The sequence below is a fragment of the Vagococcus sp. genome (assembly GCF_052102835.1).
GTDB lineage: Bacteria > Bacillota > Bacilli > Lactobacillales > Vagococcaceae > Vagococcus.
On sequence record NZ_JBQEIL010000005.1, the window covers coordinates 1 to 115,343 of the forward strand.

The window sequence follows — 115,343 nt, forward strand, 5'->3', positions numbered from 1 at the left end:
TTTATTAAGTATAGACACCTTATCTTTTTTGTTCAACTAAGTGTAACCTATTCAACAATTTATGTTTAACTTGAATGAGATTTTTACTAAAGATGTATTAAAAGGAGATTATCGTTTTGTTGATGAAGAAAGTAGTCAACAGTACGCCAAGGATTTATTCTATGTTGAAGATGAATTGTTTGAGAAATATTTAGATCAGATAATTGAAAAATTATAAAATTGAATATAAGTAAGAATCGATCTGTTGCTTGTCCCTAGGGGGATAATAGGCTCTAAACAGGTCGATCTTTTTTATTTTTAAAGATATAGTTGGTTTACTCACACCAAATTTTAAAAATTAATAACAGTAGTATTGACACCTATTTTCATATTTGATTACTCTATGAAATGTAAATATACGAAGGGGTTTCAAAAGGACAGATAAGGCGGTTTAAGTTTTTTATATATAGTATAATTGACACCTTTTATAATTTTAGCGAATTAAATTTGTTGAATATCAATCGACGATAGTATAGAATACTTGGTGTACAAAGATAACATACCTTTATGAGTATTGGTATTTTAATAAGAAAGAGTTAGGAGATGGGGATGGATAAGAATCAAGTTAAAAAAAATATTGAGATTCAAGTTGATAGTAATGTATTTGAACAAGCAGAGTACATAGCAAGTAAACTTGGATTGAACATAGAAGAGGTTATAGCATCAATGATTACCAGAGTTGTTGCACTTAAAGAGATACCGTTTGCTCTTTCTTTAACGGAAGAGGAAAAAGAAGAGATTAGAAGCAGATTTAGTTAACAACAGTAATAAAAAACATGTTATTTAAGGGGAAGAATTATGAATACAGAAAGTCTAGATAAATTTAACTATACAAATGGATTCTATGGGTTTAATAAATTTGAAAATAGACCTGAGAGAACGTCTCGTTTAAGAAGAGAATTGGTTGAGTTAACAAAAGATAGTAATAAGGCGATAGTTTTAGATAAACTTATATCTAAATCTGAAAATATAGAGAACTCAGTTGAATTTGTACAAGAAGAGATTAATAGATTTCAACAAAATGGAAATAAAAAAGCAGATTCGATTCTACATTTTAATCTTATTGGTGAAGAGAGGTACGGTTGGATGCACATATCCAGTGTAGATTTAGTTGAAGAAACACTTTTGTCAATTTCAAAATCTACGATGAATCGAATGCTAAAAGATTTGTTAGATAAGAATTGGATCGATAAGAGACTGAATCCAAGATATCCTGGTGACAATACACCTCAGTATAGAGTTAACTTATTACAGCTTCAATTTGATTTACGTTCAATGAACAATAGTTTAAGTGCATATCCATTTGTAATAGATCTTGTGAATCTAACTAAAGATTAAAACAGTCATTTTGTACATTAGATGTTAGATAGGATTAAAAATCAACCAGTTGTCATAGCAACTTAAAAACTTAATGAAGTGAGGTGTAGGGAGAAATTCTTTATACCTTCTTTTTTTGTATGTAAAAGTTGATAAGTTACTTACAGGTATGGTAAATACTCGCATATTAGTATGATTGTATATAGGTTTATATACTTATTGTTGATATAATATTGATAGATAACATTTATTTGGAGGTATTTATGGAATACGTAATTGGATTGTAGTCATAGTATTACTTATTGGTATATGGTTGTACTACATAGAGCAGCATGAGAAGAGTAATAAAAAAGAACATGTGAGTTCTTTAGTGCAACTATCGCGAATGAATCTGCTAGCTATTTGAATCAACACAAAATACCCGCAAATGGGCTGTTTGAAGTAATAATACCTAATGGAGTGGAGCTTGCTAAATCAGGTGATTTAGATGGAGCTGTGAGAGGTTTTTATAAAAATGAAAATGGAAGAATTGCAGGACAAGCTAATCTTGTACCAGTAGACTTAGGAACTAAGTTAGGTAGTGTTATGGGAACTGTATCATCTGTAATGAATGTAGCTTCTATTATGGTAGGACAGTACTATATGTCAGAAATAAATTCTAGGCTGCAAACTATTGAAAATGAAATTAAAAGCATAAGTGAGTTTCAAAAAAATGAATTTGAAAGTAATGTTATTACAAAAATTGTTGATGTTATGGAGTTGTCAAAATTTAGCGATGAGATTATGAGAAGTGAAGAAGTCAGACAACATAAACTTATACGAATTGAAAATTTAAAAGGTGAGATAGCTCAGTTGATTGAACAACTGTTACTTCAAATTGATCAAGAATTAGTTTCTTTGAATAAGAAAAAAATCATAGAGTATGAAAAAAAAGTAGAGATCTGGATAAGAAAATAAAATTCTTGATTAGTTTGATGATGTCTCTTCAAGAACTTGGAAATATTGAGTTGATCTTAGGAAAAGGTGAGAGATCAATAGCAATGGCTTTTAACGGATATAATATTGAAGAAAAAAAGTACTCTATTTATTTGAAAGTATTAAGTCATGGCACAGTGATCATGGAGTTGTTTATGAAATTGAATTAGAAAATAATCGCAGACCAAAAAAAGTGTCCGAAAAACAGTAGGGGTTGTTCAAGCTATTCGTGATGAGAGAAAAAAATATGATTACTTAGAAGCTAATTTTTCTCAAATATTAAATAGCCATATAGACTTATTATTGGAAGAGCCAGTTCAAATAACCAAGCCTGAGAAAGTTAGAATCATTTATAACAGTGAAAATGATAAGAGTTATGTATCGTTAGATTAGTACTTTATAAAATCATTATTTTATCAACAATTGATTTACTAGCCATCATGTGGAAAAATAAATATCAAATTTGTTTTTATGCTTCTAGCATAAGTTTAATGTGAAAAAAATAATTATATGATAAAGGAGGAATTACAAGTGGATGAATTAGTAAAAAAACTTGCAGGATTTGGAATGCCTGCAATCATTTTGTTAGTTGCAATGAATGCTACAGGATTAGCAGGTGCGGCTGCATTAACCTCAGCTTTAGCAGCTTTGGGCCCATTTGGAATGATTGGAGGAATGGGTTTACTGCTATTGATAGGCCTTTCAGCAGATAAGATTACAGAAGTTGGATATGAAAAAATTACAAAATTGGTTGTAGAAGAACAATTAAAAACATTTTCAAAAGAAGAAATGATTAGTAAAATAAAAAAATACCCAATCTCTAAGGGAATGAAGTTAAAAGTTATTGATTTTGTAAATCATGTATAAAGTATATTAAATAAGAGCATTTAACAACTGTGTTAAGTGCTCTTTCTTAATGTATAGAGGAAAGAATACAGAATTACAAAATAGTCTTGAGTATGTATTTTAACAATTAAGAAGGAGTTTTTTTGAATGATTTTAAAAGAAAATTATGATTGTACTAGACCTAGGCGATCAGGAATTACAGGAAGTATAGCTAATGGTGATTCAACACGATTTGAGTATGCAGTAAGTGAAAAGGATATGTTTCAAAAATTTAATGACTCCTTTGAGAGGCAGGTAGATATGCTTCTATATTTGATAGATCAAGTGAATGACTTTTTAAAACAACTTAACGTTGAAACTTATTCAATTCAAGAAATTATAAAAGTAAATGGGGTACATTTTGATTTATCTGATAAAAAAAATATGAAAAATTTCTATGATAGTTTAAAAAATAAATATGATTTGAATGATGAGAGGCACTTGGTTTGGTTAAAGTTTACTAAAAGTGGATGCTTAGGTGTTGTTGCAGCAGGAGCAGATATAAATTTTAATTCTGAAAATACTTCTGGAAAAATCATTAACTATGTTCATGAAGAATGGGATGAGGAGTTAGTGTTAGTATTTCCCTTATCAAAAATAGGTTTTGGATTTAGAAGAGATATAGAATGTGGGGTAGGAAATTATTTATTAGATTTAAAAGTTCCTATATTAGATAAGTTCTCACATATGTATTGATATTTGTTATTTAATATATTTCCTACTTAGCCGTACAACCTGTATTGCTCTTGCTAATTTCTCTCAAGTCAGTATAATGAAATTAACATATAAATAGAGAGATTAAACGTTGATATAACAGTCTTTTCAGATATCGCAGTTGCAACTAACGCTGGTCAAATCAAAACTGGTTCTGCTAGCCGTACTGACCGTATTGCTAAATACAACCAATTATTACGTATTGAAGACCAATTAGGTGAAGTAGCTGAATATAAAGGCTTAGCTTCATTCTATAACTTAGCTAACAAATAATTACAAGTTTATATAAATGCTTATTCTAAGGGAATTAAAACTACTCGGACGTAACACTCTCTAGCTTGTGCTAGGGGGTGTTTTTTTGAGGTTGTACAATCGAAAGCAGTAGCTTTTTTGCTCAAAAAAAAGAAGGTATTAATCATAAATACCTTCTCCATCAGCAGCTACGCCGTCTTCAATTTGATCCTCGTCAAGAATGTGATCCCAATCCTCTATATTTCCGTCGTTTAAAGGGATAGTTGTATCTTCTCCCTCAGTGTAAGTTTCTTTAGTCCAAGATGTTTCTTGAGGAGATTGTTGCTTAACGACATCTCCTCTACCTTTTACAGTTCCGTCGTCTTTTGGCTCTGGTCTGTTTAGATCTTTTTCAATTTTGAATAAATATATAGCATTGCCGCCTTTTCGTATACTTCCATCCCTCGTTGAAAGCATTTCAAAACCCATCCCATTCTCTGGGTATACATACGAAATGGTCTCATCAAACTTAACGGTTACGTCTACAGACACAGTGCTATTTTCTTCGTCAAACCTTATATTTCTAAAGTTATCTCCTGTCTATTGGTATTAAACTCTACAAATTCGAAATTGATTTTATCAAAATTCGCCTGCTTTATTCTTTTAAAAACCACATCTGCATAACTTTCCTCCATAACACCTTCGAGTATTAAAAATTCCAAAGTTAAATTATCTCCATTTCTCAAAGTAGTTTCTTTTAGTTCAAAGTTCTCAGCCGCGCCATACCACTCTTTTTGAGTTTCTATAGAAATTATACTTTCTCCACTTTCTGTGAAAAGGCCTGTAGGAATAGATTCGTATTTATATTTCTCTTCCTTTAGCCGTTGTTGTTCTTGTTTAACTAAAAGCTCTGCTTTCTCATTTTCTTTTGCCCTCTCTTGTTCTTCCATTGTTGGAACTCTTCCAACAGTTAACATTATTATCGCATACAAGATAGCAACCATAATTCCCACCGCTTGTACCATACCCGAACTTTCTTTCATAATATTTCCCCTCGCTATGTATTTGTTAAATAAATAATACCGTACTATGGATAAAGAACCAATCGTTATTAATAGTTTAAATCACTTTTATGTATAATCGTACATTAAAAAAATAAGCAAGCACTCAGAAACAATCTCTGAGCACGTGCTTATTTTAAATTGTTGTAATAATTCTTCGCAAATTTAGCCAGCTCTAATTTGTTGTAATTTTTAGTGTTCCTTTTTTCGAATGTCTAAATCCGAATAGAGAACTTTTTTTAGACTTGCTAATGTCAATAGCGGTAGGTTCTTGAAATCCCGCTCGCTTCCAATTCCTTATTGGATAATGAAACTCTTTAACCTCTTTTGACTTCTTGTCGTATTTTGTAGTTCCTCTAAACACTTTGTATCCATCTGATAAAGATGTTATAACGACCACGGCGTTGTCATAAGGACAACCAGGACGTGATAAAAAACGTTTAGTCTGAAATACATCTAATAATTCGTCAATACCTTAGTTGTCGAATTTTTTTCCTCTTGACGTGATAAGACATTAGCGATTTTTGGTTCATTTTTATTCGTTACTTGAGCTCTGAGTCTCAGTGTTGTATAGCACGAAATGTAATTGAACTTATTCATGATTCGTCGTATGTTTCTCCTAGAAACAATGAATCTTTAATCGTTTAAATCATCTTTAATCCGTCTTGCTCCGTAGGAGTTGCGATTATTCGTAAATGACTCAATGACTACTTTTTCTAATACAGCCTCTGATTCTTTTCTTTTGACTTCATAATAATAAGCTCCACGAGAAATTTCTAATTTTCGGCACATCACTGATACATTGTACTTTTCTTTATTTTTTCTAACAACTTCTACTTTCATCCAAGTATCGGCGCTGCTTGCTTTAAAATATCATTCTCCATCATCAACTCTTTATTTAGTTTTCGTCATTCACGCAATTCTTTTTCTTCCAGCGTCAAATCATCTTTTTCTTTGAATGAACCTGACTGATTATATTGTTTGACCGATTTATCAAAAGTTGATGGTGTTAAATCATATTCTCTTAAAATATCTTTTCTAGGTTTTATTGATTGGTAAAGATCTACCATTTGTTGTTTAAATTCTTTTGTAAAAGTTTTTCTTGGTCTACGTTCTGATATGACATTTCCTTCAGTGTATTTTCTTATTTTTATCACACCTTATTTTTTCTGTCTAGTCAAATGTAGCCTATTCATACAAAAAACTCTTACACACATCGATAATTCAATTGGAGGGCATTAGATAATTGGACGTTTTATTTCTAAAATTGGAGACGAGGATAAAATTAAAATCAAAAAAGCGAGTGACTTTGTTTTAGGGTTTTGATATAAAGGGGATTAATTGACACTTATTCAAATTGATATTGCAAACATCAATCATTGTAAAGTATAATTAAAAAAATCATAGAGGCTTGTCAGAATTAAAAAGAATTTTTAGTTACTATACAATTAATTTGGAGGAATTTAAAATGAGGTACACAAGACTTTTCTTTTCAACGATTTTCGACACATTAGCCATTATCATTAGTATGTGGCTATTCTTTGCTATTATTATGATTGGAATATTTTATTTGTACTACAAAACGGGTTTTCTGATGAACCCATGGCTTCCGATAGGTCTGTTTTTTATATACGTTCTATTCAAGGAGGATGGTGTTATAGAAACTATAAACGAGGAAAAAAGATTAGAAAAAAGAAGAAAAGAAATGAATGAATAAAGAAATAACAAACGATGCTTGATATCTTTACTAGTTTTATGCTAGATTTATTGGTTCTTCGTCAAATCGTGTAGATGAGTTCCTAAATTGAATAAAATGAAAGTTAAAGCAGAGTGTAAAAACTCTGTTTTTTGTTATTTAATGATAAAAGCTAATCCTTGCTGTAAAAATATACGGCGTTTAAAGTTTAAGAAGTTACGATAGTAATGATTTTTAAAATCAAGGGAGAGAGAATCTTTTAATAAAAGCCGCCAGTATTTTTTTGCTTCTTCAGAAACACTGTATCTAAAGGTATTCATGACAGTGACTCTGAGTTGATTTAAGTTTCGATTAATATGTTGAATGGTATGGAATCGATCAATTATAATTTGAGCATTTGGAAAAACGGTTTTTAGTAACGCACCATAGTTGGCATTCATATCCATTACAATGAACTTTACTTGTAAACGAGCTTTTCTAGAATATTTAAAAAAGTTGGGTAACGATTAAAAGAAGGAAGTTGACTATTCGTAGTATACGTTCCATTTTTATGATGGACCCATTGTTGATTACACCACATTGTGGACAGAATTTTGGTGTATCTACTAGCTTTCCTTTAATAATTTGTCGTTCTCTTCCTTTTATTTTTTTAACCAATTTTCTTCAAAAACGAAGTTTTTATCTGTTAATCCTAATAAATTTCTAGTATTATTATCCATAGGGACATCCTCCTGTAAAATGGTTTTCATCGACTTTATTTTACCAAATAGGATGTCTCTTTTGTTATCCAAATAAAAAAATCGTATGAATAGATTTTTTCTATCCACACGATTTATTGTACAAACCTAAAAATAGGACTGATAAGAATTTTTAATTCTCTTCAGTCCTATTTATCATTGAGCGATGATATCAAATAATTAACTAATTAAAGGGGTTATAAAAGCTTCAATAAAGGCTGCCATAACCAATGCTGGTAAAGCTAAACAGCAATACATGAAAAAAAGTTGTTTAAGACTTTCAATAAATGTCAAATTGCTTGAACTTTTTTTGAATAATTTACTACGGATACTTTTATTTACATAATATACGCCACATGTAACAATCAAAAAACCGAAAACTTCTATGAACATATGGGGGATGATACCTAACACTATATTTACTAAAGATAACTTCCCTTCTAATTCAGGCATAAACGGGATGTAGAAAACAATTCCAGTAACTACTGCTGTTAAAAGTACCGGTAAGAAATAGAGTAATGGAATAGGGATAAGTGAAAGCAAGAATATTTGAAAAGGGACTTTAAAACCATTGTTAACAATATATTGTATTAATTTTTCAGTCCTATTTGATACAATCCCTAATTTATTATTGCTATCTGCTAAATTTAGAAAATCATTAACATTCGGTTTTAAAAAATAAGCAAGTAAAAAACTAGTCACGCTAATCCCAATAAATAAAAGTGTAAATTTTTTAAATAATTTCCAATCGATAGTCATTATATCCCTCCAATTTATTGATATATTTTATCATAGAAAAAGTAAAATTTGTGATTTGATTGGTTAATTTCAACAATTTTCACAAATAATTTAATATTTTTGCATAGGTTATACTTAATAAAAGATATAGGAAGTATTAGTACGTAGCTGAATATTTTTTTCAATACTGACATTTTCGTTTATATCTCTAAGATATTATTTTTTAGATACTTCATCATTCGGTGTTCTGTATTCTGGTAAAAATAACTAGTTATAATTTTAAAAAAGTATTTGAAAAGGAATTGATTAAAAGAGATAGTTAAGTTTAGTAAGTTATCGTGTATAATTAAATGTAGACTAGAACAAGATATTATATGGATTATCCATGGAAAGGATATTAGAGGTTGAAGAAAACAAAAATAAAAAAATATAAAAAAATTAGAAAAAAGTCAAATAGAGGGAAAAAAATTGTTTATTCAATTTTTATATTGCTTACTTGTTTGAGTTTGTATTTTTTCTTTAGCGCGTATCAGTATATTAGTAACATACCAGAGGCGAATAATATCACTCAGGAAGAAATATACGCTTTAACTAGAATTGACGAATCCAATATTAAACTAGTGCGTGCTTTGAAGAATGAGGCGTTTGATTCGTGGCTCTATGAAGCGAATGATACGAAAGTTAAGCAGTTACAAAATGCGAAAGATAATGTGTTAGATATTACCGAAGGAAAAGTTAAAATTTCAGATATTGATCATATGATAGCAGACTTAAAAGAAAGTGTTACTATTATCAATGAGGCTGATATTGAGGAATTATATGGTTTATATTATAAGAAAATGTTAGCCAAACAGCATAAAAAAGCGGATATTGCTTTTCAGGAATTAAGACTGGAACAGCCAGAGGAACATTATAAAGAAATCTTAACACTGCTTGATTTATTGAATAAAATATATACTCAAAAAGGGATGCATTCTGTTACGAGTGAACCAATATTTAAGAAATCAGTTAACTTATTGGAAGAAATAAATAATAATTTTATGGAAGTGAATCAGATTAAATCCATGTTTGTTAATTATGATAATCTCACAGAACCCATCCCTAGACCAGAAACGCGATTAGGATTGGAACTGGATGACTATGTGTACAAAGTTAACGATTATTTACAATCAAAGATAATGGTCACAGAATTTGAAGAAAAATACGAAGAACTTAAGTTCAATCTTTCTGAGAATAAAGAACAGATTGATAAATCGGTCGATGTACCTGATTTAGTGGGGATGACTGTTGAGCAAGCGAGAAACGAATTAACGAAACTTAAACTAAATATAAGTATCCAAGGTTACACTAATAAAAGGTATAGAAATGGTGATAGCGTTCCCGAAAGTCAGAGAAAAACAGAGGAATGGGATGATGATAAAGAAGGTAAAGTGATTCGTCAAGACCCCTCTCATTTAGAATATGATTACATTATTCAAGATTCTACGATTCAGATTACGGTGGAAAATAAACCGATAGAAAAAGAAGAAGAGTCATCGGATTCGAGTAGCAGCTCAATCTCGACTTCGTCAACGGATAGTTCTGATAGTACTAAGGAAACCTCAAGTACTACTGAAAAAAGAGTGACTAATTAGAGCGGAAAAGGAGTCTCCTGATGTTAAATAAGAAAAAAATGAAGAAACGTTTGAAAACTAAGAAACGGCGTCATAGGATACTGATGATTTTGAGTCTGATGGCTTTGACGATTATTTTATTGGTATCAATTGGTATGTTTATCATTAGCAAACAATACAGTCCTTATAGCTCTCTTCTTGAAATACAAAATATTGATCAAAAAATAACACAATCCTTTATTATTTTGGATAGAAATGATGAACCTTTAGATAAAAACACAGTAGTTGTTAAATTTGATCCTATTAAATATGAAAAAAATTGGAATGTTGATTCGTTGTATTTAGAGACACTTTTAGCTGTGGAGGACAGTTCCTTTTATACGAGAAAAACAAATGGTTATTCAATTAAAGGAACGATGGGAGCGGTCATATCTCAAGTTAAAAGGAAACTAGGGAAAGATGTTGTTTCCAGAGGAGGGTCTACCATAGAACAACAGCTAGTCAAGATTATGGTATTTGGTCACAACAATAAGAACTCAGTATCTGACAAAATTGTTCAATTAATAGATGCTAGGAAGTTGGCATTGAAATATGATCGCGAAGATATTTTAAAAGCTTACTTAAATGAATTGCGTTTAACTCCAAACACGGTAGGGGTTAAAGCTGCATCTATTGAATTGTTTGGTAATGATTTATCTAAAATTGATTCAAATGACCCGATGCAAGTTGCTCAAATCGCCTTTATGGCAGGTCTTGGTCAATCACCGTCGATTTATATCCAAGATTTTGATAAAGCTGGAAAAAACCGGACACAGATTGTTCTGTCGATTATGAAAGAGAATGAACTGATTAGTGAGGAAATCTACGATCAAGCTTCTACTGTTGTAAATGATGATAAAGGCGAGTTTTCACTAAAAAGTTATAATCAAAAAGGGACACCAAAAGAATACCAAGCCTATGTTTCAAAAGTGAAAGATGAATTAAGCCAATTAAATCTACCTAAAAATGTGACGATTGAAGTCAAGACCTATGCCGACAGCCAGCAACTAAAAGAATTGCATAAAATAGCTGTCGGGACCTATCCTCAAGATAATAGACTCCCTAATGGCTATATCGAACATAAGGAGAGTTTGACGGCGATATCTGTGGTTGATACACAAACTGGACATATTATTGGCTTAGCGACTAACTCGAATAATCCTTTAATTCCCTACACATCAACTAGGTCATCAGGCTCGACCATCAAACCGTTATTGGATTATGCTCCAGCTGTTGAATATGCTGGACTTACACCAAGTTCAATACAAAATGGGACCTCTTTCTCTGTCGGAAATTGGAAGGTAAAAAATTATGGTAATCAAAACTTTGGGAATGTTAGTGCCTCATTTGCACTGGGCTTGTCTTTAAATACAGCTGCTGTAGAAGCTTTTCAAATGACGAACGATCAACAAAAAAATAGCATGATGGAGCCAATGGGATTAAATTCTTATAATCCAAATGGAGCGAGATACAATCCAGAACAGGCGATTAATTATCCGACGAATGTTTTAGCTCTATCTTCAGCATTTAGTGTCTTTGGCAATGATGGTGTCCGAGTAGAACCAACAACAATTAAAAGTGTTCAGACGGATTCGGTACAAATAAAATTATCCGACCCAGAGGCTAGACGGACGATGAGTTCATCAACGGCTCAAACGATAGTTAGTATGTTGAAAGGGGTGACAGCGAGTAATGGTTCTGAACCTTATGCAGGACCTAGGTATACAGGTTTCAATCAAAATACCTATGTCATGAAATCAGGATCAAGTAACTTTGAAAGTTCCGTTCCAAATAGTCAAACTAAATCCCCCGACTCACTTCTCGCTATGGCGTCTTCTGAGTTATCGATTGCCACATGGATAGGTAGTCCTTCTTATGTTGATGCGACGTATGCACCAACGACATTTCCTCATGAGACAGCTAATCAGGGGAGAGTTTATTTAATGAATAGTGCTTTTAAAGTTATGATGCAAGGTAGAAAAGCTAGAACGTTTAAGTTTGGCAAAGAACAATTGCTCAGTGATCAATCAAAGGACCCAATTCCTAAGATTGAGGTGATCTCAGATATCGATATGGACGATGTATCGATTGATAAAGCAGAAATCGATGAAGCAGAAGTCGAGACCTATGATTCAATGGAAAAAGAATATAATAAAACACTTGAACGACTTGAGCGAACCTATCAAGAATAAAAAAAGAAAATAAATGAATGGTTGAGTAGAAAAACAGAAGCAAGTAGGACTAGGAATAATTGAGGAAGGTATTAAATATAACGGTAGGGAACTACTTAAATTGAAATGAATTTATAAAAAGGAATGATCGTTTTGTTAAAAGATGAGTGGTTTACAGTGACACAACTGAATGAAGATACCTTTGCGATTAGTGAATACGGCCATTGGGAAGAAGTTCACTCTTTCTTATTGTTAGGCTCAAAAAAAGCTGTTTTGATAGATACTGGCTTAGGAATTAAGGACATTTCAATAGTGACAAAACAGCTGACTAATTTACCGATTTTAGTGTTAACAACGCATGTTCATACGGATCATATTGGCTCACACGGTTCGTTTTCTGAGATAGCAGTTCATCCTCAAGATGCAGACTGGCTTGAAAATGGGATTAAAGGTCCTTCTTTAGCTCAAGTTAGAAAAGATTTATGCCGTGATTTGACACAACCTTTACCTAAAGAGTTTGATGTTGAAAAATTTGTACCGTATCAAGGAAAGCCAACTCTTCTTTTAAAAGATGGGATGGTTCTTTCGTTGGGGAATAGAGAGCTGGAAATCATTCATACACCAGGACATTCTCCAGGGCATATTTCCATCTTAGATAGGAAACATCGTTTTCTATTTACGGGTGATTTGTTGTATTGTGAGGCACCAATTTACGCGTTCTATCCATCAACGTCACCTCAAGACTTGCTAAACTCAATTTTAAAATTAGCTAAGTTAGAAAATATAAATCGAGTCTTTGGCTCGCATCATTTACTTGGGATGGAACCTGAGATACTTGAAAAAGCCAAAGTAGCAGCACTGATGTTGAGGAAGAAAGAGGATGATCAATTTGGTACAGGGTTACACGAATTTGGTGACTTATCTTTTCTCTTTTAAGATTGATTTTTTATCCTTTATTTTTTAGTTAAAAGACGAGTGGTATACATCTTTTGATGACTGTCGAATTAATAAAGTTAAGCATAGAAAAGCTTTTTTTAACAATATTCATTCAATAAACTGAAATTAACGATAGAAATAAGAGCGTAAAATTACGTTGTCGTGCTTTAAGTAATTTTACCCTCCTATTTATTAAAAGAATTTACATTCTTTCTTTAATTCCTTTTTTGATTAAAAGCCAATTCATTGGATAAGCGGTACAGAAACCAACTAACATGGCAATCTGCATCATGAACCAAAAAACAGGGGTGGTTGGTTCAATTCGACCACCAAACCAATGGGGAAAGAGCCAAAGTTGGCAAAAGGCAACAGTAGCGTACATTCCAACTTGCCAAGCCGTTAGTGAAAAGGTATCGGCTTTGATAGCTGCGATGATTCCTTCTTTACGACCGAGGTGTTTCATAGGTACAATTGCAAAATATTGAAAACTAACGCCAATGATATAGGCTAAGACAAAGGCCCAAACAAACCCGGCTTTTGATAGGCAAGAACCCAAATAAACGACCCAAAAAGAGTAGTTATCGGCCAAACGTAATTCATGACTTTCATACTCTGAGGGTGTTTTTTGATGTCATTTGCGACGTAGATAAATGAAAACAGGGCAAGGATTAAGCTTAAAATTGACAATATGCTAATCCATTCTGGAATGTTTAATGAGGGGTGCATTTTATCATCTCCTTTCTTTTTAATATACTTTAAACGAAATAAACGTTACACTAAGTAAAATAGAATCTCTTTTTAGTCATGAACTTTACAGATTTTCGCACGATTCGCTTTTTTTTGCAAATAATAACCTGTATATTAATTAGAGAGGTAAAAATTCAAAAAAGTTGATATAGGTAAGAGGAAAAAGGAGTGATTAAGGTGTCTAGAAAGAAGTTTATCTTCTTTTGTTTGGTTGTGATTGGTTTAGTATGTGTGAGTTTTTTTATTGAGCAGATGACTAAACTAGGAAAAAGTGAAGTAAAACATGAAATTATTCAAAAAGAAAAAAAGAAGCCAAAAACACAAAAAGTAAATAAGAAAACAGTTTTTGAAGAACAACAAGTAGTCGTAGAATCGGTGTATCCTTATTTAAATTTGGAAGAAAAAGCAGCATCGGAAAATCTTTTATAAAAGGGAGCGGTAGTTTCAGTTCGACCCGTTGAAGGGAGCGACGAGTGGGTTGAAATCGTGAGTGACCCAGCGAAAGGTTATATTCAAAAAAATAAATTAGAGCCTCGAAAAAAATATAAAGAAGCACGTGAACGTCACCGAGTAAAAAAATTAACGAAAAAAGAGTTTAAGCAAAAATTAGATAAAGAGTTACAACAATTTGTAAAGGAAAAAGGTGGCGAAATTAATCTCTTTGTTGAAACGGTTGATGAAAAGTTCACCTATAGTTTTTACGGAGATGAAATAAAACGAACAGCCAGCAGTATCAAGTTACCATTCATTGCTTATCTGATGGAATTAGTTGACGAAGATGAAGTTCAACTAGATACAAAATTAACTTATACAAGTCAATTTAAAATTGATGGAACTGGGATTATTCAGTTTGAACCTTTTGGAAAAGAATATACGATTAAAGAGTTAGCAGAGTTAACGATTCGCTATAGTGATAATGTCGCTTATCTCATGTTGTTAAATTATCTTGGTGAACAAAATTTTATTGATTATTTAGGTAGATTGGATGAGAAATCACCAAACAATCGGGCCTTCTCAAGTGCACGGATTTTAACGCAGTCAATGAAAATGGTTAATGAACTTAAAAAAGATAATCCAAATATGAAATTATTAGATCAATGGTTACAAGAAAGTATCTTTGATGATGGAGTAGCGATTGGAATACCCAGTGTTGATGTCAATCACAAAACAGGTTGGATGCCAATGTATACTGTAAGTACGGATGTGGCTCTAGTAAAAGACAAAAAAAATCCGTACTATTTGACGATTATGACGACAGGATATGATGTTTCTTACAGTGAGCAAGTTGTTGGTGATATTGCTGAAATTATTGATCGTAATATGTTAGAATTAGCTCTATAAATGTGAAAATTAAGAGAGTAGGAAATTAGATGGCTTTGATTGTACTGATTGGGGCTCAAGCGGTTGGAAAAATGACAGTGGGGCGAGAACTTGAAAAGAGAATCGATGGCAAGTTACTTTTTAACCACCAAACGATTGATTTGTTTGCAAATTTTTTAGGCTATACGGAAGATACCTTTGCTTTATCTGATGCGACTCGGATTGCTTTGTTTCAATCCTTTGTTAAAAATAAAAAACAAAATATGACGGATTCGATTATTTTTACCTTGTTGATTGCATTTGATCTTCAAGACAATCTTGATTATTTAGCTGAAATTGCAGCAATTTTTACAGAAGTAGATGAAGCGGTTTATTTTGTTGAATTAGTAGCTGATTTAGAAGAACGCTTAAAACGAAATTGCCATGAAACTCGACTTTTAGCGAAACCATCAAAACGTAATCTCTATTTTTCTGAGAAGGAGTTAGTCACAACGCATCAGAAACATCGTTTGGTTAGTTTAGAAGATGAAATGTTGACTTTATTTCCAGAAATCCCTTACCTAAAAATTGATAATACATTGTTAGCGCCGGAAGCTGTGAGCGAACAAATTGTAAAACAATTTGGTTTAAAATAAAACATAATCAAGTGGGGAAATTTTGAATGAACCTCAAATAATAAGAAGCACTTTCTACTGAATTTGATTAAAATCAATTCAGTAGAAAGTGCTTCTTTGGTAGATGAAATTTTTCATCGATATCAAAAGTGCTCCAATTATTTTTTATTGACCAATGACTTCGTTTTTTCCGGCTTTTAATCCTGTAAAAAGGAGCGCGATCGAAATAAGAAGTAATAAAACTAATGAAAATTGCCAATTTCCTGTTTGATCGTGCATTACACCAAAAAGGAAAGGACCAACGGCTGCTAGGATGTAACCCATTGATTGAGCCATCCCTGAAAGTTCAGCTGCTTCTTGAGCATTTCGTGTTCGTAAGTTGAAAAACATCATAGCGAGGCTAAAAGCTGCACCGCCACCGATACCAATACTCATACATGCTAGGATGACAATCAGAGAAGATTGACTACTCATGAGTCCTAACATACCTAGTGCAAAGAAAAGAGCTGTTCCCGCAACGAAAAGCCGCTGATTTTTAGCTTTCTGAGCAATAATCGGGACAATAAAAGTCGTTGGTAAAATGGTGAATTGCAGCAAGGACAACATTCCACCAGCTTGAATTCGTGAAAGTCCTTGCCCAACGAGCATCTCAGGTAACCAAGCGACAATGACATAAAAGATAAAGGATTGTAAACCCATAAAAGCAGTTACGCTCCAAGCAAGCGGCGAATGCCAAAGGGAAACTTTAACAATTTGTGTTTCATTTTCAGTAGGTTTGTCGTGACGCTTAAGCTGGGGTGACCAGCTGATAAGAGCAATAATTGCTAAAATAACCCAAATTCCTAGAGCTTTATTCCATGTAAGTCCAAAGTTTTCAACCATAGGAATGCTTAAACCAGAGGAGATGGCTCCAGTTAAGTTCATGCTTACAGAAAATAAACCAGTAACTAGGCCGCTTTTTTCTGAAAATTCTTTTTTAATAAGACTCGGAATGAGTACATTACAAATCGCAATGGCACACCCGACAATAATGGTTCCTGAAAATAATCCAGGGACAGTTGGGATTGTTCTTAAAAGTAACCCAATGATCAGTACTAATAAGGCTGTAAAAATAGTCCGTTCTGTTTGAAAACGATTAGCTAACTTGGGTGCCATTGGTGAAACAATAGCGAATGAAATCAAAGGAATCGTGGTAATTAAGCCAGATTGTCCTCCAGATAAGTTGAGATTTTCACTAATGATTCCGACTAAGGGGCCCACGGAGGTAATCGGTGCTCTTAAATTCATTGAAACAAAAATAATTCCTAACAAAAGAGCGATGTTCCATTTTTTGCTCATTCTTTTCTCTCCAATCAAAACATATATTAAAATAGGTGCTTACATATTATATTATATGTTTTGGTATTTAACAACAATGCTAATCAAAATTTCTTCTGAAGTTTCGTTAATATATTCATGTGGGAGACCTGAATTAAAATTAATGCTATCGTATTCATCGAGGTCATAACTATTATCTGCTACTTTTAAAATTAACTTTCCTTTCATTACAGTGATGATTTCAGTCGAATGTTTAAATTGAGTGGTCATCAAATAACTTGACTGCGCGCACAGTCGAACGCGGAATACATCAATATTATCTTCTTGAAAAACGGGTTGTACCAACCATCCTGACTCTAACTCACTAATAAAGGGTCGATCAGTGAGTCTAGAAATCGTCGCTTTAGGGCTTGTATAACCTAATAATTTAGATAAATTAATATTAAGTGTATCTGCAAGTTTCCATAAAATACTAACGGTTGGATTGGATTTACCGTTTTCAATATTACTAATGGTAATGCTGCTTACTTCTGATTGATTAGCGAGTTGTTCGATAGTTAAATTCTTTTTTTTTCGAGCGGCTCGTAAGGATTGCCCAAGTGCCATAACGATTTGTTTGTCATTATCTAGTGTCATAGTTAAAGTCTCCTTTATAAGAATAAAAGTCTCTTTATTATAATATAGGTACAGTGTAATTAATAGTCTGAAGTCACTCAAAGAAAAAGCGTTCCAATTTAAATCAAAACTACGGTATAATGAGTGAAATTACTTTGAAAGAAAAAGGAGAGAAGACCTTGAAAAATGAATTGCGTTCCGTTGACTTTTTGACAACATTAGCTGAAAATCCTAAAAATAAACGTCGAAGTCGTAATAAAATCGTGGTTGATAACGACAGCTTTGAATTGGTTTTCGATACGGTTGAGGAAGCATTTAAGATTGCTAAAAAAGATGATTTTTATTTTTCAATCATTCCTTACGATACCTCACGAAAGTACATTCAACTAGCGGTTTTTCTTTATTTAAAAGACCCTCAACAACTCGATGACTATTTAGAACGTCACCAAGCTAATCTATTAAGTTACCTTTTGGTTAGTCTTTATCAGGTAACAGGTGAAAACTTTGATGCTGAAAGCCTTGAGGTTGAGTATGAGATGGCTAAGTTGAAAACCAACCTTTATTTTAAAATCCAAGTCGTTGGCCGCTTGATGCAACATGATGAAACAGGACCGCTATCAGCAACACTTGCATATAAATTTTTATATGATTTGAATGAGAAAACGGGAATACATGGTTATATCGATGAGTTTATCAAATTTATTCAAAACGATTTAGCAGTACTTCCTTTGCAAATTGAAAGTCATTCTATTTATTTATTGGAGGATGCTTCACAAGAGCGAGTTCAGACGAGTAATCTCTCTTTGACTTCAGGAGTTTCTTTAACCAAGTTAAGAAAATCAGACTTAACGATGGGACAACATGATGAACTAAGTCAAATACGTAAGAATTACCGCGCGCAAAGTACTCCTCCTCAACAGCTTAAAAAATATTTTGTTAAAGCGAATACGAAACAGACGAGTGCTAAAATTAATGTGGTCTCTGATTTACATGCAACACGGGGTAAAATAGAATTAAAAAGCCCTCATTTTAATATTATAGCTGGAGATTTGTCAAACTCATATGCCACAGATGAGAGCTTAAATGGCATTGCAGTGATAGGCAATCATGATATTTTGGAATGTGCTTTAGAGGTTGAAAGTTGTCTATCGCCTGATTTTATTAAAGCCCTCACAGGTGGTGATGAGATTGATTATTCCGTTCTTCGAATTGAGGATGCTACTCTATATACGAGTTGTCAGCAACGTTTGACGGAACGTTATCCATCGCTTATTTTTTTGAACAATCAGAGCTACTATAAAGATGGAATTCGTTATATCGGCCTAAGCCTTCCTGTTTCTTTTGTCAAGCAGAAAAAAAGGGTACAAGCCTACTTAACGAATATCTTAAGTCAACTTTTCGAAACAGATCAAACAACACCGACCATTATTATTTCACATGCTCCTCTTTTTAGTGAATTGAGTTTACTATCACGTCGGCATAAAAAGTATCACCGTGATTTTATTTGCGTGAATGACGGTTTGAAAAATTTATTTAGAGAGTCTCCCATTATTGGAGTGATTCATGGTCACCATCATATCCCAGCTTCTTCTGGTGTTGTGAAAAGGACCTCGTTTGCGGGGAAAGAATTATTTGTCATTTGTTCGATCTATTCGGAGTTAAATCAAGGATTTGATTTACAACGTTACCTTAAAGAAGGTCACTATTTAGAAGGAGAACGAAGCGATTGATAGTGGAAACGTATTTATATTGAAGAATTTTTTTTTTAGTGTAAACTAAGATTAATGGCATTTTTGCTAAATCTTGTATTTTTTACAAAGGATCTAAAGGAGTTATTATGGAAAATAAACAAATAAATTCAAAAGATTGGCTTTTACGCTTTATTAAGGGCATGTTTATCGGCTCTGGTTTTATTTTACCTGGTGTCAGTGGGGGAGCGTTAGCTGCTATCTTTGGTATTTATGAACGAATTATTTCGTTTTTAGCACATATCACTAAAAATTTTAAAGAGAATGTTCTTTTCTTTATTCCTGTTGGCCTAGGTGGGTTAACTGGTGTCTTCCTACTATCATTTGGTGTCAGTTTCTTGTTAGGAAATTATGAAACGATCATTCTTTGGTTCTTTATTGGTTGTATTGTAGGAACAGTCCCTTCATTATGGAAAGAAGCCGGTAAAAAAGGACGTTCAAATGCTGACATTATGATGATGGTTGTGACGTTTATCTTGGGCTTTGCTTTTCTTTTTTATGGAAGTTCAATCTTTCAAGGAAATATTACGCAAAATTTCTGGACGTGGATGATTGCAGGAGCTTTGATTGGTTTAGGAATGATTGTCCCAGGCTTGAGCCCTTCTAATTTCTTAGTTTACATGGGCATGTATAAAGCGATGTCTGATGGTATTAAAAACGTGGATTTTAGCGTCTTAATTCCTTTAGCGATTGGTGGTCTTGCTTGTGTTTTAACTTTGTCTAAAGTGATGGACTATATTTTTAGTATCGCTTATGCAAAACTCTTTCATTTTATTTTAGGAATTGTCTTTGCCTCAACGATTATGATTATTCCAACAAGTTATACCGGTTTTACACTTTTAAATTATGTTGCTTGTGCTGTAATGATTATTTTAGGAGCATTATTAGGCAAGTGGATGAGTTCTTTAGAAGAAAAGTATAAATAATAAAAAAGAGGCTAACCTTTTGGGTCAGCCTCTTTTTGTCTGTTAAGTTAAAATAGGCGATGTTTTGATTTTAAGCTCGATTGACTTAAAATTCAATTTAAAATAATTCTAATCAAAATGTACAATAGCTTGGGTTTTAGATACCTAGATGATAATTACTATTAACAAAGGTGGCGAATAGCCATTTCAATCTAAAATAAAGCTTGTTAACGCTTTAAAAAAAGAGTAGAATATACTTATAAAACAAAACAAAAAGTTTAGTTTATAATAAGTTTAATTAAAGATTTTAGAGGTTTATTTTTTTGGAGCGACATGTGAATTTAATCACAATTAAACTTATATAGTGGGAGAAACCCAAATAAAAAAAAGTGAGGAAACTTGATATGACTAATAAGTATTTAGAAGAAATGGAAGCGTCTTATTCTATGTTGACTATCATGGAAGAAGCTGAGAGATGTTTACTTTGTTTAGATGCCCCTTGTTCAAAGGCGTGTCCAGCAGAAACGGATCCAGGATCATTCATTCGAAGCGTACGTTTTAGAAACTTTAAAGGTGCAGCAGAAACTATTCGAGAAAACAATGCGTTAGGAGCAATTTGTGCGGTGGTTTGTCCCACTGAAAAATACTGTGAAATGGAGTGTGCTCGAACTCAAATTGATCGCCCGATTAATATTGGTGGTATTCAAAAATTCGTGACTGATTTTGAGAGACAGACTGAAATGGAAATCCTTAAAAAAGGTGAATCAAACGGAAAAAGTATTGCGATTGTAGGAAGTGGACCTTCAGGATTACAAGCGGCAGCTTCACTCTTACAGTTAGGGTATGAGGTCACCATTTATGAAAAAAGTCAGCAGGCAGGTGGTTATTTACGCTATGGTATCCCTGAATATCGTTTGCCAAATGCCATTGTTAATCATGAAATCATGCAAATTGTTAACCTAGGAGCTGATATTATTTATAATACAACCATCGGTCAAGATATATCGATGGCGGAATTAAAAGAAAAATATGACGCGGTGATTCTTGCAATCGGTGCGAGCCAAGGAAAAATGCTCGAAATTTTTGAAGGCAATCCTAATGTAGAAACAGCGGTTTCCTTTTTAGCTAGAGCTCGTGCCAATCAAGGTAAGATTGAATTACCAAAAGATGCTCTTATTATTGGTGGTGGAGATGTAGCGATGGACGTGGTAACGTCGCTTAAATTATTAGGTGTGAAATATGTAACGGATGTTGTTTATGAGGAGTTTTGCGAATTTAAAGCATCTAAAAAAGAATTAGCGGGTGCTCAAAAAAATGAAGTAACGATTATTGATGGTTACTATCCGATTGCAGTTGAAGGCAAGACCGTAACTTTTAAACATCGTCATTTAAATAATGAATTAAAAATTGAAGCTGAAAAAATTATTTTAGCGGTTGGACAAGAAGTAGCTGCTGAAAACTTAAACATTGAAACTAAAAATAACCAAGTGTTAACAAGTGGTTATAAAACGGCCGATGAAAAAGTTTTTGTAACAGGTGATATTGTTCATGGTGATATGACTGTGGTTTGGGCAGTTAAAAAAGGAAAAGAAGTGGCAGCTGCAATTCATGATTATTTGGGAGGTAACAACTAATGATTAAAAAAGATTTATCAATAGAATTTTTAGGTGTAAAATTTGAAAACCCATTTTTATTATCTTCTTCACCAGTAGGTAATTGTTACGAGATGTGTGCAAAAGCTTACGATGAAGGTTGGGCTGGTGTTGTTTTTAAAACAATTGGACCTGAACATTTTGTCGTGGATGAAGTGTCCCCACGTTTTGATATTTTGACTAAAGAAAATACTCCATTTGTTGGCTTTAAAAATATGGAACAAATTGCTGAACATTCATTAGAAGAAAATTTAGCAGACTTACGCCGTTTGAAAGAAAATTATCCCACTAAAATTGTGATTGCTTCGATTATGGGAACCAATGAAGAGGATTGGGAAGAACTAGCTCATTTGGTTGAAGAAGCAGGAGCTGATATGATTGAGATGAATTTATCTTGTCCGCAAATGACTTCGCATGATATGGGATCTGATGTTGGAACAAATCCAGAGCTTTGTCGCAAATATTGTGCAGCTGTAAAACGTGGTTCTCAATTACCAATGCTGGCAAAAATGACACCTAATGTGACGGATATGGTTACAGTGGCGAAAGCTTCAATGGAAGGCGGAGCAGATGGAATTGCGACCATTAATACGATTAAATCAATTGCAAATATTGATTTAGATCGTAAAGTAGGTTTGCCTGCAATTAATGGCAAATCAGCGATTTCAGGTTATTCAGGTAAGGCTGTTAAACCAATTGCTTTACGGTTCATGCAACAATTACGTTCGGCTGAAGGGTTTGAAGAATTACCTATTTCTGGTATTGGTGGAATTGAAACTTGGGAAGATGCAGTTGAATTTATCTTACTTGGGGCATCGACAATTCAAGTGACAACAGGTATCATGCAGTATGGTTACCGAATTGTTGAAGATATGAAAAATGGCTTGATGCACTACATGGAGGAGCAAGGGGTGGATCGTTTAGCAGATCTAGTCGGCCTAGCGAATCAAAACTTTCTTCCAACTGAAGATTTAGACCGTAGTTTTAAAGTCTATCCAGTGATTGATTTAGATAAATGTATTTCATGTGGCCGTTGCTATATTTCATGTTTTGATGGTGCTCACCAAGCGATTGTCTGGGATGATGAAAACCGAATTCCACATTGTAATTTAGAAAAATGTGTCGGTTGCCATCTCTGTACGTTAGTTTGTCCAGTTGGTGCAATCAGCAAAGGCATCGTTGAAATGAAACCAGGTCGTGAGGGTAATCCAGCAGATAAAGTGATTATTTAAATTTAAATTGATAATAAATGTACCACTTATCTTAAAAGATGAGGGTACATTTTTTTATGTATCTTTTCAATCCATATTGTAGAATAGAATTAAAGGTAATGAAGTAGGAAAGGAAAATATCAATGAAAACATTTGTATTAGCTCCGGATTCATTTAAAGAGAGTTTAACAGCAAAAGAAGTTTGTATTGCAATGGAAAAGGGTTTAAAAAAAAGATTTCCTCATGAAAAATACCTACATGTTCCGATGGCAGATGGCGGTGAAGGGACGATGCAGGCTTTAGTAGATGCAACAAATGGAGAAATTAAAAAGGCAATCGTACAAGATCCTTTAGGGCGTGAGATTATTTCTTATTATGGGATTCTAGGCGATGGTAAAACAGGCGTTATTGAGATGTCCTTAGCCAGTGGTTTAGAATTATTAAGGCCAAGTGAGCGTGCCCCTTTAAAAACAACAACGTATGGTACGGGACAGTTAATTACTGCTTGTTTAGATGAAGGTCTTTCTAAAATCATTATTGGAATAGGTGGGAGTGCAACAAATGATGGTGGGGCTGGAATGGCACAAGCTGTAGGTGTTAAATTTTTAGATAAAGAGGCTCAGGAAGTTCCTCGTGGTGGAGGTCATTTAAACAAAATTGAAACGATTGATTTATCAGGATTAGACTTTCGGGTAGAAACCACTCTTTTTATTGTTGCAAGCGATGTTTCAAACCCTCTATGTGGCAGTCAGGGAGCATCTGTTATTTTTGGACCACAGAAAGGAGCGACATCTGAGATGGTTAAACAATTGGATCAAAACTTGGGCTATTATGCAACCCTTATTGAAGAACAGATAGGAGTGCAAGTTAAAGATATTCCTGGGGCAGGAGCTGCAGGAGGTTTAGGTGCTGGTTTATTAGCATTTACTGAAGCCACTTTAGAATCAGGTATTGATTTAATGATCCAAGCAACTCAACTGGAAGACAAAATAAGAGAAGCCGATTATGTTTTTACAGGTGAAGGAAGGATCGATCAACAAACTAAATTTGGTAAAGCGGCTCAAGGAATCGCTCAATTAGCCAAAAAAAATGATAAAAAAGTAATCGCTTTGGCTGGAACTGTAGGAAAAGAGATTGATGAGTTATATGATCAAGGATTTACTTCTATTTTTAGTATTCTACCAGGTGTGATGACATTAGAGAATGCCTTGAATAGTACGGCAGAAAATATAGAAAATACGTGTCGTAATCTAGCTTATTTACTTTGAAAAACAATTTTTCCTAGTTTGTAGGAAGAATAAGGAAACTATATGGCGTTTTTTCTATTCCTATGTTATAGTTTAGGAAAAGATAGGAAGAAGGAAGCTGGATGAAAAATATAATAAAAAATAATCGTAAATTTATAGTTTTAGTAAGTTTGACAGCAATACTTTCAAGTATAGTCTCTTTAATAGCTCCGATACTGCTTCAAAAAATTAAAACGCAAAATGACTTAACTTTGAAAAATATTTCCTATGTTTTCCTAACTATGGTTATTGGTTTTTTTGTTCAGTTTGTTTTAGTGCGGTATAAAGAAAATTTTGCAGTTAAATTTAATACGGAACATTTATTTCGATTACTCGATAAAATGAAACGTTTAAAATACGATGACTATGTTAAACGCGAACCGACCTATTTGATTAATCGTATTTTTAGTACCGTAGATGCCTTGTATTTATTTTTTATTTCTAGTCTAAGTACTTTAATACAATCTATCGTGATGCTTGGATTTTCGTTGATTTTAATTTATCAAATTTCAGCATCAGTTGCGTTGGTGATGATACTAATGATACCAATGAATTATTTTGGTTTTCGATTGATTAATCGGATTTTGAAAATCAAAATGGAAGTAATGCAACAAGAAGCGGCAACTGTAAATAAAAATTTAGTGGCGACATTTGCGAACCCAGATTCAGTGAAAACTGAGATGGCGACAGAAATTTTAGAGGATTTACTCTATAATAAAATAGAAGCAATGTACCAGTCGATTGCTCGAACGAACCAATTTGCTCAAGGTTCAAGTTATTTTATTTCTTTCATTAATCAAAGTCTTCAGACGTTTGTTTATCTTTGGTTGAGTATTTTGATACTTAAAGGTGAGTTAGCGATGACAAGTTTGATCGTTGTAAGTTTAATTTTACCTTTGTTTTTTAAATCGCTCAGTGAGTTGACGAAAGTTAATATTGATTTTAGTACATTGACGACGGCTAAGCGATTTGTTCATGAAGAATTAGAAGAAAATAGTGAAACTTCTGATGGTGAAAAGGTAGAGGAAATTAAAACTATTTCTTTTGACCATCCAGCATTTAAATTAGGTAATAAGCATTTTAAATATTATATCAAAGAGAAGATTGAAAAAGGCGATCGTATTTATATATCAGGAAAATCAGGAAGTGGAAAATCATCTTTGTTAAAAGTCCTTTTGAAGTTTAGAGTAGCAACAGGTGTAAAGGTCAATAGTTTGCCACTTGCCAGTTTAGAAAATGAAAGTTTACGTCAACGGATCAGTTATCTTAGTCAAACGACGACCATTTTAACGACGACAATTGAAGAAAATATCGGCTTAGGTAAAAAATTAAGTGAAGCACAAAAAGAGCAATTAAATGCGAGTCACCTATTGGATTCTCTTTGGAAAGATAAAGATTGGACGACTGTTTTAACTGAAAATGGCAGTAATTTATCCGGTGGCGAACGTCAACGAATAGCTGTTGCTCGTTTATTATTAACAGAGGCTGATGTTTATATTTTAGATGAAAGTACAAGTAGTATTGATGATGAATCAGCAATGCTCATTTTCGAAACCGTTTCAAAATTAGCAGAAGATAAAATTTTGATTTATACTTCTCATGATGTGCGACAAGAAGAATATGCAACAAAAATAATAAGAATTTAAAAGGAGAAGCCAATGAAAGAAATGTTTTCTGTCGAACAAGTTGCTCAAAAGCTTGAAGTAACCACCCGAACGATACGTAACTATTTAAAAGAAGGGAAACTTGAAGGGACTAAAGTAGGGGGACAATGGCGTTTTTCGCTTGCAAACATCTATGATTTTTTAGGGAAAAGAGAAGATGTGGTGCTGGAGAGTGAAATAAGTCAGCGTTTTCTAGTAGAACCGCCGCGAGAAGATCACTCGCTAATTGTTTTAACGTTTAAAATAACGGATATCTCAAAAATTGATGAGATTAAAGAAGCGATAGTCGAGCATTATAATACGATGTATGGTGGTTCTTCTCATCAAAGGATATTCCATTATCAACTTTTGGCAGATCAACTGATTAGAATCACTTTAAGTGGACCCACTCAATATGTTTTGAATTTTTCTAGTTGGATTAATCGGTTGATTGAATGGCGTAATGCATCGAGATAAAAAACCTATCCAATCTATAAAAAGAGTGAATAGGTTTTGTTATAGGAAAAGTAGATGTTGTATCAGTAGATTCGATTTTAACTTAGGTCATCTATTAAAGTTTCAATGACGGTACGTGCTTGAAGAGGTAAGGCATTATAACCTTTATTTTTTTCATCCAATTCTTTAAGAAAATCAACTCTTGCTAGTAACCTTGTATTTAACCGGTTTAAGTAATCAGGATTAGAAAAATTAGGTTCATAACCTTTAACGTCAAGATAATCAATGCTTTTTGTTTTTCCGAATGGTTTAAAAGTCGCTTTGTTTTCAACGATTTCCGCGATGCTATCTAGAGTGACTTCAGGCCCAATATCAATGCTGCCAAAAGCATCTGTATTAATAACGAAACACTGGGTTTCTAATTCATCAAATAAATTTAAAAAATCTTGGTAATCTTCAATGAGTGGATAGACACGAAATGGGTTGGCAAAGGGTTCATAGACCAGTTGATCAAAATTGGCGCCCACGATATTTTCTGCTGAAGACCTCTTCGTTGCAAGGGTTGCTCCAAAACTCGCGGCTAAGTATGGCTCTTTTATTTTAATTACAGGAGGAAGTGTGTCGTCTTTCATAATGAAAAAAACCATATCAATCGCGCTTGTTAATTTATTCACACGATTAGGTATAAGAAGACGAGATTTAACTGTTCTCCCGTTACCATTACGAATATCTTCAGTCACGAGGACTTTCTCTTGTTTTTCATTTAAGGTAACTCCAATATTTTGGCAAGTTAAAAAGTAGTCAACATCAGGATGACTTGATGGATAATCTTGTGTTTTATCAAAATAACTCGGTTCAAGAGCATAAGAACTTCCGTTTTTTTGATTAATAATAAAGGCATCATCGTGTAAAACTTTAATCATATAGGCCCCTTGATGATCAGATAAAGTAAGGGTAGATTTTCCGGAACCTGAAAGACCGAATGTTGCGATTGTTTTTGGTGCTTGATTTTTTAGAAGATATTGTTTCATGCCACCGTGACAGGCAGTATAACCATTCCGATGGGCAGAAGCCCAAGCAAGGGTTAAGGTAGCCTTTTTAAATTCACCAAAATAAGGTAAACCAAGTATTGCAGCGACATTATGTTCAGGATCAAAAATAGCTAAGCCTTGCGGATAATCCGGATGTGTCCAGTCTGGATCTCCATAAATGTAAAGATCAGGAACGTCATAGTGTTTTGAGTTAGTATATTCTTTTTTGATCTCTTCTGTTAAATACTGGAAGTTAAGATTATAGGAGTAGAGTGTTGCTTCATAACCCTTTGGTAGTATGAGATGAGACTGAAGCATAAAGTCTTGATCTAGTCCAACGACAACCTTTGTCTTGATAAAAGAGGTTGTTCTTCGATTAAAAAGGGCTGATCTTACTATTTTTAGCAGGTCCGTTTGATTGACACCTGGTTGGCCGATCACCCTTCTAGCGGCAGCTGTTCGACCAACAACGGCACCATCGTTATGCACTAAAACTTTTGCATTATGTGGCAATCCTAATTCTTCAGGAGACTCAATTTTTAAATCAGTCACGATTGTTCCTGATGCTTGAGCAGCCAATTTATAGGAATCGGTTAAAGATTGTAGCATTTCTACATTGTTACCATAGAAAAAAGTTTCAATCGTCGTTTTAAAATCAGAAAACATAGGATTATTTTTATTAATCTCTGCTTTCTTAAAAAATTGTGTGCTTGACATTTTCATCGCTCTCCTTAATTAAATTAAAAAACAATTAACTTTATATTTGTCAGATTGACGAGGTTTGTAACACCTTTATTATAACACTTTAGTTTATTTTGTGAATGATTAGGAGAACAATATCGTTTTTTACCGTTCATTTCGGTTCTGTTGCAAAGATTTTCATATCTTGCAAAGGGCTTATCTAAATCTGCAGTAGCTATTGCGAATCCGGATTTAACTATTGCCACATTAATTGATAGAAATGATAAAGTTAGAAATAATAAAGTTAGAAATAACGGTTGGATAGATTTTTAATAATAAGGAGAATAGCTTATGGGTGTATTAGAATTAATTTTAATTTTTTTTGAAGAGATATTTCTTTTCGTTTTGAAAATAAAAAATACAGTAATAAGAAATATAGTTGTAGCATTATTGGTAATTTTAATATCAATTTTTATTATATACTTGCTTTATATAACTATAATAATAAGTTTATCTAGTGCACCTTGGTATATAAAATTATTGTTAATAGGTATATGTATTCCTTGTATTTATATCGTCTTTTTAATTCTATCTAATGGTTATAAAGAATTAAAAGATTCAAAAATTAAATAAAGTCTTTTTTTGTTTTTAATTTTGCAATAGAACTGTTCTATCTACTTTTTTAACTGGAAATCAACTATCGCAAGGGTAATATAAGATGATCCCTTTTTACACTAAGTGAAAAAGAAAAACAATATTGTTCTTTATTTATGTTTTTATAAAAATAAGAAAGCCTTAATGATAGGCTTTCTTATTTTTATGTTTTTTTAAAGGTTAGTTTTTTAGGTAGATAGCAGATTGGAATTTTGCTAAATCTGTGAAAATTAGTAAGATAGTGTGTGTACAGGGGACGCCTTGGATAAAAAACTAAGTCTTAGGATGAAGAGAATGATTGAATTTAAAAAGGTTTCGAAAGAATTTTATCAAAAAGACAATCAAATTATAGCATTAGATAATGTTTCACTAACTATTCGAAAAAACGAGTTTTTTGGGTTAGTTGGTGCGAGTGGATCGGGTAAGTCAACGTTATTACGGCTTATTAATGGCCTTGAAAATCCAACTAAAGGTCAAATTTTGATTGCTGAACAAAGTGTTGGAGGTATTTCAACCAAAGAAAAACGAAAAATAATTCAAAAAATAGGGATGGTCTTTCAACAATTTAATTTATTGCAAAACATGACGGTTCAGAAAAATATTGAACTATCTCTTAAAATTCAAGGAAAGAAAAATTTCAATATTATCAATGACATGTTAGATTTTGTGGGAATGTCAGATCACAAAGATAAATATCCTAGCCAGTTGAGTGGGGGGCAAAAACAAAGAGTTGCGATTGCAAGAGCGTTGGCTACACAACCTAAAATTCTGCTTTGTGATGAACCCACGTCTGCTTTGGATGAGCACAATGGCGAAGATGTGATGGCATTGTTGAAGCAAACTCAAAAAGAATTTGAAACGACGATTGTTTTTGTGAGTCATGAATTAGAATTAATTAAACGTTGGTGTGATTGTGCTGCGATTATGGAAAATGGTCATTTATTGTCAGTGGTTGATGTGGCTAATGAAGAAGTTGTCGTTCGTGACGAATCTTATTATGAGAAAGCGTTGAGGTACCTATCATGACAGAAATAGTAACAAAGGTAAGTGCTTATCAAACTGAAATACTCTCTGCTTTGGGTCAAACGTTGGTGATGATTATTGTGTCAATGTTAGCCGCTTTATTAATTGGTTTACCAATGGGAACCATGATGTATTTAAAAACAATTAATTATTATCAAAGTAAACGGATGCAATTTGTCAGTAGCTTGATCAATCTATACGTGGATGTGATTCGTTCTTTTCCATTTCTACTGTTTGTTGTTTCGATTATCCCGTTAACACGTATTATTTTAGGAACATCTTTTGGAACGATGGCAGCTGCCTTTCCCTTATGTTTTGTTGCGATTGCGAACTACGCTCGAATGGTGGAACAAGCATTACTGGATGTTCCTCGAGAAACAGTTGAATTAGCAAAATCATTAGGAGCTTCAACCCGTCAATTGATTTTAAATTTTTTATATGTTGAATCACGCTCGAGTTTAGTTTTAGGTTTTACAACGGTCACAATAGGAATGGTTTCTTATTCAACGATAATGGGAGTTGTTGGTGGAGGAGGAATTGGTGATTTTGCCATTCGTTATGGTTATCAATCCTATGAGTATGAACTAATGTATGTCACGATTATTGTAATGATTATTAGTGTTATTTGTATTCAAAAAGGTGGGACAGCATTAGCCAATTATTTAGACAAACGAAAAATATTTTAGGAGTGGAATGAAAGATGAAAAAAATGAGTAAATTATTATTAGGTGTGGCAAGTTTAAGTTTATTATTAGCAGGATGTTCTTCTCAAAGCGCAAGCAAAGCAGCCAATAAAGAGGAAAAAAAAGAAGATAAAGTGATTACAGTTGCTTCAGCGCTAGATTCGACTGAAAAAATATTAAAAATTGCGGAAAAAGAAGCAGAAAAAGAAGGCTATAAAATTAAAATGGTTCGTGTGAATGACAATGTCCAATATAATAAACTTTTACAAGAAAAAGAAGTCGATGCAAACTTTTCACAACATGGTCCGTTTATGGAAGCTTACAATAAAGCAAATAAAGCAAACTTAGTTGTCGTTCAAAAAGTTTACGATGCTAAAGTTGGTTTTTATTCAAAAGATTATAAAACGATTGAGGAACTTCCGGATGGCGGAAAAGTGGCGATTCCAAATGATAAATCTAACCAAGGTCGTGCACTAGCTATCTTAGACGAAAAAGGATTAATCAAGCTTAAAGATGGCGTTGGTTATAATGGTACTGTTAAAGATGTGATAGAAAATCCTAAAAACTTTGAATTTGTAGAGTTGGATTTATTAAATTTAGCTTCAGCTTATGATGAAAAAGGCATGGTTTTAGTTTACAACTATCCAACTTACCTAACTAAAATTGGCTTAACACCGGCAGATGCAATCTTTTTAGAAAAACCATCTGAACAACCTTTTGCAATTAGTGTGGTAGCACGTGAAGATAATAAAGATTCTAAAAAAATTAAAGTTTTGAAAAAAGCAGTTGCTAGTGAACCTGTTCGTGAGTATTTTGAAAAAGAAGAAAAAGTTTCATTGATACCTTCTTTCTAAAAAAATAGTTTAAAAGACCTACATGATTAAGTAGATAATTTAATCATGAGGTTTTTTTCTTGTCTAAAAGTAGAAAACATGGTAGATTATAATTACTACGACAGACGTAGTATGACAGTCGTAGTAAAGATGAGGTGATGAAATGATAAGTAGCGATGTCATCCGAGGGTATAACGATCCCATCATTCTTTCAATTCTTGCAGAAGGAGATTCATACGGTTATGAGCTTTCAAAGAAAATTAGGGAAGGTTCAGAAGAAAAATATGTAATTAAAGAAACAACTCTTTACTCTGCGTTTACTCGGTTGAAAAAAGGTGGCTTGATTACGTCATATCCTGGTAATGAAACCAATGGAAAAAAAAGAACGTATTATCGAATTACTCGAGAAGGTCTCCAATTTTTAGAGGATAAAAAAAAGGAATGGAAAATCACGCAAGAAGTTGTCACTCAATTTTTAGGAGGAAATCAAAATGAATACAATTAAAAACTATGTAGAAACCATGTTTCTTCATTTACCTAAAACGGAAGAATTAAGGCAATTAAAAATTGATATTTTGGCTAACATGGAAGATAAATATCTTGAATTAATTAAAAAGGGTTCTACCGAGAATGAAGCTGTCGATCAAGTAATCTCAGAATTTGGTTCGATTGATGAAGTTTTAGAAGAACTTAATCTTGAAAGAAAAGCTGAGAGGGTTGATGAATATTATGATGGCGAATTCGAAGAAAATCAACCGAAATTGCCAGTATTAAATGAAGAAACAGTCTTAGATATTTTAGCAGAAAAACGTTCAGTCGCTATGAAAATCGGGTTAGGTGTGATTCTTTGTGCATTAGGTGTTGCGTCATTATTAGTGTTTCACCTTTTTTGGCTGACTTTTATAGGTTTAATTATTATGTTTATGTTTCTTGTATTAGGTGTTGTTTTTTTCATTATGGGAGGTTTTCAGAATAGCAAATTTGAATATTTGACGCATCCCTTTGTGTTAACACGAGAAGCACGCGAAGAAACTGCGAAGCTACAACAAGACTTTTCGAAAACATTTGCTTTTAGTATCACAGTCGGAGTGGTCCTTTGTCTTGTTTCAGTTTTTCCTTTATTATTTACACTCTACATTAGCACTAGTGGAGATGGCGTATTACTAGCGGTTGCTTTAATGTTAGCAATTGCTTCGTTTGGTGTTTGGCTATTCATTTATGCAGGGGTACACAATGGAACGTTTACTTTATTGCTAACACAAGGTTTGTCGCAACAACCAACAGAAGAAGAAGCAAAAAAAATGAAGCTAGTGCACAAAATAGATTCAATCTTTTGGCCATTGGTAACGCTAGTATTCTTTATTTGGGGGTTCTTCTTACCAGGAGGATTTGGTGTTTCCTGGTTAATCTTTCCGGTGGGCGGTATTTTGAGCCAGTTATGGGAGTCATAATATGATTGAGATTATAGAAAATATGACAGAAAAAGAGCGAGACGAATTAATGGAAATTTGGTTATATAGTAATCAAGAAGCGCATGATTTTATTTCTCCTGATTATTGGGAAATACATTTTGAAAGTGTTAAAGCGTCTTTGCCGTTGGCTAAAATAATTGTTTATAAAAGAAAAAATAAAATTAGCGGATTTTTAGGTTTATCTGACAATTATATTGCTGGCCTATTTGTAAGTTCTTCAGAGCGAGAGAAAGGAATAGGAACTCAATTATTAAATGAAGCGAAAAAGAAATCTTCTTTAATGTTACATGTCTATCAAAAGAATAAAGGAGCAGTCGCTTTTTATAACAAGCATGGTTTTAAGAAACAAGAAGAAAGTATAGATAGTGAAACAATGGAAATTGAAGAATATCTTGTTTGGAAAAGAAAATAAAAAACAGTTATGTTTATCTTAATTAAAAGATAAGCATAACTGTTTTTTTATTGACGGATAAGGTAATCAAAAGCTCCTAAGGAAGCAGTTGCACCAGAGCCCATAGAAATAATGATTTGTTTATAAGCACTATTGGTGCAATCGCCAGCAGAGAAGATGCCAGGTATATTAGTCATCCCTTGTGCATCGACGATAACTTCACCACGATTGTTGGTTTCAATTGTTTCAGGTAACCACTCTGTATTAGGTACTAATCCAATTAGAATAAAGACCCCCTCAACGTCAAGGGTGTGTGTTGTAGTAGACGAACGATCTTGGTAGACCAAACCATTAACTTGGTCTGTCCCTGTGATTTCTTGTGTGGCTGCATTTGTAATGACTGTTACGTTTTTAAGAGTATGTAATTTCTTTTGTAACACGTCGTCGGCCTTTAATTCTGGTAAGAATTCAATAACATATACATGCTTAACAAGACCAGCTAAATCAATAGCAGCTTCAATCCCTGAGTTACCGCCCCCAATGACAGCAACTTCTTTTCCAGCAAATAATGGTCCATCACAGTGAGGACAATAAGCGACCCCTTTGTTTTTTAACTCAGTTTCCCCAGGAACATTGATATTACGCCAACGAGCCCCCGTTGACAAAATAGCACTTTTAGTTTTAAGTGTTTGACCGTTTTCTAAAGTAACTTCAATGTATTCCTTTTTTTGAATATCTTTAGCACGCTGTCCTTTCATAATATCGACATCGTATTGTTGGACATGTTCTTCAACTTGACGCATTAATTGAGGACCTTCAGTATAAGGTGTCCCTACCATATTCTCGATTCCTAAAGTATCTAGAACTTGTCCTCCAAACGTATCAACAACCATGCCAGTGGCAATTCCTTTACGAGCAGCATAAATGGCAGCGCTAGCCCCAGCAGGACCTCCACCGACAACCAGAACATCAAAAACACCTCGGTCTGATACATCGTTTAGATTTTCAGATCCCCCTAATTTTTCGACAATTTCTTCTATTGTAATTCGACCGTTTGCAAAAGGTTCTTCATTTAAGTAAACTGCTGGAACGGCCATGATTTTTTTATTCTCAACTTCCTGTTGATACATACTGCCGTCAATCATAGTGTGAGTGATCTTCGGATTTAAAACAGCCATAATATTTAAGGCTTGGACAACATCAGGACAGTTATGACACGTTAAACTGATATAAGTTTCGAAATTTAAATTTTGTTTGATTGATTTAATCGCAGCGACTAAAGGTTTTTCAATTTTAGGTGGTCGACCACTTACTTGTAATAAAGCTAATATGAATGAAGAAAATTCGTGACCCATCGGTATTCCAGCGAAGCAAACACCGCTGTCTCCTTGGGGCTGTTGAATTTCGAAACTAGGTGTTCTCACTAGCTTTGTTTCAACTAAAGTTAAACGAGGAGAAAGTGCAACTACCTCCTCCAAGAAAGTTCTCACTTTTTTTGAAGATTCACTTTCATCTAAACTCGCCTTGAAAACAATATCTGATTCAAGTAAAGCAAGGTACTGATTTAATTGTTCTATGGTCTGTTTATCAAACATATTTTATTTAGCTCCTTAAATTTTTCCTACTAGGTCGAAACTTGGTTTTAATGTTTGTCCGCTTTCTTTCCATTTAGCAGGACAAACTTCACCTGGGTTTTCACGAACGTATTGTGCTGCACGAATTTTATCGATTAAAGCACTTGCGTCACGGCCAATACCGTCTGCATTAATTTCAACCATTTGAATAATTCCATCTGGATCAATGATAAAAGTACCACGTTGTGCCAAACCAGATTCTTCATCTAAAACTTCAAAGGAACGAGAAATATGATGAGAAGGGTCTCCAACCATAGTATATTGAATTTTGTTGATGGCTTCTGAAGAATCATGCCATGCTTTATGAGTAAAGTGTGTATCTGTTGAACATGAATAAACTTCCACACCTAAATCTTTTAAGGTAGGGTATTGTTCTTGTAAATCTTCCAATTCAGTTGGACAAACAAATGTAAAGTCAGCAGGATAGAAACAAACAATGCTCCATTGACCTTTAAAATCTTCACTTGAGATAGTGATGAACTTACCTTGACGATAAGCTTCTGCTTGAAACTCTACAACTTCTTTTCCAATTAATGACATAAAAAAACGACCTCCTAATATTTTAAAGCGAAATGATTCATCCGCTCTTTGCAATAATTATAAATAAATAATTGATATAAGTCAAATCTAAAAATAAATAAATAACGAAAATAAATTTAAAAAGGTTTTAAATGGCTTGATATATCAATTTTAAAATATAGTTAAGTAACGTTGTTTTAATTAAGTGTATTTAGAGCTGTTTAGTATCTATTGAGAATCAATACGAAGAGATTGTATTTAGTTTTTCACTGATATAGTTTATACTAATAGAAGAAATAGGGTATTTTATTTTAATAAAAAGAGGTGGAAAAATGAGAGGAAAAAGAATGCGTTTGTTTTTTTTAAGTGTTGTTATATTTTGTTTTTCGCAGTTTGATATCGCCGTAAAGGCAGAAGAAAACTCTAGCGAAAATACAAGTTCGTTACTTCAGACATTAGAAAACACAACAATGGAAACATCTTTAACAGCTGAGAGTTCGACTCTGTCAAGCAGTGAAACAACGACAGAAACAGAGTCAGAAAAAAGGATTGAAGTAGAAGTAGAAAATCGATTAGAAAACTTTGAAAAAGAAACTTATGCAACTGTTTTAAAAAAAGATTTTCCAATGTGGAAAGATTTTGACAAGGAAAAAACGGGAACGACGTCTGATTGGTATCAGCAAACGCTGTATGCAAAAGAACGGTTAGTCCACCAAGAAAAAAATTATATTGGATTGTATCAAGCGAGCGCCATTTTTATTGGTTACGTTGAGGAAAGTGCCCTGGCGCTTACGAATCAGCCAGAAGGAATGGCATTAAATTTTGATCGTTATATGTCTAAATTCACATCAGAGAATAAAGTCTATCTTAATTTTGATGAGAAAGATAAAATTAGTTTAAAAGAATTAGCGAATCAAACATTACACGCTCGTCAAAAGTTCAATCATAGTAATGGTAAAAGTTATTTATCGTTATTTAATAGACAAAATGAACTAATTGGTTATGTTCATGAAGAGAAAGCAGAATTTGCTGCAGGGCCACAAGGTCATTATTTATCATTTGGTAAATATGTAACCGTTACAAATGAGAATCACCATTCTTTTAATGATTTTAAAGGAAATTTAAGAAACAATACGGGGCAATTGTTTGGTAAAACATTAAAAGCTCAAGGCAAGTACTATCATTTTGACGGCAAAGTTTATTTTTCTTTATATGACTATCAAGGAAAATGGCAAGGGTATATGACCGAAGATGATTTAAATAGCGTGACTGGTCCGCAAGGGGTCTATCAACCTTTAAATCGTTATGTTACTGTAACCAACGGTAACTACACCACATGGTCTAATTTTTCATGGAAAGCTAAAGGAAAAAGCCAAGCATTTAAAAATAAAACACTCTTGGTTAAAGGGATGTATCGCCATTTTAATGGACCACTCTACTATTCTTTATATGATGGCAAAGGAAAATGGCAAGGATATATTAATGCGCAAGCGACTCAGTTAACGACAGGAGCTCAAGGAAGTTATCAACCCTTTTGGAAAGAGGTTAAAATAACGAATAAAAATTATCAGTTTTGGCAAGGGTTTGATTGGCAAAGTAAAGGCAAAACAAGTGAGGTTTATCAGCGTGTCTTAATGGCGCGTGGTAAATATCAACATTTTAATGGTTCTATTTATTATAGTGTTTATGACAATAAAGGAAAATGGTATGGTTATTTAAATACAGGTGCAACGATGATTTATACAGGTCAAGCAGAAAAAATGAAAAAAGTTCAAACTTTGTTAAATCAACGTTATTCATCAAGTAATCTAGGTGTTTATATTGTGAGTTTAGAAGATGGTTCAAGTGCTTCGCGATACAGTACGCGCCAAATGACGGCTGCAAGTACGGGCAAGTTACCAGCGATGTATTATACACAAAAAATGATCAATGAAAAACGACTTAATCCTTATCAAAAATTTCGGTATACGAATGCGATTAATCAAATGCCACTTTCTTATCAAAGTGGTGGCGCAGGTATCATGCAAGGAAAAGCTTTTGGAGGATATTATTCAATCGATCAAGTCATGAATTGGACGGCGAAGTACTCGGACAATCAAGGAGCGAATTTTTTAGCCTATTATGGTGCTGGAAAATATAATGCAACGATGCGTCAAGAAATTTCCGGAGTTATTGGCCGACAATGGCAAAGTCCATTCTTAATTTCACCTAAAGAAAACGGACTTCTAATGCGTAAAATGTATCAACAAGGTGGTCGTGTGATGGGCTATTTACAAAACACGGTATTTGACCAGCAACGTATTCCAAAATATTTACCAGTACAAGTAGCACATAAAATTGGTGATGTTGGCCATTATCGTCATGATGTAGGTGTTGTTTATAGTAAAAGCCCTTATGTTATTTCAGTGATGACTAAAAACAACACGAGCTATGAGGTTATTTCTAATCTTTCTCGTGATGTTTATCAAATTTTAAAATAAAGAGTAAGGATAAAATCAAAGAACAATGATTTTATCCTTTTTTTAACGCATCTTTTTTAAGTGAAAATAATAACAAACAATTCGCTTGACTTTATTTATAAACCGTTTACAATTCTAACTATACCAAAGATTGTAAAAATATGAGGAGGTCTTTATTGATGGAATTTGTAGACTTAGACAAAAAGTATGGTTTGTTTATTAACGGTGAGTGGACGCCAGGAAAAGGGAACGAACTGATTACAAGTTATGCACCAAGTAATAATCAAAAATTAGCCGAATTTGTAGATGCTGTTGATGAAGATGTAGATTTAGCAGTTGAAGCTGCTCAAGCTGCTTTACCAGAGTGGAAAAAAATGGCACTTGTTGAACGAAGTAATTTATTATTAAAAATAGCGGATGCAATAGATGCTAAGTTGGATCATTTGGCAATGGTTGAAACAATGGATAATGGGAAACCAATTCGTGAAACAACAACAGTCGATGTTCCTTTGGCTGCCGATCATTTTAGATATTTTGCAGGCGTGATTCGCAGTGAAGAAGGATCGGCTCAAGTTTTTGATGAAAATACGTTAAGTATCGTGATTCAAGAACCAGTGGGAGTTGTTGGTCAAATTATCCCTTGGAACTTTCCGATTTTGATGGCAGCTTGGAAGATAGCACCTGCATTGGCAGCTGGAAATACAATTGTGATCCATCCGTCATCTTCAACATCACTTAGTTTATTAGAAATGACTAAAATTATTGGTCCAATGTTGCCAAAAGGTGTTCTAAATGTGATTACTGGTAAGGGAGCAAAATCTGGAGAGTATATGTTGCATCATGAAGGTTTTAATAAACTAGCCTTTACAGGATCAACCGAAATTGGCTATAACGTTGCTAAAGCGGCGGCTAACCGATTAATTCCTGCAACGCTTGAATTGGGTGGTAAGTCAGCTAACATCTTCTTTGATGATATGCCATTTGATAAGGCAGTTGAAGGGGCTGAGCTGGGAATTTTATTTAACCAAGGTCAAGTATGTTGTGCAGGTTCTCGAATATTTGTACAAGAAGGAATCTATGACAAATTTGTCGCGAGATTAAAAGAAAAATTTGAAGCAGTTGTTGTGGGTGAAGCATGGAAACCAGAAACGCAAATGGGAGCTCAAGTTAATCAGCGTCAAGTGGATAAAATATTAGAAGCAGTCGAAGTAGGTCGCAAAGAAGGAGCGACAATCTTAACGGGCGGACATCAATTACAAGGTGAACTAGCAAATGGGTGTTTTGTTGCGCCAACATTGTTAACGGATGTGACTAATGATATGACGGTAGCGCAAGAAGAAATCTTTGGCCCAGTTGCTGTTGTCATTAAGTTTAAAACAATGGATGAAGTGATTAAATTGGCTAATGATTCTGATTATGGTCTAGGTGGTGGTGTTTGGACGACGAATTTAAATACTGCGCTGAAAGTCAGTCGTGGGATTGAAACAGGTCGTATTTGGGTAAATACTTATAATCAAATACCAGCTGGCTCGCCATTCGGTGGTTATAAAAAATCGGGAATTGGTCGTGAAACACACAAAGAAATTTTGGGAGCGTACACACAAACGAAAAACATCTATATTGATACAAGTGAAGATGGTTTCGGACTCTATTAAACTAACGATTTAAAATTTCTGAAAAAATACATGAAAAGTGTGATTTTGCTAGCAAAGTTTTTAATAATCTGTTAAAATAATCTTGTTAGTTAATAAGCATAACAAATGGATATCCAAAATTAGGAGGAAGTTAATTATGGCATTAGTATCTGCAACAGAAATGTTAAAAAAAGCTAGAGAAGGTAAATATGCAGTTGGAGCTTTCAACACAAACAACTTGGAATGGACAAAAGCAATTTTACAAGGTGCTCAAGAAGCGAAGGCACCAGTTATGATCCAAACATCTATGGGAGCAGCTAAATACATGGGTGGCTACCAAGTATGTTACGACATCGTAAAAGATTTAATCGACTCTATGGGAATCACAGTTCCAGTTGCTTTACACTTAGACCATGGTGAATATGAAGATGCATTAAAATGTATCGAAGTTGGTTATACTTCAGTAATGTTCGATGGTTCATACTTACCATTTGATGAAAACTTAGAAAAAGCAAAAGAAGTTGTAGCTAAAGCTCATGCTAAAGGCGTTTCAGTAGAATGTGAAGTAGGTAGCATTGGTGGAGAAGAAGACGGAATTATTGGTTCTGGTGAATTAGCAGATCCTGCAGAATGTAAAGCAATGTCAGATACTGGAATTGACTTCTTAGCTGCTGGTATTGGTAATATTCATGGTTCATATCCAGAAAACTGGACTGGCTTAAGTTTTGAAACACTTCAAGCAATTGCTGATGTAACTGATGGTAAACCATTAGTGTTACATGGTGGATCAGGTATTCCTTTAGATCAAATCCAAAAAGCAATCGCTCATGGCGTATCAAAAATTAATGTAAATACAGAGTGTCAAGAAGTATTTGCTGTAGCAACTCGTAAATATATTGAAGAAGGTAAAGACTTAGAAGGAAAAGGATTTGACCCTCGTAAATTATTAGCACCTGGTACTCAAGCCGTTGTTAACTTAGTTAAAGAACGTAGTGAGTGGTTTGGTTCTACAAACAAAGCATAATTAAACTCCTTACAATTTTAAAAATGATTTGAAAATTTCAGTAAATTTTCAAATCATTTTTTTTGCTTTCCTTAAGAAAGTAGAAACAGTTGATTTCTCTTTTTTTATAGCAGATATTATGATAAACTGATTGAGGATATTAAAATAAATGTAATCTAGCTGCTTGAGTTTTTAAGCGGCTTTTTCAACTGTAAAGTGAGGAAATTAAATTAATATGAAACGTATGATAATAAATGGTGGAAAAAAGTTAAAAGGTGAAGTAACAATAAGTGGTGCGAAAAACAGTGCTGTTGCTTTGATTCCAGCAGCTATCTTGGCTGATTCGCCAGTAACTTTGGAAGGCGTTCCTGATATTCAGGATGTGCACTCTCTGATGGAAATTCTTGAAATGATGGGAGTAAAAGTTACTTTTAAGGATAATACAATGGTTATCGACCCAACAGATATGGTATCTATTCCAATGCCAAGTGGTAAGATTAATAGCTTGCGGGCTTCGTATTATTTTATGGGAGCGTTGCTATCGAAATTTGGTGAAGGTGTTGTTGGTTTACCAGGTGGTTGTTATCTAGGTCCACGTCCGATTGATTTACATATTAAAGGTTTTGAATCTTTGGGTGCAACTGTGACAACTGAGCATGGCGCAACTTACTTGAAAACAAAAGAAGAAGGACTAAAAGGAACCCGTATTTTTATGGATATGGTTTCAATCGGAGCGACAATTAATGTGATGTTAGCATCTGTTAAAGCAGAGGGACGTACCGTGATTGAAAATGCGGCTCGAGAGCCTGAGATTATTGATGTGGCGACTTTACTTAATAATATGGGAGCTCAAATTAGAGGAGCGGGAACGAACGAAATTAGAATTGACGGTGTCCAAGAATTACACGGCTGTCGTCATGCAATGATACCCGATCGTATCGAAGCAGGAACATATCTTTCGTTAGCGGCTGCTTATGGTGATGGAATTAAAGTTAACAATGTTATTTACGAACATCTTGAAAGCTTCTTATCTAAATTAGAAGAAATGGGTGTGAAAATGGTGATTGAGGAAGACAATATTACAATTTTGCCTTCTCATCCATTAAAACCAATAAAAGTAACGACAGTACCTTATCCTGGTTTTGCCACCGATCTTCAACAACCAATTACGCCTTTACTTTTGACAGCAACTGGGAAGAGTCTTGTGATGGATACTATTTATGAAAAAAGAATCAATCATATTGCTGAATTAGCGCGAATGGGTGCCGATGCGACTGTTGAAGGGAATATGATTATTTTAAATGGAACAAAAGATTTACAGTTAGAAGGAGCAGAAGTAACGGCTAGTGACTTACGTGCGGGTGCTTGCTTAGTGATTGCAGGTATTATGGCGAAAGGAACAACTAAGATTTCAAATGTTGGTAATATATTAAGAGGGTACGATCATATCATTGAAAAACTGACAGCATTAGGAGCAGATGTTTCAATGGAAGAAACCTCAAGTGAAGAGGGATAGCAATGGGCGATTACTTAACGATGGCTGAATTGGAAAGCAAAACATTAAAAGATATTTATGCATATGCTAAGTCTTTTAAAATTCCATATTATAGCCAAATGAATAAAAAAGAACTGTCATTGGCCGTTATTCGTGCGCAGGCTGAAAAACAAGGCTTTTTCATGATGGAAGGCGTTCTAGACATTGTTTCTCAAGATGGGTATGGTTTTTTAAGACCGATTAACTATATGCCAAGTAAGGAAGATATCTATATATCTTCTTCTCAAATTCGTCGTTTTGGCTTGAGAAATGGGGATAAAGTATCTGGTAAAGCGAGACCACCAAAAGAATCAGAACGTTATTATGGTTTAATGCATGTTGAATCAGTCAACGGAAAAAATCCGGAAGAAGCTAAAGAACGTCCGCATTTTCCAGCGTTAACAGCTTTATATCCTGAAAAAACAATTCTTTTAGAAACGACAAAAAATAGAATGTCCACTCGAATGATTGATCTAGTTGCGCCAGTTGGTTTTGGACAACGTGGCTTGATAGTTGCACCTCCCAAAGCGGGTAAAACGAGTGTCATTAAAGAGATTGCCAATGGAATTAGTGAGAACTATCCTGAGGTTGAGCTCATTATTTTATTGATTGATGAGCGCCCAGAGGAAGTAACGGATATTGAACGTAGTGTGAAAGGTGAGGTTGTCTCTTCTACTTTTGACCAGATGCCTGACAATCATACGCGTGTTTCTGAGCTCGTTTTAGAACGTGCGCTACGTTTGGTTGAAGATAAACGTGATGTTGTCATTTTGATGGACAGTATTACTCGTTTAGCTCGTGCTTATAACCTAGTAATCCCGCCAAGTGGTCGAACTCTAAGTGGAGGAATTGACCCTGCGGCCTTCTATAAACCGAAACGTTTCTTTGGAGCGGCTCGTAATATTGAAGAAGGTGGTAGCCTAACGATTCTTGCGACAGCTTTGATTGATACAGGGAGTCGTATGGATGACGTTATCTATGAAGAATTCAAAGGAACGGGTAACATGGAACTTCATCTATCACGTGAGCTATCAGAACGCCGTGTGTTCCCAGCAATTGATATCAAACGTTCAGGTACACGTCGTGAAGATTTGTTAATGCCACAAGAGCAATTAGAAGAAATCTGGAAAATTAGAAAAAATATGCGTGGTGATTCAATTGAAGTGACTAATCAGTTGTTAAACTTCTTAAGAAAAACGAACTCGAACAAAGATTTTTTCAAAGCATTTAAAGATGTCTCTTTTTCTAAAAAATAAATTGCTAACTTCAGTAATTCGTGCTAAAATATGAATTGGTTTAAATTAAACTCTGTTTCAGCAAATGATTCAGGGCAAAGGAGAGAAAATAATGAAACAAGGAATTCATCCAGAGTACCATCCAGTAGTGTTTATGGACTCAACAACAGGTTTTAAATTTTTATCAGGTTCAACTAAACATTCTGAAGATACAGTAGAATGGGAAGACGGAAAAACATATCCATTAATTCGTGTGGAAATCACTTCTGACTCACATCCATTTTATACTGGACGTCAAAAATTCACTCAAGCAGATGGCCGTGTCGACCGTTTCAACAAAAAATACGGTATCAAAGATACAAACGCTGCAGAATAATGACAGTTTCTGGCTTCTCTTTTTACAGAGGAGCCTTTTTTGTTTATAATTTATGTAACTAAAAAAAGTTGAGGTGACTAATCATGAATGAAAAACAGACAAAAATTATTAAAGCATTGCATGTTAAACCGCAAGTTAATCCTGAAGAGGAAGTTGTAAGACGAGTGTCCTTTTTGAAAAACTATTTAAAAAAACATCCTTTTATTAAGAGTTTAGTTTTAGGGATTAGTGGTGGGCAAGATTCGACTTTAGCTGGTAAAATAGCGCAACTTGCTATTACCGAACTTCGTGAAGAAACTGGAGATACTAGTTATCAATTTATAGCGGTACGCTTGCCTTACGGTATTCAAAACGATGAAGTGGATGCGTTAAAAGCGATTGAATTTATTCAACCAGATGTGTCGCTTGTTGTAAATATAAAAACAATGGTCGATGCCTTACAGTCAGAATTGTTAGAGCAATCTAATATTATTGTGCACGATTACAATAAGGGTAACGTTAAAGCTCGAGCGCGAATGATTGCTCAATATGCAGTGGCAGGTGAGCGATTAGGGATTGTGCTAGGAACGGACCATGCAGCAGAAAATTTAACAGGTTTTTATACCAAGTTTGGTGATGGAGCGGCTGATTTATTACCTTTATTCGGTTTAAATAAACGTCAAGGACGTCAAGTTTTGGCGTATTTAGGCGCTGATTCCTCTTTGTATTTAAAAGTACCAACCGCTGATTTAGAAGAAGATCGGCCAATGATAGCTGATGAAACAGCTTTAGGTGTAAAGTATGAAGCAATCGATGATTATTTAGAAGGTAGAGAAGTTAGTGAAGAAGACCGCCAAACAATCGAAGGTTGGTATGATATTACAGAGCACAAACGTCAGTTGCCGATTTCGATGTATACAAAATTTTGGAAACAGGGCAAAGGTAACTAATTTATTATGAGAGTCGATCGTTTTAAAAAAAATAAAAAGAATTATCATACTTTAATTTGGAGCTTGTTAACGTTAGTTACTGTGTTAGTTAGCCATCTTCATCTCCAATTGAGTCAAAATAACTATTCCTTTGAATTAGTTTTTAAATTTGCGACTAGTTGGCATACAGAAAAATTTTTACTAGGAACGTGCGTTTTACTTTTGATTGACATTATTTTTATTACTGTTTCGGGTTCTTATTTTTGGGGTAATTTATTGTATTTAATTAGTACGACTATTTTAGCGATTGTTAATTATTATAAAATGAGCTTAAGAATCGAACCTGTTTATCCAGAAGATTTTAAAATGTTAACTGAATTTAAAATGTTTAAAGATATTATGGGCTTAGCTTATATGGTTATTTTTCTCTTGGTCGTCGTATTTGTTATCTCGTTGCTGGTTTATTCAATCTATCAATCGAGAAAGTTAAGTCGGAATAAACAAATAGCGCGCATTAGCATGTTCGTTTTATCTGGCATCGCATTATTTTACATTGGACATTTTAATCAACCGGGTAATCTTTTAAAAAAAGCTTATACACGCACTGCAAAGTGGATTCCGTATAGCCAAAAAATGAATTACTATAATGTTGGTTTTGTCGGCGGTTTTCTTTATAATCTGCCGGTCGACCCGATGGATGAACCTAAAGATTACTCTAAAGAAGAAATTGAAAAAATTGTTAAAAAATACAACAAAGTAGCGAGTGAAAAAAACAAAAGTAAAAAACTGACAGAACAACCGAATGTGATTTACGTAATGTCTGAAAGCTTTTCTAATTCGAATCAATTAAAAGGAGTTGAAGTCAAGCCGGACCCATTAAAAGATTATTGGGATGTTGCGAACAAAAGTCAGATAAAAGGACAAATGCTTTCGCAAGGGTACGGTGGTGGCACAGCTAACATTGAATTCGAAGCTTTAACAGGCTTTTCGATGGAGCGTTTTAATCCACAACTTTCAACGCCTTATACAATGTTGTTGCCTAAAAAGAAAAAATTTCCTTCGCTTGTGTCACAATTAGCTGAACAAGGTTATTATTCAACCGCGATACATCCATATAACACTTCGATGTACAAACGTAATCAAGTTTATGACGTTTTAGGCTTTGATAAATTTCTATCAGAAGATACGATGAAATACCAAGATGCCCTGTCAGATGGTGGTTTTATCTCAGATGAATCGGCATTCAATGAAGTCCTTGATATTTTAGATAATCCTAAGAAGCCTCAATTTGTTCATTTGGTGACGATGCAAACGCATATGCCTTATAATCTTAAGTACGCAGAAACAGACTATGCTGTTAATTTAAATGAAAATGAAGCTAGCCTTGTTAATTATGCGCAAGATTTGGCTTACACTTCAGATGCTCTGAAACAGTTCACCAACGAGTTAGGGAAGTTGGAGCGACCTAGCATTTTAGTGTTTTGGGGCGATCATTTGCCATCAATTTATCCAGATAGTATTCTTAAACAAAATTCTCAACAGACAATGCATTTAACAGAATACTTTGTTTTAGCAACAACAGGTCTTCAAAAACAACAGGTTCCAATAGTGAGTCCAGTTTATTTTCCAGCCTTGGTTAGTGAACAAGAGGGAGTTAAAACAACAGGATTTAATGAGTTATTACAAACTTTGCGACCGATTTTACCAGCATTTGAAAAAGAAAGTTATTATATCAATAAGAATTGGTCTTCAAAAATGAAGTTATCTTCTCATGATGAAGAAATCTTTCGTGAATATGCTTTGATTCAATATGATATGGTTTCTGGTGAAAAATATAGCCAAGCTTTATTTGAGTGAGAAGAGGAAGAACAATGAGCTTTAAAAACCAAGAAAATAAAAATTATTATAACCCCGTTCGTCGTGCCATTTTAAATTATGAGATGATTTTACCTCATGATAAGGTGGCTGTTGGGATGAGTGGTGGCAAAGATAGTATTAGTTTGTTTACATTTCTCGATACTTTGTCGAAGCAAGAACGTTTAGGTTATCCATTTGAAATCGTACCGATTACTTTAGATATGGGATTTGGAATGGATTTAACGCCAATGAAAGAGTTTGTCGAGCAACGAGGTTATGAATTAGAAATTGTACCCACCAAGATAGCTAAGGTCGTTTTTGATATAAAAAAAGAAAAAAATCCTTGCTCTCTTTGTGCTAAACTACGTCGAGGAATACTATATAAACGTGGTAAAGAGTTGGGGTGTTCTAAGGTAGCGTTAGGCCATCATTTAGATGACGCTCTTGAAACCTATTTTATGAATTTTTTCTATCACGGTCTTTTAGAGAGTTTCGAACCTATCAGCTTTTTATCAGAGGCCGAGCTTCATATTATTCGTCCCATGCTTTATTTAGAGGAAAAAGAGATTATTCGTTGGGTGGATTACCACCAACTACCAGTCATTGCTAATCCGTGTCCCGTTGATAAAAAGACGAAACGCGAAGAAACCAAAAGATTTGTAGCACGTTTAACAGAGGATTATCCTTTAGTAAAAAAAAGGTTTGTTCAAGGTATGGAGCATGAGGTTGGTAATGAGTGGTCTATTCTGAGAAAGACTTAAGGTAAAGTATAATTTATTTGTAATGTGTGTTATACTACTTTTATCGAACATGTCGTAAGGGAGTAACTAGCAGTTTCAATACTGTGACAACATCAACAACTCTGATTTTTCTTATTATGGTGTTGTCTTAAATAGTGAGACTTATGCTTGCCTTGCGAAAAGGTAAGTATAAGTCTTTTTTCTTTTTGACTGGCGATAAAGAATTAAGGAGGAAGATAGATGGAACAACAGAAGAAAGAACAAGGACGTTTGTATTATCTTGATTCGGAAGATACAATTCTTGCGGAGTTAGAAACTACAGACAAAGGGTTATCTAGCGAAGAAGTCGGTCAAAGGTTAGAAAAATATGGTCACAATCAACTAGATGAGGGGCAGAAAAAAACATTACTTAGCAAATTTTTAGATCAATTTAAAGATGTCATGATTGTCATTCTGTTAATTGCTGCTATTATTTCATTTTTTATGGGTGATTCAATTGAGGCCATTATGATTGTGGTGGTTGTTTTTATTATGGCTGTTTTTGGGGTTGTGCAAGAAGCAAAAGCTGAAGAAGCCATTGAAGCATTGAAAGATATGTCAACGCCAAATGCACATGTTCGTCGTGATGGAATGACGGAGACTGTAAAAAGTACTGATTTAGTGCCAGGCGATATTGTGCTACTTGAAGCTGGAGACGTAGTACCAGCTGATTTACGTTTAATTGAGGTTGCCTCATTAAAAATCGAAGAAGCAGCATTGACAGGAGAATCTGTTCCTGTTGAGAAAGAATTAACCACTCTAACTGAAACAGATACTGGTATTGGCGATCGAATCAATATGTGTTTTATGAACAGTAATGTCACATATGGTCGTGGTGCGGGTGTTGTTGTTGGCACAGGGATGTCAACGGAAGTCGGGAAAATAGCAAATATGTTAGCTCAAGCCGATGAAACAAATACGCCGTTAAAAGAAAATTTAAATAAGTTAGGTAAAATTTTATCTTTAGCAATTATTGTAATTTGTGTCATTATGTTTGCTGTTGGTATGTTGCGTGGAGGACATACGTGGATTGAAATGTTATTAACCTCTGTTTCATTAGCAGTTGCGGCTATTCCAGAAGGGTTGCCAGCGATTGTGACGATTATTTTAGCACTTGGTACACAGAAAATGGCGAAAAGAAATGCGTTAGTTAGAAAACTACCAGCAGTTGAAACGTTGGGAAGTACTGATATTATTTGTTCTGATAAAACAGGGACATTAACATTAAATAAAATGACTGTCGAAGCGATTTATACGAAAAATGAGTTGTTTGAAGAATTTCAAAATTTACCATTGAGTGATCGTACGTTGAAAATTATGAACTACTGTAATGATAGTAAGTTTGCTAACGATGGAACATTAATTGGTGATCCGACAGAAACAGCACTGGTTAAATTTGGTTTAGATGTTGGCTTTGATTTGAAAGAAAGCCTAACTTTAGAGCCTCGTGTTGGTGAATTACCTTTTGATTCAGATCGTAAGTTAATGACGACGGTTCATGAATTAGCAGATGGACAATATCTTGTTGCTGTAAAAGGGGCACCAGATGTTTTATTGAAACGTTGTGCTCAATTTGAGATGCCCGAGGGTGTCGTAACAATGACAGATGAAGAGTTGCAATTGATTTTAGCAATGAATACACAATTAGCTAAGCAAGCGTTACGTGTTTTAGCGATGGCTTACAAGATTGTTCCTGAATTACCAAACGAATTAACGCCAGATGTTTTAGAAAATGATTTAGTTTTTGCTGGTTTAGTAGGAATGATTGATCCAGAGCGTGCGGAAGCGAAAGAGGCTGTTCGAGTAGCGAAAGAAGCTGGTATTCGCCCGGTTATGATTACTGGTGATCATCGTGATACGGCTGAAGCAATTGCCATTCGTTTAGGGATTATTACAGAGAATGAGCATGCTGCAGTAATTACTGGTAGTGAGCTGAATGAAATGTCGGATGAACAGTTATCTGCGAATATTGAAAACTATTCTGTTTATGCTCGTGTTTCACCTGAACACAAGGTAAGAATTGTCAAAGCTTGGCAAAAAGATAATAAGGTAGTCGCAATGACGGGTGATGGTGTTAATGATGCTCCTGCACTAAAACAAGCGGATATTGGAATTGGTATGGGGATTACCGGGACAGAAGTATCTAAAGGTGCGAGTGATATGGTACTTGCCGATGATAATTTTTCAACGATTATTGTTGCTGTTGAAGAAGGCCGTAAAGTATTTTCTAACATTCAAAAAACAGTTCAATATTTATTAGCTGCTAACTTAGGTGAAGTTTTAACTTTATTTATTGCAACACTAATGGGTTGGGATACGTTACTACCCGTTCATTTGTTATGGATTAACGTCGTGACCGATACATTCCCAGCGATTGCGCTAGGTTTAGAACTTGCCGAGAAAAATGTAATGAAGCAAAAACCTAGAGGACGTGATTCAGATTTATTCTCTGGAGGGGTTTTTAGTAGTATCATTTATCAAGGTGTTTTAGAAGCAGCGATCACATTAGGTGTTTATTATTTGGCTATTGTTAACCCTGTTCATGTAGGAGATAACCTAGCGATTCACGCAGATGCACTAACGATGTCTTATGCGACGTTGGGATTGATTCAATTATTCCACGCTTTTAATGTAAAATCAGTTCACGACTCACTCTTTACTGTAGGTGCTTTTAGAAATAAAATTTTTAATTATGCTATTCTATTATCCTTTACGTTACTAGCAATAACAATTGTGATACCAGGATTTAATGACGTCTTTCGTGTGGCGCATTTAGATATGCACCAATGGGCAATTGTTTTGGGGGCGTCATTCTCAATCATTCCAATTGTTGAAGTGGTTAAATTTTTCCAAAGAAAAGCAATAAAAAATCAATAAAAAAGAGCCGTCTCCCTTAAGTTTTGGGAGGCGGCTTTTTTTATTGATAAGGTAATAATTCGATTGTCTTTGTTGCGACTTGTTCAATGAAAGTTTGGTCATGTTCAATAAATAAAAGAGTAGGAGCATCGTTTAAAATAGTAGTCATGATTTGCTCGTGGTTATAAAGGTCAAGATAGTTTAAAGGCTCATCCCAAATATAAAAATGACTGGGAGTAATTAGCGATTTAACAAGTTCGACTTTCTTTTGTTGTCCCATGCTCATATTTTCAATTGGTTGCTCAAAAACATGTCGTTCAATTCCGAGTTTTCTCAAATTGTTTAAACAATCTTCTAAACTTAATTGATGAGTTTCACAAAAGTCTTGGAGGCTCCCGTGGTTTAATGTTTCAAACTTTTGTTGTAGAAAGCTCCACTTTTTTTGAGAATAAACTATAATTTCACCAGAGATAGTCCCCTCAAAACTTCCTTTAATCGCATCGATTAAGGATGATTTTCCAATCCCATTTTCACCAGTAATGGCGACTCGATCTCCGCGATTCAACTGGAATGAAATTGGCTTAAATAAAGGAACTCCATCATAAGATAGTGTGACATTTTCAAGAGTTAAGACAATTGGATGATTATCAGTTATGACATTCATAGTTAAAGGGCTGATTGTTTCTTGATTTTTTAATAATTTTTCTTTGTCACTAATTTGTTGATTCATTCGTTCGTTTAATTGTTTTGATTTTTTCATGACACGTGCTGCTCTAGCACCAATAAATCCGGTATCGCCAACCGCACCACTATTTTTTACTTTTGAGTCTCCGTACTTGTCTTTCTCACGATTTCCAGCCCATTCAGCTTTTTTACGCGCGGTTTGCTTTAAACGATCAATTTCTTTTTTTAGTTTTTCGTTTTCTTGTTCTTCTGTAAGATCTTCAATTTCCTTTTGTTCTAGAAAAGTAGCATAATTTCCTTGGTAAAGTACTATTTTCGCTTTATCAAGGGCAAGAATATGATCGACTGTTTGGTCAATAAAATGTTGATCATGACTAATGACGATAAATCCTTGTTTTTTATTTTGTAAATAAGAAGCCACTTGTTGGCGTCCTTTATGATCTAGATGGTTTGTGGGTTCATCGATGAGAGGAAAACAGTCAGGATTGGCAAATTGCAAAGCTAATAAAACTTTGGTTTGTTCACCGCCTGAAAGCGAACTAAAAGGACGCCATAGACAGTCCAAAGAAGTTCCAAGTAAAGTTAATTCTCTTTCAACTTGCCATTGATCGACTGTTGTTAATTCATCGATTAAGAGATAGGTTAAACTATCTATATTTTCAACATGCTGTGGAAAATAAGAAAAGGGAAGTTGTGTTTCTATAGTTCCACTAAACTCATGTTTTTTTTGTAGAAGGGATAGGAACGTTGTTTTTCCTCGTCCGTTACGACCCACTAAACCTAATTTCCAATTAGCATCTAGGTTTAAAGAAACATCTTGAAAAAGAGGTTCAGTTGAGCCGTCGTGTGTAAATGTTAAGTGATCAATTTTTATAATACTCATTTTTAAGTTCACCTTTCTTTGTTTAAAACAACTCAAAAAGACCGATTCTGTTTTAAGAATCGGTCTTGAAAATATATAATAAGAATCAATAAAAAGGCTATTTTGATTTTATTAATTTGACCAATTCTAAAAAATGCAGATTCGTACCTCTAATGGCTAGAGTTGTTAATATTGCATTTATTATTTGTTTGAATTGGTTTATAAAATCAATGGATGATCCCTCCGTTTTTTGTAATAAATACAGACTAACATGGATAATTTTAAAAGTCAAAAGGATTCCTTTGACTAAAATAACTAAGATAATTGAAAAGCAAGTCGAAATGTGATACAATTTAAAAGTATTAGATAACCGGAAAAGAGTGAGCGTTTGACGCTCACTCTTTTTGATGAATTTTGATAGATAATTAAAGGAGGCGAAAACGCTTGGCAAATGTTGTGGAGGTTGTAACAGGTTTAGTTCAACCCATTACGAATCACTATTCTTTTGAATTAGTAGATATCGAGTATGTCAAAGAGGGAAAAAATTGGTTTTTAAGAGTTTTTATTGATAAAGATGGAGGTATCGATATCAATGAGTGTGCTCTTATTAGTGAAAAAGTGGGTGAAAAGTTAGACACCATCAATCCTGACCCGATTCCTCATGCGTATTTTTTAGAAGTTTCATCTCCTGGGGCAGAACGACCTTTAAAAAAAGAAAGCGATTATGAAAATGCGTTAAATGAATATATTAATGTTTCGCTTTATCAATCAGTTGAAGGTGAAAAACAGTATCAAGGTTACTTAAAAGCATTAGATGCGGATCATTTAACATTGACTGTGACGATTAAAACACAACAAAAAGAGATTATTTTTGATCGAAAAAACATTGCAAAAGCTCGCTTAGCAATTAAATTTTAAACTGGAGGTAAAGTTAGAAGATGAACAAAGATATGTTGGGCGCACTAGATGCTCTAGAAAAAGAAAAAGGAATTTCGAAAGAGATTGTCATAGAAGCTCTTGATGCAGCCTTAGTTTCTGCTTATAAGAAGCATTATGGACAAGCACAAAATGTTGAAATTAAATTTGATGAAAAAAAGGGGGATGTTCATATCTATTCAGTTAAAGAAGTAACTGAAGAGGTGATGGACTCTCAACTTGAAGTGAGTTTAAAAGAAGCTCTAACCATCAATCCGGCTTATGAAATAGGTGATATGATTCACTTTGAAGTAACACCTAAAGATTTTGGTCGAATTGCTGCACAAACAGCAAAACAAGTCATTCTACAACGTGTCCGTGAAGCAGAACGTTCTATTATTTATAATGAGTTTAGTGCTTATGAAAATGATATCATGCAAGGCATTGTTGAAAGACAAGATAAACGATATATTTATGTTAATTTAGGTAAACTTGAGGCGGTATTATCGAAACAAGATCAAATTCCAAATGAAATTTACCAACCTCATGATCGAATAAAAGTTTATATCTACAAAGTTGAAAATACTTCAAAAGGACCTCAAGTTTATGTTAGTCGAAGTCACCCAGACTTGCTTAAACGCTTGTTTGAACAAGAAATACCAGAAGTATATAATGGTGAAGTAGAAATCGTAAGTATCGCTCGTGAAGCTGGTGATCGTTCAAAAGTTGCGGTGAAATCAGAAAACCCTGATATCGATCCAGTTGGAACGTGTGTGGGACCTAAAGGACAACGAGTTCAAGCGATTGTTAATGAACTTAAGGGTGAAAATATGGACATTGTCGAATGGAATGCTGATCCGGCAGTCTTTATTGCTAATGCTTTGAATCCTGCTCAAGTAGTTGAGGTTATGTTTGATGAGATTCAACGCTCTTGTACCGTTATTGTACCGGACTTCCAATTATCTCTAGCAATTGGTAAAAGAGGGCAAAATGCCCGTTTAGCGGCACGGTTAACAAACTATAAAATTGATATTAAACCTGAATCAGAGTTTGAAGAAATATTAGCTGAACAAAAAGCAATTAAAGAAGAACAAGCGCTTAAAATGGCCGAAAAAATAGCGGAAAAAGCAGTAGAAGCTGAAGAATTAGCCAATGAGATTGCTGATATTGAATTAGCTAATATTTTTGAAACTGTTGAAGAGGCTGTTGAAGAATTGGATGAAGCCGTGGAGACAGTCGAAGAACTAGCTGAAAGTGCAGTCGAAGAAGTATTAGAAGAAGCAACAGTTGAAGAAGAAGCGGTTGAAAAAGACGACTAAGTAAACTATGGGGGCGAGATAGATGAAAAAAAGAAAAATCCCAATGCGTAAATGTGTCGTTTCTAATGAAATGAAACCTAAAAAAGAAATGATACGCATCGTTCGTTCTAAAGAAGGCGAGGTTTCTATTGATCCGAGTGGTAAAATGCCAGGTAGGGGAGCGTATCTATCTATGGAACCAGATGTTGTGCAGTCTAGTTGGGATAAGCAGATCCTAGATCGTTTATTAAATGTAAAATTATCAGATGAGTTTTATGAAGAATTACTAGGCTATGTAAAACATCAAAAAGCCAGAAGAGAGCTATTTGCGAATGAATAATCAACAAAAAGTTTTAAATCTGCTTGGATTAGCTATGAGAGCAGGAAAACTAGTTTCTGGAGAAGAAACAACCCTGCAAGCTGTTCGTGCAGGAGAACTTAATTTGGTCATTATAGGTAATGATCTGAGTCAAAATACTACAAAAAAAATGAATGATAAATGTCATTCATATGATACGCCACTCTTATCCTTTTGTACGCAGGCTGAGTTAGGTCATGCGATAGGAAAAAAACGAGGTATCGTTGGAATAAAAGATAGAGGATTTTCTCGAAAGATGAGTGAACTAATGAAAGAATAAATAAAAAGAATAGGATGGTGATTGCATGAGTAAAAAACGCGTGTACGAATTAGCGAAAGAATTAGATGTTACTAGTAAAGATTTAGTTGAAAAAGCTCATACCATAGGAATTGATGTCAAAAACCATATGAGTACTGTTTCACCTAATGATGAAGTGAAAATTCGTAAACAATTAGTAGATAAGGCGTCACCTGAAAAAAAAATCATGCCAAAAAAAGACAACAAGCCTACTACTAAGCAAGGTCATTCTAGCCAAAAATCAGAAAATACAAAACAAAGTAAGGATGTTCATGTGAATAAACAGAATCCAAATAATCGCACTCAATCAGATAATAAAAAAACGCAAGGTGCGAAAACAAACCAAACGCAAAAAAATAACCAAGGGACTAAAAACACACCACCAGTAAAAAGTACGCAAAAACCGACAACTCAGTCGAATACAAAACCGACTCAAGGGACAACAAATAGTGCTCAGGGTGCTAAAACGGGTCAACAATCAAATAATCAACCGGCTAAAGGCAGTAAAAATCGTCCACAAGGAAATCAACCTAACAATCGTTATAACAAACGAAATAATCGTAATCACCGAGGACGTAAGGGTAAATATAACCCATCAACAAAACCGGCAGTACCACCACGTAAATTTAAAGAATTGCCAGAAGTGTTAATCTATACTGAAGGTATGAATGTAGCAGATATTGCTAAGAAAATTTATCGTGAACCAGCAGAAATTATTAAAAAATTATTTATGTTAGGTGTTATGGTTAACCAAAATCAAGCGCTTGATAAAGATACAATTGAATTATTAGCGACTGATTATGGAATGGAAGCTCAAGAAAAAATTCAAGAAGATGTAGCTGATATTGATAAATTCTTTGAAGTTGAGGCCATCGATGAGGATAAATTAGTTTCTCGACCACCGGTTGTTACTATTATGGGGCACGTTGACCATGGTAAAACAACACTTTTAGATACATTACGTGATGCACGTGTGACATTGGGTGAAGCGGGTGGAATTACGCAACATATTGGAGCGTATCAAATTGAAGTCCAAGGAAAACCAATTACTTTCCTTGATACTCCAGGACATGCGGCATTTACAAGTATGCGTGCTCGTGGCGCAAGTATTACAGATATTACTATTTTAGTCGTTGCAGCTGATGATGGTGTAATGCCTCAAACGGTTGAAGCGATCAATCATGCTAAAGCAGCAGGAGTTCCAATTATTGTTGCAGTCAATAAAATTGATAAACCAGCAGCGAATGCTGATCGTGTCATGCAAGAATTAAGTGAACATGGCTTGATCCCAGAAGCTTGGGGTGGCGATACTATTTTTGTACCTATCTCTGCTAAATTTGGCGATAATATTGAAGAACTATTAGAGATGATTTTACTAGTTGCTGAAGTTGAAGACTATCAAGCGAATCCAGAACAGCGTGCAATTGGTAGTGTTATTGAAGCACGTCTTGATAAGAGTAAAGGACCGATTGTTACTTTATTAGTTCAACAAGGAACTTTAAAAATTGGTGATCCAATTGTTGTTGGTAATACGCACGGACGTGTTCGTGTGATGACAAACGATATTGGTCGCCGTGATAAAACAGCGGGGCCTGCAACACCAGTTGAAATCACTGGTTTAAATGATGTTCCTCAAGCGGGTGATCGTTTTGTAACCTTTGATGATGAAAAAACAGCTCGTGCAGCCGGAGAAGAACGTGCAAAACGTGCTTTAATGGAACATCGTACTGTGAATAGTCGTGTTACTTTGGATAACCTATTTGAAAGCTTGAAAGATGGTGAAATCAAAGAAGTTAACGTGATTATCAAAGCAGATGTTCAAGGAACTGCTGAAGCGTTAGCAGCAAGTTTAAATAAGATTGATGTTGAGGGTGTTCGAGTTAAAATCGTCCATTCAGCTGTAGGAGCAATTAACGAGAGTGATATTACATTAGCTTCAGCAAGTAATGCAATTATTGTTGGATTTAACGTTCGACCAACTCCACAAGCTCGTGTCCAAGCCGATCAAGAAAAAGTAGATATTCGTTTACATCGTATTATTTATAAAGTAATTGAAGAGATTGAAACAGCAATGAAAGGGATGTTAGATCCTGAATTTGTTGAAAAAATCACAGGTCAAATGCAAGTTCGTGAAACTTATAAGGTTTCTAAAGTTGGAACGATTGCTGGTTGTTATGTAACGGAAGGTTATATTCGTCGAGATAGCGGTATTCGTTTAATTCGTGATGGTATCGTGATTTTCGAAGGCGATTTAGCTAGTTTGAAACGCTTTAAAGATGATGCTAAAGAAGTGAAACTAGGTTTTGAATGTGGTGTAACAATTGAGAACTTCAATGATGTAAAAGTGGATGATGTTATCGAAGGATTCATCATGGAAGAAATTAAACCAAAATAAATTTTTAGGAGGGCAAATCAATGGCTAACTATCGTAATCGTCGTGTCGCACAAGAAATCATGCGTGAAGTGAACGATATTTTACAAAAGAAAGTTCGCGATCCTCGAATAGAAAATGTAACTATTACTGAAGTAAGTGTTACAGGTGATTTGCAGCAAGCAACAATTTATTATAGTTCGTTAGCTGAAAAAGCTTCTGAAAAGGAGAAAGTTCAAAAAGGGCTTGAAAAAGCAACGGGGTTGATTCGTCGAGAATTAGGCCAACGTTTACAAATTTATAAAACTCCTGAGATTGCCTTTGAGGTAGATCAATCGGTTGCTTATGGTAATCACATTGATGAATTAATTAATAAATTGAATAAACAAGATTAAAAGTAACCTAGACTTTTTGAAAGTCTAGGTTTTTTTTATGCTCTGGGTTATGCTAGAATGAAAGTAGGTAACTAGGAAGGATTTGATAAAATGGTTAAAACAATAGGTGTGGTTGGGACTGGCTCGATTGCCCATGAATTTTTAAAAATGATTGATCGTACTCAATACGATGTAAAAGCAGTTTTTAATCCGAATCCCGTTTCACTTTCTCGTTTTGCAGAAGAGTATGCAATTGATAAAAAATTTAGTCGTTATAATGACTTTCTCTTAGAGGATTTAGATATGATTTACATTGGTTCACCTAATCAAACTCATTATACTTATATCAAAGAGGCACTTTTGGCGAATAAGCATGTATTATGTGAGAAAGTCATGGTCTTGCAAGGGAGTGAAGCTCGCGAATTATTTAGTTTAGCGAAAGATAGGGATTTAGTATTACTTGAAGCGATGAGTCTTTTTTATATGCCTTTATATCGAGAAGTTGAAAAATTAATTCATTCTAAAAAGCTTGGTAAAATGAGTGGACTTAATATAACGTTTGGTAGTTGCAAAGAATATGATCCAGAAAATCGTTTTTTCTCACTAGCAAAAGGAGGCGGAGCTTTATTTGATATTGGGACCTATGCATTATCTGCAGCAGTTTTTATATTAGGACAGCAAACCGAACTACTAGCAACAAAAGTAATTATGGCTGATACTGGCGTGGATGAAAAATCATTAACTTTATTAACGAATGAAGAGCAAGTATTAGCAAGTGTTTCTTTTTCTTTCAGAGGAAGAATGCCTAAGCAAATCATTCTATCTGGAGATGAAGGCTATTTAACGATTGAAGAGTTTCCACGTGCTGAGGAAGGCACCGTGATTTATAATACAGGTGAAAAAGAAAAGTTGAACGTAGGATCACATCGTGAACTATTCAATTATGAATTAGAACGAATGAATGCCTATATTTCAGGTGAAATTGAAGGGCAAGATGTGAGAGAAACGACATTAAAAGTAATTGAAATTATGGATGAAATGCGTGAGCAATGGGGTTGGAACTTAGAGTAGTTTAGAACTGTTGTATTAAAGCTGATAAGAATGAGCAATCAAATCGCTAGATTGCTCATTTTTATTTGTTCAATAGTTGATAAAAAAGAAATGGCATTTAATTTTATCAGGTGATAAAAGCTTACGTCATCTCTTAACTATGTTATAATGTTAAAGATATTTTAGATTAGGAGAAGTTGATATGGAAGGAATTATTCCCTTATGGAAACCGCGTGGTATGACAAGCCATGATTGTGTTTTTCAGCTAAGAAAAATTTTGCAAACAAGAAAAGTCGGGCACAGTGGAACTTTGGATCCAGATGTTGATGGAGTTCTTCCTATTTGTGTTGGGCGTGCGACAAAAGTTGTTGAATACTTACAAGATTCAGATAAAGTTTATCAAGGAGAAATCACGTTGGGTTTTTCTACTGAAACCGAAGATAAATCGGGAGCTGTTGTTGAAACAACGTTCATTGATCAGCCTTTTTTAGCGGAAGAAATTGATGCGGCTATGGCGTCTTTTATGGGTGAGATAAAGCAACAACCCCCGATGTATTCTGCAGTTAAAGTTAATGGCCGTCGTTTGTATGATTATGCGAGAGCGGGCGAAGAAGTTGAACGTCCAATTCGTGTTGCGCAAATCAAAGATTATCGTCGAACAAGTGATGTAGTGTATCATCCAGAAAATAAAACACAAACCTGGCGATTTGAAGTAACTTGTGGCAAAGGGACGTATGTTCGGACATTAGCGGTTGATACCGGTAAAGCTTTGGGCGTCGCAGCACATATGTCTGATTTGACACGTCTTAAAAGTGGTGGCTTTTCAGTCGCCGAGGCCGTAACGATTGAAACACTACGCAAATCAATGGAAGAGAATGATGCAGAAAAGCATTTTTTTCCTTTAGAATATGGGGTTCGTTCGTTTCAAAGCTTAGAGTTATCCGATAACCAATATCAAGAGATCAAAAATGGGTTGGTTGTTCCAGAGAGTTATTTCGGAACAACGTCAAAGGAATGGCCGCTTCTTTTAGTTTATGGTGAACAGGCGATTTCAATTTATGGTCTCCATCCGACTAAAAAAGGAATGTTAAAACCAGTAAAAGTTTTTCGAAATGATTAGGAGTGTTTAATATGCAAACAATTCAGATCCACCATCCCTACCGAAAAAATCAAATTCCGACAGAGGAAGTGGTGATGGCTTTAGGATTTTTTGATGGTGTTCATCGAGGGCATCAAAAAGTGATTAAAACAGCAAAAAAAACGGCAGATGCTAGAGGGTTAAAATTAGCGGTCATGACATTTAATCATCACCCTTCTGTTGTTTTTAAAAAAAATGCCGTTCAATCATTGCGCTATCTGACAACAATTGATCAAAAGAAAAAGCAAATGGAGCATTTGGGAGTGGATTATTTATATGTGATTGAATTTACATCGTCATTTGCCAATCTTTCTCCTCAAGCATTTGTTGATCAGTATTTAGTGGAGTTACATGTGAAAATTGCCGTCGCAGGATTTGATTACACCTATGGTAAAAGAGAGGTAGCGAATATGGCAACCTTACCTGATTACGCTAAAGGACGATTTGAAATTGTCGAGGTCCCGAAGGAAGTTGATAAGGTCGAAAAAATAAGTTCAACTCGAATTCGTGAATTGATGGCACAAGGAAATATGGAAGAAGCAAATCTTTGTCTTGGCTATCCTTATCAGATTAGCGGTTTGGTTGTCCATGGAGATAAACGGGGACGTACCTTGGGTTTTCCAACGGCTAATGTTGCTCCCCATGCAAATTCGTTATTACCCCGAGGCGGTGTCTATGCAGTCAAAATAAAAGTGGCTAACAAGTGGCATCTTGGTATGGCGCAAATCGGTTATAATATTACCTTTGAAGCTGACCGACCAATGACAATTGAAGTTAATATCTTAGATTTTGATCAAGATATTTATGGAGAACATGTTTCTGTTGCTTGGTATCACTTTATTCGTAATGAATTAAAATTCGATGGCGTAGAAGGACTAGTTGAACAATTAAAACAGGATCAACAAGATACTGAAGGTTATTTTAACCAGTTAGGAGAATAAAATGACATCAGCATATATTCATATTCCTTTTTGTGAGCACATTTGTTTTTATTGTGATTTTAATAAGGTTTTTATTGAAGGGCAACCTGTAGACGAATATATTGAGGCTCTGATTAAAGAAATAAAATTAACGAAAGAAGTTTATCCTTCAAATAAAACAGAAACTATTTATATTGGAGGTGGAACACCGACTTCTTTGTCTGCAAAACAATTGGATCGTCTGCTAGAAGGAGTTCGTCGTTATTTGCCTTTTGATGATCAAGATGAATTTACAGTAGAGGCAAATCCTGGAGATTTAACGCTAGATAAATTAAAAGTTTTACAAGACCATGGTGTTAATCGTGTGTCCATGGGGGTTCAAACTTTTGATGATCGACTATTGAAAAAAATTGGTCGAAAACATACAGCGCAAGATGTGTTTGATACGATGAAAATTTTTGAACAAGCGGATTTTAGAAACGTTAGTGTCGATTTAATTTATGCTTTGCCTAATCAGACAATCGAAAGTTTTGAGGATACTCTAACTAAAGCGATTGCTTTAGATTTACCTCACTACTCAATGTATTCATTGATTTTAGAAAATAAAACAATGTTTTATAATTGGGCTCGTCAGGGGCGGTTGCATTTGCCTGGCATTGACGTGGAAGGTGATATGTTTGAGTTAGCCATTAAAAAGATGGAACAAGCAGGTCGCTATCAGTATGAAATTAGTAATTTTGCGTTACCAGGTTATGAGAGTCAACACAATCTAGTTTATTGGAATAATGAGCATTATTATGGATTGGGTGCTGGAGCAAGTGGCTATCTTGGAAATATTCGCTATAAAAATCATGGACCGATTCAACATTATCTAGAACCATTGCGTCAAAATAAGCGTCCGGTTATTCAGGTTGAAGATTTAACATTAGAAAATCGAATGGAAGAAGAGATGTTTTTAGGGCTAAGAAAATTAAAAGGTGTGTCACTTTCTCATTTCGAGCAAAAGTTTGGTTGTCGCTATGATGATGTCTATGGAAAAATTACTCAAGAAATGATTGCAAAAGAGTTGATGAAAAAAGAAGATGACTTTGTTTCTTTGTCTGATAAAGGGCTGATACTTGGAAATGAAGTTTTTGAAAAGTTTTTATTATCAACTTAAAATAAATTTCGTTAAGACTAGGATCTGACTTAGTCTTGACGATTTTTTACTAAAAAGAAGCTTTAATAAAAAATTAAAAAATAAAAGAGCGAGCATGTCTTACTAAATGTTGATATACCAATGGTTTACAATCGTTTTTAGCAGTTAGTTCAGTCGAGTGCTAAAAAAAGAAGGTTTTTCATTGACATGTGATTTAATAGTTGGTATATTATTAACTGTAGTTAGCACTTGCTTTAAAAGAGTGCTAAAGAGAAGGTGATAGAGATGCTCAGTGAAAGACAACTGAATATTTTTAGTTTATTGGTTCATCTATACACAGAAACGGGTGTTCCGGTTGGATCAAATACGTTAATGAATGGCGGGATTAAAGCTAGCTCAGCAACAATTAGGAACGATTTAGTAAAATTGGAAGAGTTAGAGTTAATTCAAAAAGTGCATTCTTCATCAGGACGTGTCCCCTCAGCAGAAGGCTATCGATTTTATATTGACCATTTAATGAAACCATCACATGTTTCATTAAATGAAATTGATCGAATACGTCAATCGTTTAATCGAAAGTATAGTGCCACAAATGAAATTATCGAAGTATCTGCTAAAATTTTATCTGATTTAACAAACTATACTGCTTTTTCTCTTGGACCAGAGGTTAAAGAAAGAAAGTTAACAAGTTTTAAAATTATCCCTCTGAATAGTCATCAGTTAATTGCTGTGATTGTGACAGATAAAGGATATGTTAAAAGTCAGGTTTTTACTGTTCCTGAAGAAGTTTCATCAAGTGACATTGAAAAAATGATAAATATCATTAATGATCGCTTGATAGGAAAAAGCCTGTTGACGGTTTATCATCAATTAAGAACAGAAATCCCTTTGATTCTACAACGGTATTTTACTAATTCATCGCATATGTTACTTTTGTTCGAAGATGTTTTTCATCAAGTGTTTGATGAACAAATTTATGTAAGTGGTGGAATGAATTTATTGAATTCAGATATTTTTTCTGATATTTCTGAGTTTAAATCTGTCTATTCTTTATTTACAGATACTGAACGATTGAGTAAATTGATAGTACCTAGCGAAGCCGGAGTTGAGATTAGAATTGGTAATGAAATGAATAATAAACTCTTATCAAACTTAAGTTTAATTACAGCATCTTATGATGTTTCCGAGCATGGAAATGGTGTTATTGCTTTACTAGGTCCCACGAGTATGTCATATTCTAAGGTGACGGGATTGGTTAATGTCTTTAAAAATGAATTATCCGAACATTTAGAATCACATTACCGTAGTCTAGGTAATTCAAATAGTAGTAGTTAGGAAGGAGAGGTTTGATTTTGAACAATGAAGAATCGAAACAAGAAGAAGTTCTAGAGGAAAAAGCAATAAATGAGGAAATAACAGATCAAGTTGTTGAGGAAACAGCGACTGACTTGACTGAACAAGATCAGAAAATTCAAGAATTAGAAAAAGCTTTAAATGAAATGGAAGATAAATTTTTAAGAGCGCAAGCTGAATTAGCTAACATGCGTAATCGTAATAAGAAAGAACGTGAAGAAGCAGCCAAATATCGTTCACAAGATCTAGGTAAAGCTTTATTACCGGCATTGGATAATCTTGACCGGGCTTTATCAATCGAACCAACGGATGAACATGGGGATAATATGCGTAAAGGAATTGAGATGGTTCGTGAAAGTTTATTGCATGCACTTAAAGAAGTGGGCATAGAAGAAATCGAAGCGAAGGGCCAAATTTTTGATCCTAATCTACATCAAGCAGTTCAAACAATGCCAGCTGAAGGCGATCAAACAGCAGATGAAATTATTCAAGTGTTACAAAAAGGTTATCGATTGCACGATCGGATCTTAAGACCTACAATGGTTGTAGTAGCACAATAAAAATTAAAATTTAAAACTTAAATTATAAGGAGAGATTTATAATGAGTAAAATTATTGGAATCGATTTAGGAACAACAAACTCTGCAGTATCAGTATTAGAAGGCGGAGAAGCGAAAATTATTACAAACCCTGAAGGAAATCGTACGACACCATCAGTTGTTGCTTTTAAAAATGGAGAAATCCAAGTTGGTGAAGTTGCTAAACGTCAAGCAGTAACGAATCCAAATACAGTTGCTTCTATTAAACGTTACATGGGCGAGTCTGGATATAAAGTAGATATCGAAGGAAAATCATATACACCACAAGAAATTTCAGCAATGGTTTTACAATATCTAAAAGGTTTTGCTGAAGACTATTTAGGTGAAAAAGTGGATAAAGCTGTCATCACTGTTCCCGCTTACTTTAATGACGCACAACGTCAAGCGACAAAAGACGCTGGTAAAGTAGCTGGCTTAGAAGTTGAGCGTATCGTTAACGAGCCAACTGCAGCAGCTTTAGCTTATGGTTTAGATAAAACAGATAAAGAAGAAAAAGTTTTAGTATTTGACCTTGGTGGTGGTACATTTGACGTGTCAATCCTTGAATTAGGCGATGGCGTTTTTGATGTATTATCAACAGCTGGTGATAATAGTTTAGGTGGGGATGATTTTGATGAAAAAATCATTAACTACTTAGCAGAAGAATTTAAAAAAGAAAATGGCATTGATTTATCTAAAGATAAAATGGCTGTTCAACGCTTGAAAGATGCTGCTGAAAAAGCTAAAAAAGATTTATCTGGTGTAACAAGTACACAAATTAGCTTGCCATTTATTACTGCTGGCGAAGCTGGACCACTTCACTTAGAAGTAACGTTAACTCGTGCTAAATTTGATGAATTAACAGCTGATTTAGTCGAAAGAACTAAAACACCAGTTCGTCAAGCAATTAAAGATGCTGGCGTAAGTACTTCAGAAATTGATGAAGTAATCTTAGTAGGTGGATCAACTCGTATTCCTGCAGTGGTTGAAGCTGTTCGTAAAGAAACAAACAAAGAACCTAATAAATCAGTGAACCCTGATGAAGTGGTAGCAATGGGTGCTGCTATTCAAGGTGGAGTTATCTCAGGTGACGTGAAGGACGTAGTATTACTTGACGTTACACCGTTATCATTAGGTATTGAAACAATGGGTAGTGTCTTTACTAAATTAATTGACCGTAACACAACTATCCCAACAAGTAAATCACAAGTCTTCTCAACAGCAGCAGACAACCAACCAGCTGTAGATATTCATGTATTGCAAGGTGAACGTCCAATGGCATCAGATAATAAAACATTAGGTCGTTTCCAATTAACTGATATTCCAGCAGCACCACGTGGTATCCCTCAAATCGAAGTAACATTTGATATTGATAAAAACGGTATTGTTAACGTAAGTGCGAAAGACTTAGGAACACAAAAAGAACAAACAATTACAATCAAATCATCTTCAGGTTTAACAGATGAAGAAATTGATAAAATGATGAAAGATGCAGAAGCAAATGCGGAAGCTGATAAAGCTCGTAAAGAAGAAGTTGATTTACGTAATGATGTTGATGCATTGTTATTCTCAGTGGATAAAACATTGAAAGAATTAGAAGGTAAAGTCGATGCTGATGAAGTAGCTAAAGCAGAAGCAGCTCGTGATGAGTTGAAAGCTGCTGTTGAAGCAAACAACATTGAAGAAATGAAAACAAAACGTGATGAGTTAAGCGAAATCGTTCAAAACTTAACGGTTAAACTTTATGAACAAGCAGCGCAACAACAAGCAGCTGAAAATCCAGAACAAGCAGCTGAAGGTGGCGACGATGTTGTCGATGCAGATTTTGAAGAAATCAACGACAATGATAAATAACATTTTTCATTAAAATTAGAGAAGCCAAAGCAATGTGCTTTTGGCTTTTCTTTCTTGAAAGATGGTAAATGTAGTACCTAAAGGTCTGATTTTATGTTATGATTTAACAGATATTTAAGGAACAAAAAAGATGGAGGATGACGTCCAATGGCAAAAAGAGATTTTTATGAAATCTTAGGCGTTTCTAAAACGGCAACAGATGTTGAAATTAAGAAAGCCTACCGCAAGTTATCAAAAAAATATCATCCCGATATTAATAAAGAGCCTGATGCAGAAGATAAATTTAAAGAAGTTTCTGAGGCATTTGAAATTTTGAGTGATCCTCAAAAGCGTGCGGCGTATGATCAATATGGTCATTCTAGTACAGATCCAAACTTCGGTGCTGGAGGCGGCGGTTTTGGTGGTTTCCAAGATTTTGGAGGCGGCGGTTTTGGTGGTTTTGAAGATATATTTGAATCTTTCTTTGGAGGCGGTGGTGGAGGGCGTTCAAACGCTTCTAATGCACCTCGTCAAGGGGCAGATTTACAATATACGTTAGATTTAAGTTTTAATGAAGCAATTTTTGGTTTAGAGAAAAACATTCGTTTTAATCGTGAAGATGAGTGTTCAACGTGTCATGGTAGCGGAGCTAAACCAGGAACACATCCGGAAACGTGTACGAAATGTCATGGTTCAGGTACAATTAATGTTGAACGTCAAACCCCACTTGGTCGGATGATGAGTCGTCAAACGTGTGATGAATGTCAAGGTACGGGTAAGATGATTAAAGAGAAATGTGGGACTTGTTCTGGTTCTGGTCGAATGATGAAATCACATGCCGTTAAAGTAAATGTGCCTGCTGGAGTTGAAAATGGACAACAAATGCGTTTAGCAGGTCAAGGTGAAGCTGGCTATAACGGTGGTCCTTATGGCGATTTATATGTTATTTTTAGGGTCGAAGATAGCCCAATATTTGAACGTGAAGGTTCTGAAATTTATTATAAAGAAACAATTTCAATTGTTCAGGCCGCATTAGGTGATGAAATTGAAGTTCCAACAGTTCACGGTCGTGTTAAACTTCGTATTCCTGCTGGTACTCAAACGGGGACTACATTCCGTTTAAGAGGTAAAGGAGCACCTAAATTACGTACTAATACAAATGGCGATCAACATGTTACAGTTGTTGTTGAAACGCCTGTAAACCTATCAGAAGATCAAAAAGAGGTTTTACGCCAATTTGGTACGTTAACTGGCGGTAAAGCGGTGGTTGAACAAGAAGAAGGTTTTTTTGATAAAGTAAAAGATGCTTTTTCTTCTGGAAATAAAAAAAAACGTAAATAAAAACAGAAATAACTTTAGAAGTTGAAAAACTTTTGAAGTTATTTTATTTTTTTAGTTGCTTTTTTTAATCGTATCTATTACAATTTGTTAGTACTGTTAAGAGTAATCATTACGAATTAGAAAGTCGGGGGATATGAAAATGAAAAAAATAGTTATTGCTTTAGTTGGTTTATTAATACTAGCGGGTTGTACTTCAAAGACAAATGAAAAAGAAAAACCCAAAAATAAAAATGAGTTATCAATTGTTACTAGTTTTTACCCAATGTATGATTTCACTAAAAAGGTTGTAGGTGACCAAGCAGATGTCCATTTACTAATTGAAGCAGGTGTTGAGCCTCATGATTACGAGCCAAGTGCCAAAGATATGGCCAAGATTCAGGAGGCGGATGTTTTTATCTATAATTCAAATGAAATGGAAACATGGGTCAAAGATGTTCTAAAGGGAATTGATACAAAAAAAGTAAAAGTTATTGAAGCAAGCAAAGGTATTCCGTTGCTTGAGTCCAATGAAACTGATGAAGAGCATTCTGAAGAAGGTCATGAACACACGCATGCTTATGATCCGCATGTTTGGTTAAGTCCAGTCCTAGCTAAAAAAGAAGTTGAGACTATCGAACAAGGAATTAGCAGCATTGATGAAAAAAATAAAGAGTTATATGAAAAAAATCGCAAAACATACACTGATAAGTTAGAACAACTGAATCAGGAATATGTAAAAGCGACAAAAGAGGCAACACAAAGAAAATTTGTCACTCAGCATCAAGCCTTTTCTTACCTTGCTGCGCAATATAATCTGATTCAAGTTCCAATTTCAGGAATTTCACCAGAACAAGAACCAACGCCTAAAGAGTTGAAAAAAATTCAAGATGTTGTAACGAAAGAAAAAATTGACGTTATTTACACTGAAAGTTCGGCATCATCGAAAGTCGCAAAAACAATTGCTGATGCAACCGGAGCGAAATTAGTCGAGCTCAATCCATTGGAAAGTTTATCAAGTCAAGAGAAAAAAGCGGGAGCTGATTATATTTCAATTATGTCAGATAACCTATCTGCGTTGAAAGAAAGTATTCACTAATATTATGTTTGTTAAATTACCTTTCTAGGTTGGTAATAATTAGGAAAGAATGATTTAGTTTTCATGAAAAATAGGCTATAATGAGTGAGATAACTTTTTATCGGAGTAACTTTAGGAGGTCAATTGATGAGTAAACAACAAATCGGTGTCGTAGGTATGGGTGTAATGGGTAGAAACTTAGCCCTAAATATTGAAAGTAGAGGTTACAGTGTTTCTATTTATAATCGCTCAGAAGCGAGAATTAACAATGTTATCAATGCTAATCCAGGGAAAAAACTATTTCCAGCATACACTATTGAAGAACTCGTTGATTCATTAGAGAAACCAAGACGAATTATGTTGATGGTGAAAGCAGGAGAAGCTACAGATATGACGATTCAAAATTTATTACCACATTTAGATAAAGGTGATATTCTAATTGATGGTGGTAATACATTCTTTAAAGATACGATAAGAAGAAATGAAGAGTTAGCGAGTTCTGGAATTAATTTTATCGGGACTGGTGTGTCTGGCGGAGAAGAAGGAGCTTTAAAAGGACCTTCAATGATGCCAGGAGGTCAAAAAGAAGCGTATGAATTAGTAAAACCTATCTTTGAAGAAATGGCAGCAAAAGCGAATGACGGGGCTCCGTGTGTGACTTATATCGGGCCAAATGGTGCGGGACATTTTGTTAAGATGGTACATAATGGCATTGAATACGGTGATATGCAATTGATTGCTGAAGCTTATGATATTTTAACACGTGTCTTAGGTTTGTCAGTTGAGGAAGTTGCTGCTATATTTACAGAATGGAATAAAGGTGAGTTAGACAGTTACTTAATTGAAATCACTTCAGATATTTTAACTAGAAAAGATGACTTGGGAACAGGAAAACCAATTGTTGATGTTATTTTAGACGCTGCTGGAAATAAAGGAACAGGTAAATGGACAAGTCAAAATGCCTTAGATTTAGGAACACCATTACCGTTAATTACGGAATCAGTATTTGCACGTTATATCTCTGCGTTAAAAGAAGAACGTGTGGCAGCTAGTAAAATCATACCACAACCTAAAGTGGTTCCTTTTTCAGGTAACAAACAAGAAATGATTGAAAAAATTAGAAAAGCCTTATATTTTAGTAAAATTATGAGTTACGCTCAAGGGTTTGCGCAAATGAGAACGGCAAGTGAAGAATTTGAATGGGATTTAAATTATGGTGAGATAGCCAAAATATTCCGTGCAGGCTGTATCATTAGAGCACAATTCTTACAAAAAATTACTGAAGCGTATGAAAAAAATCCTGAATTGAAAAATTTAGTACTGGATGATTATTTCTTAGAAATTACCTCAGACTATCAAGAAGCTGTGAGAGAAGTTGTTTCATTAGCTGTTCAAACAGGAGTCCCTAGTCCGACGTTTTCTTCGGCGATTGCTTATTATGATTCATATCGTACAGAAAACTTGCCTGCAAATATTATTCAAGCGCAAAGAGATTATTTTGGAGCACACACTTACCTTCGTAAAGATCGTGAAGGCGTCTTCCATTATGATTGGTATGGTAAAGAATAGATTAAAAAATAAACTGAGGGCTTCTTCTTAAAAAGAGGAAACCTCAGTTTTTTAATTGTTCAATAAAATTTAGAGTAATTTGATCCAAATAACGCTCCTTGAGGCTGATTAAATGATAATGAGTAACGGGTGTACTGGGAGTGATAGGATAATAATAATTATTTATTTTTAAGGAAGTCTCCAACATAGATTCTGGTAAAATGCTATTGACTAATTGAGTAGCAACGAGTTCTTGAATTAATAAATAATTAGAGCAGTAAGAAATAATAAAGTCATTTGGTTGTTTAGTGACAATTTTTTTAAAAAAAGTATTGTTTTTAGAAAAAACTTGGAAATTCGGAAGTAATAATGGTTTTTGATAAAAATCAGAAAAACTCATTTTCTTAGATTCGAGAGGTTCGGAAGTTACGAAAAAAAGTTTCTCAGAAAACGAAAAATGACTAATGAATAAATCCTTATCAAACGACCCTTGAATAAAGGCTAAATCTAGAGCACCGGATTTTAATTTATTTTTTAATAGTTTAGCTTCGCTCTGTTCGATTATTAGAGAAACATTAGGGAAGTTCTTGAAAAAATGAACAAGTGCTGGTTTTAATTGGTTAAGAGCAATATCTGTGCTTCCAATTTTAAGTTGACCGGTTAAACCAAGACTATTTTGTTGGATTTTGCCTTGCATATCTCCTAATTGTTTTACAATATTTAAAGCTTCTTGATAAAGAATTTCACCACTCTTGGTGAGTTGATGTTTTTTCTTACTTCGTTTGATGAGCTTAGTTCCTAATTCTAGTTCCAAATTTTTTAACATTTGACTAAGTGGTGGTTGAGCCATTTCGAGTTTTTTAGCAGCTTCAGAAATCGTGTTTGATTCGGATAAAACGATAAAATAATTTAGTTGTCTGATATCCATAGAATACCTCCTTCTCAGAACATTAGAATTAAATGAAATAAAATATATTTTTTTAATTATTATTTAACTTTTATAATATCAAAAAAATACGATATCGTCATTCTTTTTTTAAAAAAGTTATTTTTAGCTAGAGGATAGATAAGTTTTTTCAAAAATGATATAATAAAAGAGTCCTATTAAAAGCTCATTATTTTTTAATAAATCTATTGTATTTAAAGATGAGCGTTTGCATAGTTGTTTAAAACAAGTTATCATGATTAGATGACTGTTTAGAAATAAAGAGTGTCTTTTTATTAGTGACTCGTCAATAATAAATCGTTTGTAAAAGAAATAAAAAGAATGACAGAAAGGCATGTGACAGTATGTCAAATAAAATTTTGATAATTGAAGATGAAAAAAACCTAGCTAGGTTTGTTGAGCTAGAACTAAAGCATGAGGGTTATGAAACAGAAGTTCATTATAATGGACGGATGGGGTTAGAGGCAGCTATTGAAGGTGACTGGGAAGCGATTTTATTAGATTTGATGTTACCTGAATTGAATGGACTTGAAGTTTGTCGTCGTATTCGCCAAGTGAAGAATACACCGATTATTATGATGACAGCTAGAGATTCAGTGATTGATCGTGTATCTGGACTTGACCATGGTGCAGATGACTATATTGTTAAGCCATTTGCTATTGAAGAACTGTTAGCACGATTACGAGCATTGCTTCGCCGAATTGATATTGAAGGCGATAAGAACATTACTAAGCAAACTACGATAACTTATCGTGATTTGACGATTGAAAAAGAAAATCGTGTCGTTCGTCGTGGCGAACAAATGATAGAATTAACCAAACGTGAATATGAACTGTTATTAATTTTAATGGAAAATATAAATGTTGTCTTATCTAGAGATGTTTTATTGAATAAAGTATGGGGTTATGAAATTGAAGTCGAAACGAATGTTGTCGATGTTTATATTCGTTACTTAAGAAATAAAATAGATGTACCTGGTGAAGATAGTTATATTCAAACCGTTCGTGGTACTGGGTATGTTATGAGATCGTAATGAAAAGTTTAAAAGAGAAAAATAAACTAAGACAATTTTCTTGGAAATCAATTTCTTTTAAGTGGACTCTTTTAACGGCTCTATCAATTACCATCTTATTTTTATCATTTGGTTTTGTGACCTATCAAATTAGTATTAGGAATGTTTACGAACAAGAAGAAAAAGATTTTAATCGAACGATGAAAGAAATCAATTCTCGTCTTTCGCGATCAGAGGATCCTTTAACGTTGCATAGTACAGTTTCTTACTTAAAAGAAGCCTCTAGCCGTTATGTGGGCGATGTTTATTATGATCGAAGTAGTTTAGAAGCAAGTTTAATGAATTTAAATAGTTTTATTTCTGAACTATCACAACCTGAATTAAATGTTAAAATTTATGGGGTTGATCAACGTTTAGTCTTTGAAACGAGAGGATTATATCTTCCTTTTGATGATTCTGAACAAGGAAAAATAACAATCCAAACACATAATAATATTACTGGATTAATCGCGTTAGAGCCGATTAAGTCGAATGAAACAGGTAAAGTAATTGGGTATGCACAAGGTTTTCTCGAATTAAATAGTTTTATTAGTGTTCGAGATAAAATGTTCAAAACGTTAGTTGTTTTGGAAATTGTCGGTGTAATCATTAGTATCATTGTCGGTGTTTTATTATCAACGTATTTTACAGCGCCGTTACGAAAAATGGCAAATTCTTTAAATAGTATTAATGAAGCGTATAAAACAGAGGTTAGAATGCCTGTTCCTAAGTCGAATGATGAAATTTCTGATTTAGCGCGAGCCTTTAATGATATGTTGGAAAGAATGCAGTTATTTATTCAACAACAACAGCAATTTGTCGAAGATGTTTCACATGAGTTACGAACACCAGTTGCTGTAATCGAAGGTCATATTAATTTGTTAAATCGTTGGGGGAAAGACGATCCTGAAGTTTTAGAAGAATCTTTACAAGCTTCTTTACAAGAAATTGTTCGAATGAAAAGTTTGGTGCAAGAAATGTTAGATTTATCTCGTGCAGAACAATCAGAATTTCATTATGAAGATAAAGTTTCCAGTGTGGTTGATGTTTTAAAGACAACAGTGGGAAATTTTAGTATGTTGTATCCTGACTTTCATTTTAACTTGGATATTGATTTAGCTAAAAGTGCACAAATTAAAATTTATCGAAATCATTTAGAACAGTTGTTAATTATACTAATGGATAATGCCGTTAAGTATTCAGGTGAGCGAAAGGAAGTTTTAGTTTCTGCTTCATCCTCTTATCGAACGGTTGATATTCTAGTCCAAGACTTTGGCGAGGGTGTCTCTGAAGAAGATTTAGCCCGAATTTTTAGTCGTTTTTATCGAGTTGATAAAGCACGAGCACGTCATACAGGTGGAAATGGATTGGGTCTTTCGATTGCCGCTCAATTAGTTAATAATTATAATGGTCATATCAGTGTGAAAAGTGTTTTGAATCATGGGTCTTCTTTTAAGGTATCCTTACCTTTAGTAATAGAGGAACCAGAAGAAATAGCAAAAATAATAAAAAGAACCTAATTTTAGGTTCTTTTTTTTGTAATCATAAAAAAATCAAAGGATTTGTGATATAATGTCATAGACTTGCGTAATGGCAGAGGAGGGGAATAATATGGAAATTGATAAAACGAATCGAATGAACGCTTTATTCGAATTTTATTCGACTCTCTTAACTGAAAAACAAATGAATTATATTGAACTTTATTATGCAGATGACTATTCTTTGGGTGAAATTGCTGAGGATTTTGAAATTAGTCGCCAAGCAGTATATGATAATATCAAACGAACTGAAAAGATTTTAGAAAATTATGAAAAAAAGTTACATCTCTATTCAAATTATGTCGTTCGTAATGAAATTATCAGTGAAATTAAGCAGCTCATCGCTAATGATAAGGCTGATCATCAAGAAAAAATTAACCAATTATTAGATAAAATTCAAGAAATAGAAGAAGAGTAGGAGTAAATAAAATGGCTTTTGAAAGTTTAACTGACCGCTTACAGGTCGCAATGAGTAAATTAAAGAAAAAAGGAACCGTGAAAGAAGAAGACGTTAAAGAGATGATGCGTGAGATACGTCTAGCTTTATTAGAAGCTGATGTCAACTTACAAGTTGTTAGAGGGTTTACTAAACGTGTCGGTGAACGTGCTGTCGGAGTTGAAATTTTAGAATCGTTAAATCCAACGCAACAGATTGTTAAAGTGGTTGATGAAGAGTTGACGAAAGTTTTAGGTTCGGAAGCAGTTGCTCTGAATAAATCACCTAAAATTCCAACAACCATAATGATGGTTGGTTTGCAAGGGGCAGGTAAAACAACATTTGTCGGCAAACTTTCTAATTTTTTAAAGAAAAATGAAAAAGCTCGTCCATTATTGATTGCGGGAGACGTATATCGTCCAGCAGCAATTGATCAGTTGAAAGTGATTGGTCAACAATTAGATATTCCAGTTTTTGAAATGGGAACAGATGTTGATCCGGTTGAAATTGTAAAACAAGGGTTAGCGCATGCTAAAGAAAATAAAAATGATTATGTTTTTATTGATACCGCGGGACGGTTACATATAGATGAAGTTCTAATGGGTGAGTTACAACGGATTAAGGAGTATGCTCAACCGAATGATATTTTGTTAACAGTTGATGCGATGACTGGACAAGATGCTGTAACTGTTGCTCAGAGCTTTAATGAGCAGCTCGATGTTACCGGAGTAGTTTTAACTAAATTGGATGGAGATACTCGTGGTGGTGCAGCCTTATCTATTCGTGCAGTCACTGGTAAACCTATTAAATTTATAGGGACGGGTGAAAAACTAACCGATATTGAAGTTTTCCATCCAGACCGTATGTCTAGCCGTATTTTAGGTATGGGGGACATGTTGACGCTAATTGAAAGAGCGCAACAAGAATATGATGATCAAAAAGCTGAAGAATTAACTAAAAAAATGCGTGAAAATAGTTTTGATTTTAATGATTTTATTGAACAACTTGATCAAATCATGGGTATGGGACCTCTAGAAGATTTGCTTAAAATGATTCCTGGAATGAATAATGTACCAGGTTTAGAAAATATTCAAGTAGATCCTAAAGATATTGCACGTAAAAAAGCCATTGTCTATTCGATGACACCTGCAGAACGTGAAAATCCAGATTTATTAAATCCGAGTCGACGACGACGTATTGCTGCTGGTTCAGGAAACAACGTCGTTGAAGTCAATCGAATGATTAAACAATTTAATGAATCGCGTAAAATGATGCAACAAATGACTAAAGGAAATATGCCAGCTGGTATGGACAACATGTTTGGTACCGGGGTTCAAGGCAAACTTGGGAAAATGGCCATGAATCGAATGGTTAAGAAAAATAAAAAGAAAAAAAATAAAAAGAATAAGAAAAACAAAAAGAGATAATGATCAACCTTTGAGAAGGCTGTTTACCCAGCCTTCTTTTTACTTTTTTTGGGGAGGAAGAAAGATGAAAATTGCTATTTTAGGTTTTAGTGGGAGCGGTAAATCAACGTTGGCTAAAAAATTGGGTACTGATTTTTCATTGTCCATATTGCATTTAGATACGATTCAGTTTTTACCAGAATGGGAAATACGTCCTATTGAAGAATCAAAAGTACTCGTGCGTCGTTTTATGGATGAGCATTCAAATTGGATAATTGATGGTAATTATTCAAGCTTTTTACAAGAAGAACGTCTTGAAAAAGCCGATTTAATAATCTATATGAACTTTCCTCGTCGGGTTTGTTTACCGCGTGTTGTTCAACGTTATATTCAGAATAAAAATCAAACACGGGCAGACATGGCTATTGGCTGTTTAGAAAAAATTGATTTACCCTTTATTTGGTGGGTTTTGCATGAAGGTAGAACGCGAGAGCATTATAAACATTACCGTGAATTAGCTAAAGAGTATTCGAATAAATGGATTGAATTAAAAACACCAGAAGAAGTAGAAACATTTTTGAAAAAACAAAATTGTTCCAAAATTGCAAGTTAAAGCGGATGAAAATTGATTAGTTTGTGAAAAACACCAGAAGAAGTCGCAATAATTCTCTATCTTAGCTAGAATAAATTAAACAATAGTTTTTATTTAAGGAGAGAAAAAAATGAAAGATGCCTTTGGTTTAGCGAAACAAATAAAAAATAAAGAAATATCACCAATTGAGATATTAGATGAACTGGAAAAAAAGATTGAAACGCATTATGAATTAAATGCTTTTGTTGAATTAAATTTTGAAGAAGCGAGAAAAATGGTCGAACAGGCAACGCCAGAGCAGAGGGAAGCTCCCTTCTTTGGCGTTCCTTTTGCATTAAAAGATTTAGGGCAAGCGAAAGAAGGGTTTAAACAAACGTCTGGTTCACGTTTATTTCGTAATCATCGTGCGCCTGAAACGAATAACTATGTAAAAAAAATTGAAGCGATGGGATTGATTCCTTTTGCTGTGACGACTGCGCCAGAATTTGGTTTTAAAAACATAACGGATGCCGTTATTAATGGACCTACATTAAATCCATGGGATATGGAGCGTTTTTCTGGAGGAAGTAGTGGGGGAGCAGCGTCAATTGTTGCTGCCGATATTGTTCCGATTGCTGGTGCAAGTGACGGTGGAGGCTCCATTCGAATTCCGGCAAGTTTTTCTGGTTTGGTTGGCTTGAAGCCTAGTCGTGGGAAAATCATAACCGGACCTGCTGGTTGGCGCGATTGGCAGGGGGCTTCTGTTAATTTTATATTGGGAAAATCGATTAGAGATGCAAAAATAATTTTAAAAGGCTTAAAACCAGATCATCAGATTTCGCCTTTTAGTGAACCTCATTCGACCTTTAAAAAAGCTGAGAAATATCGGATTGCTGCTTGCTTAGATTCTCCCGTTGGAAACAAAGTGAGTTCAGAGGCTCAACAAGCATTCAGAGAGGCCATTGAATTCTTAGTTTCTTTAGGACATGAAGTAGTAGAAGTTCCTTATCCTATCAAAGGAAGAGCGTTAATAGAAAGCTATTACCAAATGAATGGTGGGGAAACAGCACATATGATGCAAGGGATAAGTCATATGTTGCAACGTCCTTTAACCTATCGTGATATGGAGCCAATGTCATGGGCGCTCTATCAATATGGACAACAATTATCAGCAGCAGATTACTCAGCCTCTTTTGGAGCTTGGGATGAAGCAACAGCGGTCATGGAAGGTTTGTTTACCAAATTTGATTTGTTTTTATCACCAACTGCGACGACTGTGGCACCAAAAGTTTCAGACGATTTACAGAGCGATATTATTCGAGCGAAGATGAAACAAGCCTCTGAATTAAATAAAGAAGAACTAAAAGAATTGGTCTATGAGATGTTTGAAAAAAGCTTACATATTACACCCTATACACAGTTGGCTAATCTGACGGGACAACCAGCCATCAGTTTACCGACATTTGTAACCGACGATTTTTTACCAATTGGGGTTCAAATGATGGCTGCTAAAGGAAATGATGAGCTGTTATTGGAAATAGGTCAGCTGTTTGAGCTGGGAAATCAATTCAAGATTTTAAAAAAAAGTAAGCTGTAAAGAAAAAACACTTTACATGTCATTTAATATCTGTTAAACTATGTCTTGTGTTAATAAAAGAAATATGGAGGTGCCTCATTAATGGCAGTTAAAATTCGTTTAAAACGTATGGGTTCTAAAAAGAAACCTTTTTATCGTATGGTAGTAGCAGATTCTCGTTCACCTCGTGATGGACGTTATATTGAAATCGTGGGAACATATAACCCATTGTTAAATCCAGCTGAAGTTAAAGTTAAAGAAGAAGTAATTCTAGATTGGTTATCTAAAGGTGCACAACCTTCTGATACAGTTCGCAATATTTTATCTCGCGAAGGAATCATGAAAAAACATCACGAAGCTAAATATACTAAAAAATAAGGTGGGATATTGAATGACTGATGTTAGAGAATTGGTTTTAACCATTGTTCGTCCGTTAGTTAGTCACCCAGATAAAGTATTTTTAGAAGTTACAGAGTCAGATCAATTCATGGAATATAATCTTTCTGTTGATGAATCTGATATTGGGCGAATCATTGGAAAACAGGGACGTGTCATTAAAGCGATTCGTACTCTTGTGTATAACATTCGTACCGAAGAACCAAAACGTGTTCGTCTGAATATTTTAGACGACGAAACAAAATAATAGATTAAGATTATTTACTAGCCTAAGGTTACTTAGTTTAGCAAATAATCTTTTTTATTTCTTGGTTGTTGATCTTAAAGATGGTACAATCATCAAGGAATAATATGGAAAGGTGTGATGTAAAATGACTGATTATCTAAATGTTGGTAAAATCGTCAATACACAAGGTATTAAAGGTGAAGTACGGGTCATTTCTAATACGGATTTTGCTGATGAGCGCTATCAAGTAGGGAATGAATTACTTTTATTTCAAGAAGGACAGCCAGAAAAAAAATTAAAAATTCGTTCTTATCGTAAACACAAAAATTTTGATATTCTTAGTTTTGAAAATCATCCAACAATCAATGATATTGAAAAATATCGTGACGGGGTTTTAAAAATCGCGAAAGACGATTTATCTGAATTAGAAACAAATGCTTTTTATTATCATGAAATCGTTGGTTTAACTGTCTATGATGAAAATGAAACATGTTATGGAACAATTCGGGAAATTCTATCACCAGGTGCCAATGATGTTTGGGTGATTCAACCAAAAGAAAAAGGGAAAAAAGATATTCTAATCCCTTATATTGATTCGGTTGTTCTATCAGTCGATTTAGAAAACGAACGAGTGATTGTTGAAATTCCAGAAGGGCTGATAGACGATGCGAATTGATGTTTTAACTTTATTTCCAAGAATGTTTGAAGGACCTATGACAGAATCTATTTTAGGTAAAGCTATTGACAAAGGACTTTTAAATGTTCAAGTGACTAATTTTCGTGATTTTTCTTTAAATAAACATCAACAAGTGGACGATTATCCTTACGGTGGAGGCGCTGGCATGCTTTTAAAGGTTCAACCAATTGCCGATGCTCTTTCATCTATTAAAGCGTCAGAACCCAATAAAAAGCAACGTATTATACTCTTAGATCCAGCGGGTAAACAATTTAATCAATCTATGGCAGAAGATTTTGCAACGGAAGAGCATCTCGTTTTTATTTGTGGTCATTATGAAGGGTATGATGAAAGAATTCGTTCTTTGGTAACAGATGAAGTATCTTTGGGTGATTATGTTTTAACTGGAGGCGAACTAGGTGCAATGGTGATGATTGATGCAACTGTTCGTTTATTGCCAGATGTTTTAGGGAATGAAGATTCAGCGAAAGGTGATTCTCATTCAACTGGCCTTTTAGAACACCCACAATATACTCGACCACAAAATTATGAAGGTTTAGAAGTGCCGTCCGTTTTGACAAATGGAAACCATAAACTAATTGAAGATTGGAAGCTAAAAGAATCATTACGTCGAACTTTTTTAAGGCGTCCAGATATGCTAGAAAAACTAGAATTAACTGAAGAAATGAAAAAAATATTACTTGAAATTAGACAAGAAGAACAAGAGTTGTAAAGAAAAAAGACTTTACATCATTAATTAGATGTGTTAATATTATTTGGTGAGTAAATATTACTCATAATTACGACATTCCGCTATGGCGATTAAGCCCATAAGAGTGTTCTGGAATAAGGAGAATGTGGAAAATGAATCCATTAATCGAAGCAATTACAAACGAACAATTACGTTCTGACATCCCAGCATTTAGAACAGGGGATACTGTCCGTGTCCACGCTAAAGTTGTTGAAGGTACTCGTGAACGTATCCAGTTATTTGAAGGTGTTGTTATCAAACGCCGTGGAGCTGGAGTTAGCGAAACTTATACAGTGCGTAAAATTTCAAATGGTGTTGGTGTGGAACGTACATTCCCAATTCATACACCTCGTGTTGCTCAAATTGAAGTTATTCGTTTTGGTAAAGTTCGTCGTGCGAAACTTTATTACTTACGTGATCGTCATGGTAAAGCAGCTAGAATTAAAGAAATGCGTCGTTAATCTTTTAATATTAACGTTTGAAGAAGCCTTGAAAAATAGGCTTCTTTTTTTATTTTTAGAATGAAGAGTTTTTTTGAATAAAGGTAAAAAACAATATTGGTTTGCTTAGAATACAGAAAACTTACGTTAAATCTTTATTTTATTTTTAACTTAGGTTTTTTATGTTGATAACTAAAATAGTTTAAGTGATAATTGGGGTAGTGATCTTTTGAAATAAGAAAGGAGGCTCATCATGAGTTATTTATGGAATAGTCCAGAAAGTTACCTCCAAGGGAGAGACGTTTTGTTAACAGCCATTCCAAAAATTAAAGAAATGGGTCAAAGTTTATTGCTGATAACCGATTCTCTCGTTTATAATTTAGTAGGTAAGCCGTGGATTGAGGAGTTAGTTTCTCAAGAGTTATATGTACTTCCGATTTTTTTTAAGGGTGAATCTTCAGAAGAAGAAATTCAACGAATTATTGATCATGCTTGTTTGGAAAAGAGTGATGTTCTAATTGGTTTAGGAGGAGGAAAGGTGATTGATGCGGCGAAGGCGATAGCTGATAGACTAGATATACCAGTTGTTGTTGTACCAACCTCAGCTTCAACTGATGCCCCAACCTCGGCTTTGTCTGCTATTTATAGAGAAGATGGAGCTTTTGATAAGTATCTCTTGTATCAAAAAAATCCAGAATTGGTTTTAGTCGATAGTGGTATTATTTCTAAAGCGCCAAGTCACTTATTAGCTAGTGGAATAGCTGACGCGCTTTCAACTTGGGTGGAAGTCGAATCGATTGTTAAAGCGGGCGGGAAAAATCTAAGAGGCCAGTCACCAACTATCGCAGCCATTGCGATTGCTAAACAGTGTGAAGAAACTCTTTTCGAATATGGTTTTCAAGCCATGGTTGCAACTAAAGCGAAAGTAGTAACACCAGCATTAGAAGCTGTAATTGAAGCAAATACCTTGCTTAGTGGGATTGGATTTGAAAGTGGTGGTTTAGCTGCAGCTCATTCTATTCATAATGGTTTTACGGCTTTGCATGAAGAAACCAACCATCTTTCTCATGGTGAAAAGGTAGCTTATGGGACATTGACCCAACTTGTTTTAGACAATCAGCCTCACGAGCGATTAGAGCGTTTTATTGCGTTTTATCAATTATTAAATTTACCAACGACATTGAAAGAACTTAGATTAGATCAGTGTTCATACGATGAACTACTTAGTGTGGGAAGATTAGCTGTTCAGCCTGGAGAGAGCATCCATCAAATGGGGAGAACTTTTGATGAATATGATATAGCCGATGCCTTACTTGCTGTTGACAGTTATGTGAATGAATTAAAAAAATAAAGAATTGAAAGAAGGAAAAAAGATGATTAATTTAGCTGATACATTCAAGAGTGCTGGAATTTATTTTGAATTATACGATCATAGAGCAATTTATACTAATGAAGATGCTGTAATTATCAAAGAAGAACAAGGATTTGTGGGAACAGAAACAAAAAGTTTGTTTTTGAAAAATAAAAAAGATGATCATTTTATCTTTTTTACGTTTACAACTAAATCGACGGATTTTAAAAAAATAAAACAGCTTGTTGGTCAAAGGCTATCGGTTGTAAAGCCAGAGGAAATGGAAGCATTAACTGGACAAAAACCAGGAGCTGTTTCACCATTTGGTTATGAAGAAAAAGTTCCAATGATCATTGATGCTGAGCTATTGTTACAAGAAAAACTCGTCTTTGCTCCGGGACGTCCTGATCAAACGATGGTTGTATTAGTCAAAGATTTATCTAAAATAGTCGAATTGTTATCGATAGAAACGTATGATTATCCGCTTTCTAAAAGCGAGGATAACTAGGTGGAAATAACAGAAGGCTATCTTCCTTATCTAGGCTATCAGACATATTATCGGACTATTGGTGCTTCCGATTCTCAAAAAGCACCGCTGATTCTCATTCACGGAGGACCAGGCTCAACGCATAACTATTTTGAATTATTAGATGAGTTAGCGAATGATGGTAGACAAGTTATTATGTATGATCAGCTGGGGTGTGGTAAATCTAGTATGCCTGATGCTCCAGAGCTTTGGACTTTAGAAAATTGGCTGAATGAATTAAAGGCTTTAAAAGCCCATTTAAAAATCGAGCATTGTCACTTGTTAGGGCAGTCTTGGGGTGGAATGTTAGTAATAGCTTACCTTTGCGATGACCAGCCTCAATCAGTCCTTAGTGCTATTTTTTCAAGCACGTTGTCATCAGCAAAATTATGGGCAATGGAACAGCATCGTTTGATCAAATTTCTACCCATTGAAGAACAAAAAGCGATTGAGATCGCTGAACCAGCGTTTTGCTTTACAGAACCAGCCTATTTAGCAGCAAATCAGCATTTTATGAGTCGTCATGTAGCTGACGAACCTACGGAGTGTTCGCCAGAACCGTTATCTCGACCTAAAAAAATAGGGACGCTTGCTTATGAGACTGCTTGGGGGCCTAATGAATATTGCCCGAGTGGGACGTTGAAGACCTTTGATTATACGGATAAATTGAAAGAAGTGAATCAACCGGTTTTAATTACAAGTGGAATTAACGATTTATGTACTCCGCTCATTGCTAAAACGATGTTTGATGAGTTACCCAATGCAAAATGGGAACTGTTTGCTAAGAGTCGTCATATGCCATTTGTTGATGAAAACAAGAAATATCTTTCTGTATTAAAAAAATGGTTAAACCAAAATGACCATATTTAAAAAAGCAAAAAAGTTGACAGTCTTAAAATAAATATGAGATATTTTAAAAAGAAAAGGACTGATCAAATGTTGGATAAATATAAATATGTTTTAACTAAGATTGTTGATTTATTTCTAGTCATATTATCACTTTTGATTATTATTTACATGGCTCAAGATTTATTCAGTTTAAGAAAAGTAATTGTTTTGCCAGAGGGAAAGCGTAGTATTGAAATCGTAGCAGATTATATTTTATCTTTTTTCATGCTTTTTGAGTTCATTATGATGATTTTAAAGTATATTGAAGATTCGCATCATATTCCGATTAAGTATTTAATTTGGATTAGTATGACAGCAATTTTAAGACAATTATTAGTCGTTCATGACAATGGATTACAAACATTAATGTTAACTATTTCAATTTTTGTTTTAATTTTAGTGGTTTATATTTTTGAAGTGATAAAAAGAAATGATGAAATTAAAAAAAAGAAAGATAATGACAAGTAAGTTGTCACATCTTTCTTTTTTTATAAGGAAATTGCCAGTTGTTCTTCTTCTTGTTGTTTTTTATCGTGTGCACTGATATTAAGAACTAGCCCGATCATTAATGAAAGTGTTAAGAGATTTGAACCACCGTAACTAAAAAATGGAAAAGGGACACCAGTTAAAGGGATAATGGTTAATAATCCCCCTAAGTTGATAAAGGTTTGGATTAAGATAGCAGAACCAATTCCAATCGCAATGAGTGAATGAAAGGTAGATTGCGTTCGCATTCCAATTGTAAAAATCCTTAAAATTAAGAACAATAAAAGAAGCAAAATCAGAATACTGCACCCAATCCCCAATTCTTCAGTCGTAATTGAAAAAATGAAATCAGTCTCTGCTACAGGTAAAAAGCCTTTTTTTTGAACACTATTCCCAAGTCCTTTACCTAACCAACCACCATTGTAAATAGCAAAGTAAGAATTAACTAGTTGAAGTCCGTTTCCTTGTTGAAACGCAAAGGGATCTTTTAGAATCAGAAAACGATCAAAAATATAATGGTATTTCTGAGGTAAAAGAGCCCCATCATTAAATAAAATTAATTTAGAAACAACAAAGTTTAGAATGAAAATCGAACTAAAGCCACCGATAATATATAAGTAAGAAATCCCACTTGCAGATAAGAGAATGAGATAAATTAATGATAATATCGTTGCCCCTCCAACGTTAGGTTGAATTAAAGTTAACCCAATTAAACTAAAAACAATCAGAGATGGTTTTAAAACAGCTTTTAAAAAAGAATGTTGGATAAGATGTTCTTTTTTTGAAAAAGCATAGGCAGAGTATAAAATAATCGTTAACATGACGAGTTCAGAAGGCTGAAGACTTAAAGGACCAATTTGAAGCCATCGTTGAGCACCACCAGCTACTGTTCCTAACCCGAGCACTGAAGTACAAATGAGAAGGATTAGAGTCACGAGATAGATCAGAAGTTGAAACTGGGATGACTGATAAATAGAAAGGTTAGTTTTGTAAACAATTCCGATTAGAAACAACGAGATGATGAAAAAAAGGAGTTGTTTTTCTCCGTTAAGTGCAGGGTTTTTTCCTAATTCTGTTAAATGATAGGAACTTGCACTTAAAATCATAATGATACCGATAATATTTAGTAATAAATATGGAATAAGAATTTTAAAATCTAGATATTGAAATTTTTTGAACATTCATCCACTTCCCCAAACTTAAAGATGTTTTTAATTATACGTTAAAAAAAATAAAGAGTTGTTGTTTTTTTAGAAAGGTTATAAAAAAATTAATAATCTAGTATTTATTTTACTTTTATAGTATGATTGAAAATAGTTTGACTTAAAATAAGTTGAGCTACTAAAGAATTTTTTTAGAAAGAAGTGATATTATGAATTTTTATGAATGGATAAAAATCATGATCCCTCCATTTCCCTTCAAGAGATGTTTTTTCCCAGTAAAATAAAGAATTAGGAGAATTTTTATGGAAAAAAACATCGAAACAAAACAAAATAAAAAAATTAGTCTGGCTTTGCTGGTTTGCTTAGTTGGTTTTCCGCAAATCAGTGAAACCATTTATACACCATCATTAACAGAAATAGCAAAGAGTTATCAAGTCTCTTTAAATTTGGCGCAGATGACATTAAGTATTTATTTTTTGTCATTTGCTATTGGTGTGTTTGTTTGGGGAATTAGCTCGGATTATATTGGTCGACGCAAAGCGATGAACCTTGGTATTTTATTTTATATATTAGGTAGCATTTTTTGTTTGCTTTCTAAGAGTATTACCGGTCTTTTTATTGGCCGTTTTATTCAGGCCTTTGGTGCTAGTACGGGTTCGGTAACAACGCAAACTATTTTACGAGATCATTATCAAGGAAACGAGCGACATCAACTATTTGCTAAGATTTCTGTTGCACTTGCTTTTTCTCCTGCAATTGGTCCTTTGATAGGTGGAATCTTAGGACAATATTATGGATTTCGTGCTGTCTTTTTAGTGTTGATCGTGATTGGCCTTGTGATGCTTACGTGGAGTTTGAAAAAATTACCAGAAACAAGAAAAGGGATGGCAGCATCTGTTTCTATTTTTGATGTGTTAACGATTGGTAAAAAAATGTTGAGAGACCCATATACAATTTCTTTTGGAATACTTATTGGTATTTTTAATGGTCTTTTATTTAGTTACTATTCAGAAGCTCCCTCTATCTTTTTAGAGACATTTCATCTCTCGCAAAGTCAATATGGTTTGATGGGCTGTGTCGTTGCTTCGGCTACAATGTTAGGGGCATGGCTATCTAACAAGTCACTAAATAATAAGGAGCCACTGTTGATTATTCAAGGAGGGATTAAGCTAGCCTTAACGGGGACGCTTATACTCAGTAGTGTGGCGTACTTAGTTTTACCTTTATCTCTACGAATGATTTTTTATATTGTGGGTATTTTTATTATTTTGACAGGTATCAGTATGGCACTGCCTAACTGTTTGAGCTTAGCTTTAGCAAAGTATCCTAGTTATACAGGAACAGCGGGTGCCTTTCTAAGTTTAGGTTACTATATAATCGTGAGTCTCTGCACTTTTTTAATTGGTATTTTACACACAGGTTCTCTTTTAGTTTTCCCTATTTTTAGTTTTGTCTTTTTATGTCTTTCTTTTATATGTGTTAAATCAATTAAGTGATAAAATTAGGAATATGTTTATTGAGTTTTAAAATATAAAAAATCGCATGAAATCGGGTGTTTAAATACAGATTTCATGCGATTTCTATTATACTTAACGTTTGAGTTAGCTTCTCTTTTATAAAGAGAGATCAACTAGGGTTATTTTAACGAGAGCTTAAAATAAAAAACGGATTTATCTAGCTTAATATGAGAAATGAAATTATAATAGGGGATGAATAATGATAAAAATTAGTGAGGTGACACATGAAAAAAGTATTGATTTTACACACAGGTGGAACAATTTCTATGGTTCAGCAAGCAGCAGGCGTCACGGTTACAGACCGACATCCATTAAGTGAAACGCTCGATGTTTTACCAGATGATATTGAGGTTAAGGTGGAAGAAATTTTTAATTTACCCTCACCGCATATTCGTCCACAAGAAATGCTCCAATTGAAGAGAAGAATAACGGGTGCACAAGAGGAAGGTTTTGATGGTGTTGTTATTACACATGGAACAGATACTCTTGAGGAGACTGCCTATTTTCTTGATTTAACGTTATCAAAAAAGTTAGCAGTGGTTATTACTGGGGCTATGCGTTCAAGTAATGAAATCGGTGCGGATGGGTTGTATAACTATGTTCAATCGATTATCACAGCTGCAGATGATGAATCAAAGAATCAGGGAGTGCTTGTTGTGATGAATGACGAAATTCATGCAGCAAGGTTTGTGACGAAAACGCATACTACAAGTGTTGACACTTTTAGAACCCCGACTTTTGGACCCATTGGTATTTTATCAAAACAAAAAGTTATTTTTATTAAAGAAGTTGTAGAACATCATGTTTTTGATATAAATAAAGTTGCGGGTAATATTCAATTAGTTAAAGCTTATGCTGGCATGGATGAGTTTATTTTTAATTTAATAGCAGAGCAATCGGTTGATGGGGTTATTATTGAAGCATTAGGTGCGGGTAATCTACCGCCACAAACATTACCAGGTATAAAGAAAATACTAGATAAAAAGATCCCAATAGCATTGGTTTCACGGTGTTCTAACGGAATTGCTCAAGATATTTATGATTATCCAGGTGGAGGCGTACAATTAAGCAAATTAGGAATTTCGTTTGTTAGAGGGTTGTCAGGGCAAAAAGCTCGTTTAAGAATGCTCGTTGGAATCAATGCAGGATTGTCTGGTCAAGAATTAGCAAAATTTATGATAGGTTAATCGAAATAAAACCTATTGAATCAAAGGTTTCTCTTGCAAGGAGCGTTTGTATCGGATAAACTACATAAGGACACATGTTAGTATATATTAATAGGAGGTGACCTACATGGCAAAACCAACATTAGCAATAGTCGGCCGTCCCAATGTCGGAAAATCGACCGTTTTCAACCGGATTGCAGGGGAACGAATCTCAATCGTTGAAGATGAGCCTGGTGTAACGCGAGATCGAATTTATGCTCAGGGTGAGTGGTTAGGACGAGAATTTAATATTATCGATACTGGTGGTATTGATATGAGTGATGAACCATTTATGGAACAAATTAAAAATCAGGCTGAGATTGCGATAGAAGAAGCAGATGTGATTTTTTTAATTGTCAGTGGTCGTGAAGGTGTAACGGATGCGGATGAATATGTTTCTCGTATTCTTTATAAAAGTGATAAACCAGTTGTTTTATTAGTAAATAAAGTGGATAATCCAGAGATGCGTAGTGATGTTTATGAGTTTTACTCATTAGGCTTAGGTGAGCCTTATCCAGTATCTGGTGCTCATGGTATCGGTTTAGGTGATGTTTTAGATCAAGCCTGTCAACATTTTTCGATTGAAAATGAAGAAGAAGAAGATGACATTATTCGTTTTAGTTTGATTGGGCGTCCTAACGTAGGTAAATCATCATTGATTAACGCTATCTTAGGAGAAGAGCGAGTTATTGTATCGAACATTGCTGGAACGACCCGTGACGCGATTGATACATCGTTTATTTCAGAGTCTGGTCAAGAGTTTATTATGATTGATACAGCTGGGATGCGTAAAAAAGGTAAAGTCTATGAAAACACTGAAAAATACAGTGTGATGCGAGCGATGCGAGCCATTGAACGTTCTGATGTTGCTTTAGTTGTTTTAAATGCAGAAGAAGGTATTCGAGAGTATGATAAAAGAATCGCAGGCTTTGCTCATGAAGCAGGTAAAGGGATTATTATCGTTGTTAACAAATGGGATACTCTTGATAAAGATAATCATACGATGAAAGAATTTGAAGAAGATATCCGTAAAGAGTTTCGTTATCTAGACTATGCACCAATTGTCTATGTTTCTGCTAAAACAAAACAACGTTTACACTTATTACCAACGATGATTGAAGAAGTGAGTCAAAATCAAACGTTGCGTATCCCATCATCGATTTTAAATGATGTTATTATGGATGCCGTTGCTATTAATCCGACACCGACAGATAAAGGTAAACGTCTAAAGATTTTCTATGCAACGCAAGTCGCGGTTAAGCCTCCGACATTTGTAGTTTTTGTAAATGAGGAAGAGTTAATGCATTTTTCTTATGCTCGCTTTTTAGAGAATCAAATAAGAAAAGCTTTTGAATTTGAAGGAACACCAATTCGGATTATTTCACGTCGTAGAAAGTAATTGGGCATTTTAACATAGATTTTTAAATTAAGCAATAAGATGTTAGAGAATAAAAAAAACTCCATAGAAAACGGTGAAAACCCTTGATATCGCTTGTTTCATATGGTATCTTGATTAAAGAAATATTGAAAACAATATTTTGAAATGTCATTTTTGGACCACTCAAAAGTGATCACTTCTATGATGATTAAAACATCAATTTATTTTGAGGAGGTGAAATTTAACATGGCTAATAAAGCAGAATTAATCGAAAAAGTTGCAGATGCAACAGGTTTAACTAAAAAAGATGCTACTGCATCTGTTGATGCTGTTTTTGCATCAATCCAAGAGTTCTTATCTGAAGGTGAAAAAGTACAATTAATCGGTTTTGGTAACTTTGAAGTTCGTGAACGTGCGGCACGTAAAGGTCGTAACCCACAAACTGGTGAAGAAATCCAAATCGCTGCAAGTAAAGTACCTGCGTTTAAACCAGGTAAAGCACTAAAAGATGCAGTTAAATAATAATAAAAACTCTAAAGATTTTATTCTTTAGAGTTTTTTATTGGCTAAAAAAACCTCCCCAAATCGCCATTCTAAAGAATGCATTTGGGGAGGTTTTTAGATTTGTGGGTTAGTCTATTTGAAGATTATTTAGTATCTTGTTCTTTCTTAACAATAAAAATTTCAACACGTCTATTTTCTGCTCTATTTTTTTCTGTATTATTTGGTTTTTTAGGTCTAAACTCTCCGTAAGCTTGGATAGAAACCCGTTTTTCATTGATCGCCTTCTGTTTTACTAGCTCGTCCATCACGCTAATCGCTCGTGACGCGCTTAGCTCCCAATTTGAAGAGGTTGGGTTAGGAACGCTATCAGTATAACCAGCAATAATAATTTCATTATCAACTTTTTTTAAAGAATTTCCAATTTTTTTGGTAACGTTACCGACTGAAGGAGCCAATGTTGAGCTCCCAGGAGAAAATAATAACCCGCTGTTAATGACGATACGAACGCCATCTTTTTCTTCATTCACTTCAACATCGGAACCGTGTCCGTCTTTTGTAAGTTCTTCTTTAATATCTTTACCAGCCTGACTAATTTGTTTTGTATCTTTTTCTTCGTTTTCTTTTTCTTTCTTTTTATCCGAAGGTTTTTTTATTTTAGGGTACGCTGGTAAAATACCGCCATTGCCAGAACTAGTTTGCCCAGAAAGGATAATGTTGAATTGATCACTTAGTTCATTAAGTTTTCCGCTATCTGTTTTTGCCATTGCAAACATCACAATAAATAAAGCAAGTAATAAGGTTAACATATCAGAATAAGGGAGAAGCCATCCTTCATCGACGTGATGCTCTTCTTTTTTTCTTCTTTTCATGAATTTTCACCTCGCTAATTATTACTTAAATTATTTCGCTTATTTGGATCAATCATTCCGTTTAGTTTTCTTTCAATTGTATTTGGGTTTTGTCCAGCTTGAATGGCTAAGACACCTTCGATAGCAATCATCATATATTCTACTTCTTCAGACGATTTACGATTGAGACGATTTCCAAAAGGTATGAAAACAACGTAACCAAGGAAGATACCATATAAGGTTGCAACGAATGCTGCTGAAATCATGTGACCAAGTGCGTCAACGTCATTTAAATTACCTAAAGCCCCAATCAGACCGATAACAGCACCAAGGACCCCTAATGTAGGTGAAGAAGAACCTGCTGTTTTCATCATGTTTGCTGCAGTTGCATGTCGAGCTTCTAAAGAGATGACTTCATTCTCTAATACTTCTTTAATTTGATCAGGATTCATTCCATCAACAACCATCTCCATTCCATTTTTTAAAAATGGGTTGCTAAGTGAATTGACCTCGTTTTCGAGTGCGAGCACTCCTTCGCGTCGAGCTTTTTGAGCCAAGCTTAAAATTGTATCTACTAATTCTTTAGAATCGAAGCTTTGATTTTTAAAAAGAACACCAAAAATTTTCGGTAGTCTTTTTATATCACTTGAAGGGTACGAATTAATCAATGCAGCTAGTGTACCTATAAATATAATGATTGCTGCAGCTGGATTTAATAACACAGCAATGTTTGCGCCCTTTACAATCATTCCAACAATGACAGAAAAAAGCCCTAAAAATATACCAATCAATAAAAAAATATCCATTTCTACTCTCCTAATCCATTTTTACTTGAAACCTTTAAAAAAACTAAAGTTACAAACTAAATATTAAGCGGTTTTATCAAATAAAGCAAGCTAATATACAAAATTAAAGTCATTATAAAATTGTAATTTATGTTTAGTATACAATAAAAGGGGGGTTAAACAATCTTATATAAAATAACACAAATCTTTTTTGATAAATATACTCAGCTATATTAACATGTAATAAGGGATTCTAAGTTGTGTAAATATTTAATTACGCAAAAAATGACATTCCACTAACTAATGTCTATTTGTATACAATGAGTATATGAAGTTTGTGGCTTAGGCTGTTTTGTTGAAATACGAAAAATAAAGAGGAGAAAAAAGCAATGTCAATAAACACTGATTTTTTACATGTTGGGTTGAATGCAGCGAGTTTAAGGCAAAAGACAATTTCTAATAATATTGCCAATATCAATACACCTAATTACAAAGTTGAAAGAGTGGAATTTGAAGATTCATTAAAAAAAATGATGAATTCATCAGAAGGAGTAAGTTTAGTTAGAACGCATGAAAAACATCTTTTGGCTGATGGAGAAAATTCTTTGGAACCTAGAGTTTTAAAAAGAACAAATACGATGGCAAGAGAAGATGGGAATAATGTTGATATTGAGATGGAAATGGCGGAGAAGGCAACGAACGAATTATATTACAATTCGTTAATTCGTCAACTCAATGGGCAGTTTTCAATGTTAAATCAAGTAATTAATCATTAATTTGGAGGAATGAGAGATGTCTTTGTTTGATTCATTTAATATAAATACGAGTGGTTTAGCTTTAGAACGACTAAAATTAGATACAATTTCAACCAATATAGCCAACGTAAATACGACTAGAGGGGAAAATGGAGAACCGTATCGTAAGAAAACCGTGTTGTTTTCAGAAAGCTTAAAAAATTCAGAAAACAATTTGAGGTCTAATTCGATTAATAATAACGAAACGAAAAGTTATGGAGTGCGTGTGACTGGGATAGAGGAAAGTCAATCAGAATTTGACCAAGTTTACAACCCTGGCCATCCAGACTCTGATGAGAACGGTTACATTTCGATGCCGAATGTTAATATGAGCGATGAAATGATTGATTTGATGAAAACGGTAAGAACATATGAGGCTAATACGGCTGCTTTTGAGAGTAGTAAAAATATAATGAAAAGAGCTTTAGAAATTTCTAAAGACTAGACTAGGAGTGTAGAATAATGAATATTATACAACAAAATCCTTTAATTGATTACCAAGAGCAATTAAAAGGACTTCAACCTAATGTTTTAAATGAACCTAAACAAGAACAGATAAATCAAAAGTTTTCTAATGTTTTTGATGATGCATTAGGGAAGTTAGAAGAAAAAGTTAATAAAACTGAAACTAATATCCCCGATTCAATGACTGGAAAAGCAGAAAACATGCACGATATTATGATTGATATGACCGAAGCTCAATTAAGTGTACAAACAGCAGTTCAAATTAGAAATAAGCTAATTGATTCAGTTAATGAATTAAAAAATATGCAGTTTTAGAGATGTTAAAGGGGAAAATAAAGGATGATGGATAAGTTACAAAATTTTGGTCAGCAGTTTTTAGCCAGTTGGAGAAAATTGGCAATAATCAAAAAGGTAATTATATTAACATCGTTAGTGAGCTTTTTTATAGTATTAGGTGCGACGTTATACTTCTCACAACGTACGAATTATACAACCCTATTTCAAGGGCTAACGGAAGCAGAATCTGGAGTCATTGTTGAAGATTTGGAAACAAAGGGCATTAAATATAAGATGGAAAATAATGGGACCAAATTGTTAGTCGATGAAAAAGAAGTTGATAAATTTAGAATTGAACTAGCGGTAGACAACAAGATGCCTAAATCTTCGACAGGATTTGAAATTTTTGATGATACTGGAATGATGACCACCGATGAAGATCGGAAAATTATGTATCAACGAGCGGTTACAGGAGAATTAGAACGTTCAATTGCTTCACTTGAGAGTGTTGAAAAAGCAAAAGTAATGTTAGTTTTACCTGATCGAAGTATTTTTGAAGAAAAAGATAAGGAAGCAACAGCATCAATTGTTTTAAATCTAAGTAGTACGGGGAGCATTGATGACAGTACAATAAAAGGAATCGCATCGTTAACATCTGGTGCAGTTGAAAATCTACCTATAAAAAACGTGAAAATAGTTGATGGAAAAGGGATCGTGTTGTCAGATAGCTTAGTGGAAGATAATAATAAGCAAGCAACAGATTTGGTTAGTAAATATCAAGGAATAAAAAGAGAGTATGAAACTTCACTAGAAAAAAAGACTGCAACTTTGTTAGAAGCAGTTTTTGATCCTGAAAAGGTAAAGTTATCAATTAATGCGGATCTTGATTTTGATTCAATTGAAAAAACAAGCGTCACTTATGGAGATACTAAAGTAAGAAGTGAGAGTGTTAATGCCTCTGGGGATCGAATTAATCAACAACAAGTTCAAGGTGGTAATATTCAAGACAATGTCGCTAATGTTGTTGGAAATAATAATAATAATGGTAATAAAGGGTATCAAAGAAATATTAATAATGAAGTTGATACGGAAACAACAAAAATTTTAAGTGCTCCTGGAGTCGTGAAACGCTTGAGTGCTTCAGTTTTGATTAATCAAAACTTATCAAATGCTGAAAAAGATCGTCTTGAGCAAGCTGTTAGAAGCGCGATTGGCTATGACGCTAAACGTGGAGATGCAATTAGTATTCAAGGTATGAGTTTTTCAAATGAAGAACCACAAGAAGAAACATCAGCAAAAGAGGGTGGCTTAATGAATGCTCTTCAGAAAAAAGGAAGCTGGTTAGTTATTGGTATTATTGTAATCGTCCTATTAACAATCGCAATCTTACTTTTACGTAAGAAAGCTAAAACGCCTGAGTTATCAACTGAAGAAGAAGTAATAGATGTTAGTCAGGATGAAGAAGTTGTAGATATTATTCAAACCATAAAAGAAGAACCAGAAATAATCAAACCAGAACAACCGGTTGTTCAAGAAAAACCTTCAATATCTAAAATAGTTGAGGAAAAAGAAAAACAACTTAAAAAAGATGATATTCGATTAAATGAAGAAAACGAAAAAGAAAATGAATTTATAAAAAATGAAGAGTCTGCTAAAAAATATGCAAAAGAAAATCCAGAAGTTGCAGCAGAATTAATCAAATTATGGATGAAAGAAAAATAGGTGAAGGAAATAATGGAAACAGTCGATGGAACAAAAAAAGCTGCACTTTTATTAATTTCGCTAGGCTCCGAAACAGCAGCTCAAGTCATGAGGTTATTGCCTGAGCCATATATTCAAAAAGTGAGTTATGAAATTGCTAATATAGACCATGTCAACGCTGATGAAAGACGAGAAGTAATTGCTGAGTTTGTCACAACATCAACAGCTAGAAAGTATGTTGTTGATGGAGGAATCGATTATGCAGTTGAAATCTTAAATAAAGCGTTAGGATCTCAAAAGGCAAAAGAAGTAATTGGTATATTGAATCAAATACAATTAAGGGAAAGACCTTTTAATATTGCCCGTAAAGCGGATACGCAACAATTATCTAATCTCTTGTTAGGAGAACATCCGCAAACCGTTGCGCTAGTTTTATGCTATATGCAACCAGATAAAGCTGCTCAAATATTGTCACAATTTCCAAGCGAAAGACAAGCTGAGGTTGCAGAAAGAATTGGGACAATATCAAATACATTACCAATTGTTATTGAAAAAATAGAAAAAGTTATTGAAAATAAATTCTCAAATCTTGTAGAAAATAGAACTGAAAATGTAGGGGGAGTAAATACCCTAGTTGAAATATTAAACTCTGTTGGACGTAGTACTGAGAAAAATATTATTAGTGATTTAGAGAAAACGCAACCTGAATTATCAGAAGAAATTAAATCAAATCTATTTACTTTTGAAGATATTATTGGTTTGGGTCGCTCTGATGTCCAAAAAGTTTTACGTGAAGTTAATCATGATGTTCTTGTATTGGCACTTAAAGGTGCGGCAGATACAATTAAAGACTTTATTTATAGTAATCAAAGTTCTCGATCAGTTGAGATGCTCAAGGAAGACTTGCAATTCTTAGGGCCAGCTCGTTTGTCAGCTGTTGAAGAAGCGCAACAAAAAATTGTATCGGTTATTCGACGCCTAGATGAACAAGGAGAAATTTACATTGGGCGAGGTGACCAAGATGCTGTTATCTCATAAAGTTGTTAAGGCAACTCAAATTGACTACGAGCTTGAAATGAAAAAAATAGAAGTTAAAGAAAAATTAATAAAGCCACTAGAAAAAAAAATGTGGATAAAGAAGACAAAGAAGTCGTTTCAATCGCTCGACAAAAAAATAATGAACGTTTGTTTTTTGATGATGTTGCTAAAATGGAGCATCGTTTAAAAGAAGAAAGAAAACAACGACAAGCAGAATTAGAGGAATGGTTCACTGAACAACGCGAAAAACAAAAAGAACAATTGCAAGAAGATCAAGAACTTCTCAATCAAGAAATACAAATAAAAAGAGAACAAATGATTGCGGAAATCGAAAAGGAATTGATCGAGTTAAGAAACGATGCTTTTAATGAAGGTCATCAAGCTGGTTACGATGAAGGATTTGTTGAAGGACATCAAGCGGGTGAACATCAAGCACAAGAAGCGAATCAAGAATTGAAAAAGAAAGCAATTTTAACCTTGAAGGATGCTGAAAAACAAGCACATGCTTATTTTATTGAAAAAAAAGAAGAAGTGCTAAAGTTATCAGTTCAAATGGCAGAAAATATATTGCAATCCGAACTTAGTCAGTCTTTAAAAGGTCTGTTTGGTTTAGTGGAACCCTTATTAAATAAAATGGAAATACAAGATAATTATTTGTTGTTATTTGTTAACAAAAATAATATCGATAAGATGAGAAAAGAATTGCAATATATTCAAACAAATCAACCTAATTTTAAATACTCAATAATTTTAGATGACTCTTTAGAAGATGATGCGTGTCTTTTAGAAACGAATTCTGAAGTGATTGATTTAACGATTGGTAAACAGTTAAATCGTATTTTAAGTGATTTTTTAAGTGAGGTTGAAAAAGATGCTTGATTTAAATTTTCAATCCTATAAGAAAAAATTATCTAAAAAAAAATACTTTTTAAAGCTAGGGAAAGTTTCGCAAGTTGTTGGGTTAATTATTAAAGTAGAAGGTTTAGATGTTTTCATTGGTGAAATATGTGAAGTAACGATTACTAAGACACAAAAAAAAGTGTTAACAGAAGTTGTTGGCTTTATTGATAAAACAGTATTATTAATGCCACTAGATGAAATTACTGGAATAGGACCTGGATGTTTAGTCAAACCAACAGGAGATACGCTTCAAATCGATATTAGTGAAAATTTATTAGGTTGTACTCTAGATGGACTTGGTCGAGTATTAACCAAAAGTAATCATCAAGAGGGAGAAGATTTTGATGTCAATCGAGATGCCCCTAATCCATTTACTAGAAGAAAAATAGAAGATGTGATGAGTACTGGAGTTCGTGCTATTGATGGCGTTTTGACTGTTGGAGAAGGCCAAAGAATGGGTATTTTTGCTGGTAGTGGAGTGGGTAAAAGTACGTTACTCGGAATGATTGCTCGCTACTGTGAAGCAGATGTTATTGTGATTGGATTAATCGGTGAACGTGGTCGAGAGGTGACAGAATTCATTGAAAATGATTTAGGGCAAGAAGGTTATCAAAAATCTGTTGTTGTTTGTGCAACTTCAGATCAACCCCCATTGGTTCGTCTAAAAGGTGCTTATGTTGCTACAGCTATTGCTGAATATTTTAGAGATCAAGGAAAAAAAGTGGTCTTGATGATGGACTCTGTGACAAGATTTGCCATGGCACAACGTGAAATCGGTCTAGCAACAGGCGAGCCACCCACCTCTAAAGGTTATACGCCTTCGGTTTTTACACAGTTACCCAAATTATTAGAACGAAGTGGTATGAGTGACAAAGGCTCGATTACAGCTTTTTATACTGTTTTGGTTGAAGGTGATGATATGAACGAGCCGATAGCGGATGCAGTCAGAGGGATCCTAGATGGACATATTGTTTTATCTAGAAAAATAGCGTCTGAAAATCATTATCCAGCGATTGATATTCAACAAAGTTTAAGTCGGTTGATGAAAAGTATTGTTTCTAGAGAGCACAGTGATTTAGCGGGTCGTTTAAAAGAAAATTTAGCGGTTTATGCGGAATCTAAAGACTTAATTGATATAGGTGCCTATCAATTGGGTAGTAACCCTAAAATTGATCAGGCAATCGAATTAAATGATAGTATCAAGAAATTTTTAAAACAAGCAATAGATGAACCAACGCCATATGAGCAATCCTTTAGTTTATTGCATCAAATTTTTAATAATACAAGAGCATGGTAACTAAATTAGAGGAGACTTTTAAGATGAAAAAATATCATTTTTCGATGGAAAAAGTTCTTAATTTAAGACAATCAGAAGAAGATTATGCAAAGAAAGATTTTTTAGAAAAAAAAGCATTGCAAGTTAAAGAAGAAGTGAAATTAAACGATATGATTCAAGCGAGGGAAGATTTACAACAATCTACGGATACTTTGAAAAACATTAATGATTTACGACAACAATTTTTATATAAAAATTATTTAGAGGAACAAATTGGTTATCAAAGAATTGAAGTGGCTCAAGCAGAAGAAGTGGCAAAAGAAGAATTAGATAAGTTAGTTGAAAAACAAAAAAAACGAAAAATGTTAGAAATATTAAAAGAAAAAAAAATGAATTTATTCGTAGAAGAACAGAAAAAAGAAGAACAGAAAGAAATAGATGAGATGGCAGTACTTAGATATAATCCCGTTAAAATTTAGATAGGAGGGAAAAAGTGGAACTCGCTCAAGTAAACAGCTTATCAAAAATAGCATCCGGATCGCAGATACCAGCAGAAAAAACAGACAGCTCGTTGTTTGCTAGTTTGCTAACAAATCAGTTAAGTGCAGATGCTGAGACAATGTCTAATCAGGGATTTTCAGGGTCTGATTTAGAAACAGAACCTGCCTCTGAGATTAAGGAAGCTATTGATGTGAAGCTATCGGATGTGCAATTGGAAACATTGGTTTCCGTACAAAATGCTCCTGAATTAGTGATTGAAGAAGGACAAACAACACTTGATTTATCAAAAGTATTACAAAAATTTAATGGTTTATTAAAAGATGGAACAAAAATAAATTTATGGCTAGAAGCCCCAGTCGACAATCAAGTTGAACAACCGTTGATGGATGCAGATTCAGTTGAAAATATTACGATAAATACTTTGGATGACTTAATACAAGAAGCAAGTAAAATGTCACAAAACAATGTGGTCACGGTAAAGGAAGCGGAATTGAAACAACCCATTAAGTTAGAAAATGGGTTGAGTTTGCCAGAAGAAAAAAAAGTTTTACTATTATCTATTCCAATAACTGAGAAAGAAATGTCAACAGTTTTGATTGTTCCGAGTGAAAATGAAGCAACAGTGATTGGTGAAGTAAAGCCATTAAATGTTGATATTGATAATTTGACTTCAAATCAAGTGAAACAAGAGCAAGTATCAACGAAAACACCTATAAACATTTTGGGCGGTTTTGCTAAGCAACCAACACTAGCAATTGATGAAAGCAGTCAATTTGTGACCAAAGAAGCAAATGTTACTCATCAGCGTTTAACGCAACAAGCTTTTCAAAGAGATAATTTGAAAACAATTGAAAAAAATATTGTAGAAGTTTTAACAACGATAAAAAATGGTCAAACTACTGAATTTAAAGTGACGCTTAGACCAGAAAAATTAGGGAAAATAAATATTACTCTTCAAAAGAATGAAGGACAAATTACTGCGAAATTTATGGTTGGCTCAGAACAAGTTAAAGAAATAGTAGAAAAAAGTTTACCAAGTTTAGAGTTAGGTTTATCAAAACAACAAGTTTCATTAAACCGAGTTGAGGTAGTTACAACAGCCGGAGTTGAGAAAAACTTGGATTTTTCGAGTAGTTTTTCGCAAGAACAGCATCAGGCTTTTCAACAATTCAAAAACACAAAAAAAGGATTTCAAAATCGACCGTATCAGATAGAACAACAGGTGGAAGTTAAAGAAAGCACGATACAATCAAATCAGGTAGATATTTTAGCTTAATGAAAAGGAGTGAATCAAAATGCCAAACATGCCGTCAATAAGCCCCCTTGGGACAAATGCGACACCGCAAACTCGAGGAGCGGAACAATCTGCTATTAAACGAAATAGTGGAATTGATATGGATGATTTTTTGAAAATATTGGCTGCGACAATGAGCAATCCCTCGATGGGTGGAGAAAGTGGTGGAGGTAGCAACAATGATCACATTTCTCAGTTGGTTCAATTTACAACATTAGAACAACTTGAAACATTAGGAACTAATTTAGAAAATACGATGATGATGACTCAGCAACAACAAGCGATGTCAATGATTGATAAAGAAGTTACTCTCGTTAACGAGAAGGGCGAAGAAATCACTGGCAAAGTTGAAAGAGTCAAATTCTTAGGAGGAACACCTACAATTATTGTAGAAGGTAAAGAGTACTCAATGGGTAACATAGCAGAATTAGGTAAATAAATTAAATTCTAGGGGGAAAAACAATGCTTAAATCATTATATTCAGGTGTAAGTGGAATGAAGAGTTTACAAACAAAGATGGACGTGGTTTCAAATAATATAGCTAACGTAAATACAACTGGGTTCAAAGCAGGACGTGTTCGTTTTCAAGATATTATGAGTCAAACTGAAGCAAATGCACAAGGTCCAAATGATTTTGGACTAGGTGGTACGAATGCAAGACAAGTAGGATTAGGTGTTAAAGTAGGGGCGATTGATACAATGACTGGAATTGGTGCACCGCAACCGACGGGACGACCTTTAGATTTTGCCTTAGATTCAGGAGGCTATTTTATATTAAATAGTGGGAATGAAGAAACTAAATATTATACAAGAGATGGTTCGTTTAGTTTAGATAAAGATGGTTCATTAGTCAATGCGGCCGGCTTCAAAGTAATGGCTCATGGTTTAGTTAATCCTAATCAAGAAGTACCGTACGATGCTAATTTTAAAGCGGAAACACATTTAACAACAGGAGATAATTTAACCCCTGTGAAGATAGATCAAAAGAAAACAATTGGTGGAACAGAATTTGACTTAGTTAGTTACTCAATAGAATCAACAGGGCTTGTTACTGGAAAGTATAGTAATGATGAAACATATGTATTAGGACAAGTCCAAATAGCGACATTTGCTAACCCAGATGGTTTGGAAAAAATGGGTGGCAATAACTATGTCATGACTAACAACTCTGGGGAACCTCAAATTGTAACACCGGGTTCAGAAGGCTCAGGAAAAATGGTTCAAGGAGCGCTTGAAGGTTCAAATGTAGATTTAGCTAATGAGTTTACAGAAATGATTATTGCGAGTCGAGCGTACCAAGCCAATTCACGTAGTATTACGACATCAGATGAAATGCTTCAAGAATTAATTAATTTAAAACGCTAAATTAAAAAGTAAGAGGGGATAAAATTGATAAAACTAACTAAATTAAATGATACAGAGTTTTATTTGAATACACAATTGATATGTACGATAACAACATCCCCAGATACTATTCTTACATTAACCAATGGAACGACAATTATGGTTAAAGAAACTTCAGAGAGCGTTGTCCAATTGGTTAATGATTATCAAAAAAATTTAAGTCGTCATTATTTTGATAATATTTAATAAACAAATTTTATTAAGAAAAATGGAGAGCTGAAAATGGAAAATAAGACGGAAGAAATTCAAGAGCAAGAGAAGGACACTGGCGAAGAAACTGAAAAAAAACCAGTATCGAAATTAATTTTATTGATTGTTGTTGTTTTGATTGTAGGGATTGTAGGAGGGACATTAGGGACTTTTATTGGTAACAAATTATCTGATAAACCTCATGCAAAACAAACAGAACATATTTCAGGAAAAATTAGTGAAGAACAAGCTTCAATCCCTTTAGATGAATTTTTAGTTAATTTATCTCAGGATAAAAATGGTGAAGATTCATACATAAAGATTCAGTTATCACTTTTAGTTCCTGCTAAAGTAGGAGAAAAAGAAGTAGAAAAAAATAAAGATGTTATTCGAGATAGTGTTGTTAATACGTTACGAAAAAAAGAAGCTACGAGTATTTTAGAAGATACAAAAGGAATTGAAACATTAAAAACGGATTTAAAAGAAGAAATAAATCAAGCAAATAGTTCGTCTTTAGTTAAAGAAGTCTTTATTACTAATTTAGTAATTCAGTAAGTGGGTTTTATGATAACAGGGGGAAATAAACATGGAACAAATGTTGATGCTGCTCAAGGGGATTTTTTTCTTAATCATTGTTGTCATGTTGGCACATTTTTCAATTCGATATTTTAGTCGTTTTTTAACCAAACAAAGTCAAAACATTGAGATTATTGACCGTTTGGTTATAGGTAAAGATAGTAGTCTTTGTATCGCTAAGATTTGTAATACGTATTACTTAATGACAGTTAGTCAGAATAAAGTCGAAATAGTACGTGAATTGGATGGTCGAGAAGTTGCTGATATAAAAAATAAGCAGGATCAACGAGAAAAAAAAGAAATCGAGAAACTAACAAATTACCAACAAGCAATTCAGTCGGTAGCATCGAGAATTGAGAGTAAATTTAGAAAGAGGAATTAACTGTGAAAAAGAAATTATTAATCGTGAGTTTACTTGTTTTAGGATTTGTTTTTTTTACAGTTGATCCTGTTTCAGCAGTAGATGTTAACGATGTAACAACGACATTAGAAAAACTGACTGGGCAAGGAAGTGGTTCATCAAGTGTGATTAATATGTTTGTCTTGATGACTGTTTTAACTTTGATACCAACTTTGTTAATTTTAACTACATCATTTACACGGATCATCATGGTTTTGTCTTTTGTTAGAAGTTCACTAGGAACACAACAAACACCACCAAATCAAGTTTTAGTCGGAATAGCATTATTTCTTACTTTTTTTATTATGCGACCGGTTTATCAAGAAGTTAATCAACAAGCACTTCAGCCCTTGATACGTGATGAAATAACACAAGCACAGGCTGTAAAAGCAGCGGAGAAACCCATTAAAAAATTTATGTTGAAAGAGACAAGGGAAAAAGATATTGAATTGTTTTTAAAAAATTCTGGTCAAAAACGACCTAAAAACCCTGAATCACTTTCAATGGTTGTTGTAACGCCTGCATTTTTAATTAGTGAATTGCGGACAGCTTTTAGTATAGGCTTTTTAATCTTTTTACCATTTCTTGTCATAGATATGGCAGTCTCAAGCATTTTGATGTCGATGGGGATGTTTATGCTTTCGCCAGTCATGATTTCATTACCATTTAAACTTTTATTATTTGTATTAGTTGATGGTTGGTATTTAGTAGTTGAAAGTTTAGTAAGAGGATTTAATTAGGAGTGACAAGATGACGGTACAAATGGTTTTAGATGTAATTTATGAAGCGTATCTAAAAATTATATTAATAGCTGGCCCAGTGTTAATTATTGCAATGGTAGTAGGGTTAGTCATTTCAATTATACAAGCAACAACTCAATTACAAGAACAAACATTAAGTTTTGTTCCTAAATTACTAGCTGTTTTTATTAGTTTAATTATACTGGGGAATTTTATGTTAAACACATTGTTGGAATTTACCAAATCACTATTTAAAATAATTTCAACATTATAGGATGAGGGGTAAGCATGACAGATTGGTTGTTTCATTTTTTATTAGTTTTTTCTAGAATAACTGCATTTGTAGTGATTGCCCCAGGTTTTTCATTTAAAAGAATGCCTGTTGTAACAAAAGTAGTTATTTCATTAGGTTTAACATTGACGATGAGTCAAATATTTTTACAGCCAATCGAATTACCTCAGAGTGAATGGCTAATTTACTTTTTTTTAATTCGTGAGATTTTACTTGGTTTAGCAATGGGATTTATTGTTGAATTAATGTTTATGGCCATTGAAATGGCTGGACAAATGGTTGATTTTCAAGTCGGATTTTCAATGGGAATGGCCTTTGATCCAAGTTTAGGTATTCAAGCATCGAACTATGGAAGACTTTATCATTGGTTAGCCTTAGCTGTGTTTTTTTCTTTAGATTATCATCATTTATTAATTAGTAAATTATTAGAATCTTTTACAATTATCCCAGTGGGGCAAGTCCAAATATCAGGTTCAACCATTGAAGGTGTTATTCGTTTATTAGGAGAATCTTTTAAATTGGCCTTTGTGATAGCAGCGCCGATGTTATTAGTTGCTTTAATTATTGATATTTTATTAGGAATAATTTCAAGAAGTGTTTCACAAATTAATGTTCTGATGTTAGGATTACCGTTAAAAATATTTGCAACGTTTGTATTTATGCTGTTTTTTATTCCGAATCTAATTCATCAAATTGAGAAAACACTTCCTATTATTATTCGATATTTAATGGAATTTTTGACCTCATTAGGAGCGTAAGGGAGTGATTTGAAGTGTCAGAAAAAGATGGTAAAACGGAAAAACCCACGGCCAAGCGTCTTAGTGATGCAAGAAAAAAAGGCGAGCTTGCAAAAAGTCAGGAATTAATTTCCGCGATTAGTTTTGCTGTGATTACCTTTGTTTTTGTTCCATTTTGGCGCTTTACAACAAATCAAGCTCTGAATTTGATGCATCAATTTTATTCAACCCAACTATCAGTAAAGAGCTTTGAACAAAATATAATGCCGTTAGCTTTAAAATTGATGATAGAATTTATAATTATGGTTGCGCCCTTTTTATTAATTGGTTTCATGGCAGCGTTATTAGCCTCATTTACACAGGTGGGTTTTCTATTTGTTCCAACAGCCATTAAATTTGATTTTAAAAAATTAAATCCAATATCAGGTTTTAAGAATATTTTTAGTTCACAAGCCATTTTTGGGCTGCTAAAGAATATTGTCAAATTAGTTATTATTTTTTATCTTGTTATTTTAGAAACAAAAAAATTATTAATGAATTATTAAATTTATCAGGATTGTCTGTTCAAATTATTTTTAATTTTTTTTAGATTTTCTATATAAATTAGGTTTTAAATTAACGCTCTTATTAATGGCAATAGGAATTAGTGATTTTATATATCAAAAATATAAATTTAAAAAGAAAATGAGTATGTCTAAACAAGAAATAAAAGATGAATTTAAAGACCAAGAAGGAGATCCTCAAGTTAAATCACAACGAAGGGCAATGTATCAGCAACTCGTGGGTGGAATGATGCAAAATGTTAAAGAAGCTACAGTGATCATAACAAACCCAACCCACTTAGCAATTGCAATAAAGTATGAGCGAGATCAGGATATGGCACCCCTCGTTTTAGCAAAAGGTGCGGATTTTATTGCTCAAAAAATAAAAGAAGAAGCTAAGTTAAATCGGATTCCGATTATTGAAAATAAGCCTGTTGCGAGAGCATTATTTAAAATTGCGGACGTTGGGAGCCCTATTCCGTTAGATATGTATGAAACGATTGCTGAAGTTCTAGCCTTGGTTTATCGAATGGAAGAAGAAAATAAAGGAAAAATTTAATTTACAAGTAAAGTTGAAAGGAGGACCCTTTTGAAAGATTATTCATTAAAAAAAAGATTAGGTCAAATTAATTATGCGGATGTCGTTGTTTCTTTTGTTGTTGTTGCGGTAATAGGTTTGATCCTAATCCCATTACCAAGTTTTATTCTCGATTTTCTAATAATTATTAATATTACGATTGGTATTAATGTATTACTGATTACACTTTTTACTAAAAGTGTACTAGAATTTTCAACTTTTCCAACCTTACTTCTGATAACAACAATGTTTCGATTAGGATTAAATATTTCATCCACACGATTAGTACTAACACAAGGTTCTGCTGGGCATGTCATTGATGCATTTGCTAATGTTGTTGCTGGAAATAATTATATTGTTGGAGCGGTAATCTTTATTATCATTACCATCATTCAAATGATTGTTGTGACAAATGGGGCGGGGCGAGTATCGGAAGTTTCAGCACGTTTCACGTTAGATGCAATGCCAGGAAAGCAAATGGCTATCGATGCGGATTTAAACGCTGGAACAATTACAGAAGAACAGGCAAAACATCGAAGAAATGAACTTCAAAGAGAAGCAAGTTTTTTTGGAGCAATGGATGGTGCTAGTAAATTTGTAAAAGGAGATGCTATTGCCGGAATTATAATCACTCTAATTAATTTAATTGGTGGGATTTTAATCTTTTCTATTGGTCAAGGATTGCCTATCGCAGATGCATTGAGTCAATTTGGTAAATTATCAATTGGTGATGGTTTGGTGAGTCAGATACCTTCCCTATTAATTTCAATTTCTTCAGGGATTATTGTGACACGCTCAAATGATAATAATACATTTGGTGAAGCCATTCGTGGCGATTTATTTAAAAATCCAATGATTATGTGGATTGTAGCTGTTGTTTTGGTCGTATTAGCATTAGTACCAGGCTTTCCTAAGTTACCTTTTTTAATTATAGCGGTTGCTTTTATTGGTATTGCAATGTTATTAAAGAAAAAAGATGCGACACAAAAACAAGTGGCTGTTAAAAAAAGACAGGAACAAGCATTACTTCAAAAGGAAAAAGAAATGGAAGAAGACGAAAGTGTCGCATCCTTTCAAGTGGAGCCAATTTCAATTGAAATTGGGTATGCTCTAATTTCAATGACGGATGATTCGTTAGACAATAGTCTGATGAAACAAATTGTAAATATTCGAAAGCAATGTGCACATGAATTGGGAGTGTTATTAAGTCCGATTCGTATTCGGGATAATTTGCAACTTAACCCTAATGATTATTGTATTAAAATCAAAGGAAACGAAGTTGCTAGAGGCGATATTTATCCAAATAAATACTTAGTCATTAATCCGGAAAATGAAGATGTTAATTTAGAAGGAATACCAACAAAAGAACCTGCTTTTGGTTTAGATGCACTATGGGTGGATGAAAGTAATAAAGAATTTGCAGATTTAAATGGGATGACCATTGTTGAGCCAGTGACAGTCATAGCGACTCACTTAAAAGAAGTAATTTATCAAAATACCTCTGAATTATTAGGACGTCAAGAAGTAAAAACGCTTCTTGAGGGAATTAAGGATCGTTATAATGTTGTGATTGATGAGTTGATACCGGATATTATGCGTTTAGGAGAAGTTCAAAAAGTATTACAGAACTTGTTAAAAGAACAAATTCCAATTAATGATTTGGTCACGATTTTAGAAACTTTGGCAGATTTTGGTATGTTGACAAAAGATTCAGAAATTTTAACAGAACATGTACGTCAAGCATTGAAGCGAACGATTGTTAAGAAATTTTTAACAGATGAACAAACGTTATATGTGATTACTTTAGGTCCCGATATAGAAGAGTTGTTGACAAAAAATATACAAAAAACGTCAACTGGCTCAATACCGGTGTTAAAACCAGAATTGATTACATTAATTTTTGATAGTCTAAATCAAATTCATCAAAACTTGGTTACTCAAGGAATTGAACACGTTGTTTTGGCATCACCTAATACGCGCTTAGTATTTAAAAAGTTAATCTCATATAATTTTCCAGAACTGGCAGTTTTGTCTCTGAATGAAATTCCAAATGAAATAGGAATTGAAACATGTGGCATGATTACAGCGAAACAACAAGAAAATTAAAGGTTAAAAAGGGGTATAAAAAATGTATGAGATGAGCTTTGAATCAGATGTTGTCAAGTACTTACCACTCGTTAGAAAAGTTGTCAATCGAATTGATATAAAAAGTCATGAATATGAAAAGGACGATCTTTTTAATATTGGTGTTATTGGTCTAATGGATGCATTAAAGCGATTTGATTCAACTAAAAATGCTTCTTTTGAAACCTATGCATCCATCAGAATTCGTGGAGCAGTAATTGATGAAGTTAGAAAGACATCAAGAATATCACGACATAAAATGAGTCAATTAAATGCCTATTATCGAGAAAAAGAAAAGTTAGAAAAGGATTTAAATCGAGAAGTAACTGAAAAAGAAGTTTGTGTTTCAATGAATCTGACTGAAAAAGAATTATCTAAAATACATGAAACACTACATTATTTGGCAAGTGTTTCGTTAGAAGATACTATTTTTTCAAGTGAAAGTGAAGCAATTGAATTAAAAGAGGTCATTGAAGACCATGAATTAATCTCTGCTGATGAACTTCTAATGGAAGAAGAACGAAAAAATAATTTAACGTTAATGATCCAACGCTTAACAGAGAGAGAACAAATTATTTTAAATCTTTACTATGTTGAGGAGTTAACGTTAAAAGACATTGCAGAGATTTTAGAGGTTTCAGTCCCAAGAGTATCTCAACTACACGGAAAAATAATTTTAAAATTAAGAGAATTAATGGGAGGAAAAGAAAGATGATTAGAAGTATGGATACGCTTCAAACTAATTTAAATATTTTACAAAAGAAGCAACAAAATATTAGTAGTAATGTTGCTAACGCTAACACAACTGGCTATCGTTCACAACATCTTTCTCAAAAAACAAAACCAAGTCAAGAAATGTTTAATTTTACAAATGGGCCCCAACTTAATGAACAAAATATTTTTGGACGTTTTGTATTTAGTAATGAAATTGATGCAGCTTATCGCAATCAAGAACAAGGTTCTATGAAGCAAACCAATCGAACAACTGATTTTGCTATTTTAGGTGATGGTTTTTTCAATATTCAATTACCTTCTGGTCAAGTGGCTTATACTAAAAATGGGAATTTTACCATTAATGAAGTGGGACAATTGACAACTCAAGAAGGTTATCAAGTTTTAGATGCAAACGGTGGTGCCATTCAATTAAATGAAAATAATCAATTACCTAATTTTGCTATGACTCGTTTTAATAATCAAGAAGAGTTAAAAAGTTATGGTCAGACTTTATATTTAGCAAACGGGGCTGGTCAAGTTGATAATCAAAGCTTAGTTCAGTCAAATATGCTAGAAAATTCTAATGTAAGTATGGTTGATGAAATGACCAATTTAATTGAAGCAGCTCGTCAATTTGAAACCAATCAAAAGGCGTTACATGCTTCTGATGAAACATTACGAAGTGCAACTAATCAAGTTGGAAAGGTATAGGTTAAAAATGAATACATCATTATCTATTAGTCAATCTGGTTTAAAAGGATTACAAAAAAATCTTGATATTGTATCTAATAATATAGCGAATGTTAATACAACAGGTTATAAAAAAAGAGACTCTTCTTTTCAGGAATTATTGTTGAACAATTATCAACCTCAAGAAGTCCGCTTGGGACAAAACGCAGATGTTTCGAATAATCGTGGCATGAAAGTTACTCAGGATCAAGTAAACTTTCAACAAGGTGGTTTAATTAAGAGCAATAATCCTTATGACCTAGCATTAGTCGGAAATGGTTTTTTTGGTGTAAGAAATCAAAATAATGAATTATTACTGACTAGAGATGGCGGTTTTACTTTGGATGCTAATCGTGATTTACGATTAGCAAATGGAGAACAATTGGAATTAGAAATAGTCGTACCAAAAGGTCAATGGCCAGAAGGAAAACCTATGATTACACAAGGTGGGGAGGTGAGGATTAATGATCAACTAGTTGCTCGTATTCCTGTTTATACAGTTGAACGACCTAATGAGTTAATTTCTATTGGATCCAATCGTTTTGCAGTACCAGAAAATCAAGTGGCTCGACAAACCAATCAATTTGAAATACAACAAGGGTTTTTAGAAACGTCAAATGTTGATTTAGCAGAAGCAATGACGGATATGATTGTGACGCAACGCTCTTATTCAATGAACGCAAAAGTTTTACAATCAACGGATGAAATGATGCAAAGGATTAATGAGTACAAGCAGTAGTCTGTCGTGAAACGAGGGAATGATAATGATAAGATTTATCAATGCTTTTAAAACATATAATGAAGAAAAATGGGCATTAAAGAGAGTCAATTGTGAGATAAAACAAGGTGAATTTGTTTATTTGATTGGTGAAAGTGGCGCTGGTAAAAGCACTTTTCTAAAACTTTTAACTTACGAAGAAAAAATTTCGAGAGGCCAATTAATGATAGGTAATGTTGACTTAACGAATATAAAAAAGGAGCAAGTTCCTTTTCTTAGAAGGCAACTTGGTATTGTCACCCAAGAATTATATTTATTAGAACATCTAACAATTTTAGAAAATATTTTATATGTTTTGAGGGCAACAGGGGCTAGTCATAAAACAATGAAAGCAAGAGCAATCGAGGCACTTGAGAAAGTTGACTTAGTGGGGTTTAAGAAAAAGAAACCATTTGAACTTTCTGCTGGGCAACGGCAAAAAGTGATTATTGCTCGTGCCATTGTGAATGAACCAAAAATTATTTTGGCAGATGAACCAACTGGAAATTTAGATGATAAATCCGCTGTTGAGATTTTACGCTTGTTTTTTCGATTAAATCAACAGGGTACGACTGTAATTATGTCAACACACCATAGTACCTTGGTTAACACAGTAAAACATCGTGTCTTAGAAATGAAACATGGGGAACTAATTCGTGATCAATTAGAAGGTAGTTATGGATTAGAAACAGACGGACGAGATATTTTTTATTTATAAAAACATTTTGTCTAGATAAGATTAAAAGGAAAAGGTTTGAGAGGGGATTTAAGATGAGTAAGGAAAAAGAAAAGAAAAAATCATTAGGGCCCAAAGTGATTGTCGTTTTATTAGCAATTGCAATTATTCCAATAATTGTAATTATGGTCATCAATACAAGAGTTATGACAGGGATTTTAAATCATCGGATAGAGATAGAGCAAAAAAATAATGTCTCTAATGTTTATCAAACGTTAGATAGTATCCAAAAAGCAGTTTATGGCGCAGTTAAAGCAACGGCTGAATTGCCGGAACTAACTCAACCAGTTAAAAACAATGTTGATCGTTTAAAAATTGAAAGATCATTACAATTGGTAGGTCGAACCAATCCAAATATATCAGAAATTTATTTTTTACCTAACAATCAACATCTCATTTCAAGTGTTCATGTTGATGCCTCTTTTGAAGATATGCAAAACCGACCATGGTATAAAGCATCAATAGAAAATCCAAATGTTTTCAATTGGTCAAAACCAGAACAAGATAAATTAACAGGGAATACCACATTAATGATTTCTAAGGCGATTCTTTCCAATGGTAAAGTAGTCGGTGTTCTATCTGCAGATATGAGTTTCCCACGTGTCAATGCTATGATTAAGCAAACACGAATTGGTGAAACAGGACGAGTTATGTTAACAAGTCAGTCAGGTGAAATATTAGCTTCTCCAGTAAAAAAAGAAGTTGGAACCGATGTTTCTGACCACAGTTATTTTAAAAAGATAGAGGAAGCTGGTAATTCAGGTTTTATTAATGATAAACAAGGTTCTTCTTATTTTAAAAAGAATCCGCATGGCTTAATAGTTCAATCATTTGTTGAACCCACTGAATTAAGAAACAATCAAAAAACAATTATTAAAGATGCCCTACTGATTATCGTTATTTGGTCATTCATTGCTATTTTGATAGCTTTAACCGCTTCAAAAGCCATCACAAATGTTGCTAAATTAATGGTTGATGCTTTTGATCGAGCAAGTAATGGTGATATGACTGCAAGGATTGATACTCTACATCTCGAAGATAGTAGTAATTGGTTAAATAAAATTCCATTTGCGAGTAAATTATTAAGTTCAGGCCCAATTGATGAAAAAGGACATGAAATTCATCAAATCGTTGTCGCATATAATCATATGTTATTTGGTTTTGGTCGATTAGTCGAAGGTATTCAAATGGAAAGTGATCGCTTAGCTAGTATGGCTGTATCATTATCAGAAATATCTAAACAAACTAATTCAGCAACAGAAGAAGTTTCCGAAACAATTACAGGTATCGCTCAAGCGACAAGTTCCCAAGCAGTAGATGCTGAGAACACAGTAACTGAAATGAATGATTTAGGTGAATCAGTAGAAAGTATTTTAGAAAAAGCGAGCGAAATGAATGATGAAGCATCTGTAGCAACTAAATTAAATATTGAAAATTCCAAATTAATGGTAGATGTTCATGATAATTGGGAATTAGAACGAATAAAATTAGGTGACTTAGCCCAAAGTATGGAAGCGATGAACCTAGACATCCAAAATATTAATAAAATCATTCAAGTGATTACAGACTTATCCTCTCAAACGAATCTTTTAGCTTTAAATGCTTCAATTGAAGCCGCTCGTGCTGGAGAAGCTGGTAAAGGATTTGCAGTAGTTGCAGAAGAAGTTCGTAAGTTAGCGGAACAAAGTGCTTCTTCAACTAAGGATATTGAGCTAATTATTGAAACAATTCAGCAAAAATCAAAAGAAATTGTAGGACAAGTTTCAGAGTCTTATGATGGTGGTGTGAAGCAAACACAAATTATTAATGGTGCAATTGAATCAAACAACCATGTTTCTGAAAAATTTGATATCTTTATTGGTCAAATTCAAGAAATTGAAAGCTTAATTGATCAAGTGAAGAGTGAGAAAGATACGGTCTTGTTTGCTGTTGAAAATATATCAGCATCAACTCAAGAAAACTCAGCTGGAACAGAAGAAGTTTCTGCAAATGCTGAAGAAATTTTAGCAACAATGGAAGAATTCACAAGTCATATTAGTGAACTAGAAAAAACTACTGAGATTTTAAATCTTCAAGTAAATAGTTTTAAACTAAAATAGATGAAAAGTAGGGGTAAATGAGATTATTTAAATGGAACCCTCATTGTGTCTGATTTACCTCTTTTAAATAGGTGGAGGAGCAATGTGAATAAGGAAATTGTTTTTATTAGTCATGAACAATCATTTAGTTTGCCTATTGAACAAACCGAAAAGATTATTCAATGGCAAAAACCAGTAAGTGTTCCGTTAGAGCATGAATTTGTTTTAGGAATTATCAAGTATCATCAAAAAGTCGTACCAGTTATTGATTTATCAAAATTATTTTACAACAAACCAACGAAGATTACCGAACAGGTTAAATTAATAATCAGTTATATTGGGGAACAATTTTTATGTTTCTTAGTCGAAGATATTATCGGGATTATTGATTTTGAAGATGATTTGTTTGAAGAAGTTGAAAGCGAAACGTTCTTAGAAAAAGAGTTTTTAAAGTCATTTATAAAAACAGAAACTGATATTATTTTAGAACTTAATTTAATAAAACTACTTCAATTAAAAGCGTTACTTTTACTAGAAGAAACGTCACTCGAATTAATGGATGAAAATAATAATGGTGAATGATGTTAAAGTAGGTATTTCTGATTTTAAAATTACCCAAGCGCCTAATAAGTTACAGACATTGGGATTAGGTTCTTGTGTCGCAATCTTTATTTATGATGAACGTAAAAAAATAGGTGGATTAAGCCATATTATGTTACCAGATAGTTTGATGTTTCAGCATCGTTCGGAATTAAAAGTAGAAAAGTTTGCAGACTTAGCAATTAAGGCGATGGTAAATGAACTTAAACTAAAATATCATTGTCAATCGTTAGTAGCTAAAATTGCAGGTGGCTCGAATATGTTTAGTTTTAATACACAATCTCAATCAAAAAATATCGGGGAAAGAAATGTCATTGCTGTATTAACAGAGTTGAAACAACTAAAGATACCAATTATTGCAAAAGATGTGGGTGGAAAAACGGGGCGCTCCTTTTTTGCAAACTTGGAGACGTTTGAAGTCACTATTAAACGGGTCAATCGGGAAATTATTAAGTTGTAATAGGGGGATAAAACATGCCGATTAAAGTATTAGTCGTCGATGATTCGGCATTTATGCGAAAAGTCATTTCGGATAAAATTAATCAAATTGAAGGTTGTGAGGTGCAGTCAATTGCGCGGAGCGGTGAAGTTGCTCTACAAATGATTGCTAAAAAAAAGCCAGATATTGTAACGCTAGATATTGAAATGCCAGGATTAAATGGTTTAGAAACACTTGAGAAAATCAAAGAGAACTTTGATATACCAGTTATCATGTTAAGTTCTCATTCTGGTGAAGAAATGACAATCGCTTCTTTAGAATTGGGGGCGACTGATTTTATTGAAAAACCAGAAAAGCTTCTTGAAATTGGGGAAAGTTTTAAAGAAGAATTAGAACAAAAAATAAAAACAATTGCACGGCGGGGAAAAACAACTAAAGTTAAATCAGCAGAAAAGAAAATATCTTATGGAGATCTTGAAAAAGAAATACCCAATCGCTTAAGAGCAATTGTTATTGGAGCATCCACGGGGGGGCCACGAGCCTTGATGCAACTGATTAAAAAAATACCAAAGGATTTAGCCATTCCAATTATTATTGTTCAACATATGCCTAGTGGTTTTACAACCTCTTTTTCGAAGAGGTTAAACCAAGAAGCAGCGGTTGAAGTAGTGGAAGCAAAACAAGGAATGCTAATAAAGGGTGGAACAGTTTATGTTGCACCTGGTGATTATCATTTAAGAATTAAAGGCAGTCGCATCCATCTATCTTTAGAAGAGGCTAAAATACATGGTGTTCGTCCTGCGGTTGATTATTTATTTAGCTCAAGTTCTCATGAGTATAAAAATAATTTGCTAGCAATTATTCTAACGGGGATGGGCAATGACGGTACCAATGGTTTAAAGGAAGTTAGAAAAAACAAAGGCTATGTCATCGCTCAAGATCAGCAAAGTTCAGTAGTATTTGGGATGCCACGTCGCGCAATCGAAGCGGGTGTAGTGGATAGTATCCTAAGTTTAGATGAATTATGTCATTTGTTACCAAAGATTATCGGGGAGAAACAATGGAAATAGAATTTATCGAATTTTATAATTGGATAGAACAAAATTTAGGAATTGATTTATTTTCATATAAAGAGAAACAATTACAACGTCGGATTTTGACAATTATGAAAAACACTTCGGCCTCTAATTTAAAAGAGTATTGTCAGTTAATTAAACAAGATAAGATGATTAGACTAGAATTTTTAGATTATATAACAATTAACGTAACGGAATTTTTTAGAAACCCAGAACTGTTTTTTGAATTTGAAGATTTTATAATGAATGAATTAAAAACACAGTTTAAAACGTTGAAAATTTGGAGTGCTGCCTGTTCAATAGGGTGTGAACCATATAGTATCGCCATGATTGTCGATAAGAGAAAAATGAAGTTGCATCATAAAATTATAGCAACTGATATCGATCAAAAAATATTAGAAAAAGCTAAACAAGGTGAATTTAAAAAAGCATACTTAAAAAATGTTTCTGAAAAAGATTTAAAAAGTTATTTTAAAAAGAAGGAAGCAGATTACACGATATCTGAGTCGATTAAAAACAAGGTTTTTTTCAAAAAACATGATTTGCTACGTGATAAATTTGAGAAAGAATGTCATGTTATCGTATGTAGAAATGTGACGATTTATTTTAAAAATGACGCACGTGACAAAATTTATCGCCAATTTAGTGAATCATTAGTAACAGGTGGAATTTTATTTACCGGAGCAACTGAAACCATAAATAATCCGGAAGAATTAGGTTTGAAAAAAATATCTACTTTTATATATCAAAAGCAAGGTTAAACAAGAAAAAGAGGTGTTTTTATGGATGAAAATAGTCAATATCGTGATCTTTTTTTTGAGGAAACAGCCGAACATTTAGAAAATTTAAATGATTGTGTTTTAGAATTAGAAACCAATCCTGATAGTGTTGAACTTATCGATAGTATTTTTAGATCAGCTCATACTTTAAAGGGAATGGCTGCAACTATGGGCTATGAAACAATGACAAAACTAACGCATAAAATGGAAAATGTTTTTCAAATGGTTAAAGATCATCAATTAAAAGTTACATCAGACATTGTCTCATTGCTTTTTGATTGTTTAGATCGCTTATCGTTAATTGTAGAAGATTTAAAAAATGAAGTGGAAACAGATTTGGATATCGTGAAAGATTTAATTCACCAACTTGAAAAATTAAATCAAGAAGAAATGGTTGAAGAAGTACATCACGAGAAATCAAATCATAAAAAAGAGATACTCAATGAGTTAAGTGAAACAGATAAAATGTTAATGACTCAAGCACAGGAAACCGGCTTCAAAACTTTAGGGATTCAAATTAATTTAGATGAAACGTGTACAATGAAAGGTCCTCGTGTTTATTTGATTTTAAATAGTCTTGAATCTTTAGGTGAAGTTATTTATAGTGAACCAATTATGGAAGAACTTGAATCTGGTGAGTTTGAAAATACATTTTCAATTTTATTTTTCACAATGGAAGATGTAGAAAAAATAAAAAAAGTAATCTTATCAGATATTGATGTAGATAGTATTTTAATAAAAGACTATGGCAATGAAAATAATGAAATTATCGAAGCAATTGAGGATGAAAAAAAACTAAATTTAAATATTGATAACAAAAAAGAAGAAGTTAAGAAAAAAAACAAGTTATCTCCTAAAAAATTAAAAGAGCATCAACATCAGTCAATTAAAGTAGACATTGATCGCTTAGATTCATTTATGAATTTAGTTTCTGAATTAGTTGTATTCAGGACTCGTCTTGAAAATGTAAGTAAGGATTATGATTCAACTGAAATACAGGAACCTTTAGGTCAAGTCGCACGGATCACCTCGGAACTTCAGGAACTCGTTTTAAAGATTAGAATGCAGCAAGTCAGCGTTGTTACAAATCGTTTTCCTAGAATGGTTCGAGATTTGGCAAAGGATTTAGGTAAGGATATTGAATTGATTATTGAGGGCGAAGAGACTGAATTAGATCGAACGGTAGTTTCCGAATTGAGTGAACCTCTAATTCATTTAATTAGAAACTCGGCAGACCATGGCATTGAAGATAAAGATCGCCGTTTAGAACTAGGTAAACCAGAAACGGGTCAAATTAAATTGAGTGCTTATCAGCAAGGAAATCGAGTTATTATTACTTTAGCAGATGATGGCAAAGGGTTAGATGTCGATTTTATTGCTAAAAAAGCTGAGAGTAAAGGTATTTCAGTAGACGGATTAACCGATAAAGAAATCCTTCATCTTATTTTCCACCCAGGATTTTCAACTGCGCAGAAGGTGACAAATGTTTCTGGTAGGGGTGTTGGGATGGACGTTGTTCACTCAAAGATTGAAAGTTTAGGCGGTTCAATTGAGTTATCTAGTGAAATCAATAAAGGAATGACCGTTAATATTAATTTACCTTT

At 34.0% G+C, this 115,343-nt stretch carries 116 protein-coding genes and 3 pseudogenes (1 of these 119 running past the window's edge); 102 read left to right on the forward strand and 17 right to left on the reverse strand.

Going from position 1 to position 115,343, the window contains the following annotated elements; translation table 11 throughout:
- The first annotated feature begins 588 nt into the window (after positions 1 to 588).
- The 6 genes and pseudogenes from ACTJFD_RS05910 to eno all read left to right on the forward strand — a co-directional run.
- Positions 589 to 798 (forward strand): hypothetical protein, encoded by a 210-nt coding sequence (locus tag ACTJFD_RS05910; protein ID WP_442260330.1) that lies wholly within the window; start codon positions 589 to 591, stop codon positions 796 to 798.
- Between the two features lie 39 nt (positions 799 to 837).
- The gene (locus tag ACTJFD_RS05915) at positions 838 to 1,377 is read left to right on the forward strand and encodes a hypothetical protein (protein WP_442260331.1); all 540 of its coding nucleotides are present in this window, start codon (positions 838 to 840) and stop codon (positions 1,375 to 1,377) included.
- 381 nt (positions 1,378 to 1,758) lie between these two features.
- A complete protein-coding gene (locus tag ACTJFD_RS05920; protein WP_442260333.1) occupies positions 1,759 to 2,313 on the forward strand; it encodes a hypothetical protein in 555 nt (184 codons plus the stop codon).
- 549 nt (positions 2,314 to 2,862) lie between these two features.
- Complete coding sequence (locus ACTJFD_RS05925; protein ID WP_442260335.1) at positions 2,863 to 3,198, forward strand: hypothetical protein; 336 nt, start codon at positions 2,863 to 2,865, stop codon at positions 3,196 to 3,198.
- 126 nt (positions 3,199 to 3,324) lie between these two features.
- Positions 3,325 to 3,912: a hypothetical protein gene (locus ACTJFD_RS05930; RefSeq protein ID WP_442260336.1), complete on the forward strand. Its 588-nt coding sequence runs from the start codon at positions 3,325 to 3,327 to the stop codon at positions 3,910 to 3,912.
- Between the two features lie 117 nt (positions 3,913 to 4,029).
- Positions 4,030 to 4,203, forward strand: a pseudogene (gene eno, locus ACTJFD_RS05935) (phosphopyruvate hydratase); the annotation flags it as partial.
- 138 nt (positions 4,204 to 4,341) lie between these two features.
- Here the strand turns inward: eno and ACTJFD_RS05940 are convergent.
- From ACTJFD_RS05940 to ACTJFD_RS05955, 4 genes are all read right to left on the reverse strand, one after another.
- Complete coding sequence (locus tag ACTJFD_RS05940) at positions 4,342 to 4,650, reverse strand: hypothetical protein (RefSeq protein WP_442260338.1); 309 nt, start codon at positions 4,648 to 4,650, stop codon at positions 4,342 to 4,344.
- 86 nt (positions 4,651 to 4,736) lie between these two features.
- On the reverse strand, positions 4,737 to 5,204 hold the full coding sequence (locus tag ACTJFD_RS05945; protein WP_442260340.1) for a hypothetical protein: 468 nt from the start codon (positions 5,202 to 5,204) through the stop codon (positions 4,737 to 4,739).
- A gap of 654 nt (positions 5,205 to 5,858) precedes the next feature.
- The gene (locus ACTJFD_RS05950) at positions 5,859 to 6,065 is read right to left on the reverse strand and encodes a hypothetical protein (protein ID WP_442260342.1); all 207 of its coding nucleotides are present in this window, start codon (positions 6,063 to 6,065) and stop codon (positions 5,859 to 5,861) included.
- A 65-nt stretch (positions 6,066 to 6,130) separates the two neighbouring features.
- Complete coding sequence (locus ACTJFD_RS05955; RefSeq protein WP_442260344.1) at positions 6,131 to 6,379, reverse strand: transposase; 249 nt, start codon at positions 6,377 to 6,379, stop codon at positions 6,131 to 6,133.
- A 311-nt stretch (positions 6,380 to 6,690) separates the two neighbouring features.
- On the opposite strand from ACTJFD_RS05955, the gene ACTJFD_RS05960 reads away from it, so the two are divergent.
- A complete protein-coding gene (locus ACTJFD_RS05960; protein ID WP_442260346.1) occupies positions 6,691 to 6,939 on the forward strand; it encodes a hypothetical protein in 249 nt (82 codons plus the stop codon).
- A gap of 191 nt (positions 6,940 to 7,130) precedes the next feature.
- Here ACTJFD_RS05960 and ACTJFD_RS05965 read toward each other — a convergent pair.
- Both ACTJFD_RS05965 and ACTJFD_RS05970 read right to left on the reverse strand, forming a co-directional pair.
- Positions 7,131 to 7,412 (reverse strand): annotated as a pseudogene (locus ACTJFD_RS05965) (transposase); the annotation flags it as partial.
- Between the two features lie 423 nt (positions 7,413 to 7,835).
- Positions 7,836 to 8,414 (reverse strand): stage II sporulation protein M, encoded by a 579-nt coding sequence (locus ACTJFD_RS05970; protein ID WP_442260347.1) that lies wholly within the window; start codon positions 8,412 to 8,414, stop codon positions 7,836 to 7,838.
- A 383-nt stretch (positions 8,415 to 8,797) separates the two neighbouring features.
- Between ACTJFD_RS05970 and ACTJFD_RS05975 the strand changes: the two genes are divergently transcribed.
- The 3 genes from ACTJFD_RS05975 to ACTJFD_RS05985 all read left to right on the forward strand — a co-directional run bounded on the left by ACTJFD_RS05975 (position 8,798) and on the right by ACTJFD_RS05985 (position 13,152).
- On the forward strand, positions 8,798 to 10,027 hold the full coding sequence (locus ACTJFD_RS05975) for a PASTA domain-containing protein (protein WP_442260349.1): 1,230 nt from the start codon (positions 8,798 to 8,800) through the stop codon (positions 10,025 to 10,027).
- A 20-nt stretch (positions 10,028 to 10,047) separates the two neighbouring features.
- Positions 10,048 to 12,237 carry a transglycosylase domain-containing protein gene (locus tag ACTJFD_RS05980; RefSeq protein ID WP_442260350.1) on the forward strand — a complete coding sequence of 730 codons (2,190 nt, stop codon included), beginning with the start codon at positions 10,048 to 10,050 and terminating at the stop codon, positions 12,235 to 12,237.
- A gap of 132 nt (positions 12,238 to 12,369) precedes the next feature.
- Positions 12,370 to 13,152 carry an MBL fold metallo-hydrolase gene (locus tag ACTJFD_RS05985; protein ID WP_442260352.1) on the forward strand — a complete coding sequence of 261 codons (783 nt, stop codon included), beginning with the start codon at positions 12,370 to 12,372 and terminating at the stop codon, positions 13,150 to 13,152.
- A 202-nt stretch (positions 13,153 to 13,354) separates the two neighbouring features.
- Here ACTJFD_RS05985 and ACTJFD_RS05990 read toward each other — a convergent pair whose 3' ends face one another.
- The gene (locus ACTJFD_RS05990) at positions 13,355 to 13,741 is read right to left on the reverse strand and encodes a DUF4396 domain-containing protein (RefSeq protein WP_442260354.1); all 387 of its coding nucleotides are present in this window, start codon (positions 13,739 to 13,741) and stop codon (positions 13,355 to 13,357) included.
- Positions 13,742 to 14,076: 335 nt separating this feature from the next.
- Between ACTJFD_RS05990 and ACTJFD_RS05995 the strand changes: the two genes are divergently transcribed.
- The 3 genes from ACTJFD_RS05995 to ACTJFD_RS06005 are packed head-to-tail and all read left to right on the forward strand — an operon-like array spanning position 14,077 to position 15,854.
- A complete protein-coding gene (locus tag ACTJFD_RS05995) occupies positions 14,077 to 14,328 on the forward strand; it encodes a hypothetical protein (RefSeq protein ID WP_442260356.1) in 252 nt (83 codons plus the stop codon).
- 57 nt (positions 14,329 to 14,385) lie between these two features.
- Complete coding sequence (locus ACTJFD_RS06000) at positions 14,386 to 15,240, forward strand: serine hydrolase (RefSeq protein WP_442260358.1); 855 nt, start codon at positions 14,386 to 14,388, stop codon at positions 15,238 to 15,240.
- Positions 15,241 to 15,269: 29 nt separating this feature from the next.
- A complete protein-coding gene (locus ACTJFD_RS06005; protein ID WP_442260359.1) occupies positions 15,270 to 15,854 on the forward strand; it encodes a hypothetical protein in 585 nt (194 codons plus the stop codon).
- A gap of 144 nt (positions 15,855 to 15,998) precedes the next feature.
- Here the strand turns inward: ACTJFD_RS06005 and ACTJFD_RS06010 are convergent, their stop codons facing one another.
- Both ACTJFD_RS06010 and ACTJFD_RS06015 read right to left on the reverse strand, forming a co-directional pair.
- Positions 15,999 to 17,171 (reverse strand): CynX/NimT family MFS transporter, encoded by a 1,173-nt coding sequence (locus tag ACTJFD_RS06010; protein WP_442260361.1) that lies wholly within the window; start codon positions 17,169 to 17,171, stop codon positions 15,999 to 16,001.
- 51 nt (positions 17,172 to 17,222) lie between these two features.
- Positions 17,223 to 17,786 carry a helix-turn-helix domain-containing protein gene (locus ACTJFD_RS06015; protein WP_442260363.1) on the reverse strand — a complete coding sequence of 188 codons (564 nt, stop codon included), beginning with the start codon at positions 17,784 to 17,786 and terminating at the stop codon, positions 17,223 to 17,225.
- Between the two features lie 158 nt (positions 17,787 to 17,944).
- Between ACTJFD_RS06015 and ACTJFD_RS06020 the strand changes: the two genes are divergently transcribed.
- The 7 genes from ACTJFD_RS06020 to ACTJFD_RS06050 all read left to right on the forward strand — a co-directional run bounded on the left by ACTJFD_RS06020 (position 17,945) and on the right by ACTJFD_RS06050 (position 26,687).
- Positions 17,945 to 19,495: a metallophosphoesterase gene (locus ACTJFD_RS06020; RefSeq protein ID WP_442260364.1), complete on the forward strand. Its 1,551-nt coding sequence runs from the start codon at positions 17,945 to 17,947 to the stop codon at positions 19,493 to 19,495.
- Positions 19,496 to 19,602: 107 nt separating this feature from the next.
- Complete coding sequence (locus ACTJFD_RS06025; protein WP_442260366.1) at positions 19,603 to 20,439, forward strand: DUF368 domain-containing protein; 837 nt, start codon at positions 19,603 to 19,605, stop codon at positions 20,437 to 20,439.
- 383 nt (positions 20,440 to 20,822) lie between these two features.
- The gene (locus tag ACTJFD_RS06030) at positions 20,823 to 22,052 is read left to right on the forward strand and encodes an FAD-dependent oxidoreductase (protein ID WP_442260367.1); all 1,230 of its coding nucleotides are present in this window, start codon (positions 20,823 to 20,825) and stop codon (positions 22,050 to 22,052) included.
- On the forward strand, positions 22,052 to 23,302 hold the full coding sequence (gene preA / locus ACTJFD_RS06035) for an NAD-dependent dihydropyrimidine dehydrogenase subunit PreA (protein ID WP_442260368.1): 1,251 nt from the start codon (positions 22,052 to 22,054) through the stop codon (positions 23,300 to 23,302). The genes ACTJFD_RS06030 and preA overlap by 1 nt, the downstream gene beginning before the upstream one ends.
- Before the next feature lie 122 nt (positions 23,303 to 23,424).
- Positions 23,425 to 24,549, forward strand: a complete 1,125-nt coding sequence (locus ACTJFD_RS06040) for a glycerate kinase family protein (protein WP_442260370.1) — start codon at positions 23,425 to 23,427, stop codon at positions 24,547 to 24,549.
- 101 nt (positions 24,550 to 24,650) lie between these two features.
- Entirely contained in the window at positions 24,651 to 26,213 is a 1,563-nt protein-coding gene (locus tag ACTJFD_RS06045) for an ATP-binding cassette domain-containing protein (protein WP_442260372.1), read from the forward strand.
- A 12-nt stretch (positions 26,214 to 26,225) separates the two neighbouring features.
- Positions 26,226 to 26,687, forward strand: coding sequence for a helix-turn-helix domain-containing protein (locus ACTJFD_RS06050; protein WP_442260374.1), 462 nt, complete (start codon positions 26,226 to 26,228; stop codon positions 26,685 to 26,687).
- Between the two features lie 77 nt (positions 26,688 to 26,764).
- Here ACTJFD_RS06050 and ACTJFD_RS06055 read toward each other — a convergent pair whose 3' ends face one another.
- Positions 26,765 to 28,414, reverse strand: coding sequence for a phosphoenolpyruvate carboxykinase (ATP) (locus tag ACTJFD_RS06055; RefSeq protein WP_442260376.1), 1,650 nt, complete (start codon positions 28,412 to 28,414; stop codon positions 26,765 to 26,767).
- 315 nt (positions 28,415 to 28,729) lie between these two features.
- Between ACTJFD_RS06055 and ACTJFD_RS06060 the strand changes: the two genes are divergently transcribed.
- The 7 genes from ACTJFD_RS06060 (at position 28,730) to ACTJFD_RS06090 (ending at position 33,455) form a co-directional block, all read left to right on the forward strand.
- Positions 28,730 to 29,011 carry a hypothetical protein gene (locus ACTJFD_RS06060; protein ID WP_442260378.1) on the forward strand — a complete coding sequence of 94 codons (282 nt, stop codon included), beginning with the start codon at positions 28,730 to 28,732 and terminating at the stop codon, positions 29,009 to 29,011.
- Between the two features lie 315 nt (positions 29,012 to 29,326).
- The gene (locus tag ACTJFD_RS06065) at positions 29,327 to 30,058 is read left to right on the forward strand and encodes a methionine ABC transporter ATP-binding protein (RefSeq protein WP_442260379.1); all 732 of its coding nucleotides are present in this window, start codon (positions 29,327 to 29,329) and stop codon (positions 30,056 to 30,058) included.
- A complete protein-coding gene (locus ACTJFD_RS06070) occupies positions 30,055 to 30,741 on the forward strand; it encodes a methionine ABC transporter permease (RefSeq protein ID WP_442260381.1) in 687 nt (228 codons plus the stop codon). Before ACTJFD_RS06065 ends, ACTJFD_RS06070 begins: the two co-directional genes overlap by 4 nt.
- Before the next feature lie 14 nt (positions 30,742 to 30,755).
- On the forward strand, positions 30,756 to 31,592 hold the full coding sequence (locus ACTJFD_RS06075; protein WP_442260383.1) for a MetQ/NlpA family ABC transporter substrate-binding protein: 837 nt from the start codon (positions 30,756 to 30,758) through the stop codon (positions 31,590 to 31,592).
- Between the two features lie 142 nt (positions 31,593 to 31,734).
- A complete protein-coding gene (locus ACTJFD_RS06080) occupies positions 31,735 to 32,076 on the forward strand; it encodes a PadR family transcriptional regulator (RefSeq protein ID WP_442260384.1) in 342 nt (113 codons plus the stop codon).
- Entirely contained in the window at positions 32,063 to 33,022 is a 960-nt protein-coding gene (locus ACTJFD_RS06085) for a permease prefix domain 1-containing protein (RefSeq protein WP_442260386.1), read from the forward strand. The genes ACTJFD_RS06080 and ACTJFD_RS06085 overlap by 14 nt, the downstream gene beginning before the upstream one ends.
- A 1-nt stretch (position 33,023) precedes the next feature.
- A complete protein-coding gene (locus ACTJFD_RS06090; RefSeq protein WP_442260388.1) occupies positions 33,024 to 33,455 on the forward strand; it encodes a GNAT family N-acetyltransferase in 432 nt (143 codons plus the stop codon).
- A 47-nt stretch (positions 33,456 to 33,502) separates the two neighbouring features.
- Here the strand turns inward: ACTJFD_RS06090 and ahpF are convergent, their stop codons facing one another.
- Positions 33,503 to 35,029: an alkyl hydroperoxide reductase subunit F gene (gene ahpF / locus ACTJFD_RS06095; RefSeq protein ID WP_442260390.1), complete on the reverse strand. Its 1,527-nt coding sequence runs from the start codon at positions 35,027 to 35,029 to the stop codon at positions 33,503 to 33,505.
- 15 nt (positions 35,030 to 35,044) lie between these two features.
- Entirely contained in the window at positions 35,045 to 35,608 is a 564-nt protein-coding gene (gene ahpC, locus ACTJFD_RS06100) for an alkyl hydroperoxide reductase subunit C (protein WP_442260391.1), read from the reverse strand.
- A gap of 311 nt (positions 35,609 to 35,919) precedes the next feature.
- Here ahpC and ACTJFD_RS06105 point away from each other — a divergent pair, with 311 nt between their 5' ends.
- The 10 genes from ACTJFD_RS06105 (at position 35,920) to ACTJFD_RS06150 (ending at position 50,249) form a co-directional block, all read left to right on the forward strand.
- Positions 35,920 to 38,067 carry a serine hydrolase gene (locus ACTJFD_RS06105; RefSeq protein WP_442260392.1) on the forward strand — a complete coding sequence of 716 codons (2,148 nt, stop codon included), beginning with the start codon at positions 35,920 to 35,922 and terminating at the stop codon, positions 38,065 to 38,067.
- A 158-nt stretch (positions 38,068 to 38,225) separates the two neighbouring features.
- The gene (locus ACTJFD_RS06110) at positions 38,226 to 39,701 is read left to right on the forward strand and encodes an aldehyde dehydrogenase family protein (RefSeq protein WP_442260394.1); all 1,476 of its coding nucleotides are present in this window, start codon (positions 38,226 to 38,228) and stop codon (positions 39,699 to 39,701) included.
- Positions 39,702 to 39,837: 136 nt separating this feature from the next.
- Entirely contained in the window at positions 39,838 to 40,704 is an 867-nt protein-coding gene (locus tag ACTJFD_RS06115; RefSeq protein ID WP_442260395.1) for a class II fructose-bisphosphate aldolase, read from the forward strand.
- A 214-nt stretch (positions 40,705 to 40,918) separates the two neighbouring features.
- The gene (locus ACTJFD_RS06120; protein WP_442260396.1) at positions 40,919 to 42,199 is read left to right on the forward strand and encodes a UDP-N-acetylglucosamine 1-carboxyvinyltransferase; all 1,281 of its coding nucleotides are present in this window, start codon (positions 40,919 to 40,921) and stop codon (positions 42,197 to 42,199) included.
- A gap of 2 nt (positions 42,200 to 42,201) precedes the next feature.
- Positions 42,202 to 43,473, forward strand: a complete 1,272-nt coding sequence (rho, locus tag ACTJFD_RS06125) for a transcription termination factor Rho (protein ID WP_442260398.1) — start codon at positions 42,202 to 42,204, stop codon at positions 43,471 to 43,473.
- Between the two features lie 91 nt (positions 43,474 to 43,564).
- The gene (locus tag ACTJFD_RS06130) at positions 43,565 to 43,828 is read left to right on the forward strand and encodes a type B 50S ribosomal protein L31 (RefSeq protein ID WP_442260400.1); all 264 of its coding nucleotides are present in this window, start codon (positions 43,565 to 43,567) and stop codon (positions 43,826 to 43,828) included.
- 83 nt (positions 43,829 to 43,911) lie between these two features.
- The gene (gene nadE / locus ACTJFD_RS06135) at positions 43,912 to 44,757 is read left to right on the forward strand and encodes an ammonia-dependent NAD(+) synthetase (RefSeq protein ID WP_442260402.1); all 846 of its coding nucleotides are present in this window, start codon (positions 43,912 to 43,914) and stop codon (positions 44,755 to 44,757) included.
- A 6-nt stretch (positions 44,758 to 44,763) separates the two neighbouring features.
- Positions 44,764 to 46,593: an LTA synthase family protein gene (locus ACTJFD_RS06140; RefSeq protein WP_442260403.1), complete on the forward strand. Its 1,830-nt coding sequence runs from the start codon at positions 44,764 to 44,766 to the stop codon at positions 46,591 to 46,593.
- A 14-nt stretch (positions 46,594 to 46,607) separates the two neighbouring features.
- Positions 46,608 to 47,354 carry a tRNA 2-thiocytidine biosynthesis TtcA family protein gene (locus ACTJFD_RS06145; protein ID WP_442260405.1) on the forward strand — a complete coding sequence of 249 codons (747 nt, stop codon included), beginning with the start codon at positions 46,608 to 46,610 and terminating at the stop codon, positions 47,352 to 47,354.
- Between the two features lie 219 nt (positions 47,355 to 47,573).
- Positions 47,574 to 50,249, forward strand: a complete 2,676-nt coding sequence (locus ACTJFD_RS06150) for a cation-translocating P-type ATPase (RefSeq protein WP_442260406.1) — start codon at positions 47,574 to 47,576, stop codon at positions 50,247 to 50,249.
- A 40-nt stretch (positions 50,250 to 50,289) separates the two neighbouring features.
- Here the strand turns inward: ACTJFD_RS06150 and abc-f are convergent, their stop codons facing one another.
- On the reverse strand, positions 50,290 to 51,795 hold the full coding sequence (gene abc-f, locus ACTJFD_RS06155) for a ribosomal protection-like ABC-F family protein (protein ID WP_442260408.1): 1,506 nt from the start codon (positions 51,793 to 51,795) through the stop codon (positions 50,290 to 50,292).
- A gap of 423 nt (positions 51,796 to 52,218) precedes the next feature.
- On the opposite strand from abc-f, the gene rimP reads away from it, so the two are divergent.
- From rimP to gndA, 16 genes are all read left to right on the forward strand, one after another.
- Positions 52,219 to 52,692, forward strand: a complete 474-nt coding sequence (gene rimP, locus ACTJFD_RS06160) for a ribosome maturation factor RimP (RefSeq protein WP_442260410.1) — start codon at positions 52,219 to 52,221, stop codon at positions 52,690 to 52,692.
- Between the two features lie 20 nt (positions 52,693 to 52,712).
- Positions 52,713 to 54,008 (forward strand): transcription termination factor NusA, encoded by a 1,296-nt coding sequence (nusA, locus tag ACTJFD_RS06165; protein WP_442260411.1) that lies wholly within the window; start codon positions 52,713 to 52,715, stop codon positions 54,006 to 54,008.
- Positions 54,009 to 54,030: 22 nt separating this feature from the next.
- Positions 54,031 to 54,327 (forward strand): RNase P modulator RnpM, encoded by a 297-nt coding sequence (gene rnpM / locus ACTJFD_RS06170; protein ID WP_442260413.1) that lies wholly within the window; start codon positions 54,031 to 54,033, stop codon positions 54,325 to 54,327.
- Positions 54,320 to 54,625, forward strand: a complete 306-nt coding sequence (locus tag ACTJFD_RS06175; RefSeq protein WP_442260414.1) for a L7Ae/L30e/S12e/Gadd45 family ribosomal protein — start codon at positions 54,320 to 54,322, stop codon at positions 54,623 to 54,625. The genes rnpM and ACTJFD_RS06175 overlap by 8 nt, the downstream gene beginning before the upstream one ends.
- Positions 54,626 to 54,650: 25 nt before the next feature.
- Positions 54,651 to 57,038: a translation initiation factor IF-2 gene (gene infB, locus ACTJFD_RS06180; protein WP_442260416.1), complete on the forward strand. Its 2,388-nt coding sequence runs from the start codon at positions 54,651 to 54,653 to the stop codon at positions 57,036 to 57,038.
- Positions 57,039 to 57,058: 20 nt separating this feature from the next.
- The gene (rbfA, locus tag ACTJFD_RS06185) at positions 57,059 to 57,409 is read left to right on the forward strand and encodes a 30S ribosome-binding factor RbfA (RefSeq protein ID WP_442260417.1); all 351 of its coding nucleotides are present in this window, start codon (positions 57,059 to 57,061) and stop codon (positions 57,407 to 57,409) included.
- A 90-nt stretch (positions 57,410 to 57,499) separates the two neighbouring features.
- Positions 57,500 to 58,459, forward strand: a complete 960-nt coding sequence (locus ACTJFD_RS06190; protein WP_442260419.1) for a Gfo/Idh/MocA family protein — start codon at positions 57,500 to 57,502, stop codon at positions 58,457 to 58,459.
- Positions 58,460 to 58,640: 181 nt separating this feature from the next.
- Positions 58,641 to 59,558 carry a tRNA pseudouridine(55) synthase TruB gene (gene truB, locus ACTJFD_RS06195; protein WP_442260421.1) on the forward strand — a complete coding sequence of 306 codons (918 nt, stop codon included), beginning with the start codon at positions 58,641 to 58,643 and terminating at the stop codon, positions 59,556 to 59,558.
- Positions 59,559 to 59,569: 11 nt separating this feature from the next.
- Positions 59,570 to 60,517, forward strand: coding sequence for a riboflavin biosynthesis protein RibF (gene ribF, locus ACTJFD_RS06200; protein ID WP_442260423.1), 948 nt, complete (start codon positions 59,570 to 59,572; stop codon positions 60,515 to 60,517).
- A gap of 1 nt (position 60,518) precedes the next feature.
- The gene (gene hemW, locus ACTJFD_RS06205; RefSeq protein WP_442260425.1) at positions 60,519 to 61,655 is read left to right on the forward strand and encodes a radical SAM family heme chaperone HemW; all 1,137 of its coding nucleotides are present in this window, start codon (positions 60,519 to 60,521) and stop codon (positions 61,653 to 61,655) included.
- 264 nt (positions 61,656 to 61,919) lie between these two features.
- Positions 61,920 to 62,969: a heat-inducible transcriptional repressor HrcA gene (gene hrcA / locus ACTJFD_RS06210; RefSeq protein ID WP_442260427.1), complete on the forward strand. Its 1,050-nt coding sequence runs from the start codon at positions 61,920 to 61,922 to the stop codon at positions 62,967 to 62,969.
- A 17-nt stretch (positions 62,970 to 62,986) separates the two neighbouring features.
- Positions 62,987 to 63,547 (forward strand): nucleotide exchange factor GrpE, encoded by a 561-nt coding sequence (gene grpE / locus ACTJFD_RS06215; RefSeq protein WP_442260428.1) that lies wholly within the window; start codon positions 62,987 to 62,989, stop codon positions 63,545 to 63,547.
- Positions 63,548 to 63,588: 41 nt separating this feature from the next.
- Positions 63,589 to 65,418 carry a molecular chaperone DnaK gene (dnaK, locus tag ACTJFD_RS06220; RefSeq protein ID WP_442260430.1) on the forward strand — a complete coding sequence of 610 codons (1,830 nt, stop codon included), beginning with the start codon at positions 63,589 to 63,591 and terminating at the stop codon, positions 65,416 to 65,418.
- Positions 65,419 to 65,565: 147 nt separating this feature from the next.
- Positions 65,566 to 66,738 carry a molecular chaperone DnaJ gene (dnaJ, locus tag ACTJFD_RS06225; RefSeq protein ID WP_442260432.1) on the forward strand — a complete coding sequence of 391 codons (1,173 nt, stop codon included), beginning with the start codon at positions 65,566 to 65,568 and terminating at the stop codon, positions 66,736 to 66,738.
- A 139-nt stretch (positions 66,739 to 66,877) separates the two neighbouring features.
- Entirely contained in the window at positions 66,878 to 67,813 is a 936-nt protein-coding gene (locus ACTJFD_RS06230; RefSeq protein WP_442260433.1) for a metal ABC transporter solute-binding protein, Zn/Mn family, read from the forward strand.
- 126 nt (positions 67,814 to 67,939) lie between these two features.
- Complete coding sequence (gene gndA / locus ACTJFD_RS06235) at positions 67,940 to 69,361, forward strand: NADP-dependent phosphogluconate dehydrogenase (protein WP_442260434.1); 1,422 nt, start codon at positions 67,940 to 67,942, stop codon at positions 69,359 to 69,361.
- 43 nt (positions 69,362 to 69,404) lie between these two features.
- On the opposite strand, the gene ACTJFD_RS06240 is transcribed toward gndA, so the two are convergent.
- Entirely contained in the window at positions 69,405 to 70,268 is an 864-nt protein-coding gene (locus ACTJFD_RS06240) for a LysR family transcriptional regulator (protein ID WP_442260436.1), read from the reverse strand.
- Between the two features lie 362 nt (positions 70,269 to 70,630).
- On the opposite strand from ACTJFD_RS06240, the gene ACTJFD_RS06245 reads away from it, so the two are divergent.
- From ACTJFD_RS06245 to ACTJFD_RS06315, 15 genes are all read left to right on the forward strand, one after another.
- Positions 70,631 to 71,320, forward strand: coding sequence for a response regulator transcription factor (locus tag ACTJFD_RS06245; RefSeq protein ID WP_442260438.1), 690 nt, complete (start codon positions 70,631 to 70,633; stop codon positions 71,318 to 71,320).
- Positions 71,320 to 72,858 carry an ATP-binding protein gene (locus ACTJFD_RS06250; RefSeq protein ID WP_442260439.1) on the forward strand — a complete coding sequence of 513 codons (1,539 nt, stop codon included), beginning with the start codon at positions 71,320 to 71,322 and terminating at the stop codon, positions 72,856 to 72,858. The genes ACTJFD_RS06245 and ACTJFD_RS06250 overlap by 1 nt, the downstream gene beginning before the upstream one ends.
- Positions 72,859 to 72,949: 91 nt before the next feature.
- Positions 72,950 to 73,294, forward strand: a complete 345-nt coding sequence (locus tag ACTJFD_RS06255) for a putative DNA-binding protein (protein ID WP_442260441.1) — start codon at positions 72,950 to 72,952, stop codon at positions 73,292 to 73,294.
- An 11-nt stretch (positions 73,295 to 73,305) separates the two neighbouring features.
- Positions 73,306 to 74,739, forward strand: a complete 1,434-nt coding sequence (gene ffh, locus ACTJFD_RS06260; RefSeq protein ID WP_442260443.1) for a signal recognition particle protein — start codon at positions 73,306 to 73,308, stop codon at positions 74,737 to 74,739.
- Positions 74,740 to 74,803: 64 nt separating this feature from the next.
- Positions 74,804 to 75,331, forward strand: a complete 528-nt coding sequence (locus ACTJFD_RS06265) for a DNA topology modulation protein (protein WP_442260444.1) — start codon at positions 74,804 to 74,806, stop codon at positions 75,329 to 75,331.
- Positions 75,332 to 75,440: 109 nt separating this feature from the next.
- A complete protein-coding gene (locus tag ACTJFD_RS06270) occupies positions 75,441 to 76,886 on the forward strand; it encodes an amidase family protein (RefSeq protein WP_442260446.1) in 1,446 nt (481 codons plus the stop codon).
- Positions 76,887 to 76,967: 81 nt separating this feature from the next.
- A complete protein-coding gene (rpsP, locus tag ACTJFD_RS06275; protein ID WP_442260447.1) occupies positions 76,968 to 77,243 on the forward strand; it encodes a 30S ribosomal protein S16 in 276 nt (91 codons plus the stop codon).
- A gap of 13 nt (positions 77,244 to 77,256) precedes the next feature.
- Positions 77,257 to 77,508 (forward strand): KH domain-containing protein, encoded by a 252-nt coding sequence (locus ACTJFD_RS06280; protein WP_442260448.1) that lies wholly within the window; start codon positions 77,257 to 77,259, stop codon positions 77,506 to 77,508.
- 124 nt (positions 77,509 to 77,632) lie between these two features.
- Positions 77,633 to 78,163 carry a ribosome maturation factor RimM gene (gene rimM / locus ACTJFD_RS06285; RefSeq protein WP_442260450.1) on the forward strand — a complete coding sequence of 177 codons (531 nt, stop codon included), beginning with the start codon at positions 77,633 to 77,635 and terminating at the stop codon, positions 78,161 to 78,163.
- Complete coding sequence (gene trmD / locus ACTJFD_RS06290; RefSeq protein WP_442260452.1) at positions 78,153 to 78,896, forward strand: tRNA (guanosine(37)-N1)-methyltransferase TrmD; 744 nt, start codon at positions 78,153 to 78,155, stop codon at positions 78,894 to 78,896. The genes rimM and trmD overlap by 11 nt, the downstream gene beginning before the upstream one ends.
- Positions 78,897 to 79,027: 131 nt before the next feature.
- Positions 79,028 to 79,375 (forward strand): 50S ribosomal protein L19, encoded by a 348-nt coding sequence (rplS, locus tag ACTJFD_RS06295; RefSeq protein WP_442260453.1) that lies wholly within the window; start codon positions 79,028 to 79,030, stop codon positions 79,373 to 79,375.
- A 232-nt stretch (positions 79,376 to 79,607) separates the two neighbouring features.
- On the forward strand, positions 79,608 to 80,705 hold the full coding sequence (locus ACTJFD_RS06300; protein ID WP_442260455.1) for a glycerol dehydrogenase: 1,098 nt from the start codon (positions 79,608 to 79,610) through the stop codon (positions 80,703 to 80,705).
- A gap of 22 nt (positions 80,706 to 80,727) precedes the next feature.
- Complete coding sequence (locus tag ACTJFD_RS06305) at positions 80,728 to 81,213, forward strand: YbaK/EbsC family protein (RefSeq protein ID WP_442260456.1); 486 nt, start codon at positions 80,728 to 80,730, stop codon at positions 81,211 to 81,213.
- Positions 81,214 to 82,101 carry a proline iminopeptidase gene (pepI, locus tag ACTJFD_RS06310; RefSeq protein WP_442260458.1) on the forward strand — a complete coding sequence of 296 codons (888 nt, stop codon included), beginning with the start codon at positions 81,214 to 81,216 and terminating at the stop codon, positions 82,099 to 82,101.
- Between the two features lie 66 nt (positions 82,102 to 82,167).
- Positions 82,168 to 82,587: a phosphate-starvation-inducible PsiE family protein gene (locus ACTJFD_RS06315; protein ID WP_442260460.1), complete on the forward strand. Its 420-nt coding sequence runs from the start codon at positions 82,168 to 82,170 to the stop codon at positions 82,585 to 82,587.
- A 20-nt stretch (positions 82,588 to 82,607) separates the two neighbouring features.
- On the opposite strand, the gene ACTJFD_RS06320 is transcribed toward ACTJFD_RS06315, so the two are convergent.
- Positions 82,608 to 83,786 carry an FtsW/RodA/SpoVE family cell cycle protein gene (locus ACTJFD_RS06320; protein WP_442260462.1) on the reverse strand — a complete coding sequence of 393 codons (1,179 nt, stop codon included), beginning with the start codon at positions 83,784 to 83,786 and terminating at the stop codon, positions 82,608 to 82,610.
- A gap of 284 nt (positions 83,787 to 84,070) precedes the next feature.
- Here ACTJFD_RS06320 and ACTJFD_RS06325 point away from each other — a divergent pair, with 284 nt between their 5' ends.
- The 4 genes from ACTJFD_RS06325 to ACTJFD_RS06340 all read left to right on the forward strand — a co-directional run bounded on the left by ACTJFD_RS06325 (position 84,071) and on the right by ACTJFD_RS06340 (position 88,390).
- Complete coding sequence (locus ACTJFD_RS06325) at positions 84,071 to 85,264, forward strand: multidrug effflux MFS transporter (protein WP_442260464.1); 1,194 nt, start codon at positions 84,071 to 84,073, stop codon at positions 85,262 to 85,264.
- 245 nt (positions 85,265 to 85,509) lie between these two features.
- Positions 85,510 to 86,472 carry an asparaginase gene (locus ACTJFD_RS06330; RefSeq protein WP_442260466.1) on the forward strand — a complete coding sequence of 321 codons (963 nt, stop codon included), beginning with the start codon at positions 85,510 to 85,512 and terminating at the stop codon, positions 86,470 to 86,472.
- A gap of 106 nt (positions 86,473 to 86,578) precedes the next feature.
- Positions 86,579 to 87,889, forward strand: coding sequence for a ribosome biogenesis GTPase Der (gene der, locus ACTJFD_RS06335; RefSeq protein WP_442260468.1), 1,311 nt, complete (start codon positions 86,579 to 86,581; stop codon positions 87,887 to 87,889).
- A gap of 183 nt (positions 87,890 to 88,072) precedes the next feature.
- Complete coding sequence (locus ACTJFD_RS06340) at positions 88,073 to 88,390, forward strand: HU family DNA-binding protein (protein WP_442260632.1); 318 nt, start codon at positions 88,073 to 88,075, stop codon at positions 88,388 to 88,390.
- Positions 88,391 to 88,515: 125 nt separating this feature from the next.
- On the opposite strand, the gene ACTJFD_RS06345 is transcribed toward ACTJFD_RS06340, so the two are convergent.
- The gene (locus ACTJFD_RS06345) at positions 88,516 to 89,241 is read right to left on the reverse strand and encodes an OmpA/MotB family protein (protein ID WP_442260470.1); all 726 of its coding nucleotides are present in this window, start codon (positions 89,239 to 89,241) and stop codon (positions 88,516 to 88,518) included.
- Between the two features lie 14 nt (positions 89,242 to 89,255).
- Positions 89,256 to 90,026, reverse strand: a complete 771-nt coding sequence (gene motA / locus ACTJFD_RS06350) for a flagellar motor stator protein MotA (RefSeq protein WP_442260472.1) — start codon at positions 90,024 to 90,026, stop codon at positions 89,256 to 89,258.
- Between the two features lie 368 nt (positions 90,027 to 90,394).
- On the opposite strand from motA, the gene flgB reads away from it, so the two are divergent.
- The 30 genes and pseudogenes from flgB to ACTJFD_RS06500 form a co-directional block, all read left to right on the forward strand.
- On the forward strand, positions 90,395 to 90,781 hold the full coding sequence (gene flgB, locus ACTJFD_RS06355) for a flagellar basal body rod protein FlgB (protein ID WP_442260473.1): 387 nt from the start codon (positions 90,395 to 90,397) through the stop codon (positions 90,779 to 90,781).
- Positions 90,782 to 90,797: 16 nt separating this feature from the next.
- Positions 90,798 to 91,244: a flagellar basal body rod protein FlgC gene (gene flgC, locus ACTJFD_RS06360; RefSeq protein WP_442260475.1), complete on the forward strand. Its 447-nt coding sequence runs from the start codon at positions 90,798 to 90,800 to the stop codon at positions 91,242 to 91,244.
- A gap of 17 nt (positions 91,245 to 91,261) precedes the next feature.
- A complete protein-coding gene (locus tag ACTJFD_RS06365) occupies positions 91,262 to 91,579 on the forward strand; it encodes a flagellar hook-basal body complex protein FliE (RefSeq protein ID WP_442260476.1) in 318 nt (105 codons plus the stop codon).
- A 24-nt stretch (positions 91,580 to 91,603) separates the two neighbouring features.
- Positions 91,604 to 93,262: a flagellar basal-body MS-ring/collar protein FliF gene (fliF, locus tag ACTJFD_RS06370; RefSeq protein WP_442260478.1), complete on the forward strand. Its 1,659-nt coding sequence runs from the start codon at positions 91,604 to 91,606 to the stop codon at positions 93,260 to 93,262.
- A gap of 12 nt (positions 93,263 to 93,274) precedes the next feature.
- Positions 93,275 to 94,279, forward strand: a complete 1,005-nt coding sequence (gene fliG, locus ACTJFD_RS06375; RefSeq protein ID WP_442260480.1) for a flagellar motor switch protein FliG — start codon at positions 93,275 to 93,277, stop codon at positions 94,277 to 94,279.
- Positions 94,280 to 94,369: 90 nt separating this feature from the next.
- Positions 94,370 to 95,158, forward strand: coding sequence for a FliH/SctL family protein (locus ACTJFD_RS06380; protein WP_442260482.1), 789 nt, complete (start codon positions 94,370 to 94,372; stop codon positions 95,156 to 95,158).
- Entirely contained in the window at positions 95,151 to 96,476 is a 1,326-nt protein-coding gene (gene fliI / locus ACTJFD_RS06385) for a flagellar protein export ATPase FliI (protein WP_442260483.1), read from the forward strand. The genes ACTJFD_RS06380 and fliI overlap by 8 nt, the downstream gene beginning before the upstream one ends.
- 23 nt (positions 96,477 to 96,499) lie before the next feature.
- Positions 96,500 to 96,934, forward strand: coding sequence for a flagellar export protein FliJ (fliJ, locus tag ACTJFD_RS06390; RefSeq protein ID WP_442260484.1), 435 nt, complete (start codon positions 96,500 to 96,502; stop codon positions 96,932 to 96,934).
- A 14-nt stretch (positions 96,935 to 96,948) separates the two neighbouring features.
- Positions 96,949 to 98,232, forward strand: a complete 1,284-nt coding sequence (locus ACTJFD_RS06395) for a flagellar hook-length control protein FliK (protein WP_442260486.1) — start codon at positions 96,949 to 96,951, stop codon at positions 98,230 to 98,232.
- A 19-nt stretch (positions 98,233 to 98,251) separates the two neighbouring features.
- Positions 98,252 to 98,689, forward strand: coding sequence for a flagellar hook capping FlgD N-terminal domain-containing protein (locus tag ACTJFD_RS06400; protein WP_442260488.1), 438 nt, complete (start codon positions 98,252 to 98,254; stop codon positions 98,687 to 98,689).
- Positions 98,690 to 98,712: 23 nt separating this feature from the next.
- Entirely contained in the window at positions 98,713 to 99,615 is a 903-nt protein-coding gene (locus ACTJFD_RS06405; RefSeq protein WP_442260490.1) for a flagellar hook-basal body complex protein, read from the forward strand.
- 24 nt (positions 99,616 to 99,639) lie between these two features.
- Positions 99,640 to 99,840 carry a flagellar FlbD family protein gene (locus tag ACTJFD_RS06410; protein WP_442260492.1) on the forward strand — a complete coding sequence of 67 codons (201 nt, stop codon included), beginning with the start codon at positions 99,640 to 99,642 and terminating at the stop codon, positions 99,838 to 99,840.
- Positions 99,841 to 99,876: 36 nt separating this feature from the next.
- Positions 99,877 to 100,398, forward strand: coding sequence for a flagellar basal body-associated FliL family protein (locus ACTJFD_RS06415; protein ID WP_442260494.1), 522 nt, complete (start codon positions 99,877 to 99,879; stop codon positions 100,396 to 100,398).
- A 31-nt stretch (positions 100,399 to 100,429) separates the two neighbouring features.
- Positions 100,430 to 100,801, forward strand: coding sequence for a flagellar biosynthetic protein FliO (locus ACTJFD_RS06420; protein ID WP_442260496.1), 372 nt, complete (start codon positions 100,430 to 100,432; stop codon positions 100,799 to 100,801).
- 20 nt (positions 100,802 to 100,821) lie between these two features.
- Entirely contained in the window at positions 100,822 to 101,559 is a 738-nt protein-coding gene (gene fliP, locus ACTJFD_RS06425) for a flagellar type III secretion system pore protein FliP (RefSeq protein WP_442260633.1), read from the forward strand.
- A 10-nt stretch (positions 101,560 to 101,569) separates the two neighbouring features.
- On the forward strand, positions 101,570 to 101,833 hold the full coding sequence (gene fliQ / locus ACTJFD_RS06430; RefSeq protein WP_442260498.1) for a flagellar biosynthesis protein FliQ: 264 nt from the start codon (positions 101,570 to 101,572) through the stop codon (positions 101,831 to 101,833).
- A gap of 14 nt (positions 101,834 to 101,847) precedes the next feature.
- Positions 101,848 to 102,609 (forward strand): flagellar biosynthetic protein FliR, encoded by a 762-nt coding sequence (gene fliR, locus ACTJFD_RS06435; protein WP_442260499.1) that lies wholly within the window; start codon positions 101,848 to 101,850, stop codon positions 102,607 to 102,609.
- 14 nt (positions 102,610 to 102,623) lie between these two features.
- Positions 102,624 to 103,133, forward strand: coding sequence for an EscU/YscU/HrcU family type III secretion system export apparatus switch protein (locus ACTJFD_RS06440; RefSeq protein ID WP_442260501.1), 510 nt, complete (start codon positions 102,624 to 102,626; stop codon positions 103,131 to 103,133).
- Positions 103,134 to 103,182: 49 nt separating this feature from the next.
- Positions 103,183 to 103,689, forward strand: a pseudogene (locus ACTJFD_RS06445) (EscU/YscU/HrcU family type III secretion system export apparatus switch protein); the annotation flags it as partial.
- Between the two features lie 30 nt (positions 103,690 to 103,719).
- Positions 103,720 to 105,813: a flagellar biosynthesis protein FlhA gene (gene flhA / locus ACTJFD_RS06450; protein ID WP_442260503.1), complete on the forward strand. Its 2,094-nt coding sequence runs from the start codon at positions 103,720 to 103,722 to the stop codon at positions 105,811 to 105,813.
- 22 nt (positions 105,814 to 105,835) lie between these two features.
- The gene (locus ACTJFD_RS06455; protein ID WP_442260505.1) at positions 105,836 to 106,546 is read left to right on the forward strand and encodes a sigma-70 family RNA polymerase sigma factor; all 711 of its coding nucleotides are present in this window, start codon (positions 105,836 to 105,838) and stop codon (positions 106,544 to 106,546) included.
- On the forward strand, positions 106,543 to 107,256 hold the full coding sequence (locus ACTJFD_RS06460; RefSeq protein WP_442260507.1) for a flagellar hook-basal body protein: 714 nt from the start codon (positions 106,543 to 106,545) through the stop codon (positions 107,254 to 107,256). Before ACTJFD_RS06455 ends, ACTJFD_RS06460 begins: the two co-directional genes overlap by 4 nt.
- Positions 107,257 to 107,263: 7 nt before the next feature.
- The gene (locus ACTJFD_RS06465) at positions 107,264 to 108,013 is read left to right on the forward strand and encodes a flagellar hook-basal body protein (protein WP_442260509.1); all 750 of its coding nucleotides are present in this window, start codon (positions 107,264 to 107,266) and stop codon (positions 108,011 to 108,013) included.
- A 25-nt stretch (positions 108,014 to 108,038) separates the two neighbouring features.
- Positions 108,039 to 108,749: a cell division ATP-binding protein FtsE gene (locus ACTJFD_RS06470; RefSeq protein ID WP_442260511.1), complete on the forward strand. Its 711-nt coding sequence runs from the start codon at positions 108,039 to 108,041 to the stop codon at positions 108,747 to 108,749.
- Positions 108,750 to 108,802: 53 nt separating this feature from the next.
- Complete coding sequence (locus tag ACTJFD_RS06475) at positions 108,803 to 110,866, forward strand: methyl-accepting chemotaxis protein (RefSeq protein WP_442260513.1); 2,064 nt, start codon at positions 108,803 to 108,805, stop codon at positions 110,864 to 110,866.
- A gap of 84 nt (positions 110,867 to 110,950) precedes the next feature.
- Positions 110,951 to 111,427: a chemotaxis protein CheW gene (locus tag ACTJFD_RS06480; RefSeq protein WP_442260515.1), complete on the forward strand. Its 477-nt coding sequence runs from the start codon at positions 110,951 to 110,953 to the stop codon at positions 111,425 to 111,427.
- A complete protein-coding gene (locus ACTJFD_RS06485) occupies positions 111,417 to 111,905 on the forward strand; it encodes a chemotaxis protein CheD (protein WP_442260517.1) in 489 nt (162 codons plus the stop codon). Before ACTJFD_RS06480 ends, ACTJFD_RS06485 begins: the two co-directional genes overlap by 11 nt.
- A 14-nt stretch (positions 111,906 to 111,919) precedes the next feature.
- A complete protein-coding gene (locus ACTJFD_RS06490) occupies positions 111,920 to 112,954 on the forward strand; it encodes a protein-glutamate methylesterase/protein-glutamine glutaminase (RefSeq protein WP_442260519.1) in 1,035 nt (344 codons plus the stop codon).
- Positions 112,945 to 113,721, forward strand: coding sequence for a CheR family methyltransferase (locus ACTJFD_RS06495; protein ID WP_442260521.1), 777 nt, complete (start codon positions 112,945 to 112,947; stop codon positions 113,719 to 113,721). The genes ACTJFD_RS06490 and ACTJFD_RS06495 overlap by 10 nt, the downstream gene beginning before the upstream one ends.
- A 21-nt stretch (positions 113,722 to 113,742) precedes the next feature.
- On the forward strand, positions 113,743 to 115,343 hold the 5' portion of the coding sequence (locus tag ACTJFD_RS06500) for a chemotaxis protein CheW (RefSeq protein ID WP_442260523.1). Its footprint extends 427 nt past the window's final position; 1,601 of the gene's 2,028 nt are visible here — the first part of the coding sequence; its start codon is at positions 113,743 to 113,745; its stop codon lies off the right edge, out of view.

Bases quoted from the DNA above. Each gene is read 5' to 3' on its own strand.
- ACTJFD_RS05910 (WP_442260330.1), top strand. From the start codon at position 589: ATGGATAAGAATCAAGTTAAAAAAAATATTGAGATTCAAGTTGATAGT.
- ACTJFD_RS05915 (WP_442260331.1), top strand. From the start codon at position 838: ATGAATACAGAAAGTCTAGATAAATTTAACTATACAAATGGATTCTAT.
- ACTJFD_RS05930 (WP_442260336.1), top strand. From the start codon at position 3,325: ATGATTTTAAAAGAAAATTATGATTGTACTAGACCTAGGCGATCAGGA.
- ACTJFD_RS05940 (WP_442260338.1), bottom strand. From the start codon at position 4,650: ATGGGTTTTGAAATGCTTTCAACGAGGGATGGAAGTATACGAAAAGGC.
- ACTJFD_RS05945 (WP_442260340.1), bottom strand. From the start codon at position 5,204: ATGAAAGAAAGTTCGGGTATGGTACAAGCGGTGGGAATTATGGTTGCT.
- ACTJFD_RS05950 (WP_442260342.1), bottom strand. From the start codon at position 6,065: ATGAAAGTAGAAGTTGTTAGAAAAAATAAAGAAAAGTACAATGTATCA.
- ACTJFD_RS05960 (WP_442260346.1), top strand. From the start codon at position 6,691: ATGAGGTACACAAGACTTTTCTTTTCAACGATTTTCGACACATTAGCC.
- ACTJFD_RS05970 (WP_442260347.1), bottom strand. From the start codon at position 8,414: ATGACTATCGATTGGAAATTATTTAAAAAATTTACACTTTTATTTATT.
- ACTJFD_RS05980 (WP_442260350.1), top strand. From the start codon at position 10,048: ATGTTAAATAAGAAAAAAATGAAGAAACGTTTGAAAACTAAGAAACGG.
- ACTJFD_RS06005 (WP_442260359.1), top strand. From the start codon at position 15,270: ATGGCTTTGATTGTACTGATTGGGGCTCAAGCGGTTGGAAAAATGACA.
- ACTJFD_RS06010 (WP_442260361.1), bottom strand. From the start codon at position 17,171: ATGAGCAAAAAATGGAACATCGCTCTTTTGTTAGGAATTATTTTTGTT.
- ACTJFD_RS06015 (WP_442260363.1), bottom strand. From the start codon at position 17,786: ATGACACTAGATAATGACAAACAAATCGTTATGGCACTTGGGCAATCC.
- ACTJFD_RS06025 (WP_442260366.1), top strand. From the start codon at position 19,603: ATGGAAAATAAACAAATAAATTCAAAAGATTGGCTTTTACGCTTTATT.
- ACTJFD_RS06030 (WP_442260367.1), top strand. From the start codon at position 20,823: ATGACTAATAAGTATTTAGAAGAAATGGAAGCGTCTTATTCTATGTTG.
- preA (WP_442260368.1), top strand. From the start codon at position 22,052: ATGATTAAAAAAGATTTATCAATAGAATTTTTAGGTGTAAAATTTGAA.
- ACTJFD_RS06040 (WP_442260370.1), top strand. From the start codon at position 23,425: ATGAAAACATTTGTATTAGCTCCGGATTCATTTAAAGAGAGTTTAACA.
- ACTJFD_RS06045 (WP_442260372.1), top strand. From the start codon at position 24,651: ATGAAAAATATAATAAAAAATAATCGTAAATTTATAGTTTTAGTAAGT.
- ACTJFD_RS06050 (WP_442260374.1), top strand. From the start codon at position 26,226: ATGAAAGAAATGTTTTCTGTCGAACAAGTTGCTCAAAAGCTTGAAGTA.
- ACTJFD_RS06055 (WP_442260376.1), bottom strand. From the start codon at position 28,414: ATGTCAAGCACACAATTTTTTAAGAAAGCAGAGATTAATAAAAATAAT.
- ACTJFD_RS06060 (WP_442260378.1), top strand. From the start codon at position 28,730: ATGGGTGTATTAGAATTAATTTTAATTTTTTTTGAAGAGATATTTCTT.
- ACTJFD_RS06065 (WP_442260379.1), top strand. From the start codon at position 29,327: ATGATTGAATTTAAAAAGGTTTCGAAAGAATTTTATCAAAAAGACAAT.
- ACTJFD_RS06070 (WP_442260381.1), top strand. From the start codon at position 30,055: ATGACAGAAATAGTAACAAAGGTAAGTGCTTATCAAACTGAAATACTC.
- ACTJFD_RS06075 (WP_442260383.1), top strand. From the start codon at position 30,756: ATGAAAAAAATGAGTAAATTATTATTAGGTGTGGCAAGTTTAAGTTTA.
- ACTJFD_RS06080 (WP_442260384.1), top strand. From the start codon at position 31,735: ATGATAAGTAGCGATGTCATCCGAGGGTATAACGATCCCATCATTCTT.
- ACTJFD_RS06085 (WP_442260386.1), top strand. From the start codon at position 32,063: ATGAATACAATTAAAAACTATGTAGAAACCATGTTTCTTCATTTACCT.
- ACTJFD_RS06090 (WP_442260388.1), top strand. From the start codon at position 33,024: ATGATTGAGATTATAGAAAATATGACAGAAAAAGAGCGAGACGAATTA.
- ahpF (WP_442260390.1), bottom strand. From the start codon at position 35,029: ATGTTTGATAAACAGACCATAGAACAATTAAATCAGTACCTTGCTTTA.
- ahpC (WP_442260391.1), bottom strand. From the start codon at position 35,608: ATGTCATTAATTGGAAAAGAAGTTGTAGAGTTTCAAGCAGAAGCTTAT.
- ACTJFD_RS06105 (WP_442260392.1), top strand. From the start codon at position 35,920: ATGAGAGGAAAAAGAATGCGTTTGTTTTTTTTAAGTGTTGTTATATTT.
- ACTJFD_RS06110 (WP_442260394.1), top strand. From the start codon at position 38,226: ATGGAATTTGTAGACTTAGACAAAAAGTATGGTTTGTTTATTAACGGT.
- ACTJFD_RS06115 (WP_442260395.1), top strand. From the start codon at position 39,838: ATGGCATTAGTATCTGCAACAGAAATGTTAAAAAAAGCTAGAGAAGGT.
- ACTJFD_RS06120 (WP_442260396.1), top strand. From the start codon at position 40,919: ATGAAACGTATGATAATAAATGGTGGAAAAAAGTTAAAAGGTGAAGTA.
- rho (WP_442260398.1), top strand. From the start codon at position 42,202: ATGGGCGATTACTTAACGATGGCTGAATTGGAAAGCAAAACATTAAAA.
- ACTJFD_RS06130 (WP_442260400.1), top strand. From the start codon at position 43,565: ATGAAACAAGGAATTCATCCAGAGTACCATCCAGTAGTGTTTATGGAC.
- nadE (WP_442260402.1), top strand. From the start codon at position 43,912: ATGAATGAAAAACAGACAAAAATTATTAAAGCATTGCATGTTAAACCG.
- ACTJFD_RS06140 (WP_442260403.1), top strand. From the start codon at position 44,764: ATGAGAGTCGATCGTTTTAAAAAAAATAAAAAGAATTATCATACTTTA.
- ACTJFD_RS06145 (WP_442260405.1), top strand. From the start codon at position 46,608: ATGAGCTTTAAAAACCAAGAAAATAAAAATTATTATAACCCCGTTCGT.
- ACTJFD_RS06150 (WP_442260406.1), top strand. From the start codon at position 47,574: ATGGAACAACAGAAGAAAGAACAAGGACGTTTGTATTATCTTGATTCG.
- abc-f (WP_442260408.1), bottom strand. From the start codon at position 51,795: ATGAGTATTATAAAAATTGATCACTTAACATTTACACACGACGGCTCA.
- nusA (WP_442260411.1), top strand. From the start codon at position 52,713: ATGAACAAAGATATGTTGGGCGCACTAGATGCTCTAGAAAAAGAAAAA.
- rnpM (WP_442260413.1), top strand. From the start codon at position 54,031: ATGAAAAAAAGAAAAATCCCAATGCGTAAATGTGTCGTTTCTAATGAA.
- ACTJFD_RS06175 (WP_442260414.1), top strand. From the start codon at position 54,320: ATGAATAATCAACAAAAAGTTTTAAATCTGCTTGGATTAGCTATGAGA.
- infB (WP_442260416.1), top strand. From the start codon at position 54,651: ATGAGTAAAAAACGCGTGTACGAATTAGCGAAAGAATTAGATGTTACT.
- rbfA (WP_442260417.1), top strand. From the start codon at position 57,059: ATGGCTAACTATCGTAATCGTCGTGTCGCACAAGAAATCATGCGTGAA.
- ACTJFD_RS06190 (WP_442260419.1), top strand. From the start codon at position 57,500: ATGGTTAAAACAATAGGTGTGGTTGGGACTGGCTCGATTGCCCATGAA.
- truB (WP_442260421.1), top strand. From the start codon at position 58,641: ATGGAAGGAATTATTCCCTTATGGAAACCGCGTGGTATGACAAGCCAT.
- ribF (WP_442260423.1), top strand. From the start codon at position 59,570: ATGCAAACAATTCAGATCCACCATCCCTACCGAAAAAATCAAATTCCG.
- hemW (WP_442260425.1), top strand. From the start codon at position 60,519: ATGACATCAGCATATATTCATATTCCTTTTTGTGAGCACATTTGTTTT.
- hrcA (WP_442260427.1), top strand. From the start codon at position 61,920: ATGCTCAGTGAAAGACAACTGAATATTTTTAGTTTATTGGTTCATCTA.
- dnaK (WP_442260430.1), top strand. From the start codon at position 63,589: ATGAGTAAAATTATTGGAATCGATTTAGGAACAACAAACTCTGCAGTA.
- dnaJ (WP_442260432.1), top strand. From the start codon at position 65,566: ATGGCAAAAAGAGATTTTTATGAAATCTTAGGCGTTTCTAAAACGGCA.
- ACTJFD_RS06230 (WP_442260433.1), top strand. From the start codon at position 66,878: ATGAAAAAAATAGTTATTGCTTTAGTTGGTTTATTAATACTAGCGGGT.
- gndA (WP_442260434.1), top strand. From the start codon at position 67,940: ATGAGTAAACAACAAATCGGTGTCGTAGGTATGGGTGTAATGGGTAGA.
- ACTJFD_RS06240 (WP_442260436.1), bottom strand. From the start codon at position 70,268: ATGGATATCAGACAACTAAATTATTTTATCGTTTTATCCGAATCAAAC.
- ACTJFD_RS06245 (WP_442260438.1), top strand. From the start codon at position 70,631: ATGTCAAATAAAATTTTGATAATTGAAGATGAAAAAAACCTAGCTAGG.
- ACTJFD_RS06250 (WP_442260439.1), top strand. From the start codon at position 71,320: ATGAAAAGTTTAAAAGAGAAAAATAAACTAAGACAATTTTCTTGGAAA.
- ACTJFD_RS06255 (WP_442260441.1), top strand. From the start codon at position 72,950: ATGGAAATTGATAAAACGAATCGAATGAACGCTTTATTCGAATTTTAT.
- ffh (WP_442260443.1), top strand. From the start codon at position 73,306: ATGGCTTTTGAAAGTTTAACTGACCGCTTACAGGTCGCAATGAGTAAA.
- ACTJFD_RS06265 (WP_442260444.1), top strand. From the start codon at position 74,804: ATGAAAATTGCTATTTTAGGTTTTAGTGGGAGCGGTAAATCAACGTTG.
- ACTJFD_RS06270 (WP_442260446.1), top strand. From the start codon at position 75,441: ATGAAAGATGCCTTTGGTTTAGCGAAACAAATAAAAAATAAAGAAATA.
- rpsP (WP_442260447.1), top strand. From the start codon at position 76,968: ATGGCAGTTAAAATTCGTTTAAAACGTATGGGTTCTAAAAAGAAACCT.
- ACTJFD_RS06280 (WP_442260448.1), top strand. From the start codon at position 77,257: ATGACTGATGTTAGAGAATTGGTTTTAACCATTGTTCGTCCGTTAGTT.
- rimM (WP_442260450.1), top strand. From the start codon at position 77,633: ATGACTGATTATCTAAATGTTGGTAAAATCGTCAATACACAAGGTATT.
- trmD (WP_442260452.1), top strand. From the start codon at position 78,153: ATGCGAATTGATGTTTTAACTTTATTTCCAAGAATGTTTGAAGGACCT.
- rplS (WP_442260453.1), top strand. From the start codon at position 79,028: ATGAATCCATTAATCGAAGCAATTACAAACGAACAATTACGTTCTGAC.
- ACTJFD_RS06300 (WP_442260455.1), top strand. From the start codon at position 79,608: ATGAGTTATTTATGGAATAGTCCAGAAAGTTACCTCCAAGGGAGAGAC.
- ACTJFD_RS06305 (WP_442260456.1), top strand. From the start codon at position 80,728: ATGATTAATTTAGCTGATACATTCAAGAGTGCTGGAATTTATTTTGAA.
- ACTJFD_RS06315 (WP_442260460.1), top strand. From the start codon at position 82,168: ATGTTGGATAAATATAAATATGTTTTAACTAAGATTGTTGATTTATTT.
- ACTJFD_RS06320 (WP_442260462.1), bottom strand. From the start codon at position 83,786: ATGTTCAAAAAATTTCAATATCTAGATTTTAAAATTCTTATTCCATAT.
- ACTJFD_RS06325 (WP_442260464.1), top strand. From the start codon at position 84,071: ATGGAAAAAAACATCGAAACAAAACAAAATAAAAAAATTAGTCTGGCT.
- ACTJFD_RS06330 (WP_442260466.1), top strand. From the start codon at position 85,510: ATGAAAAAAGTATTGATTTTACACACAGGTGGAACAATTTCTATGGTT.
- der (WP_442260468.1), top strand. From the start codon at position 86,579: ATGGCAAAACCAACATTAGCAATAGTCGGCCGTCCCAATGTCGGAAAA.
- ACTJFD_RS06340 (WP_442260632.1), top strand. From the start codon at position 88,073: ATGATTAAAACATCAATTTATTTTGAGGAGGTGAAATTTAACATGGCT.
- ACTJFD_RS06345 (WP_442260470.1), bottom strand. From the start codon at position 89,241: ATGAAAAGAAGAAAAAAAGAAGAGCATCACGTCGATGAAGGATGGCTT.
- motA (WP_442260472.1), bottom strand. From the start codon at position 90,026: ATGGATATTTTTTTATTGATTGGTATATTTTTAGGGCTTTTTTCTGTC.
- flgB (WP_442260473.1), top strand. From the start codon at position 90,395: ATGTCAATAAACACTGATTTTTTACATGTTGGGTTGAATGCAGCGAGT.
- flgC (WP_442260475.1), top strand. From the start codon at position 90,798: ATGTCTTTGTTTGATTCATTTAATATAAATACGAGTGGTTTAGCTTTA.
- ACTJFD_RS06365 (WP_442260476.1), top strand. From the start codon at position 91,262: ATGAATATTATACAACAAAATCCTTTAATTGATTACCAAGAGCAATTA.
- fliF (WP_442260478.1), top strand. From the start codon at position 91,604: ATGATGGATAAGTTACAAAATTTTGGTCAGCAGTTTTTAGCCAGTTGG.
- fliG (WP_442260480.1), top strand. From the start codon at position 93,275: ATGGAAACAGTCGATGGAACAAAAAAAGCTGCACTTTTATTAATTTCG.
- fliI (WP_442260483.1), top strand. From the start codon at position 95,151: ATGCTTGATTTAAATTTTCAATCCTATAAGAAAAAATTATCTAAAAAA.
- fliJ (WP_442260484.1), top strand. From the start codon at position 96,500: ATGAAAAAATATCATTTTTCGATGGAAAAAGTTCTTAATTTAAGACAA.
- ACTJFD_RS06400 (WP_442260488.1), top strand. From the start codon at position 98,252: ATGCCAAACATGCCGTCAATAAGCCCCCTTGGGACAAATGCGACACCG.
- ACTJFD_RS06405 (WP_442260490.1), top strand. From the start codon at position 98,713: ATGCTTAAATCATTATATTCAGGTGTAAGTGGAATGAAGAGTTTACAA.
- ACTJFD_RS06415 (WP_442260494.1), top strand. From the start codon at position 99,877: ATGGAAAATAAGACGGAAGAAATTCAAGAGCAAGAGAAGGACACTGGC.
- ACTJFD_RS06420 (WP_442260496.1), top strand. From the start codon at position 100,430: ATGGAACAAATGTTGATGCTGCTCAAGGGGATTTTTTTCTTAATCATT.
- fliQ (WP_442260498.1), top strand. From the start codon at position 101,570: ATGACGGTACAAATGGTTTTAGATGTAATTTATGAAGCGTATCTAAAA.
- fliR (WP_442260499.1), top strand. From the start codon at position 101,848: ATGACAGATTGGTTGTTTCATTTTTTATTAGTTTTTTCTAGAATAACT.
- ACTJFD_RS06455 (WP_442260505.1), top strand. From the start codon at position 105,836: ATGTATGAGATGAGCTTTGAATCAGATGTTGTCAAGTACTTACCACTC.
- ACTJFD_RS06460 (WP_442260507.1), top strand. From the start codon at position 106,543: ATGATTAGAAGTATGGATACGCTTCAAACTAATTTAAATATTTTACAA.
- ACTJFD_RS06465 (WP_442260509.1), top strand. From the start codon at position 107,264: ATGAATACATCATTATCTATTAGTCAATCTGGTTTAAAAGGATTACAA.
- ACTJFD_RS06470 (WP_442260511.1), top strand. From the start codon at position 108,039: ATGATAAGATTTATCAATGCTTTTAAAACATATAATGAAGAAAAATGG.
- ACTJFD_RS06475 (WP_442260513.1), top strand. From the start codon at position 108,803: ATGAGTAAGGAAAAAGAAAAGAAAAAATCATTAGGGCCCAAAGTGATT.
- ACTJFD_RS06485 (WP_442260517.1), top strand. From the start codon at position 111,417: ATGGTGAATGATGTTAAAGTAGGTATTTCTGATTTTAAAATTACCCAA.
- ACTJFD_RS06490 (WP_442260519.1), top strand. From the start codon at position 111,920: ATGCCGATTAAAGTATTAGTCGTCGATGATTCGGCATTTATGCGAAAA.
- ACTJFD_RS06495 (WP_442260521.1), top strand. From the start codon at position 112,945: ATGGAAATAGAATTTATCGAATTTTATAATTGGATAGAACAAAATTTA.